97 protein-coding genes, 4 tRNA genes and 1 pseudogene (2 of these 102 cut by a window edge) are annotated in these 113888 nt (G+C 64.7%); 39 read left to right on the plus strand and 63 right to left on the minus strand.

Annotation, left to right across the window (positions count from 1 at the left end; translation table 11 throughout):
- Positions 1-646, plus strand: partial view of a TolC family outer membrane protein gene (locus FHR73_RS17215; RefSeq protein ID WP_183632913.1) — the 3' portion only. Its footprint begins 851 nt before the window's first position; only the last 646 of its 1497 coding nucleotides appear in the window; its start codon lies off the left edge, out of view; its stop codon occupies positions 644-646.
- On the opposite strand, the gene waaA is transcribed toward FHR73_RS17215, so the two are convergent.
- From waaA to FHR73_RS17230, 3 genes are read right to left on the minus strand one after another with little or no spacing between them, the layout of a single operon-like run.
- Complete coding sequence (gene waaA, locus FHR73_RS17220; protein ID WP_183632914.1) at positions 592-1857, minus strand: lipid IV(A) 3-deoxy-D-manno-octulosonic acid transferase; 1266 nt, start codon at positions 1855-1857, stop codon at positions 592-594. The two genes, FHR73_RS17215 and waaA, sit on opposite strands and share 55 nt — an antisense overlap.
- Before the next feature lie 48 nt (positions 1858-1905).
- On the minus strand, positions 1906-3690 hold the full coding sequence (locus FHR73_RS17225; RefSeq protein ID WP_183632915.1) for an IlvD/Edd family dehydratase: 1785 nt from the start codon (positions 3688-3690) through the stop codon (positions 1906-1908).
- A 33-nt stretch (positions 3691-3723) separates the two neighbouring features.
- The gene (locus tag FHR73_RS17230; protein ID WP_183632916.1) at positions 3724-4905 is read right to left on the minus strand and encodes a fumarylacetoacetate hydrolase family protein; all 1182 of its coding nucleotides are present in this window, start codon (positions 4903-4905) and stop codon (positions 3724-3726) included.
- A 108-nt stretch (positions 4906-5013) separates the two neighbouring features.
- Between FHR73_RS17230 and FHR73_RS17235 the strand changes: the two genes are divergently transcribed.
- Together FHR73_RS17235 and FHR73_RS17240 are read left to right on the plus strand one after the other, a co-directional pair.
- Complete coding sequence (locus tag FHR73_RS17235) at positions 5014-5961, plus strand: LysR family transcriptional regulator (protein ID WP_183632917.1); 948 nt, start codon at positions 5014-5016, stop codon at positions 5959-5961.
- 166 nt (positions 5962-6127) lie between these two features.
- The gene (locus FHR73_RS17240) at positions 6128-7492 is read left to right on the plus strand and encodes an MFS transporter (RefSeq protein WP_183632918.1); all 1365 of its coding nucleotides are present in this window, start codon (positions 6128-6130) and stop codon (positions 7490-7492) included.
- On the opposite strand, the gene FHR73_RS17245 is transcribed toward FHR73_RS17240, so the two are convergent.
- Both FHR73_RS17245 and FHR73_RS17250 read right to left on the minus strand, forming a co-directional pair.
- Positions 7489-8775, minus strand: coding sequence for an MFS transporter (locus FHR73_RS17245; protein WP_183632919.1), 1287 nt, complete (start codon positions 8773-8775; stop codon positions 7489-7491). The genes FHR73_RS17240 and FHR73_RS17245 overlap by 4 nt on opposite strands.
- Positions 8776-8996: 221 nt before the next feature.
- The gene (locus tag FHR73_RS17250; protein WP_144947779.1) at positions 8997-9881 is read right to left on the minus strand and encodes a LysR family transcriptional regulator; all 885 of its coding nucleotides are present in this window, start codon (positions 9879-9881) and stop codon (positions 8997-8999) included.
- Positions 9882-9965: 84 nt separating this feature from the next.
- Between FHR73_RS17250 and FHR73_RS17255 the strand changes: the two genes are divergently transcribed.
- From FHR73_RS17255 to FHR73_RS17270, 4 genes are all read left to right on the plus strand, one after another.
- Complete coding sequence (locus tag FHR73_RS17255; protein WP_183632920.1) at positions 9966-10298, plus strand: multidrug efflux SMR transporter; 333 nt, start codon at positions 9966-9968, stop codon at positions 10296-10298.
- A 62-nt stretch (positions 10299-10360) separates the two neighbouring features.
- Positions 10361-11536, plus strand: a complete 1176-nt coding sequence (locus tag FHR73_RS17260) for an FAD-binding oxidoreductase (protein ID WP_183632921.1) — start codon at positions 10361-10363, stop codon at positions 11534-11536.
- A complete protein-coding gene (locus FHR73_RS17265) occupies positions 11533-12348 on the plus strand; it encodes an aldo/keto reductase (protein WP_183632922.1) in 816 nt (271 codons plus the stop codon). The genes FHR73_RS17260 and FHR73_RS17265 overlap by 4 nt, the downstream gene beginning before the upstream one ends.
- 99 nt (positions 12349-12447) lie before the next feature.
- A complete protein-coding gene (locus FHR73_RS17270; protein ID WP_007162117.1) occupies positions 12448-13344 on the plus strand; it encodes a hypothetical protein in 897 nt (298 codons plus the stop codon).
- Between the two features lie 13 nt (positions 13345-13357).
- Here the strand turns inward: FHR73_RS17270 and FHR73_RS17275 are convergent, their stop codons facing one another.
- Positions 13358-14101, minus strand: a complete 744-nt coding sequence (locus tag FHR73_RS17275) for a TIGR00266 family protein (RefSeq protein ID WP_183632923.1) — start codon at positions 14099-14101, stop codon at positions 13358-13360.
- 203 nt (positions 14102-14304) lie between these two features.
- Between FHR73_RS17275 and FHR73_RS17280 the strand changes: the two genes are divergently transcribed.
- Entirely contained in the window at positions 14305-16662 is a 2358-nt protein-coding gene (locus tag FHR73_RS17280) for an FdhF/YdeP family oxidoreductase (RefSeq protein ID WP_183632924.1), read from the plus strand.
- Positions 16663-17402: 740 nt separating this feature from the next.
- Here FHR73_RS17280 and FHR73_RS17285 read toward each other — a convergent pair.
- The 7 genes from FHR73_RS17285 to FHR73_RS17315 form a co-directional block, all read right to left on the minus strand.
- Complete coding sequence (locus FHR73_RS17285) at positions 17403-17711, minus strand: chaperone modulator CbpM (RefSeq protein ID WP_183632925.1); 309 nt, start codon at positions 17709-17711, stop codon at positions 17403-17405.
- The gene (gene cbpA / locus FHR73_RS17290; RefSeq protein WP_183632926.1) at positions 17711-18655 is read right to left on the minus strand and encodes a curved DNA-binding protein; all 945 of its coding nucleotides are present in this window, start codon (positions 18653-18655) and stop codon (positions 17711-17713) included. Before cbpA ends, FHR73_RS17285 begins: the two co-directional genes overlap by 1 nt.
- Positions 18656-18720: 65 nt before the next feature.
- Positions 18721-19728 carry a transporter gene (locus tag FHR73_RS17295; RefSeq protein ID WP_183632927.1) on the minus strand — a complete coding sequence of 336 codons (1008 nt, stop codon included), beginning with the start codon at positions 19726-19728 and terminating at the stop codon, positions 18721-18723.
- Between the two features lie 117 nt (positions 19729-19845).
- Entirely contained in the window at positions 19846-21348 is a 1503-nt protein-coding gene (gene lysS / locus FHR73_RS17300) for a lysine--tRNA ligase (RefSeq protein WP_183632928.1), read from the minus strand.
- 66 nt (positions 21349-21414) lie between these two features.
- Positions 21415-22510, minus strand: a protein-coding gene (gene prfB, locus FHR73_RS17305; protein WP_183632930.1) for a peptide chain release factor 2 whose coding sequence is annotated in 2 segments (ribosomal slippage) — positions 21415-22437 and positions 22439-22510 — 1095 coding nt in all. Because the reading frame shifts where the segments join, the coding sequence is not laid out codon by codon here.
- A gap of 100 nt (positions 22511-22610) precedes the next feature.
- A complete protein-coding gene (locus tag FHR73_RS17310; protein ID WP_183632932.1) occupies positions 22611-24233 on the minus strand; it encodes an MFS transporter in 1623 nt (540 codons plus the stop codon).
- A 110-nt stretch (positions 24234-24343) separates the two neighbouring features.
- Complete coding sequence (locus FHR73_RS17315) at positions 24344-26017, minus strand: GMC family oxidoreductase (protein WP_183632934.1); 1674 nt, start codon at positions 26015-26017, stop codon at positions 24344-24346.
- A 146-nt stretch (positions 26018-26163) separates the two neighbouring features.
- Between FHR73_RS17315 and FHR73_RS17320 the strand changes: the two genes are divergently transcribed.
- Entirely contained in the window at positions 26164-27066 is a 903-nt protein-coding gene (locus tag FHR73_RS17320; RefSeq protein ID WP_183632936.1) for a LysR family transcriptional regulator, read from the plus strand.
- A gap of 3 nt (positions 27067-27069) precedes the next feature.
- Here FHR73_RS17320 and FHR73_RS17325 read toward each other — a convergent pair whose 3' ends face one another.
- Positions 27070-27762: a tellurite resistance TerB family protein gene (locus tag FHR73_RS17325; RefSeq protein ID WP_183632937.1), complete on the minus strand. Its 693-nt coding sequence runs from the start codon at positions 27760-27762 to the stop codon at positions 27070-27072.
- A 191-nt stretch (positions 27763-27953) separates the two neighbouring features.
- Here FHR73_RS17325 and FHR73_RS17330 point away from each other — a divergent pair, with 191 nt between their 5' ends.
- The 3 genes from FHR73_RS17330 to FHR73_RS17340 all read left to right on the plus strand — a co-directional run bounded on the left by FHR73_RS17330 (position 27954) and on the right by FHR73_RS17340 (position 29583).
- Positions 27954-28424, plus strand: a complete 471-nt coding sequence (locus tag FHR73_RS17330) for a nuclear transport factor 2 family protein (RefSeq protein ID WP_183632938.1) — start codon at positions 27954-27956, stop codon at positions 28422-28424.
- A gap of 135 nt (positions 28425-28559) precedes the next feature.
- Positions 28560-28964 (plus strand): DUF4878 domain-containing protein, encoded by a 405-nt coding sequence (locus FHR73_RS17335; RefSeq protein ID WP_183632939.1) that lies wholly within the window; start codon positions 28560-28562, stop codon positions 28962-28964.
- Between the two features lie 10 nt (positions 28965-28974).
- Complete coding sequence (locus FHR73_RS17340; protein ID WP_183632940.1) at positions 28975-29583, plus strand: hypothetical protein; 609 nt, start codon at positions 28975-28977, stop codon at positions 29581-29583.
- Between the two features lie 47 nt (positions 29584-29630).
- Here the strand turns inward: FHR73_RS17340 and FHR73_RS17345 are convergent, their stop codons facing one another.
- The 14 genes from FHR73_RS17345 to FHR73_RS17410 all read right to left on the minus strand — a co-directional run bounded on the left by FHR73_RS17345 (position 29631) and on the right by FHR73_RS17410 (position 42719).
- The gene (locus FHR73_RS17345; RefSeq protein WP_183632941.1) at positions 29631-30734 is read right to left on the minus strand and encodes an NADH:flavin oxidoreductase/NADH oxidase; all 1104 of its coding nucleotides are present in this window, start codon (positions 30732-30734) and stop codon (positions 29631-29633) included.
- A 210-nt stretch (positions 30735-30944) separates the two neighbouring features.
- Complete coding sequence (gene recJ / locus FHR73_RS17350) at positions 30945-32666, minus strand: single-stranded-DNA-specific exonuclease RecJ (protein WP_183632942.1); 1722 nt, start codon at positions 32664-32666, stop codon at positions 30945-30947.
- Positions 32666-33205, minus strand: coding sequence for a YaeQ family protein (locus tag FHR73_RS17355; RefSeq protein WP_133862621.1), 540 nt, complete (start codon positions 33203-33205; stop codon positions 32666-32668). Before FHR73_RS17355 ends, recJ begins: the two co-directional genes overlap by 1 nt.
- Before the next feature lie 206 nt (positions 33206-33411).
- A complete protein-coding gene (thrC, locus tag FHR73_RS17360) occupies positions 33412-34821 on the minus strand; it encodes a threonine synthase (RefSeq protein WP_183632944.1) in 1410 nt (469 codons plus the stop codon).
- 46 nt (positions 34822-34867) lie between these two features.
- The gene (locus FHR73_RS17365; protein ID WP_027600220.1) at positions 34868-36172 is read right to left on the minus strand and encodes a homoserine dehydrogenase; all 1305 of its coding nucleotides are present in this window, start codon (positions 36170-36172) and stop codon (positions 34868-34870) included.
- A 63-nt stretch (positions 36173-36235) separates the two neighbouring features.
- On the minus strand, positions 36236-36961 hold the full coding sequence (locus tag FHR73_RS17370) for a thioredoxin fold domain-containing protein (RefSeq protein WP_007160960.1): 726 nt from the start codon (positions 36959-36961) through the stop codon (positions 36236-36238).
- 240 nt (positions 36962-37201) lie between these two features.
- Positions 37202-38092: a site-specific tyrosine recombinase XerD gene (gene xerD / locus FHR73_RS17375; RefSeq protein ID WP_183632946.1), complete on the minus strand. Its 891-nt coding sequence runs from the start codon at positions 38090-38092 to the stop codon at positions 37202-37204.
- Positions 38089-38502, minus strand: a complete 414-nt coding sequence (locus tag FHR73_RS17380) for an acyl-CoA thioesterase (RefSeq protein WP_007160958.1) — start codon at positions 38500-38502, stop codon at positions 38089-38091. The genes xerD and FHR73_RS17380 overlap by 4 nt, the downstream gene beginning before the upstream one ends.
- 240 nt (positions 38503-38742) lie before the next feature.
- Positions 38743-39093 (minus strand): 50S ribosomal protein L19, encoded by a 351-nt coding sequence (rplS, locus tag FHR73_RS17385; RefSeq protein WP_007160957.1) that lies wholly within the window; start codon positions 39091-39093, stop codon positions 38743-38745.
- Between the two features lie 42 nt (positions 39094-39135).
- Positions 39136-39873 (minus strand): tRNA (guanosine(37)-N1)-methyltransferase TrmD, encoded by a 738-nt coding sequence (gene trmD, locus FHR73_RS17390; RefSeq protein ID WP_133862626.1) that lies wholly within the window; start codon positions 39871-39873, stop codon positions 39136-39138.
- A 3-nt stretch (positions 39874-39876) separates the two neighbouring features.
- Positions 39877-40413, minus strand: coding sequence for a ribosome maturation factor RimM (gene rimM / locus FHR73_RS17395; protein WP_064307868.1), 537 nt, complete (start codon positions 40411-40413; stop codon positions 39877-39879).
- A 5-nt stretch (positions 40414-40418) separates the two neighbouring features.
- On the minus strand, positions 40419-40667 hold the full coding sequence (rpsP, locus tag FHR73_RS17400; RefSeq protein WP_017640797.1) for a 30S ribosomal protein S16: 249 nt from the start codon (positions 40665-40667) through the stop codon (positions 40419-40421).
- A 250-nt stretch (positions 40668-40917) separates the two neighbouring features.
- A complete protein-coding gene (gene ffh / locus FHR73_RS17405; protein WP_007160953.1) occupies positions 40918-42297 on the minus strand; it encodes a signal recognition particle protein in 1380 nt (459 codons plus the stop codon).
- 176 nt (positions 42298-42473) lie between these two features.
- On the minus strand, positions 42474-42719 hold the full coding sequence (locus FHR73_RS17410; protein WP_183632948.1) for a hypothetical protein: 246 nt from the start codon (positions 42717-42719) through the stop codon (positions 42474-42476).
- On the opposite strand from FHR73_RS17410, the gene FHR73_RS17415 reads away from it, so the two are divergent.
- Complete coding sequence (locus tag FHR73_RS17415) at positions 42718-43518, plus strand: inner membrane protein YpjD (RefSeq protein ID WP_183632952.1); 801 nt, start codon at positions 42718-42720, stop codon at positions 43516-43518. The two genes, FHR73_RS17410 and FHR73_RS17415, sit on opposite strands and share 2 nt — an antisense overlap.
- A gap of 188 nt (positions 43519-43706) precedes the next feature.
- Entirely contained in the window at positions 43707-45011 is a 1305-nt protein-coding gene (locus tag FHR73_RS17420) for an MFS transporter (RefSeq protein ID WP_133862630.1), read from the plus strand.
- 59 nt (positions 45012-45070) lie between these two features.
- Here the strand turns inward: FHR73_RS17420 and purT are convergent, their stop codons facing one another.
- From purT to FHR73_RS17435, 3 genes are all read right to left on the minus strand, one after another.
- On the minus strand, positions 45071-46252 hold the full coding sequence (gene purT, locus FHR73_RS17425) for a formate-dependent phosphoribosylglycinamide formyltransferase (RefSeq protein ID WP_183632953.1): 1182 nt from the start codon (positions 46250-46252) through the stop codon (positions 45071-45073).
- A 21-nt stretch (positions 46253-46273) separates the two neighbouring features.
- Complete coding sequence (locus FHR73_RS17430; protein WP_058792006.1) at positions 46274-46471, minus strand: DUF1289 domain-containing protein; 198 nt, start codon at positions 46469-46471, stop codon at positions 46274-46276.
- 77 nt (positions 46472-46548) lie between these two features.
- Complete coding sequence (locus FHR73_RS17435) at positions 46549-47136, minus strand: CoA pyrophosphatase (protein WP_183632954.1); 588 nt, start codon at positions 47134-47136, stop codon at positions 46549-46551.
- Positions 47137-47263: 127 nt separating this feature from the next.
- On the opposite strand from FHR73_RS17435, the gene FHR73_RS17440 reads away from it, so the two are divergent.
- Both FHR73_RS17440 and FHR73_RS17445 read left to right on the plus strand, forming a co-directional pair.
- Positions 47264-47818, plus strand: a complete 555-nt coding sequence (locus tag FHR73_RS17440) for an NUDIX hydrolase (RefSeq protein ID WP_183632955.1) — start codon at positions 47264-47266, stop codon at positions 47816-47818.
- A 137-nt stretch (positions 47819-47955) separates the two neighbouring features.
- Positions 47956-48378: pseudogene (locus tag FHR73_RS17445) on the plus strand (murein L,D-transpeptidase family protein); the annotation flags it as partial.
- A gap of 46 nt (positions 48379-48424) precedes the next feature.
- On the opposite strand, the gene FHR73_RS17450 reads toward FHR73_RS17445, so the two are convergent.
- Genes FHR73_RS17450 through FHR73_RS17465 form a run of 4 tightly spaced genes read right to left on the minus strand, consistent with a single transcriptional unit; the run spans position 48425 to position 51875 of the window.
- Positions 48425-49579: an ABC transporter ATP-binding protein gene (locus FHR73_RS17450; RefSeq protein ID WP_183632957.1), complete on the minus strand. Its 1155-nt coding sequence runs from the start codon at positions 49577-49579 to the stop codon at positions 48425-48427.
- Between the two features lie 10 nt (positions 49580-49589).
- Positions 49590-50249: an ABC transporter permease gene (locus FHR73_RS17455; protein WP_183632958.1), complete on the minus strand. Its 660-nt coding sequence runs from the start codon at positions 50247-50249 to the stop codon at positions 49590-49592.
- A gap of 3 nt (positions 50250-50252) precedes the next feature.
- Entirely contained in the window at positions 50253-51155 is a 903-nt protein-coding gene (locus tag FHR73_RS17460; RefSeq protein ID WP_183632960.1) for a glycine betaine ABC transporter substrate-binding protein, read from the minus strand.
- Positions 51156-51164: 9 nt separating this feature from the next.
- Entirely contained in the window at positions 51165-51875 is a 711-nt protein-coding gene (locus tag FHR73_RS17465) for an ABC transporter permease (protein WP_183632962.1), read from the minus strand.
- A gap of 720 nt (positions 51876-52595) precedes the next feature.
- On the opposite strand from FHR73_RS17465, the gene FHR73_RS17470 reads away from it, so the two are divergent.
- The 4 genes from FHR73_RS17470 to FHR73_RS17485 all read left to right on the plus strand — a co-directional run bounded on the left by FHR73_RS17470 (position 52596) and on the right by FHR73_RS17485 (position 57287).
- Positions 52596-52787 carry a hypothetical protein gene (locus FHR73_RS17470; RefSeq protein ID WP_132832793.1) on the plus strand — a complete coding sequence of 64 codons (192 nt, stop codon included), beginning with the start codon at positions 52596-52598 and terminating at the stop codon, positions 52785-52787.
- A 299-nt stretch (positions 52788-53086) separates the two neighbouring features.
- Positions 53087-54136, plus strand: a complete 1050-nt coding sequence (locus FHR73_RS17475; protein WP_183632963.1) for a glycoside hydrolase family 5 protein — start codon at positions 53087-53089, stop codon at positions 54134-54136.
- A 297-nt stretch (positions 54137-54433) separates the two neighbouring features.
- The gene (locus tag FHR73_RS17480) at positions 54434-55609 is read left to right on the plus strand and encodes an acyltransferase (protein ID WP_183632964.1); all 1176 of its coding nucleotides are present in this window, start codon (positions 54434-54436) and stop codon (positions 55607-55609) included.
- A gap of 94 nt (positions 55610-55703) precedes the next feature.
- A complete protein-coding gene (locus FHR73_RS17485) occupies positions 55704-57287 on the plus strand; it encodes a peptide chain release factor 3 (RefSeq protein ID WP_183632965.1) in 1584 nt (527 codons plus the stop codon).
- A gap of 74 nt (positions 57288-57361) precedes the next feature.
- Here FHR73_RS17485 and rmuC read toward each other — a convergent pair whose 3' ends face one another.
- The 4 genes from rmuC to recC all read right to left on the minus strand — a co-directional run bounded on the left by rmuC (position 57362) and on the right by recC (position 68183).
- Positions 57362-58945 carry a DNA recombination protein RmuC gene (gene rmuC / locus FHR73_RS17490; RefSeq protein ID WP_183632966.1) on the minus strand — a complete coding sequence of 528 codons (1584 nt, stop codon included), beginning with the start codon at positions 58943-58945 and terminating at the stop codon, positions 57362-57364.
- A 73-nt stretch (positions 58946-59018) separates the two neighbouring features.
- Complete coding sequence (recD, locus tag FHR73_RS17495; protein WP_260175739.1) at positions 59019-61100, minus strand: exodeoxyribonuclease V subunit alpha; 2082 nt, start codon at positions 61098-61100, stop codon at positions 59019-59021.
- Positions 61093-64755 carry an exodeoxyribonuclease V subunit beta gene (recB, locus tag FHR73_RS17500; protein WP_183632967.1) on the minus strand — a complete coding sequence of 1221 codons (3663 nt, stop codon included), beginning with the start codon at positions 64753-64755 and terminating at the stop codon, positions 61093-61095. The genes recD and recB overlap by 8 nt, the downstream gene beginning before the upstream one ends.
- A complete protein-coding gene (gene recC, locus FHR73_RS17505; RefSeq protein ID WP_183632969.1) occupies positions 64752-68183 on the minus strand; it encodes an exodeoxyribonuclease V subunit gamma in 3432 nt (1143 codons plus the stop codon). Before recC ends, recB begins: the two co-directional genes overlap by 4 nt.
- A 181-nt stretch (positions 68184-68364) precedes the next feature.
- Between recC and FHR73_RS17510 the strand changes: the two genes are divergently transcribed.
- Positions 68365-68862: a hypothetical protein gene (locus tag FHR73_RS17510; protein WP_183632971.1), complete on the plus strand. Its 498-nt coding sequence runs from the start codon at positions 68365-68367 to the stop codon at positions 68860-68862.
- A 13-nt stretch (positions 68863-68875) separates the two neighbouring features.
- Here the strand turns inward: FHR73_RS17510 and yacG are convergent, their stop codons facing one another.
- The 5 genes from yacG to pilB form a co-directional block, all read right to left on the minus strand.
- Positions 68876-69073, minus strand: a complete 198-nt coding sequence (yacG, locus tag FHR73_RS17515) for a DNA gyrase inhibitor YacG (RefSeq protein WP_183632973.1) — start codon at positions 69071-69073, stop codon at positions 68876-68878.
- On the minus strand, positions 69070-69681 hold the full coding sequence (gene coaE / locus FHR73_RS17520; RefSeq protein WP_183632975.1) for a dephospho-CoA kinase: 612 nt from the start codon (positions 69679-69681) through the stop codon (positions 69070-69072). The genes yacG and coaE overlap by 4 nt, the downstream gene beginning before the upstream one ends.
- Positions 69678-70550 (minus strand): A24 family peptidase, encoded by an 873-nt coding sequence (locus tag FHR73_RS17525; RefSeq protein ID WP_183632977.1) that lies wholly within the window; start codon positions 70548-70550, stop codon positions 69678-69680. Before FHR73_RS17525 ends, coaE begins: the two co-directional genes overlap by 4 nt.
- Positions 70550-71767: a type II secretion system F family protein gene (locus FHR73_RS17530; protein WP_183632979.1), complete on the minus strand. Its 1218-nt coding sequence runs from the start codon at positions 71765-71767 to the stop codon at positions 70550-70552. Before FHR73_RS17530 ends, FHR73_RS17525 begins: the two co-directional genes overlap by 1 nt.
- Positions 71768-71977: 210 nt before the next feature.
- The gene (gene pilB, locus FHR73_RS17535; RefSeq protein ID WP_183632981.1) at positions 71978-73672 is read right to left on the minus strand and encodes a type IV-A pilus assembly ATPase PilB; all 1695 of its coding nucleotides are present in this window, start codon (positions 73670-73672) and stop codon (positions 71978-71980) included.
- Positions 73673-73884: 212 nt separating this feature from the next.
- On the opposite strand from pilB, the gene FHR73_RS17540 reads away from it, so the two are divergent.
- Both FHR73_RS17540 and FHR73_RS17545 read left to right on the plus strand, forming a co-directional pair.
- The gene (locus tag FHR73_RS17540) at positions 73885-74370 is read left to right on the plus strand and encodes a pilin (protein ID WP_183632983.1); all 486 of its coding nucleotides are present in this window, start codon (positions 73885-73887) and stop codon (positions 74368-74370) included.
- Between the two features lie 38 nt (positions 74371-74408).
- Complete coding sequence (locus FHR73_RS17545) at positions 74409-75098, plus strand: hypothetical protein (protein ID WP_183632985.1); 690 nt, start codon at positions 74409-74411, stop codon at positions 75096-75098.
- A 19-nt stretch (positions 75099-75117) separates the two neighbouring features.
- Here FHR73_RS17545 and FHR73_RS17550 read toward each other — a convergent pair whose 3' ends face one another.
- The gene (locus FHR73_RS17550) at positions 75118-76116 is read right to left on the minus strand and encodes an SDR family oxidoreductase (RefSeq protein ID WP_260175740.1); all 999 of its coding nucleotides are present in this window, start codon (positions 76114-76116) and stop codon (positions 75118-75120) included.
- A gap of 290 nt (positions 76117-76406) precedes the next feature.
- Between FHR73_RS17550 and FHR73_RS17555 the strand changes: the two genes are divergently transcribed.
- The 6 genes from FHR73_RS17555 (at position 76407) to cyoE (ending at position 81660) form a co-directional block, all read left to right on the plus strand.
- Positions 76407-76482 (plus strand) — tRNA-Thr (locus tag FHR73_RS17555).
- Between the two features lie 406 nt (positions 76483-76888).
- Positions 76889-77812, plus strand: a complete 924-nt coding sequence (gene cyoA, locus FHR73_RS17560) for a ubiquinol oxidase subunit II (RefSeq protein ID WP_183632987.1) — start codon at positions 76889-76891, stop codon at positions 77810-77812.
- Positions 77813-77815: 3 nt separating this feature from the next.
- Complete coding sequence (gene cyoB / locus FHR73_RS17565) at positions 77816-79804, plus strand: cytochrome o ubiquinol oxidase subunit I (RefSeq protein WP_183632989.1); 1989 nt, start codon at positions 77816-77818, stop codon at positions 79802-79804.
- A gap of 4 nt (positions 79805-79808) precedes the next feature.
- Positions 79809-80423, plus strand: a complete 615-nt coding sequence (locus tag FHR73_RS17570; RefSeq protein WP_183632991.1) for a cytochrome o ubiquinol oxidase subunit III — start codon at positions 79809-79811, stop codon at positions 80421-80423.
- A complete protein-coding gene (cyoD, locus tag FHR73_RS17575; RefSeq protein ID WP_059226334.1) occupies positions 80423-80761 on the plus strand; it encodes a cytochrome o ubiquinol oxidase subunit IV in 339 nt (112 codons plus the stop codon). Before FHR73_RS17570 ends, cyoD begins: the two co-directional genes overlap by 1 nt.
- A gap of 11 nt (positions 80762-80772) precedes the next feature.
- On the plus strand, positions 80773-81660 hold the full coding sequence (gene cyoE / locus FHR73_RS17580; RefSeq protein WP_311630328.1) for a heme o synthase: 888 nt from the start codon (positions 80773-80775) through the stop codon (positions 81658-81660).
- A 70-nt stretch (positions 81661-81730) separates the two neighbouring features.
- Here cyoE and FHR73_RS17585 read toward each other — a convergent pair whose 3' ends face one another.
- From FHR73_RS17585 to rluD, 11 genes are all read right to left on the minus strand, one after another.
- Complete coding sequence (locus FHR73_RS17585) at positions 81731-85618, minus strand: pilus assembly protein (RefSeq protein ID WP_260175741.1); 3888 nt, start codon at positions 85616-85618, stop codon at positions 81731-81733.
- Positions 85615-86220: a PilX N-terminal domain-containing pilus assembly protein gene (locus tag FHR73_RS17590; protein ID WP_183632995.1), complete on the minus strand. Its 606-nt coding sequence runs from the start codon at positions 86218-86220 to the stop codon at positions 85615-85617. The genes FHR73_RS17585 and FHR73_RS17590 overlap by 4 nt, the downstream gene beginning before the upstream one ends.
- Positions 86217-87002 carry a PilW family protein gene (locus FHR73_RS17595; RefSeq protein WP_183632997.1) on the minus strand — a complete coding sequence of 262 codons (786 nt, stop codon included), beginning with the start codon at positions 87000-87002 and terminating at the stop codon, positions 86217-86219. The genes FHR73_RS17590 and FHR73_RS17595 overlap by 4 nt, the downstream gene beginning before the upstream one ends.
- Positions 87003-87005: 3 nt before the next feature.
- Positions 87006-87602, minus strand: a complete 597-nt coding sequence (gene pilV / locus FHR73_RS17600) for a type IV pilus modification protein PilV (protein ID WP_183632999.1) — start codon at positions 87600-87602, stop codon at positions 87006-87008.
- Positions 87603-88136: a GspH/FimT family pseudopilin gene (locus FHR73_RS17605; protein ID WP_183633000.1), complete on the minus strand. Its 534-nt coding sequence runs from the start codon at positions 88134-88136 to the stop codon at positions 87603-87605.
- Positions 88137-88430: 294 nt separating this feature from the next.
- A tRNA-Lys gene (locus tag FHR73_RS17610) sits at positions 88431-88506 on the minus strand.
- 5 nt (positions 88507-88511) lie between these two features.
- A tRNA-Pro gene (locus tag FHR73_RS17615) sits at positions 88512-88588 on the minus strand.
- Positions 88589-88598: 10 nt separating this feature from the next.
- Positions 88599-88674, minus strand: a tRNA-Asn gene (locus FHR73_RS17620).
- A gap of 162 nt (positions 88675-88836) precedes the next feature.
- Positions 88837-91401 carry an ATP-dependent chaperone ClpB gene (gene clpB, locus FHR73_RS17625; protein ID WP_183633001.1) on the minus strand — a complete coding sequence of 855 codons (2565 nt, stop codon included), beginning with the start codon at positions 91399-91401 and terminating at the stop codon, positions 88837-88839.
- A 130-nt stretch (positions 91402-91531) separates the two neighbouring features.
- Positions 91532-92263 (minus strand): peptidoglycan editing factor PgeF, encoded by a 732-nt coding sequence (pgeF, locus tag FHR73_RS17630; RefSeq protein WP_183633002.1) that lies wholly within the window; start codon positions 92261-92263, stop codon positions 91532-91534.
- Positions 92260-93219 (minus strand): 23S rRNA pseudouridine(1911/1915/1917) synthase RluD, encoded by a 960-nt coding sequence (gene rluD / locus FHR73_RS17635; RefSeq protein WP_183633003.1) that lies wholly within the window; start codon positions 93217-93219, stop codon positions 92260-92262. The genes pgeF and rluD overlap by 4 nt, the downstream gene beginning before the upstream one ends.
- 188 nt (positions 93220-93407) lie before the next feature.
- On the opposite strand from rluD, the gene FHR73_RS17640 reads away from it, so the two are divergent.
- Positions 93408-94433 (plus strand): outer membrane protein assembly factor BamD, encoded by a 1026-nt coding sequence (locus FHR73_RS17640; protein WP_007160812.1) that lies wholly within the window; start codon positions 93408-93410, stop codon positions 94431-94433.
- Positions 94434-94500: 67 nt separating this feature from the next.
- On the opposite strand, the gene FHR73_RS17645 is transcribed toward FHR73_RS17640, so the two are convergent.
- Positions 94501-96123 (minus strand): NAD+ synthase, encoded by a 1623-nt coding sequence (locus tag FHR73_RS17645; RefSeq protein ID WP_183633004.1) that lies wholly within the window; start codon positions 96121-96123, stop codon positions 94501-94503.
- Between the two features lie 131 nt (positions 96124-96254).
- On the opposite strand from FHR73_RS17645, the gene FHR73_RS17650 reads away from it, so the two are divergent.
- From FHR73_RS17650 to FHR73_RS17660, 3 genes are read left to right on the plus strand one after another with little or no spacing between them, the layout of a single operon-like run.
- Positions 96255-96503 carry a PP0621 family protein gene (locus FHR73_RS17650; RefSeq protein ID WP_183633005.1) on the plus strand — a complete coding sequence of 83 codons (249 nt, stop codon included), beginning with the start codon at positions 96255-96257 and terminating at the stop codon, positions 96501-96503.
- On the plus strand, positions 96487-98061 hold the full coding sequence (locus FHR73_RS17655; RefSeq protein ID WP_183633006.1) for a PAS domain-containing sensor histidine kinase: 1575 nt from the start codon (positions 96487-96489) through the stop codon (positions 98059-98061). The genes FHR73_RS17650 and FHR73_RS17655 overlap by 17 nt, the downstream gene beginning before the upstream one ends.
- A 2-nt stretch (positions 98062-98063) precedes the next feature.
- Positions 98064-99404 (plus strand): sigma-54 dependent transcriptional regulator, encoded by a 1341-nt coding sequence (locus tag FHR73_RS17660; RefSeq protein WP_183633007.1) that lies wholly within the window; start codon positions 98064-98066, stop codon positions 99402-99404.
- Here FHR73_RS17660 and thiO read toward each other — a convergent pair whose 3' ends face one another.
- Positions 99405-100508, minus strand: a complete 1104-nt coding sequence (gene thiO, locus FHR73_RS17665; protein ID WP_183633008.1) for a glycine oxidase ThiO — start codon at positions 100506-100508, stop codon at positions 99405-99407.
- A 92-nt stretch (positions 100509-100600) separates the two neighbouring features.
- Between thiO and FHR73_RS17670 the strand changes: the two genes are divergently transcribed.
- The 6 genes from FHR73_RS17670 (at position 100601) to FHR73_RS17695 (ending at position 108716) form a co-directional block, all read left to right on the plus strand.
- The gene (locus tag FHR73_RS17670; protein ID WP_183633009.1) at positions 100601-101107 is read left to right on the plus strand and encodes a GspH/FimT family pseudopilin; all 507 of its coding nucleotides are present in this window, start codon (positions 100601-100603) and stop codon (positions 101105-101107) included.
- Positions 101108-101222: 115 nt separating this feature from the next.
- Positions 101223-101732 carry a GspH/FimT family pseudopilin gene (locus tag FHR73_RS17675; protein WP_183633010.1) on the plus strand — a complete coding sequence of 170 codons (510 nt, stop codon included), beginning with the start codon at positions 101223-101225 and terminating at the stop codon, positions 101730-101732.
- Complete coding sequence (gene pilV, locus FHR73_RS17680; RefSeq protein ID WP_183633011.1) at positions 101729-102244, plus strand: type IV pilus modification protein PilV; 516 nt, start codon at positions 101729-101731, stop codon at positions 102242-102244. The genes FHR73_RS17675 and pilV (FHR73_RS17680) overlap by 4 nt, the downstream gene beginning before the upstream one ends.
- 3 nt (positions 102245-102247) lie before the next feature.
- Positions 102248-103018, plus strand: coding sequence for a PilW family protein (locus tag FHR73_RS17685; RefSeq protein WP_183633012.1), 771 nt, complete (start codon positions 102248-102250; stop codon positions 103016-103018).
- On the plus strand, positions 103015-103563 hold the full coding sequence (locus FHR73_RS17690; RefSeq protein WP_183633013.1) for a PilX N-terminal domain-containing pilus assembly protein: 549 nt from the start codon (positions 103015-103017) through the stop codon (positions 103561-103563). The genes FHR73_RS17685 and FHR73_RS17690 overlap by 4 nt, the downstream gene beginning before the upstream one ends.
- A gap of 17 nt (positions 103564-103580) precedes the next feature.
- Entirely contained in the window at positions 103581-108716 is a 5136-nt protein-coding gene (locus FHR73_RS17695) for a PilC/PilY family type IV pilus protein (protein ID WP_183633014.1), read from the plus strand.
- Between the two features lie 59 nt (positions 108717-108775).
- Here FHR73_RS17695 and ispH read toward each other — a convergent pair whose 3' ends face one another.
- The 5 genes in view from ispH to ribF are tightly spaced (at most 34 nt apart) and all read right to left on the minus strand, a layout consistent with a single transcriptional unit that may run on beyond the window.
- Complete coding sequence (gene ispH, locus FHR73_RS17700; protein WP_042137075.1) at positions 108776-109720, minus strand: 4-hydroxy-3-methylbut-2-enyl diphosphate reductase; 945 nt, start codon at positions 109718-109720, stop codon at positions 108776-108778.
- Positions 109721-109754: 34 nt separating this feature from the next.
- The gene (locus FHR73_RS17705; RefSeq protein WP_183633015.1) at positions 109755-110201 is read right to left on the minus strand and encodes a peptidylprolyl isomerase; all 447 of its coding nucleotides are present in this window, start codon (positions 110199-110201) and stop codon (positions 109755-109757) included.
- Positions 110194-110697, minus strand: coding sequence for a signal peptidase II (gene lspA, locus FHR73_RS17710; RefSeq protein ID WP_183633016.1), 504 nt, complete (start codon positions 110695-110697; stop codon positions 110194-110196). The genes FHR73_RS17705 and lspA overlap by 8 nt, the downstream gene beginning before the upstream one ends.
- The gene (gene ileS, locus FHR73_RS17715) at positions 110690-113524 is read right to left on the minus strand and encodes an isoleucine--tRNA ligase (RefSeq protein ID WP_183633017.1); all 2835 of its coding nucleotides are present in this window, start codon (positions 113522-113524) and stop codon (positions 110690-110692) included. Before ileS ends, lspA begins: the two co-directional genes overlap by 8 nt.
- Position 113525: 1 nt before the next feature.
- Positions 113526-113888: the 3' portion of a bifunctional riboflavin kinase/FAD synthetase gene (gene ribF, locus FHR73_RS17720; RefSeq protein ID WP_183633018.1), read on the minus strand. The gene runs 585 nt beyond the window's last position; only the last 363 of its 948 coding nucleotides appear in the window; its start codon lies beyond the right edge, outside the window; it ends in the stop codon at positions 113526-113528.

Raw genomic sequence — 113888 nt, forward strand, 5'->3', positions numbered from 1 at the left:
GGATGCGGTGGCGCGCTACAGCCACAGCGACAACGACGCGGTGAATCTGCCCAACGCCGAGCAGCTGTCCCTGTTCGGCAGCCCGGTCAACAGCCGCAGCATCGGCATCCAGGTCGAGGTACCGCTGTACAGCGGCGGCGCCACCAGCTCTCAGGCGCGCCAGGCCTATCAGCAACTGGACCAGAGCGAACAGCGCCAGGAGAGTCTGCGCCGCCAGGTGGTGCAGAACACCCGCAACGCCCACCGGGCGATCAACACCGACATCGAGCAGGTGCGCGCCCGGCGGCTGTCCATCGCCTCCAGCCAGCGCGCCCTGAGAGCCACCGAGATCGCCTACCAGGTCGGCAGCCGCACCATCGTCGACGTGCTCGACGCCCAGCGGCTGCTGTACAACGCCGTGCGCCAGTACAACGACGCCCGCTACAACTACATCCTCGACACTCTGAGACTCAAGCAGGCGGCTGGCACCCTGGCGCCCAATGACCTGCTGGCCCTGTCCGGCTATCTCGACCCCCACTACGACCCGGATCGCGACTTCCTGCCGCCGGACCTGGCCAAGACCCGCGCCGACGTCTTGCCGGCGCGCTCGGCTCAGGGCTTGAGCAGTCCATCCAGTCCGGAGAGCAGGCGCTCCAGCGCGCCCTGATTGGCGGCCAGTACCGCCAGGCCCGCCTGACGACGCCGCGCGGCTTCTACCGGTTCGGCCCAGAGCCGGGCCACGGCGGCAGCGATCGCGGGTGCTTCCGCCACGGTTTCCAGGGCGCCGGCGTCGCGCAGCTGGGCGACGATGTCGAGAAAATTGAACACGTGCGGACCACTGAGCACCGGCAGGCCAAGGGCGGCCGGCTCCAGCGGATTGTGACCGCCGCGCTCGATCAGGCTGCCGCCGACGAAGGCCACCTCGGCCAGGGCGTAGAGAAACAGCAATTCGCCCATGGTGTCGCCCAGCAGCACCTGGGTCTGCGGCTGCACCCTCTCTCCCGTCGAGCGCTGCACCACGCCGAAGCCTTCACGACGCACCTCGGCCAATACCTCCGGAAAGCGCTCGGGATGGCGCGGCACCAGGATCAGCAAGGCATCGGGGTGTGCGGCCAGCAGTTGGCGATGGGCCTGGAGCAGGATGCCGTCTTCGCCGACATGGGTACTGGCGGCGATCCATACCGGGCGCTGGTCCCAGCCCTGGCGCAGCTCTGCGGCGCGGACCGGCAGCGCGGGATCGATGCGCAGGTCGAACTTGATGGAGCCGGTCACCGTGACCCGCTCGGCGCGAGCACCGAGGGCGCGAAAGCGCTCGGCTTCCACCGGCGTCTGCACCGCCAGCCAGGCCAGTTCCGCCAGCATCGGCCCGGTCACCCCGCCCAGCTTTCCATAGCCCCGCGCCGAACGCTCGGACAGCCGGCCATTGGCCAGGGCGATGGGAATGTTGCGCCGCGCCGCCTGGTGGATGAGGTTGGGCCAGAGTTCGGTCTCCATCACCACCCCCAGGCTGGGCCTGAGCCGGTCGAGGAAGCGCCCGGCCAGCCAGGGCAGGTCGTAGGGCAGATAGCAGTGGTGGACGTCATCGCCGAACAGGGCGCGGATGCGCTCCGAGCCGGTGGGCGTCATGCAGGTCACGGTGATCGGCAGATCGGGATGACGCTGGCGCAGGGCGCGGATCACCGGCGCCGCGGCGATGCTCTCCCCCACCGACACCGCGTGTACCCAGATGCCGCCGGGCGGCACCGCTGGCAAGCCCAGCGCCAGGCGCTCGCCGATGCGTTGCCGGTAGGCGGGAGCCTTGCGACCGCGCCACAGCAGGCGCAGCAGGATGAAGGGCAAGGCCAGGGTGAAGATCAGGCTATAGAGGGTACGATTCATGGCGGCAGAGCTTAATGAAGCCCGGCCGCCAGTGCGAGCCTGTTCAACCTAATGCGAATGCCGCGGCACCCCGCCCTCACGGGCGATCACCTTGAGGTGCAGGGTGGCCGGCTCCAGGCAGCCGCCGGTGGAGAGCTGGCCCACCAGTTGCCGATAGAGCTCCTGCCAGGGGGTCTGGGCCGGCGGCAGGTTGGGCGTCCATTCGGCGCGGCGGCGTTCCAGTTCGGCATCGTCGAGCAGAACATCGACGCTGCGGGCATTGAGGTCCACGCGCAGCCGGTCATTGGTCTTGAGCAGCGCCAGGCCGCCACCCACCGCCGCCTCCGGCGACATGTTGAGGATCGAGGGGCTGGCCGAGGTGCCGCTCTGGCGACCGTCGCCCAGGCACGGCAGGGAATCGATGCCCTTCTTGATCAGCGCCGCCGGGGGCGCCATGTTGACCACCTCGGCACTGCCCGGATAACCCACCGGCCCGGCGCCGCGGATCACCAGGATGCAGCGCTCGTCGATGTCCAGCGCCGGATCGTCGATGCGTGCGTGATAGTCCTCCGGGCCCTCGAAGACGATGGCCCGCGCCTCGAAGCTGTTTTCCTTGCCCGGCTCGGCCAGGTAGGTCTGACGGAAGGCCTCGCCCACCACCGACATCTTCATGATGGCGCTATCGAAGAAGTTGCCGCTGAGCACGATGAAGCCGGCGCGGTGCTTGAGCGGCGCCTCGTAGGGCTGGATCACCGCGGGATCGGCGCTGGCGGCGCCCTCGGCGATGCTGCCGATGGTCTTGCCGGAGACGGTCAGGCAGTCGCCATGCAGGCGACCGGCCTTGAGCAATTCGTGGAGCACCGCCGGCACCCCGCCGGCGCGGTGGAAGCCCTCGCCGAGGTACTTGCCGGCGGGCATGCAGTTGGCCAGCAGCGGGATGTCCTCGCCCAGGCGCTGCCAGTCGTCCAGCGACAATTCGATGCCCATGTGCCGGGCGATGGCGATCAGGTGCGGCGGGCAGTTGCTGGAGGCGCCCAGGGCCGAGGCCACCACGATGGCGTTTTCGAAGGCCTCGCGGGTCATGATCTGCGAGGGACGGACGTCGTCCAGCACCAGCTGGCAGATGCGCTTGCCGGTGGCATAGGCCATCTGGCCGCGCTCACGGTAGGGCGCGGGGATGCTGGCGCACCCCGGCAGCGACATGCCCAGGGTCTCGGCCAGTGCATTCATCGACAGGGCCGTGCCCATGGTGTTGCAGTGGCCTACCGAGGGCGAGGCGGCGGTGGTCAGGGCCATGAAGCCCTCGTAGTCGATCTCGCCGGTCGCCAGCAGGTTGCGCGCATGCCAGAGCACGGTGCCGGAGCCGATCAGCTCGCCCTTGAAATGCCCGTCGAGCATGGGCCCGCCGGAGAGCACGATGGCCGGCAGATCGGTGGTGGCCGCGGCCATCAGGCAGGCCGGGGTGGTCTTGTCGCAGCCGGTGGTGAGCACCACGCCATCCAGCGGGAAGCCATGCAGGATCTCCACCAGACCGAGGTAGGCCAGGTTGCGATCCAGGGCCGCGGTGGGCCGGCGACTCTGCTCGGCGATGGGATGCACCGGGAATTCCATGGGGATGCCACCGGCATCGCGGATACCGGCCTTGACCCGCTGGGCCAGTTCCAGGTGGTGACGATTGCAGGGGGTGAGATCGCTGCCGGTCTGGGCGATGCCGATGATGGGACGACCGGACTGGAGTTCGTCGCGGGTCAGGCCGTAGTTCATGTAGCGCTCGACATAGAGCGCGGTCATGTCGGCGTGGGCAGGGTCATCGAACCAGAGCTGGCTGCGCAGCGGGCGTTTGGCGGAAGTCATGATGGTCTCTAGTTGTTATTAGGAAAGAAAGGATCAGCGGCCCAGCAGGCCGCGGGCGGCCAGGTTGTGCATCAGGGCGCCGAGGCCGAAGCGCCAGGCCGGGGCCTGGTCGCTGGTGGTCACCCGGTTGTGCAGGGTCCCCAGCAGCGGGCTGGCGATGCTCACCCGGTCACCCACCTTATGGGTGAAGCCGCCGCCCGGGGCGTCACGGTCCTGGGTCGGCGCGAACAGGGTGCCGAGAAACAGCACGAAGCCGTCGGGATACTGGTGGTTGGCATTGAGGGTCTGGGCGGCGAGATCGGTGGGGTCGCGACTGATCTGCGCCATGGAGCTGCTGCCCTGGAGTCGGAAGCCGTCTTCGCCCTGGACCTCCAGGGTCACCACGCACTGGCGGACCTGGTCGAGATCGAAGGTCTCGTCGAACAGGCGGATGAAGGGCCCCAGGGCGCAGGAGGCGTTGTTGTCCTTGGCCTTGCTCAGCAGCAGGGCGCTGCGGCCCTCGATGTCGCGCAGGTTGACGTCGTTGCCCAGGGTGGCGCCATGCAGGCGACCGCGGCTGTCGGCCACCAGCACCACCTCGGGCTCGGGATTGTTCCACTGGGACACGGGGTGGATGCCGATGGCGCTGCCACTGCCGACCGCGGCCAGCACCGGCGCCTTGGTGAAGATCTCGGCGTCCGGGCCGATGCCCACCTCCAGGTACTGCGACCACATGCCCTTCTCGATCAGCAGCGCCTTGAGCGCCTGGGCGCGCGGACTGCCTGGCTCCAGACCCTGCAGGTCCGCGCCGATCACCGCCTGCACCTGCTCGCGGATGGCCACGGCGCGCCCGGCATCGCCGCCAGCCTGTTCCTCGATCACCCGCTCCAGCATGCTGGCGGCAAAGGTCACCCCGGCGGCCTTGATCACCTGCAGATCGGCCGGCGGCAGCAGGTGCAGACGGTCTGCATCCGCCTGCTCGCCGCTGTTGGCCAGCAACTCCTCCACGCTGCCGAGGTAGCGCCCGGGGGTGTCGCGCAGGGCCTGCAGCGGCGCTTCCTCCTCGAACAGGGCGCTGAGGGTGGCGAAACGCTGGGAGACATCGAAGACGCCGTCTTCGCGCAGCACCACGGGCGAGGGACCGGCCAGCGGGCCGGGCACCCAGGCGCGGCCCACCAGGGTGCCGGCCAGGCCATCGGTGGGAAGGGTGTTGGCAGGCGAGAGACGAAGGGACATGGGCAGGACTCCAGGGCTGATGGGTCCACGCTAGGCAGCCGGACTGATAAACTCAAATGGGCTTATTTCATCATTCGATAACCTGCGCTTATCGCCTGGGAGGCATGCGTGTCCGAGCCGTCGTTCAGCCAGATCTGCCACTGGCTCAAGTTTCGCCACCTGCTGCTGATCGACACCCTGGGGCGTACCCGCAACATGCACCTGGCGGCGCAGCAGATGAATCTCAGCCAGCCGGCGATCAGCAAGATGCTCAAGGAGATCGAGCACCTGCTGGGCTTCGCCCTGTTCGAGCGCCAGCCGCGCAGCATGCCGCCCACGGCACTGGGCGAGCACGTGCTGCGCTATGCCCGGGTGGCGCTCAACGATGCCCGCGACTTCGCCGAGCAGATCGACAGCCTGAGGCGCGGTGGCCACGGCCAGCTCAAGGTCGGCGGCATCTTCGCCGCCACGGCGGTGGCCCTGCCGCAGGCCATCGTCGCCATCAAGCAGCGCTGGCCGCTGCTGGCCATCGAGGTGATGGAGCAGACCAGCGATCACCTGATGGAGATGCTCGACGACAAGCTGCTGCACCTGGCGGTGGCGCGCTTCACCGACGAAGCCCAGGCCCAGCGCTTCGACTTCCAGCCCCTGGCGCCGGAGCCCTTCCGCTTCGTGGTCAACGCCGATCACCCACTGGTGGGCAGCGGCCCCGTGGGCCTCGACCAGGTGCTGGCCTGGCCCTGGATCCTCTATCCCAAGGGCACGCCCATCCGCGGGCGCATGGAGCGGGCCTTCGCCGCCGCCGGCCTGCCGGTGCCGAGCAACACCATCGACACCATCTCCATGCAGACCTTTCTCCAGGTGCTGCGCGCCGGCCCCATGATCGGCATGCTGCCGGAGGCCATGGTCGAGCCCTATCTCGCCAGCGGCGCGCTCAGTGCCCTGGAGCTGCCGCTGCACCTGCCGGCGCAGGACTACGGCATCCTCACCCGCAAGGGCGAACCCCTCGGCGAGGCGGCCCGGGAATTCGCCGCCATCCTGCTGAGCCATGCCGGTCGCGAGGAGTCCGCAGACTAGAGGCTTCGATAACGCGCCGTTATCGAATGATCCGCAAATGCCATTGGGAAAGAATCGCTCCCGCTCCTAGAGTGGCCTGGCGATTCAGACGGCCACCCTGCATCCCCGGCCGCCTTCGACCTCTTCAATAACAACAACGGGCCCCAAGGCCCCGAAGGTCATTCCCATGTTCGAGACCACCGCTCCCCAGGGCGCCGCTGGCGACGCCTTCGAAGAACGCACCTATCGCAAGGTGGTGCTGCGCATCCTGCCGATCCTGCTGCTGTGCTACATCGCCGCCTACCTGGACAGGGTCAACGTCGGCTTCGCCAAGCTGGACATGCTCGACGACCTCGGCTTCAGCAACACCGTCTATGCCCTTGGCGCCAGCATGTTCTTCTGGGGCTACTTCCTCTTCGAGGTCCCCAGCAACCTGCTGCTGCACCGCTACGGCGCGCGCTTCTGGATCGCCCGCATCATGCTGACCTGGGCGATCATCTCCATGGCGGTGGCCTTCACCCAGCCGCTGGCGCAATTGTTCGGCCTGCAGTCGAGCACCCTCTTCTATGTGCTGCGCTTCCTGCTGGGCGTGTGCGAGGCGGGCTTCTTTCCCGGGGTGATCCTCTATCTCAACTACTGGTTTCCGACCCGCCGGCAGAGTCGGGTGATGTCGGGCTTCCTAATCGCCCTGCCCTTCAGCCTGAGCTTTGGCGGCGTGCTCTCCGGCTGGCTGATGAGCAGCCTGCACAACTGGCACGGCCTGGCCGGCTGGCAGTGGATGCTGCTGGTGGAAGGGGTGCCCTCGATCATCATGGCGGTGGTGGTGTTCTGCTGCCTGAGCGACAACATCGACAAGGCGCCCTGGCTGGACGCCCGGGAGAAGGCCCTGCTCAAGCGCAACCTGGAGCAGCAGAACGCCGGCAAGGCGTCGCGGCTCGGCGAGGTGTTCTTCAATCCGCGGGTCTGGCTGCTGGTGTTCATCCTGCTGACCTTCAACACCGGCTTCTATGGCCTGGCCTTCTGGATGCCTTCGATCATCAAGAATGCCGGGGTCAGCGGCAGCCTGCAGATCGGCCTGCTCACCGCCATCCCCTACAGCGTCGCCCTGGTGGTCATGCTGCTCAACGCCCGCCACTCGACACGCACCGGCGAGCAGCGGATGCACGCCGCGGTGCCGGCCTTCGTCGGCGCCCTGGGCCTGGTGCTGAGCGCCTGGTTCAGCCACAACATCGTGTTGTCGATCTTCTTCCTCACCGTGGCCGCCTCGGGCCTGCTGGCGCTGATGCCGATCTTCTGGTCGCTGCCCGGCACCCTGCTCTCCGGCGTGGCCGCCGCGGCGGGCATCGGCATGATCAACGCCATCGGCAACCTCTCCGGCTTCACCGGCTCCATGATCACCGCGACCATGGAAACCCTCACCGGCGACATCAACAACGGTACCTATGTGCTCGGCGCCTGCCTGTTCGTCAGCGGCCTGCTGATCCTGGCGATCCCGGCCTCGATGCTGCACCGCGCGCCAACCGCCGTGCCGCTGGACCTGAAGCCCGCTTAGCCCGCCTCGGGCACGGCCGAGCGCCCGGCACCCGCGGCGCTCGGCCGGCCGATCCAGAGGGCCATCAGCGCCGCCAGCAGGCCGGTCAGGCCGGCCAGCACCAGGGCCTCCTGGTAGGAGCCGAAGTGCTCGCGCAGGGCACCGGCCAGGAAGGCCGCGCAGGCGGCGCCGAGCATGTGGCCGCAGAACACCCAGCCGAACACCACCGGCGCGCTCTTTTCACCAAAGCTCTGGTTGGTCAGCTTGACCGTGGGCGGCACCGTGGCGATCCAATCCAGGCCGTAGAAGATGCCGAACAGCAGCAGCTGCTCGGGGGCGAAGCCGGAGAACGGCAGGTAGATCAGCGAGAGGCCGCGCAGGCTGTAGTAGACGAACAGCAGGCGGCGCGGATCGTATCTGTCGGTCAGCCAGCCGGAGGCGGTGGTGCCCACCAGATCGAAGATGCCCATCAGCGCGAGGATCCCGGCGGCCTGCACCTGGGACAGCCCGTGATCGTGGCCCATGGCGATGAAGTGGGTGCCGATCAGGCCATTGGTGGTGAAGCCGCAGACGAAGAAGGTCAGGAACAGCAGCCAGAAATCGCGCCGCCGGCTGGCCATGGCCAGGGTACCGAGGGTCACGCGAAACAGATTGCCCGGTGCGGAGGCCGCGGGTGCCTGGTAGTCCGCCGGAGCGCCATGGGGCCGCAGGCCGATGTCCGCCGGCCGCTCCGGCAGCAGCCAGGCCACCAGCGGGATCAGGACGGCGCTGGCCACGGCCACGGTCAGCACCACGGTCTGCCAGCCCTCATGACTGGCGAGCTGGGCCAGCAGCGGCAGGAATACCAGATTGCCGGTGGCGGTGCTGGCCGCCAGCAGCCCCATCATCAGCCCCCGCCGGGCGACGAACCAGCGATTGACGATGGCCGCGCCCAGCACCATGGCCACGCAACCGGTGCCCAGGCCACTGAGCACGCCCCAGGTGGCGACCAGTTGCCAGGGTTCGCGCATCAGGGTGCTCAGGGCGGTGGCCAGGCTGATCAGGGTCAGGCCGCCGAGCAGGGTGCGGCGAATGCCGAGGGTCTGCATGAGGGCCGCGGCGAAGGGGCCTACCAGGCCATAAAGGAAGATGCCGATGGCGGCGGAAAGCGAGACCGTCTCGCGACTCCAGCCAAAGGTCTCCTGCAGCGGCAGGAGCAATACGCCCGGGGTGGACCTCACGCCCGCCGAGACCAGCAGGGCGAGAAAGATCAGTGCCAGGACGACGAAGACATAGCGCTGGCCGAGGGCGGGAGGTGTGGTCATGGCGATCGTCACCGGCAGGAAAGGGATGAGCCGAGTATTGCAGCCCGGGCAACCTGGCGCTGGTCAAGCTGGCCCACGGATCTGGCCAGAATGGGCTTTCGTCGGGATGGGCCGTGGGCGAGTGCTGGGGGTCCGTCTTGTTGGGCTTCGCTGCGCTCAGCCCAACCTACGCAGAGCACTCGTAGGTTGGCGCTGAGCGCAGCGAAGCCCAACACGTCGATTCAACCGATCGCCCGCAACTCTTCCGCCAGGCGCTGCGCCAGCCAGCGCGCGGCCGGCCCCGGCGCGGCATTGCGGCGCCAGGCCAGTTCCACCACCAGGGCCGGCGGTACCCAGTCGCAGGCCAGTTCGGCCAGCAATCCCTGGTAGGTGGGATAGCGCGCCACGTGCCGCGGTAGCCAGCCCCAGCCCAGGCCGCGCATCAGCAATTCGGCGAGCAGGTAGAAGCTGTCGGCGCGCCAGACCTGGGGGGCGATCTGCTCGCCGCCGGGATAGGGATTCTCCAGCGGCGCGATCAGCAGCTGGCGGTGGCGGGCCAGTTCGCGCCGCCCCACGCCCTGCTGGCGCGCCAGGGGATGCTGGGCACCGCAGGCGGTGACCTGAGCGACATCGCCCAGGGCCTGGCGCTCCAGGGCCTCGGGCATGTGCTCATGGCGAAACAGCAGGCCGAGGTCGGCCTGGTCGGTCAGCAGCTTGCGCGCCACATCGCCCTGGGCGCCGCTGGTGAGCTGGACCTCCAGGTGCGGAAAGGCCGCGGCCAGGGCGTCCAGGGCATCGAGCACCGGCTGGTAGGGCATGGCTTCGTCCAGGGCCAGGCGCAGCAGCGGTTCCTGTCCGGCGCAGAGGGCCTGGGCCCGGCTGTCCAGGCGCTGGCACTGGCGCAGCACCTCGCGCGCCTCCTCCAGCAGGGCCAGACCGGCCGCGGTGATGACCGGCGTGCGGCCATTGCTGCGCACGAACAGCGCCACGCCCAGGTCGGTTTCCAGCAGGGCGATGGCCGAGCTGATCGCCGATTGCGCCCGGCCCAGACGCCGCGCCATGGCCGAGAAACTCGCCCCCTCGGCGATGCCGACGAAGATCTCCAGCTGCTCAAGATTCCACTGCACGAGCCATCTCCACAACAGATAGGTATCAACTTTCACCTATCGCCTGGAAAGGCACAATGGAGGCATTCAATAGGAGGAAGCCTCATGAGCGGATACATCTACCTGGCCGTCGCCATCGCCGCCGAAGTGGTCGCCACGACCTCCATGAAGGCCATCAGCGGTTTCAGCAAGCCGCTGCCGCTGATCCTGGTCGTCTGTGGCTACGGCCTGGCCTTCTGGATGCTGACCCTGGTGGTGCGCAGCATCCCGGTGGGCATCGCCTACGCCATCTGGGCTGGCCTTGGCATCGTGCTGGTGAGCATCGCCGCGGCCTTCCTCTACGACCAGAAGCTGGACCTGCCGGCCATGCTGGGCATGGGGTTGATCGTCGCCGGGGTGGTGGTGATCCAGCTGTTTTCCGGCAGCACCGGGCATTGAGACCAGCGGCGGCGAGGAGCGTGTAAAATCGCCTCTTTGCCGATCATCCGAGCAGGCCGTTCATGTCCCAACCCTGGTCCACCGATATCCTCATCGTCGGCGGCGGCGTCGCCGGCCTCTGGCTCAACGCCCGCCTCCGACGCGCCGGCTACGCCACCGTGCTGGTGGAGACCGGCGCCCTGGGCGGCGGCCAGAGCGGCAAGTCCCAGGGCATCATCCATGGCGGCACCAAGTACGCCCTCACCGGGATGCTCACCGGTGCCTCCGAGGCCATCGCCGACATGCCGCGGCGCTGGCGCGAGAGCCTGGCCGGCAGCGGCGAGCTGGACCTTTCCGGCGTGCGCCTGCTCTCCGAAGCCCATTACCTCTGGTCGCCAGGCAGCCTGGCCGGCAACCTCACCAGCTTCTTCGCCAGCAAGGCGGTGCGCGGCCGGGTGGATGCGGTCAAGGGCGACGAACTGCCCCCGGCCCTGCGCGATCGCGCCTTCAAGGGCAAGGTCTATCGCCTGGCCGAACTGGTGCTGGACGTGCCCAGCCTGGTCGCGCGCCTCGCCGAGCTGGCCGGCGACAGCCTGCTGGCCGGCCATGAGCTGCAACCGCTGCGCGAAGCCGGCGAACTGACCGGCCTGGTGGTGGACGGCCAGCCGATCCGCGCCCGGCGCATCGTGCTTACCGCCGGTGCCGGCATGGCCGAGCTGCTCCAGGCGCTCCACCTGGAACAACCGGCCATGCAGCGTCGCCCGCTGCACATGGTGGTGGTCAAGGGCCCCATGCTCAAACCCCTCTATGCCCACTGCCTGGGTGGCGGCCCCAAGCCGCGGGTGACCATCACCAGCCACCCCACCGCCGATGGCCAGTGGCTGTGGTACCTGGGTGGCGACCTGGCCGAAGCCGAGGGCGTGGCGCGCGAACCCCAGGCGCAGATCGCCACGGCGCGCGAGGAATTGCAGCGCCTGCTGCCCTGGATCGACTTCGCCGGCGCGCGCTGGGCGACCCTGCGCGTGGATCGCGCCGAGCCGGCGCAATCCGGACTGGTACGCCCGGACAACGCCTTCCTCGCCGAGGAAGGCCGCCTGCTGGTGGGCTGGCCGACCAAGCTGGCCCTGTCGCCGGACCTGGCCGACCGTGTCCTGGCCAACCTCGACCGCGACGGCATCGCGCCGGGACAGCACCCCGCCCTGCCCGCCCATCCGCAACCGCCGGTGGCCGTGCCCTTCTGGGAGGAACTGCTGCCATGAGTTTGCGCACCCTGCACGGTCTGCATCGTCCGCTGGGCAGCACCGGCCTGGAGATCTCCCCGCTGGGCCTGGGTACGGTCAAGTTCGGGCGTGACCAGGGCGTGAAGTATCCCAGTGGCTTCACCATCCCCGACGACCGCAGCGCCGCGGACCTGCTGAGTCTTGCCCGCGAACTGGGCATCAATCTGCTGGACACCGCCCCGGCCTATGGCCGCAGCGAAGAACGCCTGGGTCCGCTATTGCGCGGCCAGCGCCAGCACTGGGTGATCGCCAGCAAGGTCGGCGAGGAATTCGAGGGCGGTCTGTCCAGCTTCGACTTCAGTCCGGCCCACACCCGCCGCTCGGTGGAACGCAGCCTGCGGCGCCTGGAGACCGACTGGCTGGACCTGGTGCTGGTGCATTCCGATGGCAACGACCTGGCCATCCTCCAGAACAGCGGCTGCTACCAGACCCTGGCCGAGCTCAAGCGCGAAGGCCTGATCCGCGCCTTCGGCTTTTCCGGCAAGACCGTCGCCGGCGGCCTGAAAGCCCTGGAAGCCGGCGATTGCGCCATGGTCACCTTCAACCTCAACGAAGACGCCGAGATCCCGGTGATCCAGGCCGCGGCCGCCCAGGGCAAGGGCATCCTGATCAAGAAGGCCCTGGCCAGCGGTCACGCCGTACTCGGCGCCGGCCAGGATCCGGTGCGGGCCAGCTTCGCCCGGGTGTTCGGCGAGCCGGGGGTGAGCGGTGCGATAGTCGGCACTATCGATCCCCTGCACCTGTCACATAATGTTCGTACCCTGGCCGAAGTGATCACCGCTCGGCCCTGATCCAGAGCGTTTCGCTGAACCCTTGCCTTCGTCCGCTGGACGCCCTGCCCGGTCGCCCGGGACGGCGCGTCCGCGGCATACAACAAACAGGAGTCGGCCATGCCCCAGCTCATCGCCCGCCACAATCCCAAGGCGTTCAAGACCCTGCCCCTTTCGGTCGAGGCCAATCATGATGGCCTCACCTACCAGGCCCTCGGCCAACCGCTGAATTTCAGCGAGATGCTGGAGCGGCGCAAGCCCATCGAGATCGACGATGCCCAGCACTTCAGCGCCAGGCTCGCCAACCTGGGTGTCTCGGTACGCCTGACGCTGAACTGGCAGGGCCAGGACCACTGGCTGCTGGTGCGCCAGCGCCGGCCCGATCGGGGCGACGTGGTGCTCAAGCTGATCTCCGGTTACATCCCGACCCACGAACTGGCCCTGCCGCTGCTCACCGCCGTGCAGGAGGTGGCCGAGGAGTGCCTGATCGAGACGCCGCGCGGCTGGCTGGCCGGCCGCTTCGCCGACACCTGGCTGCCGACGCCCTATGCCCCGGCCCTGCCCTATCGCGAGGACGTGGCCTTTCGCCTGACCCCGCGCTCGGGTGCGGCGCGGCCGGTGCGTTGCGGCAGCCTGGCGTTGCTGGAGCGCCCTCGCGCCTATGTGCACACCCCCACCGCCTCGCTGCAGCTGGTCTATGACCTGCTGCTGGAGCTGCCCAAGGAGTGCAAGGCGCCGAGTCTGTTCCACGTCGACGAGAAGATCGAGAACGGCCAGTTGCTGGCGCGCCTGGCGCGGCAACGCCCGGATCTCTATCTGGTCGCCCTGGACGACGGCAAGCCCACCGGCGAGCTCTACACCCTGTCCGCCGGCCAGCGCCTGCCGGTATCGACCCGCGGCCTCTGGCTGTCGGAAAGCTTCGCCCGCCAGGACGGCTGGCTGGTCCACGACAGCCGGGTGCGCTGGCGTGACTGGCTGGAACGCATGGCGCCCCAGAGCGCCCTGCAGCGGGCCTAGGGCCCGAGAGGGATCAGTCGCCGCCCGCGCGGCGTTCCCCCGTGACGCCGCCGGCCGCGGCCTGGACCCGGCCGGCTAGCCGGGAAAAGGGCAAGGTCTGAATCCACACGGTGCCGTGGCCGCTCAGGGTCGCCAGCACCAGGCCTTCGCCGCCGAACAGCATGCTGCGCAGGCCACCGGCCAGCTGGATGTTGTAATCGATGCCACGGGTGAAACCCACCAGGCAACCGGTATCCAGGCGCAGGGTCTCGCCCCTGAGTTCCTTGCGGATCACCGTGCCACCGGCATGCACGAAGGCCATGCCATCGCCCTCCAGCCGCTGCAGGATGAAGCCCTCGCCACCAAAGAAGCCGGCGCCCAGGCGGCGGGTAAAGGCCACGCCGATGCGGGTGCCCTTGGCCGCGCAAAGAAAGGAATCGCGTTGGCAGAACAGGGTGCCGCCGAGGGCGGCGAGGTCCAGCGGAATCACCTGCCCCGGATAGGGCGCGGCAAAGGCGACGTGGCGCTTTTCGCGGCCGTCGTTGGTGAAATGGGTCATGAACAGCGACTCGCCGCCGAGCATGCGCTTGCCGGCGCCCCAGAGTTTGCCGAGCAGGCCGGCGGAGCCGTCGCCCATGCGTGCGGTGAAGTCGATGTCGGCCTCCATGTAGGTCATGGCACCAGCCTCGGCGATCACCGTCTCGCCGGGATCGAGACCGATCTCCACCGCCTGCAGGGATTCGCCGAGGATGCGATGGTCGAGGATATGACTGGCCATGGTGGGCTTTCCCGCTCGCTGAAGAAGCCTCCAGCCTAGCAGTCGCCGACCGCTTTGGCGCGGCCCGGAGCGGGGCAACGAAGCGGTGTTGCGGCCCGCGCGCTCGTCGGCGCGGCAAGCCAGGCGGTGGAACACCCGCCCATTTTCCAGGTTCCCCTCTAGGTACCTGTCGGCGCCTGCCCGACTCCGCTCCAGAGGTGAACATGACCAAGCACGCCGCCCAATCTTCCGCGCAACCCCTGCACGGCACCCAGGAAAAAGGCACCGCCGGGGGCTGGGGCGCGCTCAATGCCGTGACCCAGCACCTGAGTCGGCAGAAGGTGCTGATGCGCGGCAACAAGGCCCTGCTGACCATGAACAAGCCGGGCGGCTTCGACTGTCCGAGTTGCGCCTGGCCCGATCCCAAGACGCCGCACACCTTCGAATACTGTGAGAACGGCGCCAAGGCGGTGGCCTGGGAGGCCACGCGCAAGCGCACCACCCCGGAATTCTTCGCTGCCCATACCTTGAGCGAACTGCGCACCTGGACCGACCACGACCTGGAAGACCAGGGCCGGCTCACCCACCCGATGCGCTACGACGCTGCCAGCGACACCTATCGCCCGGTCAGCTGGGCGGACGCCTTCGCCGAGATCGGCGCCGAGTTGCGCGCCCTCGACGATCCCTGGAAGCTGGAGCTCTACACCTCGGGGCGCTCGTCCAACGAATCGGCCTTTCTCTACCAGCTGTTCGGCCGCCTCTACGGCATGAACAACTTTCCCGACTGCTCCAACATGTGCCACGAGACCACCACCACCGCCATGCCGGAGAGCATCGGCGTGGGCAAGGGCACTCTCGATCTCGACGACTTCGCCCAGGCCGACGCCATCTTCATCATCGGCCAGAATCCCGGCACCAACAGTCCGCGGATGATGAGCGAGCTGCACGACGCCGTGCACCGTGGCGTGCCCATCGTCACCTTCAATCCCTTGCGGGAAAAGGCCCTGGTGCGCTTCGCCTCGCCTCAGGCGGTACGCGACATGGCGCTGCCCGGTGGCGGCGTGGCCATCAGCTCCCAGTACCACCAGGTGCGCACCGGTGGCGACATGGCGGCCATGCAGGGGCTGTGCAAGATCGTCATCGAGGCCGACGACGAAGCCCGGCGCACGGGGGCTCCACGCCTCCTCGACGTAGACTTCATCGCAGCGCATTGCGCCGGTTTCGAGGCCTTCGCCGAGCACTGCCGCGGACTGTCCTGGGAGCGCCTGGAGCGCTATTCCGGCCTGACCCGGGCCGCCATGGCAGAGGCGGCGGGGGTCTACATGAAGGCCGAGCGGGTGATCGCCTGCTGGGGCATGGGCGTGACCCAGCACCGTCGCGGCGGGGATGTCCTGCAGCAGATCATCAACCTGCTGCTGCTGCGCGGCAATGTCGGCAAACCGGGTGCCGGGCCCTGCCCCATCCGTGGCCACTCCAATGTCCAGGGCGACCGCACCGTGGGCATCTACCAGAAGCCCAAGGAGCCCTTTTTGGCGCGGCTGGACCAGGCTTTTGCCTTCCGCGCGCCGCGCGAGGGCGGGCATGACGTGGTGGAATGCTGCGAAGCCCTGTTGCGCGACGAACCCCAGGCCTTCATCGGCCTGGGCGGCAACTTCTTCCGCGCCATTCCCGACATTGACCGGGTGGCGCCCCATGTCGCCAACCTGCGGCTGACGGTGCAGATCGCCACCAAGCTCAACTGGAGCCATACCCTGCACGGTCGCAGCACCTTTTTGCTGCCCTGCCTGGGCCGTACCGAGCGTGATGTCCAGGCCAGCGGGGTGCAGACGATCACGGTGGAAGACTCCATGTCCATGATGCACGGCTCCACCGGCAGCCTGGAACCGGCTTCGCCGGAGCTGCTCTCGGAGATCGCCATCGTCGCCGGCATCGCCAAGGCCACCCTGGGCGAACGCCATCCGCATATCGACTGGGATGCCTTGGTCGGCAACTACGCGCTGATACGCGACAAGATCGAGGCAGTGCTGCCCGAGCAATTCGCCGACTACAACGCGCGCATCGAGCAACCCGGCGGCTTCCGCCTGCCCAACGCCGCCCGCGAGCGACAGTGGGACACCCCCAACGGCAAGGCCAACTTCCTCTTTCCCGGCGATGTGCTGGACGAGGACGACAGCCCGCCGGACGCCGAACATCTGCAGCTGATGACGATCCGCAGCCACGACCAGTTCAACACCACGGTCTACTCCAATCGCGACCGCTACCGCGACATCGACGAGCGCATGGTGGCCATGCTCAGTCCGGAGGACATGCGCCGCCACGCCGTGCAGGAGGGTGACTTCATCGACTTCGTCGGGGATGCCCTGGACGGCTATCCGCGCCGGGCCGGGCCCTTCAAGGTCATCGCCTTCGACGTGCCGGCCGGCTGCTGCGCCGCCTATTATCCCGAGACCAACAGCCTGGCGCCCCTGGCCAACCACGACACCCGCAGCCATACCCCGGCGTCGAAGTCCCTGCCAGTACGGATCGAGCGGCTCAGCCAGGAGCAGGCGATGGGGCGGCGGGGATTGATTGCGGCGGGGTGATCCCGCAGTCCCGTAGCGTGGAAAACGGCGCAGCCTTTTCCACTGCCTTGCACCAGGCGACTCGCGTGGAAAACGCTGCGCGGTTTTCCACCCTACACATTGGCGCCATGGCAGCGCTGGGGTGCTTGATTCCGTAGGTTGGGTTGAGCGCAGCGAAGCCCAACAGCCCGATGCAATAACGACCGTTGGGCGTCGACGGTAGAGCCGTCTCAACCCAACCTACGTGCCCGGTCAGACGGCGCGCAGCTCGCCGGCGAAACGCTCCAGTCCCGTAGCGTGGAAAACGGCGCAGCCTTTTCCACTGCCCTGCGAATAGGCGACCCGCGTGGAAAACGCTGCGCGGTTTTCCACCCTACAGATTGCCGACATGGCAGCGCTGGGCTGCTTGATTCCGTAGGTTGGGTTGAGCGCAGCGAAGCCCAACAACCCGATGCGATACGGACCGTTGGGCTTCGCCGGTGGAGCCGTCTCAACCCAATCTACGCGGCCGGTCAGACGGCGCGCAGCTCGCCTGCGAAACGCTCCAGCCCGTAGCGTGGAAAACGGCGCAGCCTTTTCCACTACCCTGCAAATAGCGACCCGCGCGGAAAACGCTGCGCGGTTTTCCACCCTACACACTGCCGCGATAGGGTGCTTGATTCCGTAGGTTGGGCTGAGCGCAGCGAATCCCAACAATCCGATGCGATACGGACCGTTGGGCTTCGACGATAGAGCCGTCTCAACCCAACCTACGCGGCCGGTCAGACGTCGCGCAGCTCGCCGGCGAAGCGCTCCAGGCGCCGCCGCAGGCGCTGGTTTTCGCGGCGCAGCTCTTCCACCTCATCCAGCAGGTGCAGGGCCAGGGCCGTGGCGGGCCAGTCCAGTTCTAGTTCGCGCCTCAGGCGCACGGCGCGGCGGGCGCGATGCAGGGCGCCGGTATCGAAGTGCCACTCGGCCGGGCGCTTGCCCCGCTGTGGCGCCAGGATGCCGTGCTCGACGATCTCCACCACCACCGGCTCGCTCACCTCGCAGAGCACGCAGAATTCCTGCAGGACGATCAGACTGCTCATCAGACTCTCCTCCAGTCGCGGCGGGGATCGAAGGCCGCCCGCTCGGCCAGTTGGCGCCACAGCGCCTGGGTTTCCTCATCGCCCCTGGGTGGCATCACCACCTTGAGCAGGGCATGCAGATCGCCCTGCCCGGCCTTGCCGACCAGGCCCTTGCCGCGCACCCGCAACCGCGCACCGTTCTGGCTGCCGGGCGGGATACTGAGCATGATCTGCCCATCCAGCGTCGGCACCTGCACCTTGGCGCCCAACGCGGCTTCCCAGGGGGCGAGCGGTACGCTGACCACCAAGTCCTGGCCATCCACGTCGAACAGCGGATGGGGCACCAGGCGGATGACCAGATAGAGGTCCCCCGCCTCGGCGCCGCCGAGGCCCGGCTCGCCCTGACCTTTCAGGCGGATGCGCTCGCCGTCGGCGCTGCCGGCGGGAATCTTGACGTTGAGTGTCTTGGTGGTTTCGCCCACGCGACGGCCCAGTTCATCGCGTTGCGGCAGGCTGAAACTCAGCGGCTTGGTGCTGCCGGCCTGGCTCTCTTCGAGAAACAACGGCAGCTCCAGTTCGATATCGCGGCCACGGCGAGCGAAACCGCCGTGCTGGGAACGCCCGGCAGCGCCGAACAGGGACTCGAAGAAGTCGGAATAGTCCTCGCCGAAACCGGCATGGGGATCGCTGTAGTCGGCACCGGAGCCCGGCTGCCAGTCCGGCGGCACCTGGAAGCGTTCGCCCTGCTGCTGGTAGAGGCGTACCTGGTCGTATTCCGCCCGCTTGTGCGGATCACGCAGGACGTCATAGGCCTCGGCCACCTCCTTGAAGCGGGCCTCGGCATCGGCCTCCTTGCTCACGTCGGGGTGGTACTTGCGCGCCAGCTTGCGATAGGCGGTCTTGAGGGTCTTGTCGTCGACGTCGGGGGCGACGCCGAGCACCTCGTAATAGTCCTTGAAGTCCATCGTGGTCTCCAGTGGGGGGCTATCCTAGAGACCGCGACGCACGCCTGGGGGTTGCACGCAGCCGGTCAGTCGCCTCGCTTGCGAAAGGCCAGGCTGCCGGCCAGCACCGTGAAGGTCGCCACCAGCGCCACCAGGATCCAGAAACCATGGGGCGAGTCGGAGAGCGGGATGCCACCGACGTTCATGCCGAAGAAACCGGCGATGATGTTGATCGGCAGGGCCAGCACCGTGACCAGGGTCAGGGTGAACAGAGTGCGGTTGGTCTGCTCGGCGGAGGCGGCGGCGATCTCTTCCTGCAGCAGCTTGAGCCGCTCCACCAGGGCGGCGAGGTCGTCCAGCACCCGGTCGAATTCCTCGGTGGCCTCGCGCAGGGTCTGGATGTCATCGCGCCGCAGCCAGGCCGGAGGCCGGTTGAGCAGGCGCAGCAAGGAACCCGGTTCCAGCGCCAGCAGCCGCTGCAGCCGCACCAGGGCGCGCCGCAGGCCGCCCAGTTCGGCGCGACTGGCGGACAGCCGCTGGGACAGCAGGCGATCCTCGATGGCATCGACCTTGACCGTGGTGTCGCGGATGATGCCGGTGAGCACATCGGCCTGGTCGCGCAAGAGGTGCACCAGCAGTTCCAGGGTCGAGCCGAAGCCCTCGCCGCGACGTACCGCATGGCGCAGGCGATCCACCGAGCGCAACGGCTGGGCCCGGGCGGTCACCAGCAGCCCGGGAAGGGCGCAGGCCCAGAGGGTGGCGACGTCCACCGAGACCTGGCCGTAGGCCAGGGTCACGTCGTTCACCACCCCGAGCAGGGTGTCGTCGGCCGGCTCCAGCCGGGTCGAGTGGGAACCGGCGTGCAGGGATTCGAAGAATTCCTCGGGCAACCCCAGGTGCTCGCGCATCCAGCGCTCGGCGGCGGCGTGGGCCAGGTTGAAGTGCAGCCAGCGAAAACCGCCCTCTTCCGCTTCCCAGGGATCTTCCGGCGCCATGGTCAGGGCGCGGCCCGGCTGGCCCGAGGTGAAATGGTAGGCGTAGAGCAGCCCCAGCCGTTCAGCGGCCGGATGCAGGGGGATCAGGGTGTTGGTCATGGCTACCTGCGGAGGGAACGCGACATCAGGGCTCTGTTAGCAGGTCCGGATGAACCTTTGATGACAGAGCCCCGAGTCGGCAGGAGCCAGCGGCGCCCCCGGACAGGGGCGCGACGCTTATTGCGGACGCATGTGCGGGAAGAGGATGACGTCGCGGATCGACGGCGAGTTGGTCAGCAGCATCACCAGGCGGTCGATGCCGATGCCTTCGCCGGCGGTGGGCGGCATGCCGTATTCCAGGGCGTTGATGAAGTCGGCGTCGTAGTGCATGGCCTCGTCGTCACCGGCGTCCTTTTCCTGGACCTGCAGCATGAAGCGCTCGGCCTGGTCTTCGGCGTCGTTGAGCTCGGAGTAGGCATTGGCGATCTCGCGGCCACCGATGAACAGCTCGAAGCGGTCGGTGACGCTGGGGTTGTCGTCGTTGCGACGCGCCAGCGGCGAGACCTCGAAGGGGTACTCGGTGATGAAGTGCGGCTGCTCCAGCTTGCTCTCCACCAGCTCCTCGAAAATCATCACCTGCAGCTTGCCCAGGCCTTCGTGGCCGAGCACCTTGGCGCCGGCCTTCTTGGCGATGGCGCGGGCCTTCTCGACGTCCTGCAGGTCTGCCGCGGTGATGTCCGGGTTGTACTTGAGGATGGAGTCGTACACCGACAGGCGCACGAAGGGCTCGCCGAAGTGGAAGACCTTGTCGCCGTAGGGCACGTCGGTGCTGCCGAGCACGGCCATGGCCAGTTCGCGGAACAGTTCCTCGGTGAGGTCCATGTTGTCGTGGTAGTCGGCGTAGGCCTGGTAGAACTCGAGCATGGTGAACTCGGGGTTGTGCCGGGTCGAGACGCCTTCGTTGCGGAAGTTGCGGTTGATCTCGAAGACCTTCTCGAAGCCACCGACCACCAGGCGCTTGAGGTACAGCTCCGGCGCGATGCGCAGGAACATGGCCAGGTCCAGGGCGTTGTGGTGGGTCTCGAAGGGCTTGGCCGCGGCGCCGCCGGGAATGGTCTGCAGCATGGGAGTTTCCACTTCGAGGAAACCCCGCTCCATGAGGAAGCGGCGGATGTGGGCGATGACCTGGGAGCGTACGCGGAAGGTCTGGCGCACCTCTTCGTTGACGATCAGGTCGACATAGCGCTGGCGATAGCGCAGCTCGGTGTCGGTCAGGCCGTGGTGCTTGTCGGGCAGCGGGCGCAGCGACTTGGTCAGCAGGCGCACGTCGCTCATGTTGACGTAGAGATCGCCCTTGCCGGAGCGGGCCAGGGTGCCTTCGGTGGCGATGATGTCGCCCAGGTCCCAGCTCTTGACCGCTTCCAGGGTTTCCGCCGGCAGGGTCTTGCGGTCGACGTAGACCTGGATGCGACCGCTTCCGTCCTGCAGCACCATGAAGGCGCCGCGGTTGAGCATGATGCGCCCGGCCACCTTGACCTTGATGCCTGCGGCTTCCAGCTCTTCCTTGGTCTTGTCGGCGTACTGCTGCTGCAGGTCACCGGCCAGGCTGTCGCGGCGGAAGTCGTTGGGGAAGGGAATGGCCTGCTGGTCGCGCAGCGCGGAAAGCTTTTCCTTGCGCTGGGCGATCAGCTTGTTGTCTTCCTGTTCCTGGGCTTGGGGATCTAGGGGTTGTTCGCTCATGTCTGCTGTTTACCTGGGGAAGGGTATTGCGGGCCGGCGCCCGGCAGGCGACCGGCCAAAGAAGGATTAGACGCCCTGCTTGAGGCTGGCTTCGAGGTATTCGTCCAGATCGCCGTCGAGCACCTTGTCGCAGTCGCTGCGTTCCACGCCGGTGCGCAGATCCTTGATCCGCGAGGCGTCGAGCACATAGGAGCGGATCTGGTGGCCCCAGCCGATATCGGACTTGGAGTCTTCCAGGGCCTGGGACGCGGCGTTGCGCTTCTGCATCTCCAGTTCGTACAACTTGGCCCGCAGCATCTTCATGGCGGTGTCCTTGTTGGCGTGCTGGGAGCGTTCGTTCTGGCAGGCCACCACGGTGTTGGTGGGCACGTGGGTGATCCGCACTGCGGAGTCGGTGGTGTTCACGTGCTGACCGCCGGCGCCCGAGGAGCGGTAGGTGTCGACGCGCAGATCCGAGGGGTTGATCTCGATGTCGATGTTGTCATCGATCTCGGGCGAGACGAACACCGCGGTAAAGGAGGTGTGGCGACGGTTGCCCGAGTCGAAGGGACTCTTGCGCACCAGGCGGTGCACGCCGATCTCGGTACGCAGCCAGCCGAAGGCGTATTCGCCCTTGATGTGCACGGTGGCGCCCTTGATGCCGGCGACCTCGCCTTCCGATAATTCGACGATCTCGGCGCTGAAGCCGTGCTGGTCGGCCCAGCGCAGGTACATGCGCAGCAGCATGTTGGCCCAGTCCTGGGCCTCGGTGCCGCCGGAGCCGGCCTGGATATCCAGGTAGCAGTTGTTCGGGTCCATCTCGCCGCTGAACATGCGGCGGAATTCCAGCTTCTCGAGGATGCCGCGCAGGCGCTCCACTTCGGCCGCCACGTCATCGACGGCGGCCTGATCTTCCTCTTCGGCCGCCATTTCCAGCAGGTCGGTGGCATCGGCCAGGCCGCCGTTCAGCTCGTCCAGGGTACCGACCACCTGGGCCAGCAGGGCGCGCTCGCGGCCAAGATTCTGGGCGTACTCGGGCTTGTTCCAGACAGCGGGGTCTTCGAGCTCGCGCTCGACTTCGACCAGACGATCCTTCTTCAGATCGTAGTCAAAGATACCCCCGAATGGTCTCGGTGCGGCTGGAGAGGTCCTTGATGCTGGTGACGATCGGGTTGATTTCCATGGGGGAAACACTCGCGAGAAAAGCTGTGGAAAAGCTCGCGAGTATAACCCAATCGGCGGCGAAACTCAGAGTGCGACGGGGATTCGCCGCCGGCGGGAGCTCAATCGGCGTCGAGATCGCGGTGGCGGGTTTCCGGCAGGCACAGCAGCCCCACCACCAGGCTGACACCGGTCACCAGCACCGGGTACCAGAGGCCGTAGAAGATGTCGCCGGTATAGACCACCAGGGCAAAGGACACCGTCGGCAGGAAGCCGCCGAACCAGCCGTTGCCGATGTGGTACGGCAGCGACATGGAGGTGTAGCGGATGCGCGTGGGGAACAGCTCCACCATCAGCGCCGCCAGGGGGCCGTAGCAGAGGGTGGCGATGAGGATCAGGGCGAAGATCACCGCCACCACCATCGGCTTGTTGACCTGGGCCGCATCGGCCTTGGCCGGATAGCCGGCGGCCTGTACCGCCGCGCGCAGGGCCGGCTCGTCGAAGCCGACGATGACCTTGTCGCCGACGTTGACCTGCACCGCGTCCCCCGGTGCCGCCGCCACGCTGCGGTAGGGCAGCCCGCTCTTGGCCAGCAGCGTCTTGACCCGGTCGCAGGGACTGTCGAAGCGCGCCTTGCCCACCGGATCGAACTGGAAGGTGCAGGTGGCCGGATCGGCGGTCACCACGATGGGCGCCTGCTGGCTGGCCTGGTAGATCTGCGGATTGGCGTAGTGGGTCAGGGCCTTGAACAGCGGAAAGTAGAGCACCGTGGCCAGCAGCAGGCCCAGCATCAGGATCGGCTTGCGCCCGACCCGGTCCGACAGCCAGCCGGCGATGACGAAGAAGGGTGCGCCGAGGATCACGCTGATGATCAGCAGGTTGTTGGCCAGCACCGGATCGAGCTTGAGGGTCTGGGTAAGAAAGAACATCACATAGAACTGCGACAGGTAGAAGGTCACCGCCTGGCCGCCATTGATGCTGAACAGCGCGATCAGCACCACCTTGAGGTTGCTCCAATTGGTGAAGGAATCGCGGATCGGCGCCTTGCTCTGCTTGCCCTCGGCCTTCATGCGCAGGAAGGCCGGCGATTCGTGCATGGACATGCGGATCCAGGTGGAGATGGCCAGCAGGAAGATCGACAGCAGGAACGGCAGGCGCCAGCCCCAGACCTCGAACTGGTCGCCGGTCAGGTAGCGGCAGACCAGGATCACCACCAGCGACAGCAACAGCCCCAGGGTGGCGGTGGATTGCAGCCAGCTGGTATGGGCGCCGCGCTTGCCGGGCGGCGCGTGCTCGGCGATGTAGGTGGCGGCGCCGCCGTATTCCCCGCCCAGGGCCAGGCCCTGCAGCAGGCGCAGCACCACCAGGATGATGGGCGCGGCCACGCCGATGCTGGCGTAGGTGGGCAGCAGGCCGACGCCGAAGGTGGCGATGCCCATGAGGATGATGGTGGCGAGAAAGGTGTACTTGCGGCCGACCAGATCGCCCAGGCGTCCGAACAGCAGGGCGCCGAAGGGCCGTACCACGAAGCCGGCGGCAAAGGCCAGCAGGGCGAAGATGAAGGCGGTGGTGTCGTTGACGCCGGCAAAGAACTGCTTGCTGATCACCGCCGCCAGGGCGCCGTAGAGAAAGAAGTCATACCACTCGAAGACGGTCCCCAGGGACGAGGCGAAGATCACCTTGCGTTCTTCGCGGCGATTGCTGGCCGCGCTGGGTTGTACCCGGGGTTGGGCATAGTCGGACATCGCACGTTCTCCTGACCCGGGATCGCCGGGCTGATTGTTGTTATGGGCGACAGCTACTACGGTGGAAACGGCGGGAGGCCCCGCCGTCGGATGAAACCAGGCAGGCGAAACTAGGCGACCGAGACCGCGCTGGCCCGGGCGATCGCAGCGGGCAACGTGTGGCTGCCCTGCTCGCGGGCCTCGGCCAGCATGAAGGTGGCCGCCTGCTCGGCGATCATCAGGGTCGGCGAGCAGCTGTTGCCCGAGACCAGGGTCGGCATGATGGAAGCATCGGCCACCCGCAGCCCCGGAATGCCATGCACCCGCAGGCGCGCATCGACCACGGCGTCGGCGTCCTGGCCCATGCGGCAGGTGCCGGACGGATGGAAGATGGTGGTGCCTATGGCGCCGGCGGCCTGCTGCAACTCCGCTTCGCTCTGGTAGGCCGGCCCCGGCAGGTATTCCTCGGGCCGATAGGCGGCCAGGGCCGGGGCGGCGACGATGCGCCGGGTCAGGCGGATGGCATCGGCGGCCACCCTGAGGTCTTCCGGCGCGCTGAGATATCGCGGCTGGATCAGCGGCGCGGCCAGCGGGTCGGCGCTGCGGATGGCCACCTGGCCGCGACTGGCCGGACGCAGGTTGCACACCGAGGCGGTAAAGGCGGGAAAGCCGTGCAGCGGCTCGCCGAAGCGCTCCAGCGACAGCGGCTGCACGTGGTATTGCAGATTGGCCGAAGGCTGCGCCGGATCGGAGCGGGCGAAGGCGCCCAGCTGGCTCGGCGCCATGGCCAGGGGACCACTGCGCTTGCAGAGGTATTCCAGGCCCATGCCCAGCTTGCCCCAGAGACTGCCGGCCAGGGCATTGAGGGTCGGCACGCCGTGTACCCGATAGATGAGGCGCAGTTGCAGGTGATCCTGCAGATTGCCGCCCACCCCTTCCAGCCGGTGCTGGACGCCGATGCCCAGGCCTTCGAGCAGACCGCGCGGCCCGATGCCGGAGCGCTGCAACAGGGTCGGCGAGCCGATGGCGCCGGCGCAGAGCACGATCTCCCGCCGCGCCACCATGCGCTGGGGCTCGGCCTGACCGGGCAGCCGCGCCAGCACCGCCCGTGCCCTGCCCTCCTCCAGCAGCACCCGTTCCACCTGCACACCGGTCAGCACCTCGAGATTGGCGCGCTGGCGGATCGGCTTGAGAAAGGCCTTGGCGGCATTCCAGCGCACGCCATTGCGCTGATTGACCTGGAAGTAGCCGCAGCCTTCGTTGTCACCGGTGTTGAAGTCTTCCACCGGCGCGATGCCGGTCTCGTTCGCGGCGCTGCGAAAGGCATCGAGCAGCGTCCAGTGCAGGCGCTGCCGCTCGACCCGCCATTCGCCACCGGCGCCATGGTAGGCCGAGTCGCCGTCGCAGTGATCTTCCATGCGCTTGAACAGCGGCAGTACGTCCTGCCAGCCCCAGCCGGGATTGCCGGCGGCGGCCCAGCCGTCATAGTCGCGGGCCTGGCCGCGCATGTAGATCATGCCGTTGATGGACGAGCAGCCGCCCAGCACCCGGCCGCGTGGATAGTTGAGCGCGCGACCACCCAGGCCCGCTTCCACCTCGGTCTTGAAGCACCAGTCGGTGCGTGGATTGCCGATGCAGAACAGATAGCCGACGGGGATGTGGATCCAGGGATGGTTGTCGCGGCCGCCGGCTTCCAGCAGCAGCACGCGATGGGCCGGATCGGCGGACAGTCGATTGGCCAGCAGACAGCCGGCCGGACCGGCGCCGACGATGATGAAGTCATATTCCGCAGCAGGACCGGGCATGACGTTCCCTCGCTTTTTTGTTGTTGTGGTCCCTATCCTAGTGTCGTCATCCGCGAACAACAGTCGCAGAAAACGGGCAACGGCTGTGCATTTCTGAACAGTGCCCAGCACGCGGCCGGACAGACAGGCCTAGACGAGGAAAAGGGATGTTCGACTGGAACGATCTGCGGGTTTTTCTGGAGGTCCAGCGCCATGGCCGCCTGCTCACCGCCGCCCGCAGCCTGGGCGTCAGTCACGCCACCGTCGCCCGCCACCTGGAGGCCCTGGAACGCGCCCTGGGCAGCCAGCTGCTGGTGCAACAGGCCAGCGGCTACCAGCTCACCCCGGCCGGTCAGGCCCTGCTGGCGCACGCCCAGGCGATGGAAGAAGCCGCACTGCTGGCCCAGGAGGCAGTGACTCAGCGACTCAATCCGCTGGGCCAGGTACGGGTCGGGGTGACCGAGGGCCTGGGCACCGGTTTTCTCGCCCAGCGCCTGGGCGCGCTGCTGCGCGACTATCCGGGGCTGGAAGTGGAGCTGGTGTCGGTGCCGCGCTTCGTCAGCGTCACCAACCGCGAGGCGGACATCGCCATCACCCTTGAAAGACCCACCGCCGAAGGCCTGATCGGCCGGCGGCTGACGCCCTATCGCCTGAGGTTCTATGCCAGTCGCGCCTACCTGGATCGGGCACCGGCGCTGGACGCCGAAGCCGACCTCGGTGAACAGACCTTCATCGGTTACGTCGACGACCTGCTGTACACCCGTGAACTGCAATTCATCCAGGGGCTCTGCCCCGAGCCGCGCATCGTCTTTCGCAGCACCAGCGTCATCGCCCAGCGCGAAGCCGCCTGCGCCGGTATCGGCATCGCGGTGCTGCCCTGCTACCTGGTAGGTCAGGGCACGCCCCTGGAAGGCGTGCTTCCGGAGCGGTCCTTTACCCGTGAGTACTGGATCTCGACCCACCGGGAATTGCACCGCTCCGCGCGCCTGCGCGTGGTCTGGGATTTCCTGCTGCACCTCTGCGCGGCGGAGCGGAGCGTCCTGCTGGGCGAGGAACGCCCGCTCGCCTAGCCGTCAGACCGCCGCGGCCTCACGCTCCAGCTCGGCGCGCAGGCCGGGCTCCAGGCGCAGCTGGCGCGCCAGCTCGTCCAGATAGGCCTTTTCCATGTATTGCTGATCGTCGATCAGCATCAGGCTGGCCAGGTACATCTCGGCGGCCATCTCGGGCGTTTCCGCCGCGGCGGCGACCTTGGCTGGATCCAGCGGCTGCTCCAGTTCGCGCTGCAGCCAGCTGCGCAACTCGGGATCGTTGTCCAGCTTGGTCATCTCGGCCTCGATGGCCTGGCGCTCCTGGTCATCGACATGACCATCGGCCTTGGCCGCCGCGATCAGGGCGATCAGCACCGCCCGGCCATGGGCCTCGGCTTCGTGTTCCGGTACCCGATCCACGGTACGGGGCTCGGCCGCCGTCCCCTGGGCCTGATTGGCCTGCCAGGACTGATAGGCCTTGTAGGCCACCATGCCGAGCGCCGCCAGACCACCATAGCCGACCGCCTTGCCCCCCATGGCGCGACCGCGCTTGCTGCCCAGCAGGGCGGTCAGGGCACCGGCCGCCAGGCCGCTGTTGCCCAGTCCGGAGAGCAGACCGCCCAGGGGATCCTTGCCGGTCGACGCCGTGCCGGGTCGTGGGGCCGAGTGGCCGGTCTTCTTGGCCAGGGCCTGCTGGCCCGCCTTGAGCAATTGATCAAGCAAACCGCGGGTGTTCATGGACGACCTCCTCATAGTCAGGATTCAGCTTCTTGGGACCGCTGACCACCCCGTCCGGCTCCCGGCACCTGCTTACCGGATGTTGCCGGGATCGCCGTCTCGACCAGCCGGCCGATACAAAATATTGCTGACCGCGGGCCACCCACGGCGCTACTCTTGCGCCTTCCCCCTGCAGTTGCCGGAGACACCCCATGCGCTCGCGTCTGGCTGTGCTGTTCGCGCTTTCGCTCGCCCTCACCGCCGGCCAGGTTCAGGCCGCCGCCGAGGACGCGCGCCTCATCGCCAATCGCTATCTCGATGCCTGGAACGATCACGATGCCGAGGCCGCCAGCGCCCTGCTCGATCCCAAGGTGCAGTATTTCGACAGTGGCGCCGCCACCACCGAAACCAGCCGCACCCAGGCCCGCGACAGGATCGTCAAGGTCACCCTCAAGGCGGTACCGGACCTGCAGGTGAAGATGGTGCACAAGCCGGTCATCGGCCCGCGCAGCATCGCCTTCGAATGGGAACTGACCGGCAACAGCGTCACCGCCACCGGCAAGCAACCGGTGAAGATCCGTGGCGCCAGCATCATGAAGATCCGCGACGGCCGTATCTGGTACCTGGGCGACTACTACGACAGCGACGCCCTGGAGGCGATGCTGCGCCCGGCCAAGCCATAGGACGGGCACGGCCGCGGCGCTTTTCCGCCGGGCGTCAACGCAGCGGCTCGAATGGCTCACACCCACGATAACGCGGCCTGACAACCTGCGCGATCGCTCCTAGACTGAGGATTCCCTCCAGACAAGGATCGTCGCATGCCGTCGTTCAAGCACCTGCTCCTCCTGCTCGCCGCTACCCTGATGCTCGCTGCCTGCTCAGGTAGCGATACCCCCGAAGACGTCAGTCGCAGCTTTCTCGAAGCCGTCTACAAGAACGAGCCCGAGCAGGCCTTCAAGCTTATCGAGATCCCCAAGAACGCTCGGCCCGGCATGGAAGACATGGTTCGCGGCAAGTTGAAGGGCCAGCTCGCGGAAAATGCACGCAAGACCGCAAGCCTCGGTGGCCTGGCCTCCATCGACGTCGCCAAGGCGGAATACAATCCGGAAAAGACCCTGGCCACTACCGCGGCCACGGTCACCTTCAAGAATGCTGACGCTCCGAAACGCCAGGAACAACTCCGCCTGGTGAAGGGTGAGAACGGCTGGAAAGTACGTCTCTGATCGACGCCTGATGGCCAGGCCTTCTGCCGTACGCCTGCTAGCGTGGGCCTTGCTGCTGCTCACCCTGGTTGCGCAGCGTCCAGCGCCCCTCCACTACCCGGCGTTCGATCCCGCCAGCCTGCCGCCCCTGGCGGTGGGTGACTGGCTGTTTCGCCTGGGCACTTCCATGGACAGCGTGCTGATCCGCGAGGCCAGCGGCGGTGCCTATTCGCACGTTGGAATGGTGGTGGCGACAAGCCCGGGGGTGCTCATCGGCCATGCGACGACAGATGATGATCCGCAACATCCTGACCAGGTCCTGCTTAGCACCCTGGCAGACTTCCTCCAGCCCCACCGGGCGCAGCATTTCGCCATCGCCCGGCCGGGCTTTCTGAACGAAGCACTACGAGCAAAGATCGCTCAAGACCTGAGTACCCAGCAAGGTAAGCCCTTTCTGCTGGACGCCCGCAACGCGCCCCATCGCTATTGCACCAGCCTGCTGGCCGAGGTCATCGGACGCCACATGCCGGGCTTCGCACCAAGCTGGACGCGCCTTGACCTGCCGCTCTTTCATGGCGACTACCTGCTACCCAGCGCCTTCGCCGACTATCCCGGACTGGAATGGATCTACCGCCAGTGAGTGCAGCAGCACCGGGCTCTCCAACGGAAAGCCCGCACCTGCTCTTGTCACTCCACCCCGAACGGTTTGCGCAGCGGCGTATCGCGGTGCGCGGCGCGCACGTACTGCGGCGGCCAGGAGACCTTTTCGCGCAGGGCCTCGGCGGCATTCAGCGGCCAGTAGGGATCGCGCAGCAGCTCGCGGGCCAGCAGCACCAGATCGGCCTGGCCGGTGCGCAGCACGTGTTCGGCCTGGGCGGCATCGGTGATCATGCCCACCGCGCCACTGGGAATCCCGGCTTCCTTGCGGACCCGCTCGGCGAACTGGGTCTGGTAGCCGGGGCCGGTGGGGATGTCGGCCTGGGCGGCGGTACCACCGGAGGAGACGTCGATCAGGTCGACGCCCAGGGTTTTCAGCCGGCGTGCCAGCTCCACCGTCTCATCAACGTCCCAGCCGTCTTCCACCCAGTCGGTAGCCGAGACCCGCACGAACAGCGGCAACTCCTGCGGCCAGACCGCCCGCACGTCGGCGGTCACTTCCAGCAGCAGGCGGATGCGATTTTCGAAATTGCCGCCGTAGTCGTCTTCGCGGCGGTTGGAGAGCGGCGAGAGGAACTGGTGCAGCAGATAGCCGTGGGCGGCATGGATCTCGGCCACCTTGAAGCCGGCCGCCAGGGCACGTTCGGCGGTGTCCACGAAGGCCCGGCGAATGCTGGCGATGTCGTCGCGATCCACCGCCGTGGGCCGGGTGTGCTGGGGATCGAAGGCGATGGCCGAGGGCGCCACCGGCACCCAGCCGCCTTCGGCGATGGGCACGCTGCCGTGCTTGCCGGCCCAGGGCTGCCAGGTACTGGCCTTGCGGCCGGCATGGGCCAGCTGGACCCCGGCGACACTGCCCTGCCCCTCGATGAACTGGGTGATGCGCCGCAAGGGCTCGATCTGCTCGTCCTTCCACAGCCCCAGGTCCTGGGGCGTGATACGCCCGTCGGGGGTGACGGCGGTGGCTTCGAAGATCACCAGACCGGCGCCGCCGGTGGCACGACTGCCGAGGTGGACCAGGTGCCAGTCGTTGGCGAAGCCGTCTTCGCTGGAATACTGGCACATCGGGGAGACCACCACGCGATTGGGCAGGGTCAGCTGACGCAGGGTCAGGGGCTGGAACAGGAGACTCATGGCGGACCTCGTCTAGTCGGGATGCACGGTATTGGAGTGCTACCAACCAGAATAGATCGCCGATCCGACAGGACTCGTCTGAAAAGTGCCTGCGCTCGGTGATGCTGCGTTAAAAATCAGCTCGGAATGCTCATTTACCTTTCGTAAACTCCGCTTCCTCGCTGATTTTTGCCTTGCCTGACCTTCGCTCGGCGACTTTTCAGGCGAGCCCTAACGCGGTGACAGGTGCACCACCAGCAACTGCACGCTCTCGTTGCCGCGGAATTCGTTCACGTCCAGCCGGTAGGCCAGTTCGGCCCAGCGGATGTTGGGATCGGGCCAGGTGTCGCGATCGATGTTGAAGGCGATGCCGTCCAGCTCCGGACCGCCCTGCTCGCTGCGCAGGGTCAGCTTGAGGTGCCGCTCCTTGAGCAGGCGCTGAGAGAGAATCTCGAAGGTGCCGTGGAACAGCGGCTCGGGGAACTGCTGGCCCCAGGGACCGGCCTGGCGCAGGGCCTGGGCCAGGCCGAGCTGGAATTCGGTAGGGGCCAGGCAGCCATCGGTCTGCAGGCGCCCGCTGAGATCCTCGGCCTGCAGATGGCGGCGCACCTCGGCATCGAAGGCGCTGGCAAAGGTCTCGTAGTGCGCCTGGGGCAGGCTGAGGCCGGCAGCCATGGCGTGACCGCCGAACTTGGTGATGAGTCCCGGATGACGGGTCGCCACCGCGTCCAGGGCATCGCGAATGTGCAGCCCGGGCACCGAGCGCGCCGAGCCCTTGAGCATGCCGTTGCCACTGCCGTCGTCGGCGAAGGCCAGCGCCGGGCGGTGATACTTTTCCTTGAGGCGCGAGGCAAGGATGCCGATCACGCCCTGGTGCCACTCCGGGTCGAACAGGCAGAGACCGAAGGGCAGATTGTCTTCCGGCAATTCCTTGAGCTGCTTGAGCGCCTCGCGCTGCATGCCCTGCTCGATGCTCTTGCGATCCTTGTTGAAGTCGTCCAGCTGCTGGGCGTATTCCTGCGCCAGCTGCGGGTCTTCGCAGAGCAGCAACTCAATGCCGATGGACATGTCGTCCAGGCGCCCCGCCGCGTTGAGCCGTGGGCCGAGGATGAACCCGAGGTCGCTGGAGGCCACCTTGCCCGGCTGGCGCCCGGCCACTTCCAGCAGCGCCTTGAGCCCCGGTCGCGCCCTTCCCGCGCGGATACGCATCAGCCCCTGGTGCACCAGGATGCGGTTGTTGGCGTCCAGCGGCACCACGTCGGCGACGCTGCCGAGGGCCACCAGATCCAGCAGCTCGGCCAGATTGGGCTCGGCCAGCCCCTGACGGGCGAACCAGCCGTTCTCGCGCAGGCGACTGCGCAGGGCCAGCATCACATAGAAGATCACCCCGACCCCGGCGATGCATTTGCTGGGAAAGGCGCAGGCCGGCTGATTCGGATTGACGATGGCATCGGCGGCGGGCAATTCGGCGCCCGGCAGGTGGTGGTCGGTGATGACCACCTGCAGCCCGGCCGCCTTGGCCGCGGCCACGCCGTCCAGACTGGAGATGCCGTTGTCGACGGTGAGCAGCACCTCGGGTTCGCGCTGCAGGGCCACGGCGACGATCTCGGGCGTCAGGCCGTAGCCGTATTCGAAGCGATTGGGCACCAGGTAGTCGACCCAGGCCGCGCCCAGGCGCCGCAGGGCCAGCACGCCCACGGCGCTGGCGGTGGCGCCATCGGCATCGAAATCGCCGACGATGAGGATGCGCCGGCGCTCTTCCAGGGCGCGCGCCAGCAGCTCCACCGCCGCCTCGATGCCCTTGAGCTGGTGATAGGGCACCAGCCGCGCCAGGCCCTTGTCGAGTTCTTCCGGCAAGGTCACGCCGCGCGCTGCATAGAGCCGGGTGAGCAGCGGCGGCAGGTCGCCCAGGTCGGGCAACACCGCCGGCAGCGGACGGGGCTCCAGGCGCATCAACGTTCGCCCAGCAGCCATTCCAGCTGCAATTCGTGCTGACCACGGTCGTCGGTGACGAACAGGGTGCCTTCGCTGATCATCACCTGCCAGGAAATGCTGCGCGGCAGATCGCGGGCCAGCTCGGCGAGCGGCTCGGCGGGGACCGCGGCGATGTGCAGATTCTTCAGCGTCCTGACCGCGTCCACCACCTTGGTCTGCCAGACGCGCAGGTTGCCGTAGGCCAGCAGGCTGGTGCGCTCGGTGCGGCGGCTACACCAGGTCAGGCGGTCGGCATCGGGCTGGCCGACTTCGATCCAGTGCAGCACCCGACCGTCGAGGCTCTTTTCCCACAGCGCCGGCTCGTCGACGTCGGACAGGCCGCGGCCGAAGGCCAGCTGCTCGTTGTACCAGAGCACATAGGCCAGCAACCGCACCGCCATTCGCTCCTCGGTCTCGGAGGGATGCCGCGCCACGGTCAGGCGCAGATTCTCGTAGACCCCGCGATCCAGGTCGGTGAGGTTGAGTTCGACTTTGTAGGGCGTGGCTTGCAGAGCCATGGGCGGGTCACCGGCAGGGAAAGCCGGGCATTGTACCGGAAAAGATCGGCAGGCTTGGGACCGCGGATCCGCGGGTTGGGCTGGCCCGACAGGGACGGCTGGAGTCCGCCGTGTCGGGCTTCGACGAGGGAGCCGTCTCAACCCAACCTACAGATCCGCGTAGGTTGGGTTGAGCGCAGCGAAGCCCAACACGGATTGCTACCACCTTACAGCGGCTGACCACGCTTGCCGTGGCGGCTGACGAAGGCCTGGACGGCGGCGAGGTCGTTGGGCAGCACGGTGCAGCGCTCTTCGCGTTGCAGCAGGTCGGCCAGGTGGGTCGGTAGGCTTAGGGTCGCGCCGATGCCGGCCTTTTCCACCGCTTCGGGGAATTTCACCGGGTGCGCGGTACCCAGCACCACCATGGGCGTGGCTAGGCTGCGCCGGCATTCGCGAGCGGCGCGCACGCCGATGGCGGTGTGCGGATCCAGCACCTCGCCGGTGGCGGCATAAACCTCGGCGATGGTGGCGCAGGTCTCCTCGTCGCTCACGGCGAGGGAGTCGAACAGCTTGCGCGCTTCGGTCCAGCGATCGTCGGCCACCGTCAGGGTGCCGCTGCTGCGGAAGTTCGCCATCAGCTCGGCCAGGGCCAGGCCATCGCGACCGTGCAGATCGAACAGCAGGCGCTCGAAGTTGGACGAGACCATGATGTCCATGGACGGCGACAGCGTGGCTTCCAGCTGCTGCTTGTCGTAGCGGTTGCCGGACATGAAGCGGTGCAGGATGTCGTTGCGGTTGGTGGCCACCACCAGCTGGCTCACCGGCAGACCCATGTTGCGCGCCAGGTAGCCGGCGAAGATGTCGCCGAAGTTGCCGGTGGGCACCGAGAAGGCGATGGAGCGCGCCGGGGCGCCCAGCTGCAGGGCCGCATGGAAGTAGTAGACGATCTGGGCCATGATCCGCGCCCAGTTGATCGAGTTGACCGCCACCAGCGGGGTGCCCTTGAGGAAGCCCTGGTCGGCGAAGCTGGCCTTGACCATCTCCTGGCAGTCGTCGAAGTTGCCTTCGATGGCGATGTTGTGGATGTTGTCACCCAGCAGCGTGGTCATCTGCCGGCGCTGCACTTCCGACACCCGCTGGTGCGGATGCAGGATGAAGATGTCCACGTTCTCGCAGCGCTTGCAGCCTTCGATGGCCGCCGAGCCGGTGTCGCCGGAGGTGGCGCCCATGATCACCACGCGCTCGCCGCGCTTGGCCAGCACATGGTCGAGCAGCCGTCCCAGCAGTTGCAGGGCGAAGTCCTTGAAGGCCAGGGTCGGGCCGTGGAACAGCTCCAGCACCCACTCGTTGGCGTCTAGTTGACGCAGCGGGGCGATCGAGCCATGGGCGAAACCGGCGTAGGTCTCTTCCAGGATGGCCTTGAATTCGGCATCGGCGATGGAGCCGGCGACGAAGGGCTTCATCACCCGGAAGGCCAGCTCGTGGTAGGGCAGACCGGCCCAGGAGGCGATCTCCTCCAGGGAAAAGCGCGGCAGGTTCTCAGGTACGTAGAGACCGCCATCGCTGGCGAGACCCGCCAGCAGCACTTCTTCGAAATTCAGCGCGGGCGCCTGGCCGCGGGTACTGATGTAACGCATGACTCGACCTCGGGAAAGACGGCGGCGCCGGGCGCCGCCAGGCTGCTCAGTTCAGGTGCTCGACGCGGATGCGGACGACATCGCCGACGACATCGTCCAGGGCTTCCAGCGCGGTGATGGCCTCGACCATGTGGCGCTCGGTCACGCGATGGGTCAGCAGGATCATGGGCACCAGGCCGTCATGTTCCTCGGCTTCCTTCTGCATGATGGACTCGATGTTGATGCCGCGCGCCGAGAGGATGCTCGCCACCTGGGCCAGCACGCCCGGGTGATCCTTGGCCTGGATGCGCAGATAGTAGGCACTCTCGCAGGCCTCGATCGACAGCACCGGATGGTCGGACAGCGCATCGGGCTGGAAGGCCAGGTGCGGCACGCGATTCTCCGGATCCGAGGTCATGGCGCGCACCACGTCCACCAGGTCGGCCACCACCGCCGAGGCGGTCGGCTCCTGTCCGGCACCGGCGCCGTAGAACAGCGTCGAGCCGACGGCATCGCCATTGACCATCACCGCGTTCATCACTCCATTGACGTTGGCGATCAGGCGATCGGCCGGGATCAGCGTCGGGTGTACCCGCAGCTCGATGCCCTGGTCGGTGCTGCGCGCCACGCCCAGGTGCTTGATGCGATAGCCCAGCGCCTCGGCGTAGCCGACATCGGCGGTGGTCAGGCGGGTGATGCCCTCGGTGTAGGCCTTGTCGAATTGCAGCGGGATGCCGAAGGCGATGGAGGCCAGGATGGTCAGCTTATGGGCGGCATCGATGCCTTCGACGTCAAAGGTCGGATCGGCCTCGGCATAGCCCAGCGCCTGGGCTTCGGCCAGGACATCGGGAAAGGTGCGACCCTTCTCGCGCATCTCGGAGAGGATGAAGTTGCCGGTGCCGTTGATGATGCCGGCCACCCAGTTGATGCGGTTGGCGGCCAGGCCTTCGCGCAGCGCCTTGATCACCGGGATGCCGCCGGCCACCGAGGCCTCGAACGCGACGATCACGCCCTGCTCGCGCGCCTTGGCGAAGATCTCGTTGCCGTGCACGGCGATCAGCGCCTTGTTGGCGGTGACCACGTGCTTGCCGTTGGCGATGGCGCGCAGCACCAGTTCGCGGGCCAGGGTGTAGCCACCGATCAGCTCCACCACCACGTCGATCTCGGGATTGTCGGCCACCGCCAGGACATCGGCGGTGATCGGCGTGCTGCCGGTGTCGCACTGGGGATTGGGCCGGCGCTGGGCAATCTGCGCCACCTCGATACCCCGCCCGGCGCGCCGGGCGATTTCCTCGGCGTTGCGCTTGAGTACGTTGAAGGTCCCGCTGCCCACGGTACCCAGACCACAGATGCCTACTTTGACCGGCTTCACACCCTTATCCCCATGTCGTGTGGGACCGCTCCGCGGCCCCGTTCATAGCTCTGATTGAGGCGCCTAGCGGGCGCCGATTGCCGCTTCCGCCAGCTGGTCGGCCGGCTGGTAGCCCGGGATCATCTGGCCATCGGCGAGAATGATCGCCGGCGTGCCCTGGATGCCCATGTTCTGCCCCAGCGCGAATTGCTGGGCGACCGGATTCTGGCAGCTCTCGGACTTGACCTCACGGCCGGTGAACATCTGGTTCAGCGCCGCCGGCTTGTCCTTGGCGCACCACACCGCCTCCAGCTGTTTGGAGCCCGGCGAGCCCATGCCCTGGCGCGGGAAAGCCAGGTAGCGCACCTCGATGCCGCGCTTGTTCAGCTCGGGCACCTCGGCGTGCAGCTTCTGGCAATAGGGGCAGGTGGTGTCGGTGAAGACGGTGATGTGCGCCTTGGTCTCGCCCTGGGCGGGATAGACGATCATCTGGTTGCGATCGAGGCCATTGATCTGCCGCGCCACGGCGACGTTCTCGGCCTTCTCGGTCAGGTTGGAAGCCTTGCCGTCCTTGACCTGATACAGATAGCCCTGCATGACGAACTGGCCATCGCCGCTGGCATAGAGCACGCGGCCGCCCTTGAGCTGGACCTGGTAGAGGCCTTCCAGCGGACTCTTGGCGATGGACTCGATGGCGAGATTGGGTTGCAGCGCGGTCAGGCTCTGGCGAATGGCCTGCTCAGGTTCGGCCTGAGCCAGTTGCACGCCGAGCCCCAGGCAAGCGGCGAGCAACAGTTGGGAAATACGCATGTTTGACTCCTGTTGAGACGCCGGCAAGCCTACCACAGACCTGCCGGCTACGGCGGTCCCGCCCCAGGGCGGGGCTTCAGAAGTGTCTACGCAATTTTGGCGGCGCTTTTGGTCCCTGAGCGGTGTTGCCGCTCCTCGCCATAGCCCTGCTATGACTCGTCCCGGCGCCTAGCTCAGTCGAAACGCCGAACCGAACAAAAATCACTCGCCAATTCTTGCGCGAACTTCTGAAACACCGCCCTACCCGCGCGGATGGTGCTGGGCGTGCAGTTGCTGCAGCCGCACGCGGGCGACGTGGGTGTAGATCTGGGTGGTGGACAGGCTGGTATGGCCGAGCAGCATCTGCACCGTGCGCAGGTCCGCGCCGTGATTGAGCAGATGGGTGGCGAAGGCGTGCCTCAGGGTGTGCGGCGACAGCGAGGTGCGGATGCCGGCCACCTGGGCATGCAGCTTGATGCGATGCCAGAAGGTCTGCCGGGTCATGGGCGTGCCCCGCTGGCTGGGAAAGAGGATATCGCCGGGCTGGCCGCCCAGCAGCAGCGGACGCGCGGTCTTCAGATAGTCTTCCAGCCAGGCGATGGCCTCTTCGCCCAGGGGGATCAGCCGCTCCTTGCTGCCCTTGCCGAAGACCCGCAGCGAACCCTCGCGCAGATTGATCTCGTCCAGGGTCAGGCTGATCAGCTCGGTCACCCGCAGGCCGGTGGCATAGAGCACCTCGAGCATGGTGCGGTCGCGCAGGCCGAGACTGTCCTCGGTATCCGGCGCGGCGAGCAGGGCTTCCACATCCGCCTCGGACAGACTCTTGGGCAGCGGTGCGCCCAGCTGCGGCATGCTCACCAGCAGCGTCGGATCCTCGGCCAGTCGCCCCTCGCGCACGGCATACTTGTAGAAGCTGCGCAGACCGGAGAGGAAGCGCGCCGTGGAACGCGCCTGGTAACCCTCGCTCAGGCGCCAGCCGAGGTGATCGAGCACGGCGTCGCGGCCGACCGTCTCCAGGGTCAGCCCCCTGCCCTCCAGCCACCGGGCGAAGGCCAGCAGGTCGGTGCGATAGGCGTTGCGGGTATGGGGCGACAGCCCCTTTTCCAGCCACAGGGCGTCGAGGAATTCCTCGATCAGCCGCTCGGCGCTCACGCGGCGAATCCGGGCAGGACCGGCGTCGGCTTGCCCTCGTCATCGACGGCGACAAAGCTGAAGGCGCCGTTGATGGCGCGCTCGCGCCCTTCCGCCAGCATGCCTTCGACGAAGACCTCCACCTGCACCTTGATGCTGGTGTTCCCGACCTTCACCACCCGGCCGATCAGCTCGACGATGGAGCCGGCGGGAATGGGATGGTTGAAATCGATCCGGTCGGTAGAGACCGTGACCAGCGGTTTGCGGCAGAAGCGCGTCGCGGTGATGAAGGACACCTCGTCCATCCAGGCCAGGGCGGTGCCGCCGAACAGGGTGTCGTGATGATTGGTGGTGGGCGGGAAGACCGCCTTGGCCACCCGGGTTTCCGACAGCGCGGTGCGCCGCTGGATTTCCGCTTCGCGGGTCGTCATTGCTTACCTCGAACCTCAGAGCCTACTCAAAATCTGCTGCGCGTCGGCCAAACGTCGTTGAAGCCGGCCTGGAAGGCCAGCCCCGTCGGAATGCTCATTTACCAGTTGTAAACTCGCACGCGAGCCCGGCCCGCTTCCTCAGCCAGCTTCGCCTTGTTTGTCTCTAGCTCGCGAGATTTTGACTGGGCTCTTAGAAACGAAAAAAGCAGCCGAAGCTGCTTTTTTCTGGTCACGCCGCGATCAGGAAAGCTTTTCCTTGATGCGGGCAGCCTTGCCGGACAGTTCGCGCAGGTAGTACAGCTTGGCCTTGCGCACGTCACCGCGACGCTTGACGCTCAGGCTGTCGACCAGCGGGCTGTAGGTCTGGAAGGTACGCTCGACACCAACGCCGTTGGAGATCTTGCGTACGGTGAAGGCGCTGTTCAGGCCGCGGTTACGCTTGCCGATCACCACGCCTTCGAAGGCCTGCAGACGCTGACGGTCGCCTTCCTTCACCTTAACCTGGACAATCACGGTGTCGCCGGGGGCGAACGCCGGGATTTCTTTGTTCATCTGCTCAGCTTCGATCTGGGCAATGATTTTGTTGGTCATGTCACTCTGCTCCTAAGACAGGCCGCGGCCCGCCATCGATACCTAACTATCGTTCCGCTGACGGAGATATTCCGCCAACAGGTTCTGCTCTTCCCCAGAAAGCGAGCGGCCATCCAGAAGATCGGCGCGTCGCTCCGCAGTGCGTCCCAGGGACTGCTGCAAGCGCCAGCGCCGGATATGCTCGTGGTTACCACTGAGCAACACGTCGGGTACGCGACGGCCCTCGTACACCTCGGGTCGGGTGTAGTGCGGGCAATCGAGCAGGCCGTCGGTAAACGAGTCCTGCTCGGCGGAATCCACATGCCCCAAGGCTCCGGGCAGCAGTCGCGTGACCCCATCGATCAGCACCATGGCCGGCAATTCACCGCCGGACAGCACATAGTCGCCAATCGACCATTCTTCATCCACGTGCGTCTCGATGAAACGCTCGTCGATGCCTTCGTAACGCCCGGCGATGAGGATCAGATGTTCCTCCTGCGCCAGTTCCCGTACCGCCGCCTGGTCGAGCTTGCGACCCTGGGGGGACAGGTAGATCACCTTCGCCGCCGAATCACCCCTGGCATCGGCCAGGGCGCGCTCCAGTGGCTGGATCTTCATGACCATGCCGGGACCACCGCCAAAGGGCCGGTCGTCCACGGTCTGGTGGCGATCCTCGGTATAGCTGCGCGGGTTGTAGCAGGTCAGCTCCAGGAGCCCCTGCTTCATCGCGCGACCACTCACGCCATAGGCGCTCACGGCTTCGAACATCTCGGGAAAGATGCTGATGACATCGATACGCATGGATCAGAAATCCGCGTCCCAGTCGACCTGCATCTCGCCCTTGGCCAGATCCACCGCCAGCACGTACTGGTCGGGCAGATAAGGCAACAGACGCTCACGATCGTCGAGGCTGCCGGCACAGGGCATGACCACCATGACGTCGTTGGCCCCGGTCTCCAGCAGATGATCCACCACACCCAGCCACTGGCCTTCGCGATTGATCACCTTGAGACCTTCCAACTGATGCCAGTAGTAGTCACCGGCGCCCAGCTGGGGCAATTCGCTGCGCGGCACGCAGATCTCGAAACCAGCCATCAGGCGGGCTTCTTCGCGATCGTCCAGGCCCTGCAGCCGTACCGTCAGGACCTTGCCGTGCAACCGACCGCCGAGCACCTTGACCTGCCGGGTCTCGCCTTCGCGCCTTAGCGTCCAGGTCCGATAGTCCAGCAGATTGTCGAGCGGATCGGTAAAGGAGTAGATCTTGAGCTCGCCGCGTACGCCGAAGACCGAAACTATCTTGCCCAGGACCACCAGGTCGGGGGCGGAGGTCGGCGTACTCATGGTCTTCAGGCGGTAGCCTGAGCGCTCTTGAGCAGCTGAGCGACGCGCTCGGACGGCTGGGCGCCCTGCGACAGCCAGTAGCTGGCACGCTCTTGGTCCACCGACAGACGGATTTCGGCGCCGCTGGCCACCGGATTGAAGAAACCGATGCGCTCGACGAAACGACCATCGCGCGCATTGCGGCTGTTGGTCACGGTCAGGTGGTAGAAGGGGCGCTTCTTGGAGCCGCCACGGGCTAGACGGATGGTTACCATTGAACTTCGTTCCTGTAGTCGGTGCTTGTAGCTGTGGGCACACTGGGCCACATGGCCCGAAAGGCCGCATATTCTAAGGGCTGTCACCCGGTTTGCCAATGGCTTTAAACGGTGCCCTGGGTATCGCGGCAGCCTGGAGACTCCGACAGCGGAGTCCCGTCGCTCGCGAAGACGCGTCAGCACTGGTACCGACGCCCCTCGCAGAGCCCTTGCCGGCACCGACCATCTGGCGACGGGCGGCACCGGAAAATCACATCTTGGGCATGCCGCCACCGGGGAACATGCTGCCCATGCCGCGCATCATCTTGGCCATGCCGCCCTTGGCGGTGACCTTCTTCATCATCTTCTGCATCTGCTTGTGCTGCTTGATGAGGCGGCCGACGTCCTGCACCTGGGTACCGGAACCCAGGGCGATACGCTTCTTGCGCGAGCCGCTGATCAACTCCGGATCGCGGCGCTCGGCCGGGGTCATGGAGTCGATGATGGCTTCCATCTGCTTGAAATGCTTTTCCGCGGCGCCCTGGGCATTGCCCATCTGCTGGATGTTCATGCCGCCCATCATGGTCGGCAGCTTGTCCATCAGCGAACCCAGGCCGCCCATGTTCTTCATCTGGCGCAGCTGGTCGCGGAAGTCTTCGAGATCGAAGCCCTTGCCCTTCTTGAGCTTCTTGGCCAGCTTGTCGGCCTTTTCGCGATCCAGGGTCTGCTCGGCCTGCTCGATCAGCGAGAGGACATCGCCCATGCCGAGGATGCGCGAGGCGACGCGATCGGGGTGGAAGGGATCGAGGGCTTCGCTCTTCTCGCCCATGCCGATGAACTTGATCGGCTTGCCGGTGATGTGGCGGACCGACAGGGCGGCACCGCCCCGGGCATCGCCGTCGACCTTGGTCAGGATCACGCCGGTGAGCGGCAGGGCGTCGTTGAAGGCCTTGGCGGTGTTGGCGGCGTCCTGACCGGTCATGGCGTCGACCACGAACAGGGTCTCGGCCGGTTTGGTAGCGGCATGGACCTGCTGGATCTCCGCCATCATCTCGCTATCGATGTGCAGGCGGCCGGCGGTGTCGACGATGACCACGTCGATGAACTTGAGCTTGGCTTCGCGGATGGCGGCCTGGGCGATCTCCACCGGCTTCTGGCTGATGTCGGAGGGGAAGAAGGTGACCCCCACCTCCCCGGCCAGGGTTTCCAACTGCTTGATGGCGGCCGGGCGGTAGACGTCGGCGGAGACGACCATGACGGTCTTCTTCTTGCGCTCCTTGAGGAAGCGCGCCAGCTTGCCCGCGGTGGTGGTCTTGCCCGCGCCCTGCAGGCCGGCCATGAGGATGACCGCCGGCGGCGCGACGTTGAGCGCCAGGTCTTCGTTGGCCGCGCCCATGATGGCTTCGAGCTCGGCGCGCACGATCTTCACGAAGGCCTGACCCGGGGTCAGGCTCTTGGACACCTCGGTGCCGACCGCCCGCTCCTTGACCCGGTTGACGAACTCCTTGACCACCGGCAGGGCGACGTCCGCCTCGAGCAGCGCCATGCGCACCTCGCGCAGGGTGTCCTTGATGTTGTCTTCGGTGAGCTTGGCCTTGCCGGTGATGTGGCGCAGGCTTTGGGACAGGCGGTCTGTGAGATTCTCGAACATGCGGACATCCAGGGCAGAAACGGCGGCTGACCGACAAGTATAACGAAAGAGCGCCTGACCAGGGATAGCCGCTAGGGCTGGTAGCTCGTGAAACCGTCAGCAGGGCCTGGAGCGACGCACGGCTGAACGCAGGGAAAGAGGCACCAACACCTGGGCCGATGCCTCCGGGGACGGGATCAGAAGATCAGCGAGAAGATGCCGATGACCACCACCAGGCCGATCAGAAAGATGATGCCCATGGTACCGCCGAGAAATTTAAGCATGGTCGTGACCTCTTCAAGATATGTACCTCTTGGGACCACCCGCTGGCGGCCAGGGTTCGCCCGGTCTGGCCAGCCGGCGCCAGGGCGCGGCTCAGACTTTCTGTACCGCCCTGTCTGTGCCACACTCGCCTGCTTTCCGCTCTGCTGAAACCGGACCATGCACGCCCTGCTGCCCACCCTCCTGGCCGCCGCCCTCTATCTGCTCGCGACCCTCTACCAGGGCAGTTGCCTGCTGCGCAAACAGCCATCGAACAAGCCCCTGGTCCTAGGCGCCGGCATCCTGGCCCTGCTGCCCCACGCCCTGGCCGTCTACCTGCAGCTGATCCTCGAGCCGACCCTGAGCCTGGACTTCTTCGACGCCTCCAGCCTGATCTCGGCGACCGCCATCGCGCTGATGCTCATCGGCTGTCTGCGCATGCCGCTGCAACCCTTGCTGGTGCTGGTCTATCCCCTCGGCGCCATCACCGCGCTGCTGGCCGAATTCGTGCCGCCGGGCACCGTGACGCCGCTGGACGTGTCGCCCAAGATCGTCGTGCACGTGCTGCTGTCGATCATCGCCTACGGGCTCTTCACCCTGGCGGTGCTGCAGTCCTGCCTGGTGCTGTTGCAGAACCATCAGCTCAAGAACAAGCATCCGTCCGGCCTGATCCGCAGCTTTCCGCCGCTACAAACCATGGAAAGTCTGCTGTTCGGCTTTCTCTGGGCCGGCTGGGTGGTGCTGTCACTGGCGCTGATCTCCGGCTGGTTCTTTGTCGAGGACATGTTCGCCCAGCACCTGATCCACAAGACGGTGCTCTCCTGCATCGCCTGGGTGGTGTTTGGCATCCTGCTGTGGGGACGTCATCGCCTGGGCTGGCGCGGTCATACGGCGATCCGCTGGACGTTGCTGGGCTTCATCCTGCTGATGCTGGCCTACTTCGGAAGCAAGCTGGTGCGGGAATTCATCCTGCATCGTTGACAGTCGTCGTTCCACTACCTGCATAATCAGGCGACCGAACCACGTTCGGCGCGACCCGGCCAACAGCCGCTTCGCGCCCGGCACGTCATAACAGGTCGTCCCGCCCGTCCCCATCCTCGGACAGCCGCTGCCCCATCGGGCCGCTCCGGCAGACGCCTCCTACAAGAACGACTGCCCGGTACCCCTGCATGTCCACGACCGCTGCCGCCTTCGACGCGCCCACCTCCGTGCCGCGCAATTCCCCCACCCGTGTGGCCACCGCCAGCTTCATCGGCACCGCCATCGAGTTCTACGACTTCTACGTCTATGCCACGGCCGCGGCCCTGGTGATCGGCCCGGTATTCTTTCCCCAGGGCGCGGGCATGGCCCAGACCCTCAGCGCCTTCATCACCTTCGGCATCGCCTTCCTGGCGCGCCCCCTGGGCTCGCTGCTGTTCGGCCACTTCGGCGATCGCATCGGCCGCAAGTCCACCCTGGTGGCCTCGCTGCTGCTGATGGGCATCTCCACCACCCTGATCGGCCTCCTGCCCGGCTATGCCAGCATCGGCGTCTGGGCTCCGATCCTGCTCTGCCTGCTGAGATTCGGCCAGGGCCTGGGCCTGGGTGGCGAATGGGGTGGCGCGGCGCTGCTGGCCACCGAGAACGCCCCACCCGGCAAGCGCGCCTGGTTCGGCATGTTCCCCCAGCTCGGCCCCTCCATCGGCTTTCTCATGGCCAACGGCCTGTTCCTGGCCCTGGCGCTGCTGCTGGACGACGAGCAATTCCGTGCCTGGGGCTGGCGCATCCCCTTCCTGCTCAGCGCCCTGCTGGTGGTGGTCGGTCTCTATGTGCGGTTGTCGCTGCACGAGACGCCGGTGTTCGCCGAGGCCATGGCCCGCCGCGAGAAGCTGCGCCTGCCCATGGTCGAGACCTTCGGCAAGCACGGCAAGGCGGTGCTGCTGGGCGCCCTGAGCATGGTGGTGTGCTACGCCCTGTTCTACATCTCCACGGTGTTCTCGCTGAGCTACGGGGTGAAGAACCTCGGCTACAGCCGCCAGGAATTCCTCGGCCTGCTCTGCGTGGCCGTGCTGTTCATGGCCCTGGCCACGCCGCTGTCGGCCTGGCTGGCGGATCGCTTCGGCCGCAAGCCGGTACTGGCGGTGAGCGCCATCGCCGCCCTGCTGTCGGGCTTCGCCATGGAGCCGCTGCTGACCCACGGCTCCAGCCAGGCGGTCGGCCTGTTCCTGGCCCTGGAGCTGTTTCTCATGGGCATGACCTTCGGCCCCATGGGCGCCCTGCTGCCGGAAATCTTTCCCACCCGGGTGCGCTACACCGGTGCCTCGGCGGCCTACAACCTGGGCGGCATCCTCGGCGCCTCCCTGGCGCCCTATGCCGCGCAGCAACTGGTGGAGGCCGGTGGCCTGAGCTGGGTGGGCGGCTATGTCTCGGCAGCGGCGGCCATCAGCCTGGTGGCGGTGCTCTGCATGCGCGAGACGCGCGACCAGTCGCTGTAGATTCTCCAGCTGATTAAAAAGGGCCCCGCGGGGCCCTTTTTCGTGGGGCGCAGCCGGCGTTACAGCTCGACCTTCACCGCCTGGGACGCGCGCACGGCCTTGGCCCGTGCGGCTTCGATGCTTTCGTCGCGAGCCAGGGCGACGCCCATGCGCCGCTGCCCCTTGACCTCGGGCTTGCCGAACAGGCGCAGCGCGGTGTCGGGCTCGGCAAGGGCCGCACCCAGGTTGGCGAAGGCGGTCTGGCGCGAATCGCCGTCCACCAGGATCACCGCCGAAGCCGAGGGGCCGAACTGGCGGATGGTGGGAATCGGCAGACCGAGGATGGCCCGGGCATGCAGGGCGAATTCGGAGAGGTCCTGGGAGATCAGGGTCACCAGGCCGGTGTCGTGGGGCCGCGGCGAGACCTCGCTGAACCAGACCTGGTCGCCCTTGACGAACAGCTCCACGCCGAACAGGCCACGACCGCCCAGGGCCTCGGTGACCGCGCGGGCGACCCACTCGGATTCCGCCAGGGCCTGTTCGCTCATGGCCTGGGGCTGCCAGGACTCGTGGTAGTCGCCCTTGACCTGGCGATGCCCGACCGGCGCGCAGAAGGAGGTGCCGCCGACGTGGCGCACGGTCAGCAGGGTGATCTCGTAGTCGAAATCGACGAAGCCCTCGACGATCACCCGGCCCTTGCCGGCGCGCCCGCCTTCCTGGGCGTACTGCCAGGCGGCCTGCAGTTCATCGGCGCTGCGCAGCAGGCTCTGGCCCTTGCCCGAGGAGCTCATGATCGGCTTGACCACGCAGGGATAGCCCAGCGCCTCGGCGGCGGCGGCATAGTCTTCGTAGGTGTCGGCGAAATGATAGGGCGAGGTGGGCAGGCCCAGCTCCTCGGCGGCGAGGCGGCGGATGCCTTCGCGATTCATGGTCAGCTGGGCGGCACGGGCGGTGGGCACCACGGTATAGCCTTCGCCTTCCAGCTCCACCAGGGTGGCGGTGGCGATGGCTTCGATTTCCGGCACGATGAAGTGCGGCTGCTCGCGCTCGATCACCGCGCGCAGGGCGGCGCCGTCGAGCATGTCGATGACGTGGCTGCGGTGGGCGACCTGCATGGCCGGGGCATCGGCGTAGCGATCCACGGCGATGACCTCGACGCCCAGGCGCTGCAGTTCGATGACGACTTCCTTGCCCAGTTCGCCGGAGCCGCAGAGCAGCACGCGGGTGGCGCTGGGGGACAGGGGGGTACCGATACGGGGCATGACAGATCTCTCCGGCTGATGTCAGGTCAGGAAGGCCGCACCGCCCGCCCGCGCCCGCTCGTCGCAGCGCAGCAGCACCTCGCGGCGCTCGCTGTCGCTCATGGACATCCAGCGAGTGATCTCGGCGGCGCTGCGCTGGCAACCGATGCAGATGTCCTGTTCGTCCAGGGCACAGACATGGACGCAGGGCGAACGCACGGGTGAATCGGCGGTAGTCATGCGGCTTCCCTCGAATGGCCGCGCATTGTGCCCGTTAATGGCAGTCTTGGCATGTGCCTTTACCTTGCCGATACCGCTCAATCCCGCCTGGGCGGTGCCTTGAGCACGATACCGGCGTCGTACAGCAGGTTGACCAGTTCGACGATGATCACCGCCGTCAGCCCCCAGATGCGGTGCTCGCCATATTGATAGCTGGGCACCTGCCAGCGCCGGCCGTCGTGATCGACCCTGAGGGTGAAATCCGGCGGCACCTCGCAGAAGAACTGCAGGGGCACGGTGAAGATCGCGGCGATCTCGGCTTCGCTGGGGATGTATTCGAGCTGATCCGGAATCAGCGCGACGATGGGGGTCACCGCCAGGCCGTAGCGCGACACCAGCGGACTCAGGGGCGCGATCACCTCCACCAGGCCCGGTGGCAGTCCGACCTCTTCCTCGGCCTCGCGCAGGGCGGTGGCGACCAGATCGGCGTCCTCGGGATCGCGCCGGCCACCCGGCAGGGCCACCTCGCCACCGTGGGTGGACAGGTTGCTGGCCCTCAGGGTGAGCAGCAACTCGGGATGCTCGCCGCGAATGATGGGGACCAGCACCGCCGCTTCCTGGTAGCTTTCGGTGCCGCTCAGGGTGCGCGGCTGGTAGTGACGCAGGCGCTGGAGCAACTCATCCACGCCGGAATTCTCCCTTGCTCATCGTATCCCCTGGATCATGGCACGCCCGTCGGGCAATCCCAAGCCCAGCCATCGCTTGCGAGCCCCGGGAGCGCCCCGGCACACTGCAGCAAAACGAGGATGAACCATGAAGCATTGCAATCACTGTGGCGGACTTCTGGAAGAACGCATTCCCGCGGGTGACAACCGGATGCGCCTGGTCTGCAGCCAGTGCGGCGCAGTGCATTATCAGAATCCACGGGTGGTGGCCGGCTGCCTGGCGACCTGGGAGGGCAAGGTGTTGCTCTGCCAGCGCGCCATCGAGCCGCGCAAGGGTTACTGGACGCTGCCGGCGGGCTTCATGGAAAACGGCGAGACCACCACCGAGGCCGCCGCCCGCGAGACCTTCGAGGAAGCCGGCGCGCAGGTGCAGGGCCTGGAGCTCTATACCCTCTTCGACCTGCCGCACATCGACCAGATCTACATGCTGTTCCGCGGCGAGCTGGTCGACGGCCGCTTTGGCGTCGGCGAGGAAAGCCTGGACGTGCGCCTTCTGGACGAAGCCGATATCCCCTGGTCGTCTCTGGCTTTTCCGACCATCAAGCGGACACTAGAATGCTTTTTCGCCGACCGCCAGCGCGGCGAGTTTTCACTGCGCCATGAGGGCATGGCGCCCATGGTGGTCGCACCCAAGCCTGCCTGAGCTCTTCCGAGGATCTACCTGACATGCGTCCGTTGCACCTGTTGTTGGCGCTCTGCTATGTGCTGTGCGGTTCGTTGCTTCCCCAGCTGGCCCAGGCCAGCACCAGCGTCACGGTGATTCGCCAGCCGGCCGCGCCGCTGATCGACAAGGTGCTGGTCATCAAGTCGCGCAATCAGCTGCAACTACTCAGCGGCGATACCGTGATGAAGTCCTATCGCATCTCGCTGGGCAAGAATCCCCGCGGCCCCAAGCTGCGCGAGGGCGACAAGCGTACCCCGGAAGGCTTCTACTGGATCGACTGGCGCAAGACCAGCGACAAGTTCAACCTGGCCATGCACATCTCCTATCCCAATCGCGAGGACCTGGTCCGCGCCACCCAGGCCGGCGTGCGTCCCGGCAGCATGATCATGCTGCACGGCACGCCCATCGACGAGGAGTACCCGGAGTGGTACTTCAACTCGCTGAACTGGACCGAGGGCTGCATCGCCATGACCAACCACGACATGCGCGAGGTCTGGGGCCTGGTCAAGGACGGCACCCTGATCGAGATCCGCCCCTGATCGTCCCGTCGGCACCGATCAGTTGATCGGTGCTTACTGCCCTTCCCTACCCCGCCACCTGCTCCGCCGGCGAGACGATGGTGGTCTTGCCCCGCGACCGACCACTGCTGAGATAGTCGGCGATGGACTCCTGGGTGACCTCGCCGAGGAAGTCGTTGTCGGCGCTGAGCACCGGCAGCCAGGAGCTGTTGAACTGGTACATGCGCGACAGCAGGATGCGCAGGTGTTCGTCGAAGGCCGCGGTGGCCCTGAACGGGGTGACGAAGGGCGCCACCGGTCCGCTCTGGCCACGCAGGTCGCGCCGACGCACATAGCCCAGGCCCTTGTTGGCGGCATCCGTCACCACCACGTGGCGGCGGTCGTGTTCCTCCATCAATTCCACGGCATCGCCGATCAGGGTCTCGGCCTGGATCGAGGGCGCGTTGTCGGCCGCATCCTCGGCGCGGATCAGCAAGAGGCGCTTGAGGGTGCTGTCTTGGCCGACGAAGTTGCTGACGAACTCGTCCTTGGGATGGGCCAGCAGGGTGTCCGGATGGTCGAACTGCACCAGCCGGCCGCCACGGAACACGGCGATCTTGTCGCCCAGGCGGATGGCTTCGTCGATGTCATGGCTGACCATGATCACCGTCTTGTTCAGCGCCCGCTGCATCTGGAAGAACTCGTTCTGGATGGCGTCGCGGTTGATCGGGTCCACCGCGCCGAAGGGTTCGTCCATCAGCAGCAGCGGCGCCTCGGCCGCCAGAGCGCGGATCACGCCGATGCGCTGCTGCTGGCCGCCGGACAGTTCGCGCGGATAGCGCGACAGGTACTGCTTGGGTTCGAGCTGCACCATGCTCATCAGCTCGGTGGCGCGCTCGCGGCATCTCTTCTTGTCCCAGCCCAGCAGCTTGGGCACCACGGTGATGTTTTCCTCGATGGTCATGTTGGGGAACAGACCGATCTGCTGGATCACGTAGCCGATATGGCGTCTGAGGGTCACCTCGTCGATGCCGGTGGTGTCCTCGCCATTGATCAGCACCCGTCCCGAGGTGGGCTCGATCAGGCGGTTGATCATCTTCAGGGTGGTGGTCTTGCCGCAGCCGGAGGGGCCGAGGAAGACGCAGATCTGGCCCTCCTCCACGGTGAGGCTGACGGCGTCCACCGCGGTCACGTCCTTGCCGTGCTGCTTGAAGGTCTTGGTCAGGCGGTCGAGTTCGATCATCTGGGGCTCCTTAAGAGGCGCTGCGCAGGCCGCGCGGGGTGAGGCGGCGTTGCAGCCACTGCAGGACGAGGTCGGCGACGATGGCCAGCAGGCTGACCAGCACGGCGCCGACGATGAGGGTGGCCATGTCGCTGCGACTGATGGCGGTGAGGATGAGCACGCCCAGGCCGCCGGCACCGATGGTGGCGGCGATGGTCATGACACCGATGTTCATGACCACGGCGGTGCGCACCCCGGCCAGGATCACCGGCAGGGCGATGGGCAGCTCGACCATCCGCAGGCGCTGCCAGAAGGTCATGCCGATGCCGGCGCCCGCCTCGCGGATCCCCGGCTCGACGCTGGTCAGCGCCAGGTAGGTGTTTCTCAGGATCGGCAGCAGCGAATAGAGGAACACCGCGGTGATGGCCGGCAACGGGCCGAGGCCCTGGCCGAACTTGGAGTAGAACGGCAGCAGCAGGCCGAACAGGGCGATGGAGGGCAGCGTCATGACCATCGTGGCCAGCGCCTGCAGCGGTCCGGCCAGCCAGGGATAGCGGGTCATGAGGATGCCCAGGGGCACGCCCACCAGGATCGCCAGGGTCACGGCGATGCCTACCAGGGTGATGTGCTGGCGGGTCAGTTCGAGGACCTGCAACCAGTCGATGTGATTGAAGGAGGTGACGAAATCCATGGGTCATTGCCCTCCGTCTAGGGGGTGCTGGGCGAGGAAGTCGCGCGCCACCTGGGCCGGCGTCTGTCGCTCGATGTCCACCTTGGCGTTGAGCTGGCGCATGGTGGCCTGGTCCAGGCTTTCCGCCAGGGGCTTGAGCAACGCGGCGAGATCCGGGTGCTTGGCCAGGTACCCGGCGTTCACCACCGGCGCGGCGGTGTAGTCGGGGAAGTAGCCCTGGTCGTCTTCCAGCACCTTGAGCCTGAAGGCGTCCAGGCGGCCGTCGGTGGTGTAGACCAGACCGGTGAAGACCTGGCCGTTGCGCAGGGCGGTGTAGACCAGGCCCGGGTCCATCTGGCGGATGTCATCGCGGGTGTAGCTCAGGCCGTAGGCCTTGACCAGGCCGGCGAGGCCGTCGGAGCGGTTGGCGAATTCGATGTCCAGCGCGGTGAGGTGCCGCTTGCCCGCCTCGGCCCTGAGCAGCGCGGCCAGGTCGCTGATGCTGTTCAGCTCGGGATGCTGCCGGGCGACCTGCTCCGGCAGCGCCAGGGCATAGGTGTTGTTGAAGCGGGTGGGCGCCAGCCAGGCCAGACCGACCTTGGCGTCCAGCTGCTTGACCCGCTGGTAGGAGGCGTCCTTGTCCAGTCGTTCGGTGACATGGTTGTAGGCCACCAGCGAGGTCCCGGTGTATTCCCAGGTGAGGTCGAGCTGGGCGTTCTTCACGCCGTTCCAGGCGATGGTGCTGCCCAGGCCGCCGACGATCTCCGGCTGGTAACCGTGCCTGGCCAGATACTGTCCGGTAAGTTCGGCGAGGATGGCCTGCTCGGTAAACACCTTGGCCCCGATGCGGATCGGATCGGCCTGGGCACCACTGGCCAGCGTCAGCCCGAACCAGGCGGCGCCCAGGGCGATAAGCAACTTCTTCATCTCGTCTCCTTAGCGGGCCAGGCCGCGTTCCAGCCAGAGGCGACTGGCGAGCAGCACCAGGCCATCCAGCAGCAGCGCCAGCAGTGCGGTGGCGGCGGCGCCCAGCAGCAGCTGTGACTGGTTCTCCAGGGCGATGGCGGGAAAGATCAGGCTGCCCAGGCTGTTGGCGCCGATCAGGAACACCAGCGGCGTGGTGCCGACATTGATCGCCAGGGCGACCCTTACCCCGCCGATGATGATGGGCACGGCATTGGGCAGCTCCACCTTGGTCAGCACCTGGGTGGGCGTCATGCCGATGCCGGTGGCCGCCTCCTTGAGCGAGGCGGGCACGTTCTTCAGCCCTTCGTAGGTGTTGCGCACGATGGGCAGCAGCGAAGCGAGGAACAGCGCCAGGATCGCCGGGCCGTCGCCGATGCCGACGATGCCCAGGGCAATGGCCAGCACCGCCAACGGCGGCACGGTATTGCCGATGTTGAACACCTGCATGAAGCGCTCGGCACTGCGGGCGAATCGCGGTCGACTGAGCACTATCCCGGCGGGAAGTCCTACCAGCAGCGACAGAACCATGGAGACGGCCACCAGGTAGAGGTGGGCCTGGAGATAGAACAGCAGATCCGCGCGATAGGTACTGAGGGTATCCCTACCGATCCAGTGCACCAGCAGTGCCAGGATCACCACTCCCACGGCCGTGCCGAGCAGGAGGGTCTTGAACTTCGCCATGTCAGGCTCCTTCAACGGGCGGACAGGCCGCATGCCTTCCGAGTGCGGACCTCGCGACAGGCGCGAGGCGCAGGACGGCTGTCCGGGTTCAGGGTCGAGACACAGCAGGGCATGGCGGGTATGCCGGCTGGACCAACGGGGCACTGCGGATCTCGGATCTGCCTAGCCCTTGGGTGTCGCTCCTGGGGAACGACATGGCGCCTTGTCTCGACCGAAGAGATTGACGTCCATCGCAGTCGATAGTTCGTCAGCTCCTTTTCAGGCTAACCCAATAGACTCGCTCAATGCCAACCCGATCGCGAAAGCTGCAGGGCTTGACAGGGTGAAAGGCCCGGACGAGAGGCGTTCCTTTTCTGCCAAAGGCAAGAAGCGCGGGCTAGAGCCACTGGCGAATATGTGCCGATAAATTTAATACCCTTACTGTTAGCTGCTTAACAGCGCCAGCGCGAACCTGGTCGCAGATACCGGCGCGAGCCGTCCTCGTTTCGTGGAGCGGCACACAGCCCGGCTGACGTACGGTCATAACTGAAACATCTTTCTGTGAGCCAGTGCGGTGACGAGGTTTTGGCACCTCTTTATCATGCCGACGAGTGGCTGACGCTTTGAGGGATCATTCAGCCATAACAAGGTCAATAGGTGGCCCAGTGATAGCACCCAGCGCCATTCCTGGTACCGCTATAAAAACAGACTATTCACCGAGCTAACTTCAAAGGGAACGTTATGAATGACATGACGGCTTGTGCATCGTTGGACTCCGCTGTTCTCTCCTCTGCCCCCGTAATGCTGCTGCAACCCAAAGTGGAAAATTGGGTGGTGGTGTATGCGCACGGTGGCCTGATCGCCGAATTCAGCGACGAGGCTTCGGCCCGCCGCGAAGCCGAGCAGTGGGCTGGAATCTGCCTGCGTCGCTAAAGACCGCTTTCGAATGATCTGCCTGCGCCATTAATAGATGGAAAGTAGTCACAGGCAGCTCATTACCCGCTCCAGCGTCTTGCATCCCGCGCCTCGCCAGACGCCCCAACGTCCAGCCTCGCCTTATCCCCCAGCCTTACCAGCTCGCATTTCCGCTGATTTCGCCCGGCATTAACGTTGCCTGGCGCACCTTCTGAGCGTTGCACTGCAACTTCCCGGCGTCTCTTCAGGCCTGATGGCGAGTCGAGCCCCTGCGCCCGATCACCCAACGTCTTCCGTCACTGTCCGGGACCTTGCCGATGACGCTACGCCTGAAATCCGCTATTACCACCCTGTTCGCCCTGCTCTGCTGCCTGGCGGCCACACCGGTCACCCAGGCCGCTCCGCGGGACTTCCCCACCGATCTGGTCGGTCTGAATTTCTCCGGCGCCGGCTTCGCTCCTCACGTACTGCCGGGAAAACCGGGTACCAACTATTTCTTTCCCGACGCCGGTCATTACCGGCGCTGGGCGGCCAAGGGTATCCGGGTGATCCGCTTCCCGGTCATCTGGGAGCGCCTGCAGCCGCGTCTGGGCCAGCCCCTGGATCCTGCCTACGCCAAGCTGATCGACCAGACCCTGGACAATGCCAAGCGCTATCGCATGAGCGTGATCCTGGATCTGCACAACTACATGAGATACCGCGGCCAGATCATCGGCAGCGCGGCGGTGCCCTATCCGGCCTATGCCGATGTCCTGCGGCGCATCGCCCAGCGCTGGCACGAGCACCCTGCCCTGGCGGCCTACGACATCATGAACGAGCCCCACGATGCGGTTGAGCAGTGGCCGGTGGCAGCGCAGCACGGCATCGACGCCGTGCGTGACGTCGACCGGGCGCGCCCGATCCTGATCGAGGGCAACGGCTGGTCCAGCAGCTATCTCTGGCCGCGCTACAACGCCAAGCTGCTCGGCCTCAAGGACCCAGCCGACAACCTGATCTATTCGGCGCACGTCTATTTCGACAACGACGGGGGCGGCAAATACCTCAAGAAGGACATGACCGACTTCGACCCGGATGTCGGCATCCGCCGAGTCGAGCCCTTCATCACCTGGCTCAAGCAACACGGCAAGCGCGGTCACATCGGCGAGTTCGGCGTGCCGGACAACGATCCCCGCTGGCTGGCGGCCATGGACAGATTGCTGGCCCGGCTGCGCCAGGATTGCATTCCGGCCATGTACTGGGCCGCCGGTCCCAACTGGGGCGACTACCCCCTGGCGATCGAACCGGTCAAGGGCAAGCCCCGACCGCAGTGGAGCGTGCTGCAGAAGTACGTGAAGCCGGCCGACTGCCAGACGCTGGGCCCGCGCTGACCGAAGCGCCGCCGGACAGTACGGGCGGCGCCTTCTTGCAGCTATGCGACAACTTGTCTGGAAATCGGTGACTGCAATCACAAAACGTCGGGCCAGGGACGGCCCAGCAAGAACTTGCTGGCTTTTGGCGATCAAAATGTAACAGCAAGTAATAGTGCGACTATTAAGACGCTTGCGATGCTCAAGAGCCAGGATGCCATGTCAGCTATCGTTTTTCCGCACTACCTCTCCGCTCTTTCCCCCTAACGGCAGCGCTGCATCCGTTCGCCTTTCTTGCCGCACCCTCAGGGATATCCCATGGAAAGATTTGTCGCTTTGGATAGCTTTCGCGGTCTGTTGGCCGTCGCCGTCGTCCTGTTCCATACCTATGTCGTTCAGGCGGCCTCGGAAAATCCGTTGATCGCCAACGCCTACCTGTTCGTTGAATTCTTCTTTGTGCTCAGCGGTTTCGTGCTCATGCACACCTACGAAAACCGGCTGCGTACCCTGGACGACTATCGCGATTTCGCCATCAGTCGCGCGGCGCGGATCCTGCCGCTGCACCTGGCCATGCTCGGGCTCTATGTACTGCTGGAATGCGGCCGCCTGTTGGCGGAAAAGCTGGGGGTTGGCTTCAACGATCCGGCTTTCAGCGGCGCCACCGCGCCCGAGCAATTCCTGCCCAATCTGCTGCTGCTGCAATCCTGGCTGGGCCAGGCCATCACCGGTTCGTTCAACTACCCGTCCTGGAGCATCAGCATCGAGTTCTATCTCTATCTGGTCTTCGGTCTGCTGGTGCTCAAGGGCCAGGGTCATCAGCGCCAGTGGTTCCTGGCGATCGCCCTGCTGGCCTTCGTGCAACTGCTGTTTCCCTTCCTGCCGCTGAAGACCGAGATCTTTCGCGGCCTGTCATGCTTTTTCGCCGGTGCCTGCACCTATCGCCTCTATGTCTGGATCAAGCAGCACAACGGGGGGCAATTCGGTGGCACCCTGCTGGAGCTGGCCTGCCTGATCGCTGGCGCCGCGGTGATGACCTCCGATCTGCCGGTGCCCAAGAAGGGCGTGCTGGCGACCCTGGTGTTCTGCGTCACCATCCTCACCTTCGCCTTCGAGCGCGGCCTGGTCTCCAGCGTGCTGCATCACGGCCTCTTCGTGCGCCTGGGGGTGCTGTCCTATTCGATCTACCTGTGCCACGCCGCGGTGATCTTCGTGGTCAAGAGCGCCTTCATCGTGCTGGGCAAGCTGCTGCACCAGGACCTCACGGTAGTGGCGCCGTCCCACGACGCGCCGCTGCCCTTCATGATCCGCTACATCGCCACCGGCAGCGTCGTGCTGGACAACCTGGTGGTGGTGGTGGAACTGGCGGTGGTCTTCGCCTTCGCCTGTCTGACCCACAGGTACATCGAGATCCCGGGCATGGCGCTGGGCAAGCGACTGGTCCGCCGCAAACGCACCCCGCCCTTCTGCGACGGCAACATCCAGCCGCAGCGCTGATCGACGCCTGGCGCAGCCCTACCGACCTCAAGCCGGTGGGGCTGCCCTCTGCTATACTCCGCCCCCTCTTTTTTCTTCCCGCCCAGGTTCATCCATGACCACCCAGGCCGCCGAAGTCGCCAAGCGCCGTACCTTCGCCATCATTTCCCACCCCGACGCGGGCAAGACCACCATCACCGAAAAGCTGCTGCTGATGGGCCAGGCCATCGCCGTCGCGGGGACGGTGAAGTCGCGCAAATCCGATCGCCATGCGACCTCCGACTGGATGGAGATGGAAAAGCAGCGCGGCATCTCCATCACCACCTCGGTGATGCAGTTCCCCTACCGCGAGCACATGATCAACCTGCTCGACACCCCCGGCCACGAAGACTTCTCCGAAGACACCTACCGCACCCTGACCGCGGTGGATTCGGCGCTGATGGTGCTCGACGGCGGCAAGGGCGTCGAACCCCGCACCATCGCCCTGATGGACGTCTGCCGCCTGCGCGACACCCCCATCGTCAGCTTCATCAACAAGCTCGACCGTGACATCCGCGACCCCATCGAACTGCTCGACGAGATCGAGGCGGTGCTCAAGATCAAGGCCGCGCCCATCACCTGGCCGATCGGCAGCTATCGCGACTTCAAGGGCGTCTACCACCTCTCGGACGACCGCATCTACGTCTACACCCCCGGCCATGGCCACGAGCGCATCGCCACCAAGACCATCGACAAGCTGGACTCCGACGAAGCCCGCGCCCATTTGGGCGATCTCTATGAGCGCTTCGTCGAGGAGCTGGAGCTGGTGCAGGGCGCCTGCCACGAATTCGATGGCGAGGCCTTCCTGCGCGGCGAGATGACCCCGGTGTTCTTTGGTACCGCGCTGGGCAACTTCGGCGTCGACCAGGTGCTCGACGCCGTGGTCGACTGGGCGCCGCGCCCGCTGTCGCGCGCCGCCCACGAGCGGGTGGTGGAGCCGGTGGAAGAGAAGTTCTCCGGCTTCGTGTTCAAGATCCAGGCGAACATGGATCCCAAGCACCGCGACCGCATCGCCTTCATGCGCATCTGCTCGGGCAGGTACGAGAAGGGCATGAAACTGCGCCACGTGCGGATCAAGAAGGACCTGAAGATCGCCGACGCCCTGACCTTCTTCTCCAGCGAACGCGAGCACCTGGAAGAGGCCTTCGCCGGCGACATCATCGGCCTGCACAACCACGGCACCATCCAGATCGGCGACACCTTCACCGAAGGCGAAGCGCTGGGCTTCACCGGTATCCCGCACTTCGCCCCGGAACTGTTCCGCCGCGTGCGCCTGAAGGATCCGCTGAAATCCAAGCAGCTGCGCCAGGGGCTGCAGGAACTGGCCGAGGAAGGCGCCACCCAGGTGTTCTTTCCTGAGCGCAACAACGACATCGTGCTCGGCGCCGTGGGCGTGCTGCAGTTCGACGTGGTCGCCAGCCGCCTGAAGGAAGAATACAAGGTGGAGTGCGCCTACGAGGCCATCAACGTCTGGTCGGCGCGCTGGATCGAGTGCGACGACAAGAAGAAGCTCGAGGACTTCAAGAACAAGGCCTTCGAGAATCTGGCAGTGGATGGTGGCGGTCACCTCACCTACCTGGCGCCGACCCGGGTCAACCTGGCGCTGATGGAAGAGCGCTGGCCGGAGATCAAATTCCGCGCCACCCGCGAGCACCACTAAGCGCCATCGCCCTGACCGGTGCGCCCGGCACCGGTCAGGCGCACCCGCCCTCCTCCTGAAACCGTAGCGCCGGATCAGCCCTGGTCGGAAGACTCGGCCGCGGCTTCCAGCTCGACCATCGTCAGCTCCAGCTCCGCCCGCTCGGTCCACTGGCCGTCCAGCTCGGTGCGTACCGCCACGCCCAGCTCCTTGAAGTCGGCCACCTGCTTGACCAGGTTGCCCGGCCCGCCCACCAGTTGGCCACAGGCCTTGCGATAGGCTTCGCCGGCCTTGTCCAGACTCTTGCCGATGCCGTCCATGCTGCCGAGAAAGGTGCGCAGCTTGTCGTAGACCTTGCCAGCGCGCTCGGCCAGTTCGGCGGTGTGGCGATTCTGGTCTTCGAAGCGCCAGAGCTGGCGGACGATGTTGAGGCTGGTCAGCAGCGTCGTCGGCGTGGCTACCAGGACATTCTGCTCGATGGCGCGCTGGAACAGGCTCTCGTCGGCCTTGAGCGCCTCGACGAAGGCCGATTCAATGGGGATGAACAGGAAGACCATCTCCGGCGAATTCAGCCCGGGCAGACTGAAGTATTCGCGATCGGCCAGTTCGCGAATGCGCTCGCCCACGGCGCGCACGTGCTCGCCCAGGGCCAGGCGCCGCTCGCCCTCGTCTTCGCTGTTGACGTAGCGGGTATAGGCGTTGAGCGACACCTTGGCGTCCACCACCAGGTGCTTCTTCTGCGGCAGATGGACCAGCACGTCCGGCCGCCGCCGGCCGGTCTCGGTGGTGAAGCTGCGTTCGCGGACGAAATCGCGCCCCTCGCGCAGGCCGGAGCGTTCCAGCACGTTTTCCAGGATGAGCTCGCCCCAGTTGCCCTGGGCCTTCTTCTGACCGCGCAGGGCGGTGGCCAGGTCGTGGGCCTCCTGGGTGATCTGGCGGTTGAGCTCCTTGAGGTCGAACAGTTGCTGGCCGAGGGCCGCCTGCTGCTGGACATCCTTGTGGTGGATGTCCTCGACCTTGGCACGAAAACCCTCGATCTGCTCGCGGAAGGGCCGCAGCAGCGCATCCAGGGATTGCTGGCTGTGCTGGGCGAAGGCCTGGCCCTTGGCGTCGAAGATGCGCCCGGCCAGTTGCTCGAATTCCAGCTTGAGTTGCTCGCGACTCTCGCGCAGCAGCTGCTGCTGCACCTGGAAGTGCTCTTCCTTCTGCGCCAGGGTGGTCTTGAGCGTCGCGTGCTCTTCGGCCAGGCGCGCATGGCGCTCCTGCACCTCGGCGTGCAGCTGCTGCTCGCGGTGCTGGCGCTCGCGCAGTTCGGCGAGCTGCTCCTGGATGCCCTGCAGCTGGGCCCGGGTGGCCTCGGCCAGGGCGTGCTGTTCGGCGGCCTGCAACTGGGCCTGGCGGGTCTGCTGGCGCAACTCGGCTTCCAGCTCGCGATTGACCTCCAGCTGGCGCTGCAGGGCGGCGGTGCGTTCGCGCTCGGCGCCCAGCTCCACCACCTGGCGACCATTGGCCAGCTCGGCCCGCTGCAGGTCGTCGCGCAGCATGTCGTAACGCTCGGCGGCGCTGTCGAGTTGCTGTTGCAGATAGCGTTGGCGCCCGGTCAGCCAGACGGCCGAACCCGCCCAACCGGCCAGCAGCAACAGGGGAAGCACAAGGGAAACGAAAGGCAGGGAAGTCATGGCGCTCTCATCGCGGACGGCTCCCCTCACCTTAGGCAGGCGCGCGGGGAGCGTCCAGCATTTATCTGTACATTTACACAGTGTTTCGCAAATCCAGATCCAGGCCGCTGACGCGGCGAACCCGCCGGGCCACGGCCTCGGCGAAGATGCCGCCACGGGCCTCGATCAGGGTGAAATCATCGCGCGCCCGGGTGATGCCGGTATAGACCAGCTCCTTGGTCAGCACCGGACTGAGCTGCTCGGGCAGCAGGAGCGCCGTGTGGGCGAATTCCGAGCCCTGGGACTTGTGCACGGTCATGGCGAACACCGTCTCCACCGCCGCCAACCGACTGGGCAGGACGAATCTCAGGCCACCGCTGCCATCGCCGCGGGGAAAGGCGACCCGCAGGACCTTGCGCCCCGGCTGGTTGGCATCCGGCAGACAGAGGGTGATGCCGATGTCGCCGTTCATCAGCCCCAGGCTGTAGTCGTTGCGCGTCACCAGCACCGGGCGACCCTCGTACCAGCCATGCTCGCCCGAGAGCAGGCCGGCCGCCAGCAGGGCGCTGGCAATGCGCAGGTTGAGGCCTTCCACGCCCCAGGGGCCCTTGCGCACGGCGCAGAGCAGCTGGAAGTCGTCGAAGGCGGCCAATACCTGGCCGGCCCAGAGCGTCCAGGCCGGATCCTCCAGCACGGTGTCGAGCTGGGGCCGCGTCTCCTGCAGGACCTGCAGATAATGACGATAGCCCCGGGCGCGCCCGCGTCCTTCCAGCACCAGGCGTTCCAAGGCGCGATCCTCGGCGCCCTTGAGCAGCACCCGATGGAGATCGGCGTAGCCGCCGTCGACCAGCACCTGCTGCGCCCCCTGGCCATCCTGGGCATTGACCCGGCGGGCCAGCTGGCCGATGCCGCTGCCGGCGCCGAAACGCCGCGAGCGCCTGAGCATCACCACCTGCTGCGCCAGGGCGTCCCCCTGGTCGTCGCCGACCGCCAGCGGCGTCTGGGCCAGCGACTGGCCACTCACGGCTTCCAGCCAGGCGCGGGTGGCCGGACTGTAGCGTCCGGCCTCGGCATCCCGGCAGAGATCGCCCAGCACCGCGCCCGCCTCCACCGAGGCCAGCTGATCCTTGTCACCCAGCAGCACCAGGCGCGCCCTGGGCGGCAAGGCCGCCAGCAGGCTGGCCATCATTTCCAGGTCGATCATCGAGGCTTCGTCCACCACCAGCACGTCCAGCGGCAAGGGATGGCCGTGGTGATGACGGAAGTGCCGGGTGTTGGGGCGACTGCCCAGCAGCCGGTGCACCGTGGTCACTCCGGTGGGGATGTGCCGGCGCAACTCGTCGTCCACCGGCAGGCGACTGACCTGGCCGCCGATGGATTCGGTGAGGCGCGCGGCCGCCTTGCCGGTCGGTGCGGCCAGGCGGATACGCAAGGGACGACCGGCCGCCACCGCGGGCGCCTGGAGCAGCGCCAGCAGTCGCACCACGGTGGTGGTCTTGCCGGTGCCGGGGCCGCCGGTGACGATGCTGAAGGCGCCGCGCACCGCCAGGGCACAGGCCAGTTTCTGCCAGTCGGGTTCGCCACCCGCGTCGGGATCCGGCGGAAACAGCCGGTCGAGGCGCTCGGCGAGATCGGCCGGCAAAGGTTCGGGGGTGGCCAGACGCTGCCGCAGGCTGGCCGCCACCGCGCGTTCGTAATTCCAGTAACGACGCAGGTAGAGGCGCTCGCCACCCAGCACCAGGGGTCGTTCCGGACAGCTGCCGTCGCCATCGACCAGGACGCTGGCCCGTAGCGCCCGCTGCCAGGCCTCGAGGGTCTGGCCGTGCAGCAGCTGCGACGGCAAGAGCGAAGCGCGCGCCTCGTCGCCCTCGGGTGGCAGCGACAGGGCGGCGTCGGGATTGCGCAGGGTGGCGGCGAGATCCAGGCAGACATGGCCATGGCCGAGTTGATGGCTGGCCAGGGCCGCGGCCAGCAGCACCGCCGAATCGCCCTGGGGTTCGAGTTCGCCGAGAAAGCTGGTGAAGGCCCGGTCCACCTGGCGCAGCCAGCCGCGCTGCACCCAGAGCTCCAGCAGGCGAAAGAGGTCGTCACGCTGTTCGAGCGGGGCGAGTGGACGCTCCTGGGCCAGGGACGCCAGGCGCAGCAGCCGTTCGGTGGCGGGGCTGAAATCAGACATGGGTATTCTCCGCACCGCTGAACAGCAGGTCCAGGGTCTCGATCAGGGCCTGGGCGGGCCGCTCGACGAAGACGCCGTGGCCGGCCGGATCGCACCCGCGCAGGAAGAGGTAGACGGCGTCGCCGAAGTGGCGCTCGTAGCTATAGTCGGGTAGCCGCGCCTTGAGCAGCCGGTGCACGGCCAGGCTGTAGAGCACGTACTGCAGGTCATAGCGCTTGGCCAGGACAGCCTCTTCCATGGCCGCGCGGGTATAGGCCCCGGCTTCGGCGCCCAGCCAGTTGGACTTGTAGTCCACCACGAAATAGCGCCCCTCGTGCTCGAAGACCAGATCGATGAAGCCCTTGAACAGGCCGTTGAGCTGCCCCGGTTCCAGCATCGGCCGCGCCTGGCCGCCGTGGGTGCCACGACTCACCAGGTCATCCAGCCGCTCCAGATCGACGCCATGGGTGGCGAACCAGAATTCCATTTCCACCTGGTAGCGCGCCAGTTCGCCCAGGCGCTGGCTGCCCCCCGGCAAGGGCAGTGGCAGGGCCAGCAACTGGCGCAGCCAGCCCTGCAGGATGGGAATCCAGTGATTCCAGCCGCGCCGCTGGCAGCGCCGGGCGATCAGGTCGTCCAGCCGCTCGGGCGCCGCCTGGATGGCGGTGAAGCCTTCCTCGCCGACCCACTCCAGCAGGCTGTGCAGGAAGGTGCCCGGCCCGGGGCCGCGGGGAAAGCGATGCAGGTCTTCGCCGGCTGCCGGCTGGCGCGCCTCGTCCGGGGCGAGACGATCGTCGTCGAACAGCTTCTGGGCCGCCGGGGTATCCAGGTCCAGCTCCAGGTTGAACGGCCCCTCCTCCCGCGCCTCGCCCAGACGCGTACCGATGCGCAGGGCACTGTAGGAAGCGATCCACCAGTCCTCGCGGGCCGCCCGACGGGCCGTCAGGGCCTTGAGGGTCACCGGCGCTTCATGGGCTTCGGGCAGGCGGGCCGGATCGGCTGCGGGCAGCGGCAGGATCAGGGTGTCGGGCTGCGCGCCGACCAGGGTGGCCAACGCCGTGCCCAAGGCCGCCGAACTCGCCAGGGGCTCGCCGCCAGTAGCCAGGTAGCCGAGGGCACTGCGGGCGAAGCCGGATTCCTTGCTGCGCCCGCGCTTGAGATCGGCCACCCCGACCCAGCAGGCATGGCGGGCCCGGGTCAGGGCGACATAGAGCAGGCGCAGGTCTTCGGCCAGCCGCTCGTCGTCGGCACGAGCCAGTTCCTCGGCGGAGGGCTTGAAGGTCCGGCGCACCTGCCCCTGGTCATCGTGATAGCGCAACGGCAGGTTGGCGCCCTCCTCGGCGCGATAGGCGCAGGCGAAGGGCAGGAACACCAGCGGGTATTCCAGGCCCTTGGACTTGTGCACCGTCACCACCTTGACCAGCTCGGCGTCGCTTTCCAGGCGCAGGATCTGCTCGTCGGCGGCGCCCTGGGCGGCCAGTTGCTCGGCCAGGTGGCGGATCAGCGCCTGCTCGCCATCGAGCTCGCCGGCGGCACGCTGCAGCAACTCGGCGAGGTGCAGCAGATTGGTCAGCACCCGCTCGCCGTCGGCGCGGGCCATCAGCCGCTGCGGCAGGCGGAAGTCCTGCAGCAGGCGGCGCAGCATGGGCAGCACGCCCTGGCCGCGCCAGAGCTGGCGATAGCCGCGGAATTGCAGCACCCGCGTCTCCCAGGCCTGCTCGTCGTGGTTGAGGGCATCCAGTTCGGCCAGCGGCAGGTCGAGGGTCAGGCTGCCCAGCGCCGCGCGCAGCCGACGATCCACGTCGGGCTCGGCGCAGGCCTTGAGCCAGTCCAGCAGGCAGCGGGCCTCCTGGGCGGTGAACACCGAATCCTTGTCCGACAGGTAGACGCTGCGCACCCCGCGTCGCACCAGCGCCTGGCGTACCGCCTGGGCTTCGCTGCCGGCGCGTACCAGGATGGCGATGTCGGCGGGCCGCAGCGGCTTGAGTTCGCCATCCTCCTGGCGAAAGCCCGCGCGTCCCCCGGCGGCCAGAGTCAGCAGCCGGACAATCTCGCTGGCGGTGCTCTCGGCCAGGGTGGCGCGATAGGCGGTGCCGGCCAGCGGCTCGTCTCCGGCCAGCTGCCAGAAGGTCAGGGCCGCACCCGGCGTGCCGTCGATCTCCAGGACTTCACGCCGCCCCTGGGCACGGACCGGCTCGAAGGGCACCGGATTGTCCTCGCCCTGGCGAAACAGGAAGGCCGCCCGCGGGGCCGTGGTCTCGCCATGGGCGAACACCTGGTTGACCGCCGCGACCATGGCGGCGGTGGAGCGAAAATTGGTGTCCAGCGAATGCAGATGGCCGGCATTGGCGCGACGCGCCTGCAGATAGGTATGGATATCGGCGCCGCGGAAGGCATAGATGGCCTGCTTGGGATCGCCGATCAGGAACAGCCCACTACCATCTCCCGCGCCATAGACGGTGTTGAAGATGCGGTACTGCACCGGGTCGGTGTCCTGGAATTCGTCGATCAGCGCCACCGGGAATTGCTCGCGGATCAGCGCCGCCAGCCGCGCGCCGGCGCCATCGGCCTGCAATGCCCGATCCAGGCGGGTAAGGATGTCGTCGAAACCCAGTTCGGCGCGGCGCAGCTTCTCGCGCTCGAATTTCTGCTGCACCCAGGCCGCCGCGTGCTCCAGCAGCGGCACCTCGGGACTGGGCAGCTCGGCCAGTTGCCCGGGCAGCCGCGCCATGGCCGCAAGGGCCGGATGATCCGGCGGACTGGCCTTGGTCCAGGCCTCGGCGAAGCCCTCCTCGGTCAGCCGGGTAAAACCGGTGCCGATATCCAGGTCCTCGCTGGCGGGGTTGTCCACCCAGGCGACCAGCTTGTCGCACCAGGGCCCGAAGAATCGCTTCTGTAGCTTGCGGCCGTCGACCACCTTGGCGTCGCAGCCGGCCTGGCAGAGTTCGCGCAGCTCTTCCGCCCACTGGGCCCAGGGCGCCTTGAGCCGCGACAAACGCGCCTGGCGTTCGGCCAGGGCGGTGGCCAGCAAGGCGGCGGGTTCGCCCTGGGGCGTGCCCAGGGCCTCGCTCAGCAAGGGGCGCAGGCGTGCGGCCAGGGCACGGGGTTCGCCCCAGTGCTCGATGACCCAGTCCAGCGCCTCGCCATCGAGCGGATAGCAGAAGCGTCGCCAGTAGTCGCGCACCACCTGGGCGAGCAATTCGCTTTGGTCCTGCTCCAGGTTCTGCACGAAGAGACTGCCGCTGTCGAAGGCGTGCTCGCGCAGCATGCGCTGGCACCAGCTGTGGATGGTGGAGACGGCCGCCTCGTCCATCCACTGGGCGGCGATGTCCAGGCGCCGGGCGCAGTCGGCCCAGGCCTCGATCGCAAAATCCTCGCGCAACTCGGCGAGCAAGGGATCGGGCGCCTCGATTTCCCCCCGGAAGAAGCGCGCCGCTTCGGCCAGGCGATGGCGAATGCGGTCGCGCAATTCCTGGGTGGCGGCCTCGGTAAAGGTCACCACCAGGATCTGGGGCGGCAGCAATTCACGCTCGAAGGCCGTCTCCGGTGTACCGTGGCCCAGCACCAGACGCACATAGAGCGCGGAGATGGTGAAGGTCTTGCCAGTGCCGGCGCTGGCCTCGATCAGCTGATTGCCCTGCAGCGGAAAGCGCAGGGCGAGCGGACGCTGACTCATGCCTGTCCCTCCCCGCCCACCACCTGCCAGCCGGCGGTGTGCACCGGCGCATAGAGGGTCTGGCACCAGCCGTCGAATTCCTCGTCGGCCAGCAAGGCGGCGAAGTCCGGATACTGCCGGCGCAGCGCCGGATGGGTCGCCGCTTCGCCCTGATAGGCCTGCTCGGCCGCGGCCAGGGCCTTGTCCGGATCATTGGCCAGCCAGGCGAAGGCGGTGCGCGGCGCCACCGGCAGCGGCCGCCGCTGCCCCAGGGCCCAGGCGTCCAGCAATTCGTTCAACTGCCGCCGGGCCAGCTCGGCGTCCAGCGGCGCCAGCAACAGGGTCAGATCGGTCGCCACCACCGCGGTGGTCAGCTGCAGGCCACCGGCCGCGGCGACCAGATGCTGTACCCAGGGGCGCAGCAGCCGGTGCCACTTGCGGGTGCGCGTATTGCCCAGGCCATTGGCCTGGGCGGTCAGGGCCAGCAGGCCCTCGGGGCCGCGGCGCAGCCGTTCGAGGTTGGCCACCAGCTGCAGCTCTTTATGGGCGAGATCCAGGGTCACGGCCTCTTCCAGAGGTTCGGGCCAGCGCAGCGCCAGGGCCTCGACCTGGGCAACCACGGCGGGCAGTGGCTCGCGCAAGGCCCGCCCGGTCCGTTCGCCAAAGCCCGCCAGCGGCAGCCGACCACTGCCACGCAGGCGCTCCGCGGCGGCCATGAGCGCCTGATCCGCCTCGGCCGGCGCGGCCAGAGCCGCCGCCAGCAGGTCTTCACCCAACTGGTAGCGGGTCAGGGCGTCCAGGCCGAAAGGCTCTTCGTCTTCCGCCGGCGCATCGGGCGCCGCGAAATGCACCTTGAGGCGATTGGCGAAGAACAGGTCTACTGGTCCGCGCAGAAAGCGTGCGAGATCATCGAGGCCCAGGGGTTCTTCGGGTACCAGCGGCGGCAACAGGGCATCCTCGTCACGCGTGGTGCGGTCATGCACGCCCAGCCACTCGGCCGCGAAGCTGAAATAGCCGCGCTCGCCACGGAAGTAGCGGGCACTGAAGGGCTGCAGGGGATGCTCCTGGGTCAGGGCCGCGAGCAGGCGCTCCGGTTCCTCTTCATGACCCGCCAGTCGCCAACCGGCCTGGAGATGGTCGCGCAACTGGGCGACCAGCACCGACGGCGGGCGCTCGCTGTTGTCGCGGATGCTGCGTCCCACCCAGCTGACATAGAACTGATCGCGCGCCGAGAGCAGCGCCTCCAGCAGCAGATAGCGGTCGTCTTCACGCCGCGAGCGGTCACCGGGACGATAGTCATGGGCCATGAGATCGAAATCCAGCGGTGACTGGATGCGCGGATAGGCGCCATCGTGCATGCCCAGCAGGCAGACCACGCGGAAGGGAATGGCGCGCATGGGCATCAGGGTGCAGAAATTGACCGCCCCGGCGAGAAAGCGCTGGGCCAGGCCCCCGCTGTCCAGCCCCGCCAGCCAGGCCTCGCGCACCACGGTGAGCGGCAATTCTTCATCCAGCGCCACGTCCTCGCACAACTCCAGCCAGCGCTCGCGCAGATTTTCCAGCTGCTCCAGCAGGTATTCGTCGTGCTCGTCCTGGGCGTTGAAGAACAGCGCCAGCAGCGCCTGCAGGCGGGCGCCCCACTCCGCCGGCCGCGCCGGCTGGGCCAGCGCCGCCTGGGCCGCGTCCAGGGCGTCGAGCAGATCCACCAGCGGCCCGACCAAGGCTGCATCCAGGCCACCCACCTCGTCGAAGGGCTCGATCTCGCCCAGGGCCGCGCCGCTGCCGACGGCATAACCCAGCAGCATGCGCCTCAGGCCGAAGCGCCAGGTGTTCTGCGTGAGCCCCTCGGGCAGGTCGAGGCGACTGCGCTGCTCGGCATCCAGCCCCCAGCGCACGCCGGCGCCTTCCAGCCAGAGGTGCAGGGTCGGCAGATCGCCCTCGCGCAGGCCGAAGCGGGCGCGCAGCGCCGGCACGTCCAGCAGATCGAGGATCTCGCTCAGGGCGAAGCGGCTGTCGGGCAGCTGCAGCAGGTGCTCCAGGGCAATCAATAGCGGTTGGAAACCGCGCTGGTGCTGGTCGGCCAGGCTGAAAGGGATGAAGCGCGGATCCTGGCGTTCGAGCTGGCCGAACACCGCGCGGATATGCGGCGCATAGGCATCGATGTCCGGCACCATGACGATGACGTCGCGCGGCCTGAGGCTGCCATCGCTGCTGAAGCGCGCCAGCAGCTGGTCATGAAGGATCTCCACTTCGCGCTGCGGACTGTGGGCCACATGGAAGCGCATGGACCTGTCCCGCGCCGGATCGACCACCGGCCAGCGTTCGCGGGTCTCGGTCAGCGGACGCAATTCGAGGATGTCGTCCTGCAACTGGCCGAGCAGGTGCTGGGGTTCGGTGTCGGCGAAGAGGTCGATGCGCCCGCCGTTGAGGTCCTCGAACAGGCGACGATAGCCATCGGGTTCGTCGAATTCGTCCAGCAGATGGATGTAGTCGCGCCCCTGCTTGCCCCAGCTCGCCAGCAGCGGCTGGCCGTGCTGGTGCAGCGCCTCGGCATCCAGGGTCTGCGGCATGCCCGGCTTGCGCTGTTGGCGCCGGTAATTCTGCCGCAGGAGATCCTGGTCGGCGACGATGTCGGACCAGTGATGACGACAGGGATTGTGCACACAGAGCAGCACCTGGCTGAACTGGGCCAGCGCGGCCAGGGCTTCGAGGGTCTGCGCCGGGATGGCCGACAGCCCAAAGATCACCACCCGCCGCGGCAGACCGGCTGGCGGCTCGGTCGCCGCCTGCATGACCTCCAGAAAGCGCCGGTGCACCCCGGCCCGACTGCGGGCCAGGCCACCGTCACCCACATCGTCCAGCAGCGCCCGCCACAGCTGCGCCTGCCAGCGGCAACTCTCCGGGAGGGGGCGCCGGCCGTCACGCAGGCTGGCCAGCAGATCGCGGCCCGCCGCCCAGTCGTTGAGCCAGTCGGCGCGATAGACCTGGTAGCCGTCATAGAGATCGGCCAGGCGCTCGGCCAGCTGATAGCGCTTGCGCAGATCGCCGTCATCGTCGAGAAAGCGCCGCAGCGCAGCGAAGTCCGGTTGCAGGAGCAGCGTCGGCAAGAGCCGCATCAGGCGCCAGGTCAGGGGCGCACGGTCCAACGGCGAGGAGGGCGGGACCTGATCACGGCCCAGCACCTGGCGATAGGTCCGCCAGAGAAAGGCCGCCGGCAACTGCACTTCGAGGGCCGCGGCGACTCCGCAGCCACCCTCGTCGTCGCCGCGCGGATCCTCGGCCAGCGCCAGCTTGAGCCACTGGGCGATGCCGTTGCTCTGCACCAGCACCTGTTCGTTTTCCAGCGGCGCCAGGGGATACCGCCGCATCCAGCCGACCGCCAGGCCGCGCAGCTCTTCGAGCCGATTGCCGTGTACCACCATGAATCCGGGAGTGAGCGCCTCGGACATCCTACGCCTCGCTGTTCGCTATCTGCGGCCAGGGTAAGGATCACCCGCGCCAGACACCAGCCCGCAATGTGATGACCGACGCATGACCCAGTGCACAGCCGCTCCGTCCAGCCGCCTATCGCGGGGCTCCAGCCGGTAGACTCATGGCCTATCGGCCGTCGGCCATCGACAGGATGTTTTCATGCGTTTCCTCGTTGCCCTCCCCCTGCTTCTGGGCGCTGCCCTCGCCCATGCCGATAACGGCGAGCCCGTCGACTGCGCCAGCCTGCAGGCCCAATTGCCGCTACCGGTGCTCCAGCAGACCTCCGGCCTGCCGCTGGCCTATGCCCGGCAGATCGCCGGCGGCTGCGCCTTCACCGATCGCGACACCGGCCAGCCGGCCAACTACCTGCTGGGTCTGTCGGCGGGCTACGAAAATGGCGGCCGGGCGCTACCCAAGCTGCGCCGGCAGGTGCAATCGCTGAGCGAGCAACTGGAGTGCAAGGCCATCGATGGCCTGGGCGAAGCCGCCAGTGCCTGCAGCAAGCCGCTGCTGGGCACCCAGGTCTTCTTCATCAAGCGCGACCGCATCCACACGGTGACCGCGTCCAGCCCACTGGAATACGAAAAGCCCGAACTGGCCGCCAAGCTGCGCCAGGCGGCTCAGGCGACCGCCCAGGCCTGGGCACAGCGGCTATAGGGGGAAAGCGGCCCTAGTGGCCGCGCCGATTGAGGTCTTCGGAATAGAGATCGTCTTCCAGCTCATTGCCGGGGATAGCGTGTTCTTCCGCCGCCCAGGCACCCAGGTCGATCAGTTTGCAGCGGTCGGAACAGAAGGGCCGGTTGGCGCTCTTCTCGCTCCATTCCACGGGTGCGCCACAGGTGGGGCAGTCCACGGTAAGAATGCTCATGCTTGGCCTCCGTCAAGGGTCAGATAAAAGGAATGCAGGCGCTCCACCTCGGCGTGGAGCGCGGCGAGATCGCCGTCGTTACAGATGACGTCATCGGCCTTGGCCAGCCGCTCGGCGCGCGGCAACTGCGCCGCCAGGATGGCCCGCACCTGGGCTTCGTCCACCCCGTCACGGCGTGTGGCTCGTTCGAGCTGCAGTGCCTCGGGCGCGTCGATCACCAAGCCACGCCGGACCAGCGCCCGTTGCCCGGATTCGAACAGCAGCGGCGACACCAGAATGGCATAGGGCGATTCTGCGCGACTCAAGGCTGCCAGGATTTCCTGGCGAATGAGGGGATGCAGCAGGGCTTCCAACCAACGCCGCTCGGCCGGATCGGCAAAGATCGCCGCCCGCAGCGCCGCCCGGTCCAGACTGCCATCCGGCTGCAGGACAGCCGGCGAAAAATGCCCGGCGATCTCGGCCAGTGCCGGCCGGCCCGGTTCCACTACCCAGCGGGCGGCCTGGTCGGCATCGACACAGGTAATGCCCAACTGGGCGAAATGCTCGGCAGCGGCGCTCTTGCCACTGCCGATGCCCCCGGTCAGGCCGAGGGTCCAGGCAGAAGTCATCGGAATCCGGCGAAGTTCAGGTACAGGCCGGTTATTTGATCACCCCAGAGCAAGGCAATCCACCCCGCCACGGCGAGATAGGGACCGAAGGGCAAGGGCGTGCTGCTTTCCGCCCGCCGCAGCCGCAGGGTGATGACGCCCAGAATGGCGCCCACCAGCGACGACAGCAGGATGGTCAGAGGCAGGATCTGCCAACCGCCCCAGGCACCGAGCAGCGCCAGCAACTTGAAGTCGCCATAGCCCATGCCTTCCTTGCCAGTCACTAGACGGAACAGCTGGAACACCAGCCACAGACTCAGATACCCCGCCACCGCGCCCCAGACGGCATCGCTTAGGTTTGTGAACAGCTCGAACTGATTTGCCACCAGCCCCAACCACAACAGCGGCAACACGATCACATCCGGCAACAGCTGGTGATTGGCATCGATCAGACTGGCCGCCAACAGCCCCCAGGTCAGCAGCAGAAAGGCCCCACCCTGCCAGGTCACGCCCAGGTGCCAGATGACCCAGGCGGACAACAGCCCACAGGCCAGCTCTACCAGCGGATACCGCAGGCTGATGGAGGCTTCACAGCCTTGGCAACGCCCGCGCAGGAGCAGATAACTCAGCACCGGCACGTTTTCCCAGGGCCGCACGGCGCGCTGGCAGTGGGGGCAGCGGGAAGCAGGTCGCGCCAGGTTGAAGGGGGCGCCTGCCGGCTCGGCCGGCAGCTCCAGCACCTCACGCGCCTCCGCCTGCCAATCCCGCCTGAGCATCACCGGCAGGCGATAGACCACCACATTGAGAAAGCTGCCTACCAACAACCCCAGGACTAGCGCGCACAGCACCGCGGCCAGCGGCGCGCCAGCCAAAAATTCCAACAGCGCCATCAGACCACCGAGCCGAGCTGGAAGATGGGCAGGTACATGGCGATGATCAGACCACCGACCAGGACCCCGAGGACCGCCATGATCATCGGCTCCATCAGGGTGGTGAGGTTGTCGACCATGTTGTCGACCTCGTCTTCATAAAAGGTAGCGACCTTGGACAGCATCTCGTCCAGCGAACCGGACTCCTCGCCAATGGCCGTCATCTGGATAGCCATGGACGAGAACACCCCGGTAGTGCGCATGGAGAAGTTGAGCTGCATACCGGTAGAAACGTCGCCTTTGATCTTCTCCACGGCGTTGCGGAACACCACGTTGCCGGTCGCACCTGCCACCGAATCCAGAGCGTCTACCAAGGGCACACCGGCCGCAAAGGTAGTGGCCAGGGTACGAGCATAACGGGCAATGGCCGATTTATAGAGAATGGAGCCAATCAACGGAATCTTCAGCAATCCACGGTCGACGGCGTCGCGAAACTTCTCTGACTTTTTGTAGAAGTGCCGCAGGACGAAAGCCAGTACAAAGATCCCGCCCAATACCAGCAGCCACCACTCCTGCAGGACCTCGGAAATGGCGATGACCATTAGGGTAAAGGCCGGCAACTGAGCACCGAAACCTTCGAACACCGACTGGAACTGGGGGACTACCTTGATCAATAGAATGGACGACACGATGACAGCGACCACGATCACGGCCGCGGGATAGGTCATGGCCTTCTTGATCTTCTTCTTCAGCGCCTCGGTCTTCTCCTTGTAGGTGGCTACCCGATCAAGCAAGGTCTCCAAGGCACCGGATTGCTCCCCGGCATCCACCAGGTTGCAATAGAGGTCGTCGAAATACTGCGGCTGCTTGCGTAGAGAATTGGCCAGGCTATTACCCGCGGCGACATCCTGCTTGATGTCGTCGACCATCTTGCGCATGTTGGGATTGTCGAAGCCCTCGCCGATGATGTCGAAGGCCTGCAGCAGGGGCACGCCTGCGCTCATCATGGTCGCCAGCTGCCGGGTGAACAGGGCGATATCCATGGGCTTGATCTTCTTGCCCTTGCCGAACAGCGACACCGACTTCTTGCGCACCCGGGTCGGATTGATCCCCTGCTTGCGCAACTGCGCCTTGATCAGCGCAGGATTCAGGCCCGTCATCTCGCCCTTCACCTTGGTCCCTTTGCGATCGGTCCCCTCCCAGGTGAAGCTGCCCATCTTGATAGCTTTATCGGCCATGGCCTCGACTCGTCAAAGGCTCGGCCCGCCATGGCGGACCCGTCAAAAGAATGCTCTATGCAGAGCGGTTTGCGGCTTTGAGAGCAAGCATCGCGCCAAACGCCAACGCACTAGGTGCTCCATGATGCCAAGGCCCTATGCGCGGGCATTAACTGACGCTCCGATCAAATCCCCTCTCCCTCCGGGAGAGGGCTAGGGTGAGGGAAGCCGTTAATCCTTAGTGACCCTGTTGATCTCTTCCAGACTGGTAATCCCCTGCATCGCCTTTACCAACCCCGACCGCCGCAGATCATTGAAACCCTCTTTGCGCATCCGCGCCGCGATCTCGATAGAGTTGCCCTCCTCCATGATCATCTGCTGTAGCGCCGGGGTGACCTTCACCACCTCGTAGATCCCCACCCGCCCGCGATAACCGGCATTGCAGTCCTCGCAGCCGATAGGCTGGTAAAGGGTGAAACTGCCGATCTCTTCCTCGCGGAAGCCTTCGGCCAGCAGGGCCTCACGAGGTACCTCATGGACTCTCTTGCACTTGTTGCACAGCTTGCGCGCCAACCGCTGGGCGATAATGAGGTTGACCGAGGTCGCCAGGTTGAAGGCGGGCACCCCCATGTTCCGCAGTCGCGTCAGGGTTTCCGCCGCGCTGTTGGTGTGCAGGGTCGACATCACCATGTGACCGGTCTGGGCTGCCTTGATGGCGATCTCCGCCGTTTCCAGATCCCGGATCTCACCCACCATGATCACGTCAGGATCCTGACGCAGGAAGGCCCGCAGCGCCTGGGAGAAGTCGAGTCCCTGACGCGGATTGACGTTGACCTGGTTGATGCCTTCCAGATTGATTTCCACCGGATCCTCGGCGGTGGAAATATTGATGTCTTCGGTATTGAGGATATTGAGGCCGGTATAGAGGGATACCGTCTTGCCCGAACCGGTCGGGCCGGTCACCAGGATCATCCCCTGCGGCTGCTTGAGCGCCTGCAGATAGAGTTCCTTCTGCACATCCTCATAGCCCAGGGCATCGATCCCCATCTGGGCGCTGGAGGAATCCAGAATCCGCATTACGATCTTTTCGCCCCAGAGGGTGGGCAGGGTGTTGACACGGAAGTCGATGGACTTGGTCTTGGAGACCTTGAGCTTGACCCGGCCATCCTGGGGCTTGCGCCGCTCCGAGATATCCATATTGGACATCACCTTGAGCCGCGCCGAGATCCGTGACACCAGTTGCACCGGCGGCCGCGCCGCCTCGTGCAAGACGCCGTCGGTACGAAAGCGTACCCGGTACATCTTTTCATAGGGCTCGAAGTGCAGGTCGGACGAGCCCTTCTTGATGGCATCGAGCAGCATCTTGTTGACGAACTTCACCACGGGCGCATCGTCGGCGTCGGTACCCGCAACGGCTTCCTGAGGCCGCTCGCCACCCTCAGTCTCAAGATCGAGGTCGATATCGCCCAGATCCAGTCCACCCGTACCGCCATCGAGATACTTTTCGATGGCCTGGTGTAACTTGTCATCCTCGACCAGCACCACCTCAACGGCCAGCTTGCTGCCAAAGGACACATCATTGATGGCCTGTTGGTTAGTCGGATCAGAGAGCGCGATGAAAAGCTTATTGCCCCTTTTGCTCAAAGGCAGGAAATGGTGCTGCTGCATCAACTTCTCGTTGACGATGTCCTTGGGTAGCTGCTCCTTGTCGATGGCCGACAGATCGAGAAAAGGCACACCGAATTCCTGGGCCGCCAATTCGGCCAGAGGCCTGCTCTGCACAAGCCGCTGCTGAACGAGGTAGGTCACCAGCGGCACCTTGGCCTGCTTGGCCTTGACCACAGCCTGCTGGGCCGCCGCCTCCGGGAGCAATTGCGCATCTACCAATTGCCGCGCCAGTCCTGACAGCATCACGGTCTCGTTCATCATTATTCCTGCCCTTGGCTACAGATGGCGTTATAGCACCCCCTAGACTGCCCGCAAAATGGCGCCAGACAGCTGACATTTTTTGTCACGAGCTGCCCCTTTGTTGACGCTTATCGCGAAAGAAACGTGCTGCAGTCGCCACTTTTCTTTGGCACGGCCTGTGCTATACCTCAAACAGGCACGTTGGCCTGACCCAACCTCGGAGATTTGGAATGAAAGCTCAGAAAGGCTTTACCTTGATCGAACTGATGATCGTGGTTGCGATCATCGGTATTTTGGCGGCAGTCGCATTACCTGCCTATCAAGATTATACAGCTCGCGCCAAAGTTACAGAAGTAATGCTACAGGTTGACTCTTGCAAAACCGCCGTATCTGAGTTTATGCAAGCAAACGGCTCGTTCCCAGCGGATGCTAACGCTGCCGGATGCAACTCTACGGTAGCAACAAAATACATGGCAGCCGGAACCGCAGTAGATAGCGCATCAGGAAAAATTACTTCCGGTGCAATTCAAAGCGTTGCCACCGGCGCAGATACCAAGCACATAATTTTACAGCCCACCAGCGATGCTGGAAGAACTACAGCTCTTGCCACCGCCACAACTGCCATTCAAGGTTGGTCTTGTGGGACGGATGCAACTGCAGCAAATTACAAATACTTCCCTGCTTCCTGCCGCCAGGCAGTCCTAGGCGGACTCTAATCAAATAATTTAGCGAGGCCAACGGCCTCGCTTTTCTCATGAAAAGCCAAATCAAAGAAAAGCTCAAAGCATCTGGCATACACTTTGCTATGTCAGCATTTTTCATAACGGCAATCCTAGCCGCTATTAGGTATTTCTGGTATCCAGAGCAATTATTTTACGTAATGCGCACAGCACCAATATTCATTATCTTGGCCGCAACAGATATTGCAATAGGCCCGCTTCTAACCTTCATCGCATACCAAAAAGAAAAAGAAACCCTTCGTAAAGATCTATTAATAATATTAGCGATACAACTGGGAGCCCTATGCCTTGGAATTAAGACACTGGCCGAAGCCAGACCTGTATGGATAGTTTACAACTATGGTATTTTTGACATAGTAAGAGCAAATGACATTTCGACGGAGAACATTAACCCCATAGAGTTACTTCTAAAAAATTCTTGGCTAGGACCAAAACTCGTATCAGCCAAACTTCCTGAAAGCAACCACGAACGAAAAAAAATACTTTTTGACACTTTAGCTGGAAAGCCAGATATATCAAAAAACCCAATCTACTTTTTACCTATAGAGGCAGCATGGTCAGAGATTAAGTCCATAGCAGTGCGAGAAGCACTGCCCAATGAGGAAGAAGCCTACTTAATTCCGGTCACAGGCTCTGCGACCCCATCGATCGCAATAATTAAAATGACTAAAAATCCCAATATAAAAATCATCAAAGCGCTCTGAATTTCCGGTCAAAATTTCATCACGGCATCCCCTTCCCCCCAAACGCCCCTACCACCGTCCCCGTACTGAAACTTGCATCCTCCTCTGCTAGCGCTACATACAACCCCGCCAATTCCGCCGGCTGCCCTGCCCTGCCTAGCAGCGTGTCCTGGCCGAACTCCTTCATCTGTCCTTCCAATTGCCCACCTGCTACCTGTAGCGGCGTCCACACCGGACCTGGTGCTACTGCATTTACGCGAATGCCCTTCTTGGCCAGTTGCTTGGCCATGCCCTTGGTGAGATTGAGGATGGCGGCCTTGGTCGAGGCATAGTCGATCAATTCTTCGCCGGGGTCGTAGGAATTCACCGAGACGGTATTGATGATGCTGGCGCCCGGCGGCAGGTGCGGGATGGCCGCCTTGCTGAAGCGGAAGACGTGATAGACGTTGGTCTTGAAGGTCCGGTCGAATTGCTCGTCGGTGATCTCGAGGATGTCGGCCTTGCTCTGCTGATAGGCGGCATTGTTCACCAGCAGGTCCAGGCCGCCGAGTTGCTGGATGGCCTTGCTCACGACTTCTTCGCAAGCCTCCTGGGTACGGATGTCAGCCGGCAGGGTGATGGCCTTGCGGCCGGCTTCCTGAATCAGCTTGACCACCTCCTGAGCATCGGACTCTTCGGAAGGGTGGTAGTTGATGGCCACATCCGCCCCTTCCCGGGCAAAGGCGATGGCCACGGCGCGACCGATGCCGCTGTCGCCGCCGGTGATGAGGGCTTTGCGCCCGGCCAGGCGACCCGAACCGCGATAGCTGGTCTCACCATGGTCAGGGCGAGGCTCCATCTTGCTGGTCAGCGCTGGCCATTCCTGGCGCTGCTCCTTGAAGGGCTCGCGGGTGTACTTGGTGCGTGGGTCCTGCAGCGGCTTGGCGGGACGAGTCGCGCTGCTGCCTTCCTGCGCGACGGCAGCGCCTGAAGCAGCGGCGGCCAGCCCCACGGCGGAGCCGACGAGCACGTTACGACGAGTAAGGGAGTAATCGGTCATCGAGGCTCTCCGCATGGGCAGCTATCTATTGGCAGAATCAGAGGGTCGAAGCTGCGGCAAGGCTGGATCCGCGAAGGATTAGGTATGACGACTCGGGCAAAGGTTTCCCGAATGCATGCCGCCCTGACCGCTGACCTTCGCGCTCAAAAATCGAATCAGGCCGAGAAGCATTGACGAATCGCGAAATCAGGGGCGGGCAGCAGTGCGACACATCGCCACAGGGCTTGGCACAGGCACGATGACCAGGCTTGCACAGCAGATAACCGAAGACTTATCATTGAAAGCTTCGTGCCGGTGTAGCTCAGTTGGTAGAGCGGCGCATTCGTAATGCGAAGGTCGTAGGTTCGACTCCTATCTCCGGCACCATTCCTCCGTTTCATCCCTCCTCGCTCTTTTCAAAGCCTTCAAGGCCTTAGCCGCCTTGGGCCGCGCCTTTCTGCGCTCCTTTCCGATCTGCGCCTTGCATGCGAGCCGACGGCAAACGCCGGAGCAAACTGGCGACTCCCTGTCCCTCGGCTACTCTTACCCAGCGCATGACAGTGCCTTACACCGCCTGATTTCGGCTTTCTTGACGGCCGGCAAGACCTGAACGGCGGCTGACCAAAGGGTCGAATATCCAGCCCCTCTGTGGCACCATACCGCGCTGCGAAATCCCGCAATTTCTGCAATCCATCAGCCTGCCGCACGGATGCCTGTCCGTTGCGGAGCATGAGGCTGGCGACAGGCACGTTGAGAGAATAACCACGATGAGCCGCTCTACTGAGGTCGTGAGATGAAACTAACGAAGTATCTAAAACCAACCGGTTGGCTTCTGGCCGGTGCCGCCGCGCTGCTGCTCAGCGGGTGCGACGCCGTGCTGCTGGATCCGAAAGGCTCCATCGGCGTGCAAGAACGCAACCTCATCTACACAGCGTTCGGCCTCATGCTGATCGTGGTGATCCCGGTCATCGTGATGACCTTCCTGTTCGCCTGGAAGTACCGCGCTACCAACAAGGAAGCCAAGTACACCCCGAACTGGGCTCACTCCTACAAGATCGAAGCCGTGGTCTGGCTGGTCCCCCTGGCCATCGTGGTGTTCCTGAGCATCCTGTCCTGGAAGACCTCCCACGAACTGGATCCCTTCAAGCCGCTCGATCATCCCGAGCAGCCGCTGGTGATCGAAGCGGTCTCGATGGACTGGAAATGGCTGTTCATCTATCCCGAGCAGGGCATTGCCTCGGTGAACGAGATCGCCCTTCCGGTCAATCGTCCGGTGCAGTTCAAGATCACCTCCGAGTCGGTCATGAACACCCTGTCCATCCCGGCCCTGGGCGGCATGATCTACGCCATGTCCGGCATGCAGAGCCAGCTGCACCTGATCGCCGATCATCCCGGCGAATTCGAGGGTCGCTCGGCCAACTACAGCGGCGCCGGCTTCTCCGACATGATCTTTACCGTGCACGCGGTACCCACCGCCGGCGATTTCGACGCCTGGGTGAACAAGGTCAAGCAGTCGGGTGGCAAGACCCTGGACCAGGCGAGCTACACCGAGCTGGCCAAGCCCAGCGAGAAGCAGCCGATCGCCTACTACTCGACGGTCGAGCCGGATCTGTTCAGAACGGTCATCAAGAAGTTCATGAAGTCCGACTTCAGCAAGCAGACCGATCACGTGATGGACATGAGCCAGCACGGCGGTCAACACGGTACCGAGGAATAAGTTATGTTCGGTAAATTAACTCTGGCGGATATTCCGTATCACGAGCCGATCATTCTCGTGACGTTCGTTGTGGTCGCCCTGGGCGGCCTGGGACTCATCGGGGCGCTCAGCTACTTCGGCAAGTGGGGCTATCTCTGGAAAGAGTGGCTGACCACCGTCGACCACAAGAAGATCGGCGTGATGTATTTCATCGTCGCGCTGGTCATGCTGCTCCGTGGCTTCTCAGACGCCATCCTGATGCGTAGCCAGCAGGCCATCGCCTCTGGCGGCGCCGAGGGCTACCTGCCACCGCACCACTACGACCAGATCTTCACCGCCCACGGCGTGATCATGATCTTCTTCGTGGCGATGCCGTTCGTGGCCGGCCTGATGAACGTGGTGACACCGCTGCAGATCGGTGCCCGCGACGTGGCCTTCCCCTTCCTTAACTCGCTGAGCTTCTGGCTGTTCGTGGCCGGTGCCGTGCTGATCATGATGTCGCTGTTCGTGGGCGAATTCGCCGCGACCGGCTGGGTGGCGTATCCGCCATTGTCAGGCATCAAGTACAGTCCGGGCGTAGGGATGGACTACTACATCTGGGCCCTTCAGCTTTCCGGTATCGGGACGACCCTGACCGGCGTCAACTTCTTCGTGACCGTGCTGAAGATGCGTACCAAGGGCATGACCCTGATGCGCATGCCGATCTTCACCTGGACCTCGTGGTGTACTGCCATTCTGATCATGGCAGCCTTCCCGATCCTGACCGTGACCCTGGCACTGCTGACCCTGGACCGTTACCTGGGCTTCCACTTCTTCACTGCGGAAGCCGGTGGCAACCAGATGATGTACACCAACCTGATCTGGGCCTGGGGCCACCCCGAGGTATACATCCTGATCCTGCCGGCCTTCGGCGTGTTCTCGGAAGTGACCTCCACCTTCAGCAAGAAGCGTCTGTTCGGCTATGTATCGATGGTCTGGGCAACGGTAGCCATTACCGTGCTGTCCTTCATCGTCTGGCTGCACCACTTCTTCACCATGGGTTCGGGCGGTAACGTCAACGCCTTCTTCGGCATCGCGACCATGATCATTGCGATCCCGACAGGGGTGAAGATCTTCACCTGGCTGTTCACCATGTACCAGGGTCGTATCCAGTTCACTTCGCCGATGCTCTGGACCCTGGGCTTCATCGTGACCTTCAGCATCGGCGGCATGACCGGCGTACTGCTGGCGGTACCGGGTGCCGACTTCGTGCTGCACAACAGCCTGTTCCTGATCGCCCACTTCCACAACGTGATCATCGGCGGCGCCGTGTTCGGCTACTTCGCCGGCATGATCTACTGGTTCCCGAAGGTGTTCGGCTTCAAGCTGAACGAGAAGCTGAACAAGCAGGCCTTCTGGTGCTGGCTGATCGGTTTCTATGTCGCCTTCATGCCGCTGTACATGCTGGGCTTCATGGGCATGACCCGTCGTCTGAACCACTACGACAACCCTGACTGGCACCCCTTCCTGGTGACCGCCGCCATTGGCGCCGGCATCATCGCCCTCGGCATCCTGAGCCAGCTGTGGATGTTCTACGTCAGTATCCGCGACCGCAATCTGCCGGAAAACGTGGACGTGACGGGCGATCCGTGGGATGGCCGTACCCTGGAATGGTCGACCTCGTCGCCGCCGCCCTTCTACAACTTCGCTGAAGTGCCGGAAGTGCACGACATCGACGCCTACTGGGGCATGAAGGAAAAAGGCATCACCGAGAAGAAGGATGCGGATTACAAGAAGATCCACATGCCGCGCAACACTGCTGCCGGCATCGTGATCAGCTTCTTCGCCCTGATCCTCGGCTTCGCCCTGATCTGGCACATCTGGTGGCTGGCCATCGCCAGCTTCGTGGGTTGCATCGTCACTGCGGTCGTCCGCAGCTATGACGACGATGTCGACTACTACGTACCGGCGGAAGAAGTGGCGCGAATCGAAACCGCGCGCATTCAGTCCCTGGCGAAATTCAAGCAGGCCTAATCCAATGGCGAATCAAGTTATGCATAACGAAGTCGCCCATGCCGAGGAGCATGGGCACCACGACGCCGGATCGATGAAGACGTTCGGCTTCTGGTCCTACCTGATGACCGACTGCATTCTGTTCGGGACGCTGTTTGCGACCTATGCAGTCCTGAGCGGGGCCCATGCCGATGGCCCCTCCCAGAAGGACATCTTCGAACTGTCGTTCGTCCTGGTCGAAACCTTCCTGCTGCTGTTCTCCAGTATCACCTACGGCTTCGCCATGATTGCTCAGCACCATGGCAGCAAGGGTGGCGTTCTGGGTTGGCTGGCGATCACCTGGCTGTTCGGCGCCGGCTTCATCGGCATGGAAGTCTATGAGTTCCATCACCTGATCGAAGAGGGCTACGGTCCGGATCGCAGTGCCTTCCTGTCGTCGTTCTTCGCGCTGGTCGGTACCCACGGTCTGCACGTGAGCTCGGGTCTGATCTGGATGATCGTGTTGATGCTGCAGGTCGCTTCCAAGGGCCTGACCACCACCAACGTGACCCGTCTGTCGTGCCTGAGCCTGTTCTGGCACTTCCTGGACATCATCTGGATCTTCGTCTTCACCATCGTCTATCTGATGGGGGTGCTGTAATGGCGCACGACCATAACGCCCACGGGCATACCGCCGAGAGCCATGGCACTTTCAAGAGCTACATGGTCGGCTTCATCCTGTCGGTCATCCTGACGGTCATTCCCTTCGGCCTGGTGATGTTCCCCACCTTCTCCAAGGGCGCGACCCTGGCGATCGTGGTGATCATGGCAGTGGTACAGCTGCTGGTGCACCTGTACTTCTTCCTGCACCTGAACACCTCCGAAGAGCAGCGTTGGAACGTGATCTCCTTTGGTTTCACCGTGGTCATCGTCGGTATCGTGGTCGTGGGATCCCTGTGGATCATGTACCACATGCACCAGAACATGATGATTCACTGAACCGGGCCGACGTGATGATCAAGAAGTACCTTCTCGTGACGAAGCCGGGCATCATCTTCGGCAACCTGATCTCGGTTGCCGGCGGGTTCTTCCTGGCGTCCAAAGGGAGCATCGACCCGCTGTTGCTGCTGGCGACGGCTATCGGGGTGTCGTTGGTCATTGCTTCCGGCTGTGTGTTCAACAACGTGATCGATATGGACATCGATCAGAAGATGGAAAGAACCCGCAATCGCGCCCTGGTCCAGGGCACGATCTCCTCGAAGGTGGCGCTGGCCTATGCCACCCTCCTCGGCCTCGCCGGGGTGGGGCTGCTGTACGTGGCGACCAATCTGGTCGCCACCGCCTTCGCGGTGATGGGTTTCGTAGTGTATGTAGGGCTCTACAGCCTCTGGCTGAAGCGCACCTCGGTATACGGCACCCTGGTCGGCAGCCTGTCCGGTGCCGCACCGCCGGTGATCGGCTACTGCGCCGCCAGCGGCCAGTTCGACAGTGGCGCTGCGGTGCTGCTGCTGATCTTCTGCCTCTGGCAGATGCCGCACTCCTACGCCATTGCCATCTTCCGTCTCAAGGACTACACCGCGGCCTCGATTCCGGTACTGCCGGTGGCCAAGGGTATCTCGGTGACCAAGCGTCACATCGTCTGGTACACCGTGGCCTTCATGGCTGCCACCCTGCTGCTGACCGTGCTCGGCTACGCCGGCTACGTCTATCTGGCAGTGGCTGCCGTGATCGGGGCCTGGTGGCTACGCCTGGCCTTCATGGGCTATCAGGCCGAGAATGACGTGCAGTGGGCACGCAAGCTGTTCGGGTTCTCCATCATCGCCATCACCGCCCTGAGCGTGATGATGTCGGTGGATTTTCAGATCCCGGGCGACGTGCTGCTGACCTACGCACGCTGAGATGCACCGTTCCATGAAAAAGCCCGGCCTGGTGCCGGGCTTTTTCATGCCTGCGTGAAAGCCCTCTTCACTAGTCCTGGTTGGTGATGACGCGCCAGGTCTGGCGGCGGCTTGCGGGCAGGTCACCCCGCAAGCCATTCGGTGATTTGCTGTCGCTGCCATAGATCGCCGCATCCGCCAGGGTTCCTTCCATGCTGAAGGTGCCGTCACCGTATACGAAGGGCACGATCCCTCCGAGCAGGCCATCGAGCTGGATACGCCCATAGACCGTATCCGTCCCCAGATTGAACAGGCCGCTGTTGTTGCCGCCGGTGTAGGGATCCAGGGCATAGAGGTAGGTGGTGACACCGGCGGTACAGGCGTCGGTGCTGGGTATCAGGGAGCTCATCAACAGGGTGCCGCTGAATAGCTGGGGCTTGTTGATCACCAGCTCGCCATTCAAGGGCAGATTCAGATACCAGCCCTGCTTGCCATTGGTCGCCGTATTGGCGTCGTAGCTCACCGACGTTGCGGAAATGGTGTTCGCCGTACTGCTGACGCTGGAACCGGCAGAGCTGGTATAGCTGATGCGCTGATCGGTGCCGAGGGTCTGCTGCTGCAGACTGGCGATCGTCAGTACCGGAGTACTGCTGGCCGCCGATCCATCGGTCTGGCGATCCCAGATGCCGTAGAGGGTCATGGCCTTGCTGGTATTGGCGAGGGCGTCGCTGGCCTCGAGATACTTGCCGGTACCGAAAAGCACCAGATGCCCCGTTCCACTGGGATGAGCCACGACCGCAGGACTGGCAGTGATCGGTTGAACCAGATTGGTGGTACCGGGCGCCACGCTACTGGCCTGGGCGGTATAGAGAGGCCGCCCCCCGAAGGCGACACGGAAGTTGTCCGCTGCAGCCGTTGCGGTCAGGGAAGTGCCGATCAGGTCGAAGCGCCAGAGATTGCCGTGCAGGTCACCAGCGTAGGCATAGTCGGCGATCAGGTCACCATCGACATCGGCCACGAAGGGTGAACTCAGCCCATTGGGCGTCGCCACATTATCGGCGGCAGGCAGCGCCTTGATCAGGCTGCCATCGGCCACATTCATGACATAGAGCACGGCGCTGTCCTGGGCGCTGTTGTAACCATTGCTGACCACCACGCCCCAGCCGCCGGTATGTAGCCGGGTAATAACGGGTTGGGGGTAGGTGAAGCCCAGGTCCTTGTAGCTGGCATCGGCGTCCGACTTTTCCCAGAGCAGCACCGGAGCATTGGGATTGGTGATGTCCAGCGCAAAGAGGCCCCGCCCTCCCCCGCGCAGCGTGCCAATCAGTACAGTGCGCCAGGCACCGTTGAAATAGACGTCGCCCACCACCGGCGTATTGTCGACATAGGACTGATGGCCACCCCCGTTATAACTGCGCTCGGTCAATCGGGTGAGATTGCCGATGACAGCGCTGGGAACGAAGGCATAGACCTCCTGCCCCTGATCGTTGAACGCATGCAGCATGCCATCGTTGGCACCTACATAGATACGCCGCTCACGGGCGGCATTGGTGGTGCGGAACGTCGCGTAGGAATTGTCGCCGACGGTCGCATTCATCAGGGCGATGGGGCTGTTGGGACCGTCCACCACCACCGGTGAAGAGTTCACGATGTCACCGAGGATATGGCTGCGCGGCCGCAAGGATGGCGCGGCTCCGGGCGCTTCCAGACTGCGATCGCCGCGCAGATAATCCACCCGGCGACTGCCATAGGTGTCGGTTGTGCCGCCGGAGGTCTTGTTGAGACTGAGTTGTTGATCGGTATTCAGATTCGCCCAGGTGAAATCGGTCAGAGCGCCGCCCTTGGCCATGTAGATCTTGCGAGTGCCGAAGGCGGTATTACCTGTAGCGAACTTGCCATCGAGTTGTTGAGCGGCGCTCCAGATCCTCGTCTGGGTGGTACCCGTGCGTTGGTACTTGATGACATCCCCGCTCCAGTCGGCATTGGAAAAGGACGGGGAATAGGTAAAAAGCGCGTTGGTGTCCCCTACCCGGGTGGGCGATACGGTCTGGCTCGCGCCGACACTGGTGGACTGGGTGATCCGCGTGACGACCTTGCCAAGGGAGGTAATCAGGTCGCTGGCGTTTTCCGCGCTGAAGAACTCGCCCCGCGAATTGATCGCTGCGTGCCAAAGGTCATAGACATTGTTCTGATTGACCGTGTTGTCCGCACCCGCCACGGGCCAGGGCGTAGTACCTGCGGCCAAGCCAGCGTAGCCACCGGCGAAGGTATCGCCATCCCAATCGGGATTGATCAGCGCACTGCTCAAGCCGATACCCACGTAGAACCCCGTGAGGTGTTGCCAGGTGGCCGGATCGTTACGCGGATTCCAGTAGGGCGAAAGCGTATTGGTGCCCCGAACCTCGCTGCTGGTCACGGTATTGTAGGGCGGTACCTTGTTGTCGAGCCCGGGCTGGGCATCGGTGCTCCAGTAGAGGAAGGCCAGGTCTGCGAGAGTGCTGGAGGTGGCGTCCTGAAAGGGAGCCTGAGGTGAATATTTCTGACCATCAGGCAAATCGGCGGCCGTGCCATCAGCGTTGCTGGAGGCAAGGGGAGCGTTCCAGATACCGTCGGTGACAACTAGGCTGTAGCTGGCTCGACAACCGTAGACTGGTTTCTCACTATTCCCAGGATCATAAGCATAGGGACTATTGCTGCCAGTAGTCTTGAGTAGATCGCCGACTCGGGCAACTGCCTCTAGCAGCGGTGTGCTCTGGTTGTAGTAAACATCGCCAAGCCAAGTAAAGAAGGCTGCCCGGTGCGCACCAGTGAACGGTCGTAAGCGATTATCGTAGGATGTCGTCGGACTGACACCACGGCAGTTTGGGTCTACCGCAGCTAGAACGCAGCTTTGATTGGTACCTAGCGCCTGCCAACCAACCCGAATGTTTTCCGATGCTTCTGCCAAGGCCAGGTTGGTGGCGGTCTGGGCGGCCAGGGCGCGGCTGCGGTAGAAGGAGTACCAGTTGGCGAAGTTCTGCCGCTCGTCCGTGCCGTTGGGCCCGGAGGTGGCGGTCACGAATACGCGGCGATAGCAGTCATCGTTCTGCAGCGAAGCAGACCGGCAGCTGGTTAAGGTGGCGTCGTAAAAGTAGTAATAAGCCGGAACGCTCGACACGACCGTTGCGGTGATGGTGTAGGTCACCGACGAGAAAACACCGCCCACGGCGTAGCTCACGTTCCGCGTGCAGGTCACGCCACTGTAGGTGATCGACGCGGTATTGGCGATGCTCGCCGTGCACCCCCCCAGCGCCTCCCTCCCCTGCAACCAGCCGAGCAGGGACGCATCACTGATGGAGACCTGAGCACCATTGATGGTTTCGGTAAAACCAGCCCCCAGGAGAATATTCAGCAGCGTCACTCGCCCATAACTACGACTGGTGCCTTGGTAGCTGCCCGCGCTTTGGAAGTCCTGCGCTGGATTTTCTGCCAGCATGCTCGGGCTGTTGTTCTGCAGCCCCGGATTTCCGTAGGAGTTACCCCGCGCCACATTGGGATCTGTAGTAACCAGATTGGGGTTATAACTCCAGCTGACGCGGTAGTCGGTGGCCAGATTGACGCTACCCAGGCTCGGTCGATAGCCGTTTACATAGGCACTGGTAAAGCTGGTAGACAGTCGCGTACGGGTCAGTCCGCCCGTACTGCTGTAGCTCACCGCATAGGGCGCCGGATAGCTGATCGCCGGGTTGTAGTAGAGACTGTTGAAGGCCGCCGATTTGGCGCGGCGGGTCGGTCGGATGGCATCGGTGTTCGATGCATCCGGCACCACCGCCATCTGCATGCTGGTGGAGTTATCCAGAGTGACGAACAGATTGGGACCGACACTGTTGGTCAGGAACAGCGGCTGCTGACTGAGATTCAAGACAGCAGCTTGCGCCGCAGGTGCGGCCAGGGTCAGCAACAGGGCCAGAGACCCGATGCCCGATGCAGCTCGACTCATGGCACCTCCAGGGCGACGACGCTCTGCAGAATCACCGGAAAGCGCTTGCCGCGGTCCTGGGCAACAGCGGTGATCCGAAACAGGTTGGTGGCTGGCGCCGAGACATCGACCGAACTGCTACCGATGGCCGTCACTACCCAGCGGGGTGTCTGGGCGAAGGAGGCACTGCCATCTGAGCCGCGATAGGCAACCGTCCGCGTCGTAGGATCGGTCCCGCTCGCCTGGAGCGCCGCCGCTGCCCAGGTCTGGGTCAGGGCACCGGTATTGAGATCGCTGGCCTTGGTCAGGATGCACAGGTCACCGGTTGGCACCTTGGCGAAGGCACTGCGCACCGCTGGCACGCTTTCGGGGCAACTGGCGAAACCTGCACTGAAGGCGGTAAAGGACGGTTGCTGACTGAGGGCCACCAGTCGCCGCTCACCTTCGCGTAGCGCCGCCTCCGCAGCATTGAAGGCCTGGGTGTTTTCCAGGGCGGCGCCGCCGCTGCGGGCCTGCAGCAAGGTCTGACGCATGCTGGAGGCGGCCAGCAGCGACAACAGCAACAACATCACCAGGGCGATCAGCAAGGTCGCACCGCGCTGCCTGCCAATGACCGGACTCATAACGCCAGATTCCTCAGGGTGACGGTGCTCTGCAGTATCTGCATGGGTCGACTGGCATCCGCCACCTGCAGGCCGGTAAGGGTCTGCCAATTGGCAGCCGTGTTACTGGCCACATCAATGGTCAACGCCTCTGTGGTGCTGAGCAGCGCCGCGTAGCGCACGGCCGGTGCATCCGCCTTGGGTGGGATTGACCAGCGGAAGTCCTGCAGTCCCTGCACCAGCACCGCACTGCCTCTGCGTGTCAGCGCGCCCCCGCGCTCGCTCCAGACGGTGCAGCTCAGGGTGCCACTGCCTGGGGTATTTCCTGCCGTATAACGCAGCTTGAGCAGGACGTTGCCGCCGGCATTCAGATTCACCCGAGGGATGGGGTTGCCCAGGCAGTCCTGATCCTTGCTGTCCAATGCACCCTGATAGCGAATGCAGACACCGGCGGGCGCGTTGGGGTTGTCCGTGGTCGCCGCGAAGGTGGCGCCGGCAGCGAAGGCTGGACAGCTTATGCCATCGGCATCCTTGACCTCACCCACCGCCGGAAAGGCTGCCTGCAGGCTACCCTGATAACGGATTTCGGCGCGGAAGCCGGTCCGTGCGAGTTGCCGGTCAAGCAACTGCAAGGTCAGCTGGGCGTTGTTGCGATTGCCGGTCTGGCCCTGCTGGAAGAGAAAGCTGCGCTTGTTGTTGATATAGATCTGCGAGACGCCCAGTACCAGAAAGGTACCCACGGTGAGGGCGATCATCATCTCGATGAGGGAAAATCCAGTCTGACTGCGTAGCTTGAGGTTCATGGCCTACAGCTCCGAGCGCAGGGCGTAGTAGCAGACGCCTTTGGGGCAATTCAGCGAATCGTTGCTGACGTCCTGCCAGGCCACCACCACCATCACCGGCGCTACCGCATTGGCCTCGCAAGCACCCAGCGGCGTCGTGTTGCCCGCGGGATCGCTGGACGGCAGTTTCGGTACGCCGGACGCCGGACAGACCGCGAAACTGCTGGCGATCAGCGCGTCCGTGACCGGCAGCAAGGCTTTCACCTGATTCAACCAACACCCCAGATCCTGACCCGCCACCGTCTCCCCGCCCGCAGAGCGATCCCGGGTCAGGCAGGTCTTGCCTGCATCGAGGGCCTTGGTGCGAAAGTTGGTACCGGGCTGCTTGATATAAGCCCCATCGATCTTGACCTTGTCGCTCGCCACCACCTGGTCGCGATTGCTGCGCATCAGTTCGAGCAGGTCATTGGCCAGAACCATGGCATTGCTGCGCTGCACCGAATCCTGGGACAGCGCCACGCTGCGTGTCTGCAGGGCGACCATGCCCAGCACGCCAATGCAGATGATCACCAGACTGACCAGCACCTCGATCATGCTGAACCCATCTTCGTGGCGCTTCATCTAGCTGCACCCCACGGCACTTGGGCGATTGGGCACATAGTCGGCCACGTTCAGCACGCCACCCTGGCTGAGCGTGAACTGCTTGCCCTGGGTAAGCGCATTGGTGGCGCAGATGCGAATGGTGGCGTCGCCGCTGAGTTTCAGACTGCCATTGGGTTGGAAGGTCAGACTGGTCAGAGGAGTTCCTCCTACGGATCCGGTTCCGTTGACGCCGCTGCCCAGTCCCCCGCTGTATTGCCGCAGGACTTCGGCATTGGGCAGCACCACCGTCTTGACCGTGGTGATCCTCAACGCGCCCATCCAGCCGTTGGCGTCCTCTGGATCGGTGGTGACGACGACATTCACACCGCGGCTCATGGCTTCACTGCGTGCGTAATAGAGGGCGCGCTGCAACTCCCCTGCTGCCGCCTGCACGCGGTTGCTTTGCACCAGGTTCGCGAAGCCAGGCGCCGCCAGCGCTGTGACGATGCCCAGCAGCGCTATGACGACCAGGACCTCGATGAGCGTGAAACCCGAGAGGCGTTTCGACTGCATTCCCACCGCCTGAAAACCCGTTACTTCACCTGATAGTAGTAAGGGCTCGAGCAGTCGCTATGACCGGCTATCGCTTCGATTTGCGGGGCGAAACCACCTGGATCAAGGCGTTCGGCGGAGATGAGCGAAATAGAGCGTGGCGTAACGAGTCGAGGATGATCAGCCGGAATACTGGCCGTTTGCAGTCGGAAGCAGAAAGATTTCGGGATGATGGTCAGCCTGGCACTGAGTCACCAGAGAAAATAATGACCCGGAAACGCAAAAACCCTCCTTGCGGAGGGTTTCTGGTAAAAATGGTGGGTCGTGCAGGATTCGAACCTGCGACCAATTGGTTAAAAGCCAACTGCTCTACCAACTGAGCTAACGACCCAAATATGGTCGGGGTAGGGGGATTCGAACTCCCGACATCCTGCTCCCAAAGCAGGCGCGCTACCGGGCTGCGCTATACCCCGAGAATGGAAGTGGCTCCGCGACCTGGACTCGAACCAGGGACCCAATGATTAACAGTCATTTGCTCTACCGACTGAGCTATCGCGGAATTTCTCTCTTCCAACCCCTCTTACGTCAGTGCCTTTCGAGCTTTGCCGTAAGTGAGGTGCGCCATTTTACGGAAGTAGAAACAGACGTCAACACCTAGCCTGCTGTTTTTTCACAAATTTATAGGAAACGCCGGGCGACCCTGGGATCGCCCGGCCATTTCCTAGGCGAAGACGATCTCGTCGCCCTCCAGGCGGCCCTGGATCCGGCTGTTCGGCGCGAAGGCGCCGGACAGGATGCGCTGGGCCAGCGGGTTCTCGATCCAGCGCTGGATCGCCCGCTTGAGCGGACGCGCACCATAGACCGGGTCGTAACCCACCGCGACCAGCTTGTCCAAGGCCTCAGTGGTCAGCTCCAGGTGCAGATCGCGCTCGGCCAGGCGCTGACCCAGTTGCTGCAGCTGGATCTCGGCGATACCGGCGATCTGCTCGCGCCCCAGGGGCTCGAACACCACCACCTCGTCGATACGGTTGACGAACTCGGGCCGGAAATGACCCGCCACCGCATCCATCACCGCCGCCCGCTGGGCATCGGGATCGCCTACCAGCTCCTGGATCTGCGCCGAGCCCAGGTTCGAGGTCATGACGATCACCGCATTGCGGAAGTCCACGGTACGCCCCTGGCTGTCGGTCAGGCGACCGTCGTCCAGCACCTGCAGGAGGATGTTGAAAACATCCGGATGAGCCTTTTCCACCTCGTCCAGCAGGACCACCGAATAGGGTTTGCGCCGTACGGCCTCGGTCAGGTAGCCACCCTCCTCGTAGCCGACGTAGCCGGGCGGTGCGCCGATCAGGCGAGCCACGGAGTGCTTCTCCATGAACTCGGACATGTCGATGCGCACCATGGCATCCTCGGTGTCGAAGAGGAATTCCGCCAACGACTTGCACAGCTCGGTCTTGCCTACCCCGGTCGGGCCGAGGAAGAGAAAGGAACCGCTGGGCTTGTTGGGATCCGACAACCCGGCCCGCGAGCGACGCACGGCGTTGGCCACGGCGGTGACCGCCTCGTCCTGACCGATCACCCGGTTGTGCAGGGCCTCTTCCATGCGCAGCAGCTTGTCGCGCTCGCCTTCGAGCATCTTGCTGACCGGAATGCCGGTCCACTTGGAGACCACCTCGGCGATCTCGTCTTCGGTGACCTTGTTGCGCAAGAGCTGGTTGGCCGGCTTCTCGTGCTGGTCGACCATCTGCAGACTGCGCTCCAGATCGGGGATGGTGCCGTACTGCAGCTCGGCCATGCGGTTGAGGTCACCCTTGCGGCGGGCGGCCTCCAACTCGGTGCGCGCCTGCTCGATGCGCTGCTGCAACTGGGCGGAATCCTGGACCTCGGCCTTTTCGGCTTTCCAGATTTCCTCCAGGTCGGCGTATTCCTGTTCGAGGCGGGCGATATCTTCGTCGAGCTTTTCCAGACGCTTGCGCGCGGCCTCGTCCTCTTCCTTCTTCAGCGCCTGACGTTCCACCTTGAGCTGGATCAGCCGACGATCGAGACGATCCAGGGCCTCCGGCTTGGAGTCGATCTCCATGCGGATGCGGCTGGCGGCCTCGTCGATCAGGTCGATGGCCTTGTCCGGCAGCTGACGATCAGTGATGTAGCGATGGGACAACTTGGCCGCGGCGATGATGGCGCCGTCGGTGATGGCCACCTTGTGGTGCACCTCGTAGCGCTCCTTGAGGCCACGCAGGATGGCGATGGTGTCCTCTTCGCTCGGCTCGTCCACCAGCACCTTCTGGAAGCGCCGCTCCAGGGCCGCATCCTTCTCGATGTACTGGCGGTACTCGTCGAGGGTGGTGGCACCGACGCAATGCAGCTCGCCACGGGCCAGGGCCGGCTTGAGCATGTTGCCGGCGTCCATGGCGCCCTCGGCCTTGCCGGCGCCGACCATGGTGTGCAGTTCGTCGATGAACAGAATGATGCGCCCTTCCTGCTTGCTCAGTTCGTTGAGCACGCCCTTGAGGCGCTCTTCGAATTCACCGCGGAACTTGGCGCCAGCGATCAGGGCACCCATGTCCAGCGCCAGCAGGCGTTTGTCCTTGAGGCCGTCAGGTACTTCACCGTTGATGATGCGCTGGGCCAGGCCTTCGGCGATGGCGGTCTTGCCGACGCCGGGTTCACCGATCAGCACCGGGTTGTTCTTGGTGCGGCGCTGCAGGACCTGGATGGTGCGGCGGATCTCGTCGTCCCGGCCAATCACTGGGTCGAGCTTGCCGTCCTCGGCGCGCTTGGTGAGATCGACGGTGAACTTGTCCAGCGCCTTGCGGCTGTCTTCGGCGTTGGGGTCGTTGACCGCCTCGCCGCCGCGCAGGTTGTTGATGGCGTTCTCCAGCGCCTTGCGCGAGACGCCCTGCCCCAGCAGCAACTTGCCGAGACGGGTATTCTCGTCCATGGCGGCGAGCAGTACCAGCTCGCTGGAGATGAATTGGTCACCCTTCTGCTGGGCCAGGCGATCGGCCTGATTGAGCAGGCGCGCCAGATCCTGGGAGAGATTCACATCGCCGTTGGGATTCTGGATCTTGGGCAGCTTGTCCAGCTCTTCGGCAAGGGTCTTGCGCAGGCTGGCGAGGTCGAAGCCGACCTGCCGCAGCAGCGGGGAAATGGAGCCGCCCTGCTGTTCGAGCAGCGCGGAAAACAGGTGCAGGGGCTCGATGGCCGGATGGTCGTGGCCGACGGCCAGGGACTGGGCATCCGACAGGGCGAGCTGCAGTTTGCTGGTGAAACGGTCTATACGCATGGGCAAGGTCCTATCTGAGACGCGGGACAGCGCGGCAGTAGGCGCTTTCGATTACCCGCGGGAATGACCTTTAGATAGGGGCGATGCGTAACGATTCAAGCCAGGAAGGCTTGACATCCCAAAAAAAGACCTAGGGCTTGATCCAGATCAGGCTGGCGAAGCGTCCGGTGCGGGCAGCGCGCCGATAGGAAAAGAAACGCTGGTCATCGGCAAAGGTGTCGAAGCCGCCACCATAGACGGCCGTGATGCCCCTGGCGGCGAGACGCAGACGGGCCAGGGCATAGAGATCGCCCAGGTACTTGTCCCCGCCCCTGGCCACGAAGCAGTGCACGGCGTCGGCCTGCTGGGCGACGAAGGCCTCGCGCACCTCGGCGCCGACCTCGAAGCTGGCCGGGCCAATGGCCGGACCCAGCCAGACCAGCACCTCGGCGGGGGCAACATCCAGACTGGCCGCGGCAGCTTCCAGCACGCCACCTGCCAGACCGCGCCAGCCGGCATGGGCCGCGGCGACACGGGAGCCGTCACGCCGGCAGAACAGCGCCGGCAGACAGTCGGCGGTCATCATGGTCACCGCGACACCGGGCGTGGCCGTCCAGGCCGCATCGGCACGCAGCACCTGCGCAGGATCGGCTTCGACCACCGCGGTACCATGGACCTGTTCGAGCCAGGCCGGCTGACACCCCAAGGCCTCGCCCAGGCGGCGTCGATTCTCGGCGACCGCCGCCGGATCGTCACCGACGTGGTTACCGAGGTTGAAGCTGGCGAAAGGCGGCTGACTGACCCCACCCAAACGGGTGGTGATGCAGGCCTGGACGCCGACCGGCGCCGGCCAGTCCGGCCGCAGCCAGCCGGCGCCGATCATTCGAAGGATTCCCGGTCCTGGCGCAGCAGATCCAGCAGCCAGACCAGGTCTTCCGGCAGCGGCGACTCCCAGCGCAGGCGCTCGCCGGTCACCGGATGATCCAGTTCGAGGAAGCGCGCGTGCAGCGCCTGGCGCGGAAATTCGCGCAGGGTCTTGATCAGGGTCGGATTGGTCGCCGGCGGGATCTTGAAGCGCCCGCCATAGACCGGATCGCCCACCAGCGGAAAACCGACGTGGGTCATGTGCACGCGGATCTGGTGGGTACGCCCGGTTTCCAGCTTGACCCGGGTATGGGTATAGGCGCGGAAGCGCTCCAGCACCCGGTAGTGACTGACAGCGGGCTTGCCACCGGCGATCACCGCCATCTGCTGGCGCCGCTGGGAATGCCGGCCGATGGGCGCATTGACCGTGCCGCCGGCGACGATCACCCCGGCGACGACGGCTTCATAGATGCGGCTCACCGAGCGCGCCTGCAACTGGGCGACCAGATGGGTATGGGCTTCCAGGCTCTTGGCCACCACCATGAGGCCGGTGGTGTCCTTGTCCAGACGATGGACGATGCCGGCCCGCGGCACGCTCTCCAAGCCGGGCACGTGGTGCAGCAGGGCGTTGAGCAGGGTGCCATCGGCATGGCCGGCGGCCGGATGCACCACCAGCCCGGACGGCTTGTCGAGCACCAGCAGGTGATCGTCTTCGTAGACGATGTCCAGCTCGATGTCCTGGGCCACCCATTCGCCCTGGGCCTCGCGTTCGGCACGCAGCGCCAGCTGGGCGCCGCCATGGACAGTGTCGCGCGGGCGCAACACGGCGCCGTCGACGGTCAGGCTGCCATCCTTGATCCAGGCGGCGAGACGCGAGCGGGAGTGTTCGGCGAACAGCTGGGCAGCGACCTGATCGAGGCGCTGGCCACCGAGTTCGTAGGGGACTTCGGCATTGAGAACGATGGATTCGGACATGGATCTGCGCGGGCAATGGCGGGGCTTTTGGAATCGGCCCGACCCTGTGGTTAAATACGGCGACTTTTTTGCCCCGGCATTCCGGGTCGATCATCATAACAGGACGGTTCCGGCCCCGTCACAGGCTAGGTGAGTGCTCTCCGCACTCATCCCTGCACCGCCGACCGTTTCGGGGAATCCAAGCCGCCATGCAATTGAAGCACCTGCTGCTGGTCACCAGCCTAGTCCTCACCGCCGCCTGCTCCTCGAAAGCGCCCGAGGTTCCGGAAAATCTGCCGGAGGGCGAGCTCTATACCCAGGCTCAGCGCGATATCTCCAACAGCAGCTACACGGATGCCATCAGCAAGCTGAAGGCCCTGGAGTCGCGGTATCCCTTCGGTCGCTATGCCGAACAGGCCCAGCTCGAGCTGATCTACGCCAACTACAAGAACGGCGAGCCGGAAGCGGCGCGCACGGCGGCGGATCGCTTCATCCGACTGCATCCGCAGCACCCCAACGTCGACTACGCCTACTACATGAAAGGCGTGTCCTCCTTCGAACAGGATCGCGGCCTGCTGGCGCGTTTCCTGCCGCTGGACATGACCAAGCGTGATCCGGGCGCGGCGCGCGATTCCTTCAACGACTTCGCCCAGTTCACCAGCCGCTTCCCCAACAGCCGCTACGCCCCGGACGCCAAGGCGCGCATGGTCTACCTGCGCAACCTGCTGGCGGCCTACGACGTGCACGTCGGCCACTACTACCTGACCCGCAAGGCCTATGTGGCCGCCGCCAACCGCGGTCGCTACGTGGTCGAGAACTTCCAGGGCACCCCGTCCGTGGGTGACGGCCTGGCGATCATGACCGAAGCCTACAAGCACCTGGGCCTCAACGACCTGGCGGCCACCAGCCTGGAAACCCTCAAGCTCAACTACCCGGACAACGTCAGCCTCAAGGATGGCGAATTCCAGCTGCGCGAGCCGGACGACAAGGATCAGCAGCGCTCCTGGCTGACCCGCGCGACCCTGGGTCTGATCGATCGCCCGAGCGATCCGCTGCCGCCCGGCGAGACCCGCGCCAGCCAGGACATCCAGCGCAAGTACCAGGAAGAGCGTGACAACCTGGCGCCCGAGCTGCGCATCGTTGACCCGGCCGAAGCCGAGAAGGCCGGTGGCGCGACACCGGCGCCGGCCAAGCGCTCCTGGTTCAGCCGTCTGACCTTTGGTCTGTTCGACTGATCCGGCAGCAGACGTGAAAAGGGGAAGCCAGTGGCTTCCCCTTTTTCATTGCGCCGGAACCGGCGACCTAGTCGCCGATGCGCCAGCCCGAGGTAATGGGATAGCGCCGGTCACGCCCGAAACCGCGCTGGGTGACCCGGGCGCCCACCGCCGCCTGTCGCCGCTTGTATTCATTGAGATCCACCAGGCGCAGCACCCTGCGCACCGTTTCCTCGTCGAAGCCGGCGGCGACGATATCCACCGCCGAAAGATCCTGCTCGACATACAGCCGCAGGATCTCGTCGAGCACCGGATAGGGCGGCAGCGAGTCCTCGTCCTTCTGGTCGGGCGACAGCTCGGCCGATGGCGGACGGTCGATGACGCGCTGCGGAATCACCTCGCCAGCGCGATTGCGGTACTCGCAAAGGCGGAACACCAGGGTCTTGGGCACATCCTTGAGCACGTCGAAGCCGCCGGCCATGTCGCCATAGAGGGTGGCGTACCCTACCGCCATCTCGCTCTTGTTGCCGGTGGTGAGCACCAGATAGCCCTTCTTGTTGGAAATCGCCATCAGCAGGGTCCCGCGGCAACGCGCCTGCAGATTTTCCTCGGTGGTATCCCGTCCGAGCCCGGCGAATTCACCGGCCAGGGTCTCCTGGAAGGCCTCGACCATGGGCGCGATGGGCAGCACGCTGTAGCGCACCCCCAGGCTCCGCGCCTCGGCTTCGGCGTCTTCCAGGCTGATCTGGGCGGTGTAGTGGTAGGGCATCATCACCGCCTCCACCTGCTCCGCGCCCAGCGCATCCGCGGCGACCGCCAGCACCAGGGCCGAATCGATACCGCCGGACAGGCCCAGTACCACCCCCTTGAAGCCGTTCTTGCGCACGTAGTCGCGTACCCCGAGCACCAGGGCGTCATAGACGCTGGCCTCCAGCGAGGCGACGGGGGCCAGCGCGGCCGGCTGCGGTTGCAGGGCCTCATCGAAGATGACCGGATAGAGCCCCTCGGCGAAGGCCGGCGCGCGCTGGCTGACCTGCCCGCGGGCATCGACCACGAAGGAGTGACCGTCGAACACCAGTTCGTCCTGGCCACCCACCTGGTTGACGTAGACCACCGGCATGCCGCCCTCGCGGGCACGCTCGCCCACCACGGCCTCGCGCTCCGGCTGCTTGCCGCCATGGAAGGGCGAGGCATTGAGGTTGAGCATCAGCCGCGCCCCAGCCGCTCGTGCCTTGGCCATGGGCTCGGCGAACCAGATGTCCTCGCAGATGGTGACGCCGATGGGCACGCCCCGGTAATCGAACACGGCAGCGCTGTCGCCCGGTTCGAAATAGCGCTTCTCGTCGAACACCCGGTAGTTGGGCAGCTGCTGCTTGCGATAGAAGGCCAGCTCGGCGCCATCGCGATAGACCGCGCAGGCGTTGTAGCGCCGCCCCTCCTCCAGCCAGGGAAAACCCACTAGCACATGGATACCAGTAATCTCCTGGCGGATCCGCTGCAAGCCCTGCTCGATCCGGCGCTGCATGCTCGAGCGTAGCAGCAGGTCCTCCGGGGGATAGCCGCACAGCGACAATTCCGGGAAGACGATGAGATCGCCGTGCAAGTCATCCCGGGCCTCGCGGGCCGCGGCGATGATCCGTTCCACGTTGCCGTGGATGTCGCCGACCTTGAGGTTCACTTGCGCCATCACGACGTTCAGCAGCTGACTCATGCACTCTTCCTTGCCCGATTGATCGGCGCATTTTCCCGCAAGCAGCGAAGCGGGACAATCGATGCCAGGTGGGGCTTACCGCCTGCAGCGGCCCTGCTAGACTCCACCCTCTTTCACACTGCGAGATCGCCATGGGTCTGCTTCGCCTGCTGTTGTGGCTCGTCCTCCTGGGCGCGCTGTTCTGGATGATCAGACGCTGGTGGCGTGGCAAGACGCAGACGCCTGCTGCCAAGGCACCGACATTGCCGCCCAATGCCATGGTGCGCTGCGCCCATTGCGGCGTGCATGTGCCCCAGGAAAGAGCCCTGGCCGATGGCGAAGGCCAGCGCTGGTATTGCAGCGCCGAACACCGCCGGTTGCAGCATGAGCGCCGCGACTGATCCAGGCACCCTGAGAGCCGACGCGGTCCTGCGGCTCTATCATCTCTATCGCATCGTCATCGGCCTGGCGCTGGTGGTGCTGATTTCCAGCGACCTGGACCAGCACTGGCTGCGCACCGTCGACGGCCAGCTGTTCCGCCAGGCCAGCTGGGCCTATCTCGCCGTCAACGCCGTGCTGGCAGTCGGCCAACGGCTGTTGCGTGGCCGCGCCTTCACCCTGGCGCTGATCGACATCCTCGCCCTGGGCGGCCTGTTCTTCCTGGCCGGCGGCATCGCCAGCGGCATGGGCAGTCTGCTGGTGGTGACCGTCGGGGTATCCAATGTCCTGATCCGCGGCCGCCGCGGCCTGCTGATCGCCGCCCTGGCCGCCATCGCCCTGCTGCTGGCCACCGGCTATCTCGACCTGCGCCGCGGCGACAGTGGCAGTGGCTACGTGCAGGCAGCGGGCCTGGGCACCCTCTGCTTCGCCACGGCGCTGCTGGTGCAGGGCCTGGTCCGGCGCCTGCTGGACAGCCAGGCCCTGGCCGAAACCCGCGCCACCGCCGTGGCCGAACTGGAAGCCCTCAACGCCCTGATCCTCGAACGCATGCGGACCGGCATCCTGGTGTTCGATGCCGAATACCAGGTGCTGCTGGTGAATCCGGCAGCCCGTCGCCTGCTGGGGGTGGACGACGAGGACACCATCGCCCCCCTGGCCCTGGGGCTCGCCCAGCGCCTGGAGGAATGGGAACGCAATCCCAGTATCCGACCCGCGCCCTGGCGCGCCTATGCCAACGGTCCCCTGTTGCAACCCAGCTTCGCCCGTTTGCAGCAGGGCGAGGGCGAGCGGGTGCTGACCTTTCTCGAAGACGTCTCGCGCATCGCCCAGCAGGCCCAGCAACTCAAGCTCGCTTCCCTCGGCCGTCTCACCGCCGGCATCGCCCACGAGATCCGCAATCCGCTGGGCGCCATCAGTCATGCCGCGCAACTGCTGCAGGAATCCGAAGAACTGACCACACCGGACCGGCGCCTGGCGCAGATCATCCAGGACCAGTCGCGGCGGATGAACCGAGTGGTGGAAAACGTCCTGCAACTGTCTCGCCGCCAGCAGGCAGCCCCTCAGCTGATCGATCTGCGCTACTGGGCGCACCGTTTCGCCGGGGAGCTGCGCCCTACCCTGCCCGCCGGCCAGACGCTGCACGTCAAGACCGAGCCGGGTACCCTGCAGACGCACATGGATCCTCACCAGCTGGGCCAGATCCTGACCAACCTAGTGCAGAACGGCCTGCGCTACAGCTGCCAGAAGCACGGCATCGGCCAGATCTGGCTCAGCACCTACCGCGATCCGGAAAGCGACCTGCCCATCCTCGAGGTGGTCGACGACGGGCCAGGTGTCGCCGCCGAGCAACTCGACCACCTGTTCGAGCCCTTCTTCACCACCGAAAACAAGGGGACCGGGCTGGGCCTGTATATCTCCCGTGAGCTTTGCGAGAGCAACCAGGCCAGACTTGGCTATCATCCCTTGGCGAACGGCAGCTGTTTTCGCATCACCTTCGCCCATCCCCGCACAATGAGCTGAGCATGGCCCGACAGAAAGTCCTGATCGTCGACGATGAACCCGATATCCGCGAACTCCTGGAGATCACCCTGGGGCGGATGAAGCTCGACACCGCCAGCGCCAAGAACATCGCCGATGCCCGGGCCGTCCTCGAACGGGAAAGCTTCGATCTCTGCCTGACCGACATGCGCCTGCCCGACGGCTCGGGACTGGATCTGATCCAGTTCATCCAGCAGCGCTTTCCGCAACTGCCGGTGGCCATGATCACCGCCTTTGGCAGTCTGGAAACCGCGGTCCAGGCCCTCAAGGCCGGCGCGTTCGACTACCTCACCAAGCCGGTGGACCTGCCGCGCCTGCGCGAGCTGGTGGGCACCGCCCTGCGGCTGTCCGGGCCTGCCCCGGCAGTGGCCGGCGCCAGCGAAACCCAGCTGCTCGGCGAATCGCCGCCGATGCGCGCCCTGCGGGGCCAGATCGCCAAGCTGGCGCGCAGCCAGGCGCCGGTCTATATCAGCGGAGAATCGGGTAGCGGCAAGGAGCGGGTGGCACGACTGATCCATGAGCAGGGTCCGCGGGCCGGTCGGCCCTTCGTGCCGGTCAACTGCGGCGCCATCCCCTCGGAACTGGTGGAAAGCGAATTCTTCGGCCACCGCAAGGGCAGCTTCACCGGCGCCATCGAGGACAAGCAGGGCCTGTTCCAGGCCGCCCAGGGTGGCACCCTGTTTCTCGACGAGGTGGCCGACCTGCCGCTGCCAATGCAGGTCAAGCTCCTGCGCGCCATCCAGGAAAAGGCCGTGCGCCCGGTAGGCAGCCAGCAGGAGATCAGCCTGGACGTGCGCATTCTCAGTGCCACCCACCGGGATCTGGCCGCCGAGGTCGCCGCCGGGACCTTCCGCCAGGATCTCTACTACCGCCTCAACGTCATCGAATTGCAGGTGCCGGCCCTGCGCGAGCGTCGCGAAGACATCGGCGCTCTGGCCAGCCATATGCTCGAACGCCTGGCGCGGGACTCTGGCTTGGCCGCGGCCACGCTGGGCGAGGATGCCCTGGCCAAGCTCAAGAGCTACCGTTTCCCCGGCAACGTGCGGGAACTGGAAAACATGCTGGAGCGGGCCTACACCCTCTGCGAAGGCGACGTCATCCGCCCGGCCGATCTGCGCCTGGCCGATGCGCCAGCGGCCACCGCCACGGGCGAAGCCAGCCTGGCCAACATCGCCAACCTCGAAGACCACTTGGAGTCCATCGAACGCCAGCTGATCATGCAGGCGCTCGAAGAGACCCGCTGGAATCGCACCGCTGCCGCGGAGCGCCTCGGTCTCTCCTTCCGGTCGATGCGCTACCGCCTGAAGAAGCTCGGCATCGATTGATCAGCCCGCCGCCAGCCGCTCGCCTGGCGTATAGGGCGCCGGATCGATGATCGGCGTGCGTTCGGTGAGCAGATCGGTCAGCAACTGGCAGGAGGCCGGTGCCAGCACCAGGCCGTTGCGATAGTGCCCGCAGTTGAGCCACAGCCCGGGCAGCTCCGGCACCGGCCCGATGAAGGGCACGCCATCCGGCGACCCTGGCCGCAGCCCTGCCCAGTGCCCCACCGGTGCCTGGCCGGCCAGCGCCGGCAGCAACTCGGCAGCCGACGCCTGCAGACTGGCCAGCGCCTCGGCGGTCGGCGTCTTGTCGAATTCGGCGTGCTCCAGGGTGCTGCCGATGAGGATATGACCATCGCGCCGCGGAATGGCGTAGCGCCCCTTGGCCAGCACCATGCTGGTCAGAAAGCCCACCGGCTGGCGATACAGCAGCATCTGTCCCTTCACCGGCCGCACCGGCACCGCCAGCCCCAGGGTCTGCAGCAACTCACCGCTCCAGGCCCCTGCACAGACCACCACGGACTCGGCATGGATGGCCTCGCGCGCGGTCTGCACCCCCACTACCCGCTCGCCCTGGCGCAGGAAGCCGGTCACCGGCGACTCGCTCACCAGCGTCACATTCGGCATGCGCAGCAGGGCTTCGCGCAGGGAGCGCACCAGCCGGGGATTGCGCACGTTAGCCACCCCCGCCATGAAGACCGCTCGCTCATAGCCTGGCCCCAGCACCGGGACCCGCTGCCGCACCTCCTTGACCGACACCGACGCCAGCGGCCGCACATTGCGCCGCGCCCAGTCCAGCGCCTCGGCTTCATCCTCCAGATCGAGCCAGTACAACCCGGTCACCTCCACCTCGGGGTCCACCCCCGTCTCCTGCCGCAGCCGCTCCCCCAGCACCGGATAGAAATCCTGCGACCAGTGCGCCAGCGCCGTCACCGCCGGCTGATAGCGCCACGGATACAGCGGCGACACGATCCCGCCACCGGCCCAAGACGCCTCCCGCCCCGGCTCGCCCCGCTCGACCACCACCACCCGCCGACCGCTCAAGGACAGGCAATAGGCCGACATCAGCCCTAGCGCACCCGCGCCGACCACCGCTACATCAAAGATCACGTCACACCCTCATCATCTAGCCTTGACACTCTCTACCGATACGAGCAAAAAGGCCTTCCAGGACGGCGTCTACCTTTTTCTCAAGGATGAGAATGAAGAGAACCTCTGAACTCGGACTGAGCCTGTTCGAGATGCTTTTAACACTAAGCATACTTGCCATTCTGGCAACTGTGGCTGTGCCCATCGCCTCGGACTGGCTGGAGCGAATCCGTAATGAGGCAATGGCCAATACACTCCTCAGGCATTTGCAGGCAGCCCGTACCTTGAGCATTGAGCGTGGCCATACCGTGGTGCTCTGTCCGATTGATGAGTCAGGATGCGGAGACAGCTGGGCACGCGGCTGGCAGGTGCGGGATACCGATACCGATGAGGTTCTGCTACGGCAAGCGGATATGCCCCCTGGCTTGAAGATCAGATGGAACCGGACGAGTGCCATTACCTATCGCCACAACGGTACCAGCGCTGGGCTCAATGGCACTCTTTCCCTATGTAATACGCATGGCAAGGAAATCTCCCGAATTGCCATCAACAATCATGGCCGTGCGCGCCTAGCCAGAGCAAAGGGTCGTCCTCTGTGCCTTGAGCAATCGGCAAATTGATGATTCCGAAGCCGGGTAACCGGCCATCCAAGATCTCCTCCCGACTGTCCTTTCCCAGGCGACAGCTGCAGAGCTCGGCAAGAAACTAACCCCTGGCTGAGTATAGGAAGTCACCATGCACCGCGCCCATGCGCAGAAGGGATTCACATTACTCGAGATGCTGACGGTGGTGACCCTGCTGGGCATTTTCGCGGCTATCGCTGTACCGAGCTTTACCAGCCTCATCAATCAGACGCGGACCAGCAGCGTAGCGGACAATGTCTTTGGCTTGATCATGCATGCGCGATCAGAGGCGGTACTCAGGCGTACAACCGTTTCCCTTTGCCTATCTGAAACACAGTTGATATCGGTTCTCGGCTCCTGTGACGCTCCCACCGCACAGGTGCGTACGATGTCTATCAGTCCGGCCCAGGTGGCTGTCCGGGCAAGCCAGGCGAATCTGAGCTACTTCGCCGACGGAACCACCAACGGCGACGTCGCATCCCGCGTCAGTTATTTCGTCTGCCATGATCTAGAGGTGGCTTACGGCTACAAGATCGACATCCAACGCAATGGTGTGACCAGGCGTTACGCCAAGGGCAAGGCAGACGAAACGGGCAACGTCCTGACCGCGTGCAAGCCATGAGCAGGTCAATCATCAAGTCAGATGGTTTCAGCCTGATCGAAGTACTGGTGACTCTGGTACTCATCACGATCGGCGTGCTCGGCATGGTCGCTCTCCAAAGCAAGTCCATCGCGTTCACTCAGGACACCACGCAGCGCAATACGGCAGCGATGCTGGCGCAGGACGCGCTCGAACTATTGCGCGCCCAGGGCAAGGTCTCTGAAAAGATGAATGGAGACGTTTTTCCAGCAATCGACGACTGCACCAGCACACCCAGCGAAGCAGACAAGCAGCTGAGCTGCTGGTCCAAGGAAGCCGCTCGCTTGCTCCCTGGTGTGGATGCCGATTTGCTGAAGAACGAATTCCATGTGTGCAAAGCGAAAGCCGCCAATACCTGCGATGCGGATGGCACCACCATCGAGATTCAGTTGGCCTGGAGAGTTAGAAACGGGGAGTGTCTGGATAGCCAAGATGCCGCTAACCCTGATGTGGATAAAGGCATCTGCCGTTATCGCTTGCGGTCGGAGCTCTAGGTCATGATCCATCATCAACGGGGTCTTTCTCTTATCGAGCTGATGATTGCCTTGGTCATCAGCAGCTTTCTTATATTAGGCGTAACGCAACTCTATATCTCCAACAAGCAAAACTATCTATTCCAACAAGGCCAAGCCATCAACCAAGAGAATGGGCGCTATTCGCTCCTGATGCTGGAGCAGCAATTGTCCAAAGTCGGATTCAGAAGACGCCCCTTCGTCGACGTCACCGCAGAATTTCCTGCGAAAGATTATAAATTTTGCAAGTTTGCAGCCGGAGAAACTATCAACACCCCCGACAGCCAGACCCTGTGCATCAGATACAAGCCTAGGGATACAGCCGAACTAGATTGTCTTGGCTATGGTGCATCCGATAGCGCAAACCTGAAAATACCCTATACCAGTACCACTGCTGAATTTGTCGAGCGCTACACCTTGACGAAGAATACGGATGAAGACCTTCCCGGGCTCACCTGCCAGACCCCAAAAGGTATCGGCACTCTGATCGATGGCGTAGCCGACGTGCGATTCGACTTTGGGGCAAGCACTACCGCAAGGAAGGTTTCCTCCTACAGTGAAAAACCACCCGCCGGCCAACAAATCGGTGCAGTTCGTTATCGACTGTTGCTCGCCAGTAGCAAGAATTTAGATACAGGCGTCAACCCTATCATCGCCAGCTGGAATGACCGCTACAAAACAGAATTTAAAAATAGCGATAACCGTATCTATCAAATTGCGGGCAGCACCATCAGCCTGAGAAATCTGATGCCATGAAACGTCGGTCCCAACAAGGCGCCTCGCTGCTGATCGCGCTGATCATGCTGATCCTTATCACGCTACTGGCGGTTTCGAGCATCCAGGAAAGTACGCTGCAAACCCGGATTACCGGCAATTTGCTTGAGGAGAAAAACCTCCTTGCCGCCACTGAAGCCGGTCTCCGTGATGCCGAACGCCGACTCAGTAAAAACGGCGCGCCCGATGGCTGTCCGAATCCCCTAACGCAGAAGCCCTGTATTCAGGGCTTCGTGCCCAGCACTGCCGATGGTTACAAAACCGACTTTGTCGGTAAGTCGCTGGCCTATGGAGATACCAGCAATCCGACGAAATTGGACAGAAACGTTCATTGGTACCTGCGTGATATTCCTCAGGGCGCCAATAGCAGCTGCAGCGATCCGGAAAAAAATGCCAGGGGTGAGGGCTGCGTGTCCTATTACGAGGTCAACGCTCAGGCTTACAAATCAGACGCCAGTTCAGCCGATGCCAAGCCTTGCTCGGTTGACGTGGTTTGCTTGCGAGCGGTGATCTCCAGGCAATTCTAGACAGCAGGGAATTGATAATGAAAACCTTCTTGGCGAGATCGCTGATAACCGTTGGCGCCCTAGTATCGCCTTTGCTGTCGATTGCCGCGGAGGATGTCAACGTGGCGCAAAGTCCTTTGTTCGTGACCGACTCCGTTCCACCCCTAAATCTCCTGGTAATGGGACGTGATCACAAACTTTTCTATGAAGCCTACAATGATGCCTCCGACCTGAACGGCGATGGCATTCTAGACATTGGCTACAAAGGTTACAAAACCAAGGCTGACAAGGGCATAGATTACTACGGATATTTCAACTCTAAGCTCTGCTATACCTATACCAGCAATCGCTTTGTTCCCACCGGTGTAGGCTCAGGTACCACAGGCAAGGAATGCACCAGTCAATGGAGTGGCGATTTCCTGAACTATATCGCCACCTCCCGTATGGACGCACTACGTAAGGTACTTTTTGGTGGCTATCGCAGTACCGATGACGCTACCACTACAGTCCTGCAAGGCGCGCACATTCCTCAGGATGCTCATACCTGGGGCAAGGAATATACCAGCGTTGCCATCGATGGCTACGACATCAGCAAGTTCACTCCGCTCAAAGCGCCGACTGTAGGTTATCGGCACTTGATAGCCGTGGCATCCCTGAGTGAAACCGGCGTTCCGCAAATGCGGGTATTGACCAACGTCAATTTGCGAATTTGGAACTGGGTATCCATTGAACGCCCCGTGGGAGGCGATGAATGTGTCAATGCCAGCGGCACTCGGATCATCTGTACGAATGCAGGCCCCAAGAACGGCTGGACGCTGATACCGCCTGAGACATTTACGAACCTGAAGATTTCGACCTGGGCAAAGTCCAACAATACTCACCCCACCAATGCCAACGGCATGACGACCCTGTTCAACACGGATGCGCAAGGCAGCAGACTGTGTGGATCAAAAGCCATCAGCAATGGCATCTATGCACCCGGTTCAAATAATAATCCCTTCAACGGCGCCGTAACCTCTGGAAAGCAAACATGCGGCAACGACTACTATATAACCGAAATTACCGGGACGATAAAAGTTGACACGACCGGTACCTATAAAATCTCCGTTGATGGCGATGATGCCGTTGAAGTAAAGCTGGGAGGCACCACGGTAGGTTGGTACGGCGGCCACGGTCCTCTGGACAGTGGCAGCGATGCCCACTCGGGAAGCGTTAGTCTTCAAGCGGGCGTCAGCTACGATATCGTCTTTCGCCACGAGGAAGTGGATGGCGGTGATTCCTGGGGATTGTATTGGCAAACACCGGCAGGCATACCCGAGAACGCCAAGAGAGTTGACTACAACGTCCAGGTAGAGGTGTGCCCTAATGACGCGGGCAATACCAGCAATTCCGCCCTGCGCGAGAGCAATTGCCGCCTCTATCTTAAAGGAAACTACAAACCGACCGGCATCCTTCATGACTATGGCGAAACCGACAAGATGTACTTCGGTTTGCTGACCGGGTCGTACAAAAACCACTTCTATGGCGGCGTGCTAAGATCCAACATCCAGAGCTTCGCCCGGGAGCTCACACTAAGCACCGGGCAGTTTTGTCTCAATGGCAATTGTGGTGCTAGCAATGACGTCAGTGGCATCGTCGACACGATCAACAAATTCCGGACTGTTGGTTTCACCTACTACAACTCCAACGGCACGAACAACTTCCAATACGACCAGGACGGCTGTGGTTACAACCGCAACCCTACCAGCAACCTGGCGACCGATCCCTGCTATATGTGGGGCACACCTACCGCGGAAATGATGTATGAGGCGCTACGCTACTTCGCTGGCGCCCCAGGTCCGACTCCAAGCTTCGCTTATTCCAAAACGACCACCACTCCTGATTCCAGACTTGGACTTTCACAACCGGATTGGCTACCGCCCTATTCCAAAGGCAATGGCGGTTCTGGCTATCCGCGCTGCTCTGTTCCGGCCATGACGGTTCTGAGTGATATCAATCCCAATTACGATTGGAAACTGCCGGGGAGTCGCTGGGACAACACGACGGACGGCAGCGGTAATCCCAAATCCATCAGCGATCTCAACGTAAGCACCGAAACGGATGCAATTGGCGCCGCAGAGGGCCTGAACGATACCAAGGTCTTTATCGGCGAAACCGAATCGGCTGCCGACAGTGCACCCACGCAAAAAACGCTGACAGCGCTCTCCCGTATTCGCGGTCTGGCGCCCGAGGAGCCAGGCAAGCAAGGCACCTACTATTCAGCTGGAATAGCCCGCTTTGGCGCCATGCACAATATAGGTGGCAGCAAGCCCTTGCTGACCTATGCGGTTGCCCTTGCTTCGCCTTTCCCCAAGATCGAATTTCCGGTTGGCGACAACAAGATCACGCTCGTTCCTTTCGCCAAGTCCGTACAAAATCCGGGGCAGAATCAGTATCAGGCTACCAACCAGATCGCTGATTTCTACGTGCAGAAGCTGGCCAACACTACGACGGCAAATACCGACAGCACCGTCAACGGTGGCCGTCCCTATGCAGAGTTTCGGATCAACTGGGAGGACAGTGAAGAGGGCGCTGACTTCGATATGGACGCTATCGTTCTCTATACCCTCGCGGTCGCTCCCGATCCGAATGATGGTGGAAAGCTCAAGCTCAATATAACCCTGACCTCCGAATATGCTGCGGGCGGCGCTCAGCAGCACATGGGCTACACGATTTCCGGCACCGATAAGGACGGCCTCTATCTCGAGGTTTGTGACCTAAGAGACGGCACCGTCAATAATGGTCAAAGAAGTGTATGCGATAGTCAGACCGCTTACCGTCTCAATACCCCGCCTAATCGGCCTGCTGGCTGGTGCATTGCCAACTTGGATAATTCCGAGTGCAAGGGCCTGCCGCCTACGGCGGTACGCCAATTCAGTGCGACCGGCGTAGGCGCCGGGGTACTCAAGGACCCGCTGTGGTACGCCGCCAAGTACGGTACTACTGGCAACTGGGATACAGATGGTGACCAGGTGCCCGATAATTATCTCCTGGTGACCAACGCCCTTACACTGAAGGACCAGTTGGCCAAGGCCTTCAACAGCATCGTCCAGAAGAACTCTTCCGTTACCCGCGTTACCGTTCAAGGCGGTCAGACCGACGATACCGGGCTGGGAAATCGGGTCGTCTATCGGACGTCCTTCAACGCCGATGGCTGGACCGGAGATCTGATCAGGGACACCTACAAGAGCGATGGCAAGACGATCAACTCAACCATCAGAGCCAACTTCCCCGATGGCCGTGTCGTCAAGATGGTCAGTGCCGACGGCAAGAGCCTGCAAGATTTCTCCTATGAGAGTCTCAAGGACAGAAGCTTCGACGGTACAAATCTTCGGGACTCGCTCGACAGTGCGCCTTCTGGCAATAGGGATGGACAAGGCGCCGATCGGGTCAGGTTCCTACTGGGCCAATGTACTTCTTCGGGATGCCCGAATTTCCGCACTCGAACCTCGCTGCTGGGTGACATTGTCAATTCCTCACCGGTCTTGGTAGGACCCGCTCAGTATCTGGCGTACCGGATCGGCAAGGTCGATGGGACGGTAGCCAGCTACACCGAATTTCAAAAGACTCAGACCTCGCGACGCGCCCAGATCTATGTCGGCGCCAACGATGGCATGCTGCATGCCTTCGATGCGGCCACTCTGAAGGAGACCTTTGCTTTCGTACCCACGCCGGTCATACCCAATCTCAACCGGTTGATGGCGAAGGACTACGGCACGGCCAACCTTGCCCACCATTACTATGTAGATGGGCCTATCACGGTCAGAGACGTCTATTTCAAGAGTGACAGTACGTGGCGCACGGTCCTGGTTGGGACGCTTGGCGGTGGCGGACGGGGCTTGTTCGCCCTGGATATCACGGATCCAGATCCTGCCAAAATCAAACTGCTCTGGGAGTTTACGTCCGATAGCGCAGCCACACTTGATGCAGCCACCAAGCTAAGCAACCTGGGCTATAGCTTCGGCAAGCCATCAATCGAACGCCTACACGACGGTAACTGGGCGGCCATTTTTGGTAACGGCTACTACAGTGCCAACGCCAATAGCGGCAAGGCCATCCTCTATGCCTTGAACATCGAAGACGGCACCTTGATAAAGGCGCTGGAAGCAAAGAGTCCCACCGGAGGCAGCAATGGCCTTTCTACGATTCAAGCCGCGGATTACAACGCGGATATCGTGACTGACGCGGCCTACGCAGGTGATTTGCTAGGGAACCTGTGGCGATTCGATCTGTTCAAGCCGATGTCGGCGGATACCCCCTTTGCCCGAGACAACGATGGTGCAGACAGTGCCAGAAGTTTCCAGGTAGCTTTCGGTGGGGCTCCGCTCTATCGTGCTACTACCAATGACCAGACCACGGGATCTGGCGCCGGCAAGCCGCAGGCGATCACGGTGGCGCCTGTGCTGATTCAGCATCCCACCCTAACCGGCTATCTGGTCGCCTTCGGGACGGGTCGCTACCTAGGCGTCAATGACAAGGTTTCGCCCTTCGATGTCCAGACCGTTTATGGCGTCTGGGACCGCTGGACATTAGGTCAAACCACCACTGACAACATGGTGAAGACTCGAAACCGCTCTTCTCTGCAACAGCAAACCCTGACCGCCGCCACCTACTCGAACAACGGCGTGACGAGAAACGTTCGGCTCCTTTCCGCCAATTCGATCAACTGGTACAGGGCGAGCGGCGAAACAGATGCCGATGTCGACAAATCCGGCTGGTATGTCGACCTCAAACTGGTTGGCAGCACAACGAATACCGGAGAAAGGATAGTGTTTCCGCTGCGTACCCTGGGTGACGCCCTGGTATTCACGAGCATTACACCCAACGCTGATCCCTGCTCCGCGGGCCTGGATAGCATCCTCTATGCAACCGATGCCAAAGCGGGCGGGCGAACCTTGCACAACGTTTTCGACCTTAACAATGACGGGCGAATAGATGGGGCAGACAGCCTGAGTTCCGGCTCCATTTCGGGTACGGACGGCACCATTGGAGACAACTCTCTTACCGGAACCCGAACGGGCAATACCAACCTCACCACGCTGATCTGTGACTCCAGCGGCAACTGCATTTCGGCCACGACAGGCCCTGCAGCCAATGGACGTCAGTCCTGGCGGATGCTGCTTCCCGCTCAATAACAAAAAGGCCGCTGCTCCTGGGAGCAGCGGCCTTTTTGTCTACCTCCTGTGCCGAGGCGCTATACCGCCTTTACCCTGAGCTCTCGCGGCAGGGTGAAGGTGATATGTTCCGGCTCGCCTTCCAGCTCGACTTCGCCGGTGGCGCCCCAGCTCTGCAGCTGGTCGATTACGCCGCGTACCAGGACCTCGGGGGCCGAGGCGCCGGCGGTGACGCCGATGCGCTGGACACCTTCGAACCAGCTCTGCTGCAGGTCCTCGGCGCCGTCGATGAGATAGGCCGGGGTGCCCAGGCGTTCGGCGAGTTCGCGCAGGCGGTTGGAGTTGGAACTGCTGGGGCTGCCGACTACCAGCACCACGTCACTTTCCAGGGCCAGGGTCTTCACGGCGTCCTGGCGGTTGGTGGTGGCGTAGCAGATGTCGTTCTTGCGCGGGCCATTGATGCGGGGAAACTTGGCGCGCAGGGCGTCGATCACCTTGCGGGTATCGTCCATCGACAGGGTGGTCTGGGAGACATAGAACAGGGCTTCGGGGTTGCGTACTTCGAGCTTTTCCACGTCTTCCTCGTCTTCCACCAGGTAGATGGCCCCGCCGGCACGATCGTCGTACTGGCCCATGGTGCCCTCCACTTCCGGATGCCCGGCGTGGCCGATGAGAATGCATTCCTGGCCGTCGCGGCTGTAGCGCGCGACCTCCATGTGCACCTTGGTCACCAGCGGACAGGTAGCGTCGAACACCTTGAGGCCACGCTCGGCGGCCTCGCGGCGTACGGCCTGGGAGACGCCATGGGCGCTGAAGATGAGGATGACGTCGTCCGGCACGTCGGCCACGTCTTCGACAAAGACGGCGCCACGGGCGCGCAGGTTGTCGACCACGAACTTGTTGTGCACCACTTCGTGACGCACATAGATGGGCGGACCGAAAACGTCCAGCGCCCGGTCGACGATGTCGATGGCGCGGTCCACGCCGGCGCAGAAGCCGCGGGGATTGGCGAGCTTGATCTGCATAGGCTCCTCTGCCCGCTTCACGGGCGGCGTTGGATCAATGGGAGACGGCAGGCTCGATGGCCAGGATGTCCACGTCGAAGGTCAGCACACGGCCGGCCAGCGGATGGTTGAAGTCGATGATCACCTGCTCGTCGTCGTAGCTCTTGACCACGCCAGGCATCTCGCCACCGGCGGCGTCGCTGAAGATGATCAGCAGGCCGGGCGAAAGCTCCATGTCACTGAAGTCGTCCCGCGCCATGGTCTGAAGGTTGCCGTCGTTGGGCTGGCCGAAGCCGCGCTCCGGCGGAATGGTCAGGCTGGTCTTGGTACCGGCTTCCAAGCCGAACAGTGCCTGCTCGAAACCGGGCAGCAGATTGCCGTCGCCGACGGTGAAGGTGGCCGGCGCCTTGTCGAAGGTGCTGTCCACCACATCGCCATTCTGCAGCTTGATGGCGAAATGCAGGGTGACCCGGGTATCCGGGCCGATGGTGATCTCAGCCATGGGCTTCCTCGGGCTTCTTCTTGCGGAACATGTCCAGGGCCAGCATCACGGCACCGACGGTGATGGCGCTATCGGCCAGGTTGAAGGCCGGGTAGTACCACTCCTGGCGCCAGTGCACCAGGATGAAGTCGATGACGTGGCCCAGGACCAGGCGGTCATAGAGATTGCCCAGCGCACCACCCAGGATCAGCGCCAGGGCGATGGCGGTCCAGGTGTCGTTGCGCAGGCGCTTGAGCCAGACCACCAGAACCACGCTCACTATCGCGGCGATACCGGCGAAGAACCAGCGCTGCCAACCGGAGTGATCGGCCAGGAAGCTGAAGGCGGCACCCGGGTTGTAGGCCAGGGTCCAGCTGAGGATGTCCGGAATCACCGGCACCTGCTGGTAGAGCGACAGGTTGGCCTGGAAGTAGAGCTTGGTCAGCTGATCCAGCAGGATCACCAGCACACTCAGGGCCAACCAGGGCAAGGCACCGAAACGCGAGGCGTCACGCATGCTCGCGTACCTCGCCGGCGCCGTAGACGTTGGTCACGCAGCGCTCGCAGATCTCCGGGTGCGCGGCATCCTGGCCGACGCTGTGGCTGTGGTGCCAGCAACGGGCGCACTTGGGTGCCTCGGATTTGCGGACTACCAGCTTGAGGCCGCTCAGTTCGCTGGCCACGGCGCCTTCCGGAGCCTTTTCCAGCGGCTGGACAGCGGCCTGGGACGAGATCAGCACGAATCTGAGTTCGTTGCCCAGGGCCTCCAGCACGGTCTGCAGGGCGCTGTCGGCGTAGAGGGTGATCTCCGCCTGCAGGCTGCCACCCAGGGTCTTGGCGGCGCGCTGGTTCTCCAGCTCCTTGTTGACCGCGGCCTTGACCGCCATCACCTGATCCCAGTAGGCGCGATCCAGGGTCGCACCCTCGGGCAGGGCGAAGAGGCCGTCGTACCAGGTGGTCAGCATCACCGACTCTTCCCGCTCGCCCGGCAGGTACTGCCAGATCTCGTCGGCGGTAAAGGACAGGATGGGCGCGATCCAGCGCACCAGCGCCTCGGCGATGAGGTACAGCGCGGTCTGGCAGGAACGCCGCGGCAGGCTGTCGGCGCCGGTGGTGTACTGGCGGTCCTTGATGATGTCGAGGTAGAAGCCGCCCAGCTCCTGCACGCAGAAGTTGTGCACCTTCTGGTAGACGTTGAGGAAACGGTACTCGGCATAGGCCTGTTCGATTTCCTGTTGCAGCAGCAGGGCGCGATCCACGGCCCAGCGATCCAGGTCGATCATGTCCTCGGGAGCGACCCGATTGACCGCCGGATCGAAGCCGGACAGGTTGGAGAGCAGGAAGCGCGCGGTGTTGCGGATGCGGCGATAGGAGTCGGCGCTACGCTGCAGGATCTGATCGGAGACCGCCATCTCGCCGGTGTAGTCGGTCGAAGCGACCCAGAGACGCAGGATGTCGGCGCCCAGGCTGTCGATGACCTTTTGCGGGGCGACCACGTTGCCCAGCGACTTGGACTGCTTGCGGCCCTGCTCGTCCACGGTGAAACCGTGGGTCAGCAGTTCCTTGTAGGGCGCATGGCCGTCGATGGCGCAACCGGTCAGCAGCGAGGAGTGGAACCAGCCGCGATGCTGGTCGGAACCCTCGAGGTAGAGATCGGCCACCGGGCCCTGGTCATGGGCCAGCTCGGCATGGGAGCCACGCAGCACGTGCCAGTGGGTGGTGCCGGAATCGAACCAGACGTCGAGGGTGTCGCGACTCTTGTCGTACTGGCCGGCTTCTTCGCCGAGCAGTTCAGCCGGATCGAGCTTGAACCAGGCTTCGATGCCCTCGCGCTCGACGCGCTGGGCGACCGCTTCCATCAGCTCGACGGTACGCGGATGCAGCTCGCCGCTTTCCTTGTGGGTGAAGAAGGGAATCGGCACGCCCCAGTTGCGCTGGCGCGAGATGCACCAGTCGGGCCGGCCAGCGATCATGCCGTGCAGCCGTGCCTGGCCCCAGGCCGGGACGAACTGGGTCTGCTCGATGGCCGCCAGGGAGCGCTCGCGCAGGGTGGCGCCCTCGTTGGGCTGCTTGTCCATGCCGACGAACCACTGGGCGGTGGCGCGATAGATCAGCGGGGTCTTGTGGCGCCAGCAGTGCATGTAGCTGTGGTTGATCGCCTCGTGCTTGAGCAGGGCCCCCGCCTCTTCCAGCGTGGCGACGATGGCCGGATTGGCCTTCCAGATGAACTGGCCGCCAAACAGCGGCAGCGACTCGGCGTAGACGCCGTTGCTCTGCACCGGGTTGAGGATGTCGTCGTTGCTCAGGCCGTACTGCTTGCAGATGCGGAAGTCGTCCTCGCCATAGGCGGGCGAACAGTGCACCACACCTGTCCCGGCGCCCAGCTCGACGTACTCGGCCAGGTAGATGGGCGACAGCCGCTCGTACAGCGGGTGGCGGAAGTTGATCAGCTCGAGGGCGGTACCCGGGGCTGTGGCGATCACCTCGCCCTGCAGGCCGTAGCGCGCCAGGCAGCTTTCCACCAGCTCCTCGGCCAGCAGCAGCAGGCGATCGCCGACGTCCACCAGCGCATAGGTGAATTCGGGATGCACGTTGAGCGCCTGGTTGGCCGGGATGGTCCAGGGGGTGGTGGTCCAGATGACGATGGCGGTGGGCTTGGCCAGCGCGCCGAGGCCAAAGGCGGCCGCCAGCTTGTCGGCATCGGCGACCGGGAAGGCCACGTCGATGGCGTCGGAACGCTTGTCCTGGTACTCCACCTCGGCCTCGGCCAGGGCCGAGCCGCAGTCGAAGCAGAAGTTGACCGGCTTGAGGCCCTTGAAGACGAAGCCCTTCTTGACCAGTTCGCCGAGGGCACGGATCTCGCCGGCCTCGTTGGCGAAGTTCATGGTCAGGTAGGGATTGCTCCAGTCGCCGAGCACACCCAGGCGGACGAAGCCGGCCTTCTGCTCTTCGATCTGCTCGCTGGCATAGGCGCGGCAGCGCTCGCGGGTCAGGTCCGCCGGCTGGTTCTTGCCGAAGGTGGTCTCCACCTTGTGCTCGATGGGCAGGCCATGGCAGTCCCAGCCCGGCACATAGGGGGCGTCGTAGCCGGCCAGGGTCTTGGACCGGGTGATGATGTCCTTGAGGATCTTGTTCAGCGCATGACCGATGTGGATGCTACCGTTGGCATAGGGCGGACCGTCATGCAGGATGAAGGTCGGACGGCCCTTGCCAATGGCGCGCAGCTTCCCGTACAGGTCGATGTCCTGCCAGCGCTTGAGCGCTTCCGGCTCGCGCTGCGGCAGGCCGGCTTTCATCGGGAATGCCGTTTCCGGCAGGTTGAGCGTCGCTTTGTAATCGGTCATGTCAGTCCAGGCTCGTTGACGGTTGCCCCTGCCAGTAGGCGCGGGCCGTGGCGACGTCCGCTTCGATCGCCGCCTTGAGGGCCTCCAGAGAGGCGAATTTCTGTTCGTCGCGGACCTTCTGCACGAAGGTCACGCTGAGGTGGCGGCCATAGAGGTCGCCGGAAAAGTCCAGCAGATGGATTTCCAGGTGCGGCCGGCCATCGCCCTGCACCGTCGGCCGCTGGCCGATGTTGGCCACGCCAGGCACCACCTGCCCATCGATCAGGCTGCTGACCAGATAGACGCCACGCAGCGGCGGTCGGCGCCGCTTGAGCTGGACATTGGCCGTGGGCCAGCCCAGCTGGCGCGCCAGCTTCTGGCCGTG

This window comes from Pseudomonas sp. AS2.8, from assembly GCF_014190935.1.
Classification (GTDB): Bacteria; Pseudomonadota; Gammaproteobacteria; order Pseudomonadales; family Pseudomonadaceae; genus Chryseomonas.

What these genes read in the sequence shown, in the direction of transcription:
- waaA (WP_183632914.1), bottom strand. Translation starts at nt 1,857, where the DNA reads ATGAATCGTACCCTCTATAGCCTGATCTTCACCCTGGCCTTGCCCTTC.
- FHR73_RS17225 (WP_183632915.1), bottom strand. Translation starts at nt 3,690, where the DNA reads ATGACTTCCGCCAAACGCCCGCTGCGCAGCCAGCTCTGGTTCGATGAC.
- FHR73_RS17230 (WP_183632916.1), bottom strand. Translation starts at nt 4,905, where the DNA reads ATGTCCCTTCGTCTCTCGCCTGCCAACACCCTTCCCACCGATGGCCTG.
- FHR73_RS17240 (WP_183632918.1), top strand. Translation starts at nt 6,128, where the DNA reads ATGTTCGAGACCACCGCTCCCCAGGGCGCCGCTGGCGACGCCTTCGAA.
- FHR73_RS17245 (WP_183632919.1), bottom strand. Translation starts at nt 8,775, where the DNA reads ATGACCACACCTCCCGCCCTCGGCCAGCGCTATGTCTTCGTCGTCCTG.
- FHR73_RS17255 (WP_183632920.1), top strand. Translation starts at nt 9,966, where the DNA reads ATGAGCGGATACATCTACCTGGCCGTCGCCATCGCCGCCGAAGTGGTC.
- FHR73_RS17260 (WP_183632921.1), top strand. Translation starts at nt 10,361, where the DNA reads ATGTCCCAACCCTGGTCCACCGATATCCTCATCGTCGGCGGCGGCGTC.
- FHR73_RS17265 (WP_183632922.1), top strand. Translation starts at nt 11,533, where the DNA reads ATGAGTTTGCGCACCCTGCACGGTCTGCATCGTCCGCTGGGCAGCACC.
- FHR73_RS17270 (WP_007162117.1), top strand. Translation starts at nt 12,448, where the DNA reads ATGCCCCAGCTCATCGCCCGCCACAATCCCAAGGCGTTCAAGACCCTG.
- FHR73_RS17275 (WP_183632923.1), bottom strand. Translation starts at nt 14,101, where the DNA reads ATGGCCAGTCATATCCTCGACCATCGCATCCTCGGCGAATCCCTGCAG.
- FHR73_RS17280 (WP_183632924.1), top strand. Translation starts at nt 14,305, where the DNA reads ATGACCAAGCACGCCGCCCAATCTTCCGCGCAACCCCTGCACGGCACC.
- FHR73_RS17285 (WP_183632925.1), bottom strand. Translation starts at nt 17,711, where the DNA reads ATGAGCAGTCTGATCGTCCTGCAGGAATTCTGCGTGCTCTGCGAGGTG.
- cbpA (WP_183632926.1), bottom strand. Translation starts at nt 18,655, where the DNA reads ATGGACTTCAAGGACTATTACGAGGTGCTCGGCGTCGCCCCCGACGTC.
- FHR73_RS17295 (WP_183632927.1), bottom strand. Translation starts at nt 19,728, where the DNA reads ATGACCAACACCCTGATCCCCCTGCATCCGGCCGCTGAACGGCTGGGG.
- lysS (WP_183632928.1), bottom strand. Translation starts at nt 21,348, where the DNA reads ATGAGCGAACAACCCCTAGATCCCCAAGCCCAGGAACAGGAAGACAAC.
- FHR73_RS17310 (WP_183632932.1), bottom strand. Translation starts at nt 24,233, where the DNA reads ATGTCCGACTATGCCCAACCCCGGGTACAACCCAGCGCGGCCAGCAAT.
- FHR73_RS17315 (WP_183632934.1), bottom strand. Translation starts at nt 26,017, where the DNA reads ATGCCCGGTCCTGCTGCGGAATATGACTTCATCATCGTCGGCGCCGGT.
- FHR73_RS17320 (WP_183632936.1), top strand. Translation starts at nt 26,164, where the DNA reads ATGTTCGACTGGAACGATCTGCGGGTTTTTCTGGAGGTCCAGCGCCAT.
- FHR73_RS17325 (WP_183632937.1), bottom strand. Translation starts at nt 27,762, where the DNA reads ATGAACACCCGCGGTTTGCTTGATCAATTGCTCAAGGCGGGCCAGCAG.
- FHR73_RS17330 (WP_183632938.1), top strand. Translation starts at nt 27,954, where the DNA reads ATGCGCTCGCGTCTGGCTGTGCTGTTCGCGCTTTCGCTCGCCCTCACC.
- FHR73_RS17335 (WP_183632939.1), top strand. Translation starts at nt 28,560, where the DNA reads ATGCCGTCGTTCAAGCACCTGCTCCTCCTGCTCGCCGCTACCCTGATG.
- FHR73_RS17340 (WP_183632940.1), top strand. Translation starts at nt 28,975, where the DNA reads ATGGCCAGGCCTTCTGCCGTACGCCTGCTAGCGTGGGCCTTGCTGCTG.
- FHR73_RS17345 (WP_183632941.1), bottom strand. Translation starts at nt 30,734, where the DNA reads ATGAGTCTCCTGTTCCAGCCCCTGACCCTGCGTCAGCTGACCCTGCCC.
- recJ (WP_183632942.1), bottom strand. Translation starts at nt 32,666, where the DNA reads ATGCGCCTGGAGCCCCGTCCGCTGCCGGCGGTGTTGCCCGACCTGGGC.
- FHR73_RS17355 (WP_133862621.1), bottom strand. Translation starts at nt 33,205, where the DNA reads ATGGCTCTGCAAGCCACGCCCTACAAAGTCGAACTCAACCTCACCGAC.
- thrC (WP_183632944.1), bottom strand. Translation starts at nt 34,821, where the DNA reads ATGCGTTACATCAGTACCCGCGGCCAGGCGCCCGCGCTGAATTTCGAA.
- FHR73_RS17370 (WP_007160960.1), bottom strand. Translation starts at nt 36,961, where the DNA reads ATGCGTATTTCCCAACTGTTGCTCGCCGCTTGCCTGGGGCTCGGCGTG.
- FHR73_RS17380 (WP_007160958.1), bottom strand. Translation starts at nt 38,502, where the DNA reads ATGACGACCCGCGAAGCGGAAATCCAGCGGCGCACCGCGCTGTCGGAA.
- rplS (WP_007160957.1), bottom strand. Translation starts at nt 39,093, where the DNA reads ATGACCAACAAAATCATTGCCCAGATCGAAGCTGAGCAGATGAACAAA.
- trmD (WP_133862626.1), bottom strand. Translation starts at nt 39,873, where the DNA reads ATGCGTATCGATGTCATCAGCATCTTTCCCGAGATGTTCGAAGCCGTG.
- rimM (WP_064307868.1), bottom strand. Translation starts at nt 40,413, where the DNA reads ATGAGTACGCCGACCTCCGCCCCCGACCTGGTGGTCCTGGGCAAGATA.
- rpsP (WP_017640797.1), bottom strand. Translation starts at nt 40,667, where the DNA reads ATGGTAACCATCCGTCTAGCCCGTGGCGGCTCCAAGAAGCGCCCCTTC.
- ffh (WP_007160953.1), bottom strand. Translation starts at nt 42,297, where the DNA reads ATGTTCGAGAATCTCACAGACCGCCTGTCCCAAAGCCTGCGCCACATC.
- FHR73_RS17415 (WP_183632952.1), top strand. Translation starts at nt 42,718, where the DNA reads ATGCACGCCCTGCTGCCCACCCTCCTGGCCGCCGCCCTCTATCTGCTC.
- FHR73_RS17410 (WP_183632948.1), bottom strand. Translation starts at nt 42,719, where the DNA reads ATGGTCCGGTTTCAGCAGAGCGGAAAGCAGGCGAGTGTGGCACAGACA.
- FHR73_RS17420 (WP_133862630.1), top strand. Translation starts at nt 43,707, where the DNA reads ATGTCCACGACCGCTGCCGCCTTCGACGCGCCCACCTCCGTGCCGCGC.
- purT (WP_183632953.1), bottom strand. Translation starts at nt 46,252, where the DNA reads ATGCCCCGTATCGGTACCCCCCTGTCCCCCAGCGCCACCCGCGTGCTG.
- FHR73_RS17430 (WP_058792006.1), bottom strand. Translation starts at nt 46,471, where the DNA reads ATGACTACCGCCGATTCACCCGTGCGTTCGCCCTGCGTCCATGTCTGT.
- FHR73_RS17440 (WP_183632955.1), top strand. Translation starts at nt 47,264, where the DNA reads ATGAAGCATTGCAATCACTGTGGCGGACTTCTGGAAGAACGCATTCCC.
- FHR73_RS17450 (WP_183632957.1), bottom strand. Translation starts at nt 49,579, where the DNA reads ATGATCGAACTCGACCGCCTGACCAAGACCTTCAAGCAGCACGGCAAG.
- FHR73_RS17455 (WP_183632958.1), bottom strand. Translation starts at nt 50,249, where the DNA reads ATGGATTTCGTCACCTCCTTCAATCACATCGACTGGTTGCAGGTCCTC.
- FHR73_RS17460 (WP_183632960.1), bottom strand. Translation starts at nt 51,155, where the DNA reads ATGAAGAAGTTGCTTATCGCCCTGGGCGCCGCCTGGTTCGGGCTGACG.
- FHR73_RS17465 (WP_183632962.1), bottom strand. Translation starts at nt 51,875, where the DNA reads ATGGCGAAGTTCAAGACCCTCCTGCTCGGCACGGCCGTGGGAGTGGTG.
- FHR73_RS17470 (WP_132832793.1), top strand. Translation starts at nt 52,596, where the DNA reads ATGAATGACATGACGGCTTGTGCATCGTTGGACTCCGCTGTTCTCTCC.
- FHR73_RS17475 (WP_183632963.1), top strand. Translation starts at nt 53,087, where the DNA reads ATGACGCTACGCCTGAAATCCGCTATTACCACCCTGTTCGCCCTGCTC.
- FHR73_RS17480 (WP_183632964.1), top strand. Translation starts at nt 54,434, where the DNA reads ATGGAAAGATTTGTCGCTTTGGATAGCTTTCGCGGTCTGTTGGCCGTC.
- FHR73_RS17485 (WP_183632965.1), top strand. Translation starts at nt 55,704, where the DNA reads ATGACCACCCAGGCCGCCGAAGTCGCCAAGCGCCGTACCTTCGCCATC.
- rmuC (WP_183632966.1), bottom strand. Translation starts at nt 58,945, where the DNA reads ATGACTTCCCTGCCTTTCGTTTCCCTTGTGCTTCCCCTGTTGCTGCTG.
- recD (WP_260175739.1), bottom strand. Translation starts at nt 61,100, where the DNA reads ATGTCTGATTTCAGCCCCGCCACCGAACGGCTGCTGCGCCTGGCGTCC.
- recB (WP_183632967.1), bottom strand. Translation starts at nt 64,755, where the DNA reads ATGAGTCAGCGTCCGCTCGCCCTGCGCTTTCCGCTGCAGGGCAATCAG.
- recC (WP_183632969.1), bottom strand. Translation starts at nt 68,183, where the DNA reads ATGTCCGAGGCGCTCACTCCCGGATTCATGGTGGTACACGGCAATCGG.
- FHR73_RS17510 (WP_183632971.1), top strand. Translation starts at nt 68,365, where the DNA reads ATGCGTTTCCTCGTTGCCCTCCCCCTGCTTCTGGGCGCTGCCCTCGCC.
- yacG (WP_183632973.1), bottom strand. Translation starts at nt 69,073, where the DNA reads ATGAGCATTCTTACCGTGGACTGCCCCACCTGTGGCGCACCCGTGGAA.
- coaE (WP_183632975.1), bottom strand. Translation starts at nt 69,681, where the DNA reads ATGACTTCTGCCTGGACCCTCGGCCTGACCGGGGGCATCGGCAGTGGC.
- FHR73_RS17525 (WP_183632977.1), bottom strand. Translation starts at nt 70,550, where the DNA reads ATGGCGCTGTTGGAATTTTTGGCTGGCGCGCCGCTGGCCGCGGTGCTG.
- FHR73_RS17530 (WP_183632979.1), bottom strand. Translation starts at nt 71,767, where the DNA reads ATGGCCGATAAAGCTATCAAGATGGGCAGCTTCACCTGGGAGGGGACC.
- pilB (WP_183632981.1), bottom strand. Translation starts at nt 73,672, where the DNA reads ATGAACGAGACCGTGATGCTGTCAGGACTGGCGCGGCAATTGGTAGAT.
- FHR73_RS17540 (WP_183632983.1), top strand. Translation starts at nt 73,885, where the DNA reads ATGAAAGCTCAGAAAGGCTTTACCTTGATCGAACTGATGATCGTGGTT.
- FHR73_RS17545 (WP_183632985.1), top strand. Translation starts at nt 74,409, where the DNA reads ATGAAAAGCCAAATCAAAGAAAAGCTCAAAGCATCTGGCATACACTTT.
- FHR73_RS17550 (WP_260175740.1), bottom strand. Translation starts at nt 76,116, where the DNA reads ATGACCGATTACTCCCTTACTCGTCGTAACGTGCTCGTCGGCTCCGCC.
- cyoA (WP_183632987.1), top strand. Translation starts at nt 76,889, where the DNA reads ATGAAACTAACGAAGTATCTAAAACCAACCGGTTGGCTTCTGGCCGGT.
- cyoB (WP_183632989.1), top strand. Translation starts at nt 77,816, where the DNA reads ATGTTCGGTAAATTAACTCTGGCGGATATTCCGTATCACGAGCCGATC.
- FHR73_RS17570 (WP_183632991.1), top strand. Translation starts at nt 79,809, where the DNA reads ATGGCGAATCAAGTTATGCATAACGAAGTCGCCCATGCCGAGGAGCAT.
- cyoD (WP_059226334.1), top strand. Translation starts at nt 80,423, where the DNA reads ATGGCGCACGACCATAACGCCCACGGGCATACCGCCGAGAGCCATGGC.
- FHR73_RS17585 (WP_260175741.1), bottom strand. Translation starts at nt 85,618, where the DNA reads ATGAGTCGAGCTGCATCGGGCATCGGGTCTCTGGCCCTGTTGCTGACC.
- FHR73_RS17590 (WP_183632995.1), bottom strand. Translation starts at nt 86,220, where the DNA reads ATGAGTCCGGTCATTGGCAGGCAGCGCGGTGCGACCTTGCTGATCGCC.
- FHR73_RS17595 (WP_183632997.1), bottom strand. Translation starts at nt 87,002, where the DNA reads ATGAACCTCAAGCTACGCAGTCAGACTGGATTTTCCCTCATCGAGATG.
- pilV (WP_183632999.1), bottom strand. Translation starts at nt 87,602, where the DNA reads ATGAAGCGCCACGAAGATGGGTTCAGCATGATCGAGGTGCTGGTCAGT.
- FHR73_RS17605 (WP_183633000.1), bottom strand. Translation starts at nt 88,136, where the DNA reads ATGCAGTCGAAACGCCTCTCGGGTTTCACGCTCATCGAGGTCCTGGTC.
- clpB (WP_183633001.1), bottom strand. Translation starts at nt 91,401, where the DNA reads ATGCGTATAGACCGTTTCACCAGCAAACTGCAGCTCGCCCTGTCGGAT.
- pgeF (WP_183633002.1), bottom strand. Translation starts at nt 92,263, where the DNA reads ATGATCGGCGCCGGCTGGCTGCGGCCGGACTGGCCGGCGCCGGTCGGC.
- rluD (WP_183633003.1), bottom strand. Translation starts at nt 93,219, where the DNA reads ATGTCCGAATCCATCGTTCTCAATGCCGAAGTCCCCTACGAACTCGGT.
- FHR73_RS17640 (WP_007160812.1), top strand. Translation starts at nt 93,408, where the DNA reads ATGCAATTGAAGCACCTGCTGCTGGTCACCAGCCTAGTCCTCACCGCC.
- FHR73_RS17645 (WP_183633004.1), bottom strand. Translation starts at nt 96,123, where the DNA reads ATGAGTCAGCTGCTGAACGTCGTGATGGCGCAAGTGAACCTCAAGGTC.
- FHR73_RS17650 (WP_183633005.1), top strand. Translation starts at nt 96,255, where the DNA reads ATGGGTCTGCTTCGCCTGCTGTTGTGGCTCGTCCTCCTGGGCGCGCTG.
- FHR73_RS17655 (WP_183633006.1), top strand. Translation starts at nt 96,487, where the DNA reads ATGAGCGCCGCGACTGATCCAGGCACCCTGAGAGCCGACGCGGTCCTG.
- FHR73_RS17660 (WP_183633007.1), top strand. Translation starts at nt 98,064, where the DNA reads ATGGCCCGACAGAAAGTCCTGATCGTCGACGATGAACCCGATATCCGC.
- FHR73_RS17670 (WP_183633009.1), top strand. Translation starts at nt 100,601, where the DNA reads ATGAAGAGAACCTCTGAACTCGGACTGAGCCTGTTCGAGATGCTTTTA.
- FHR73_RS17675 (WP_183633010.1), top strand. Translation starts at nt 101,223, where the DNA reads ATGCACCGCGCCCATGCGCAGAAGGGATTCACATTACTCGAGATGCTG.
- pilV (WP_183633011.1), top strand. Translation starts at nt 101,729, where the DNA reads ATGAGCAGGTCAATCATCAAGTCAGATGGTTTCAGCCTGATCGAAGTA.
- FHR73_RS17685 (WP_183633012.1), top strand. Translation starts at nt 102,248, where the DNA reads ATGATCCATCATCAACGGGGTCTTTCTCTTATCGAGCTGATGATTGCC.
- FHR73_RS17690 (WP_183633013.1), top strand. Translation starts at nt 103,015, where the DNA reads ATGAAACGTCGGTCCCAACAAGGCGCCTCGCTGCTGATCGCGCTGATC.
- FHR73_RS17695 (WP_183633014.1), top strand. Translation starts at nt 103,581, where the DNA reads ATGAAAACCTTCTTGGCGAGATCGCTGATAACCGTTGGCGCCCTAGTA.
- ispH (WP_042137075.1), bottom strand. Translation starts at nt 109,720, where the DNA reads ATGCAGATCAAGCTCGCCAATCCCCGCGGCTTCTGCGCCGGCGTGGAC.
- FHR73_RS17705 (WP_183633015.1), bottom strand. Translation starts at nt 110,201, where the DNA reads ATGGCTGAGATCACCATCGGCCCGGATACCCGGGTCACCCTGCATTTC.
- lspA (WP_183633016.1), bottom strand. Translation starts at nt 110,697, where the DNA reads ATGCGTGACGCCTCGCGTTTCGGTGCCTTGCCCTGGTTGGCCCTGAGT.
- ileS (WP_183633017.1), bottom strand. Translation starts at nt 113,524, where the DNA reads ATGACCGATTACAAAGCGACGCTCAACCTGCCGGAAACGGCATTCCCG.